Raw genomic sequence first — 115,343 nt, forward strand, 5'->3', positions numbered from 1 at the left:
GTTTCTGGCAAACGATTACAAAGCAGATAACTATATGTAGGTTGTTCTATAGCTATTCCGTTTCGCAAGTCGTTGACGTGCTTATTCAACAGTTTCCAGTCAAATGCATCAGGATGGTCAAAATTTATAGCGTGACGTTCATCTTCAGTCATGTGTGAAGTGTCATTGTAATATGAGTCAAGTGGAACAACAGCCACATAATGCGGTGGCAACGCCTCAACAATCTTTCTTACAACAGTGGTCTTTCCACTTCCTGTTCCACCAGCAATGCCGATGATAGTAATTTTATCGTCCATTATAATGTTATTATTGTAATTTTGTGGCAGAAGCTAAATAAGTTCATCAAACATCACACGATAGAACTCTGCCTTTTTTTCCAACTGCATAGGATAAGCCCTACTGCTGCTTGGCATTCTATATAGTTTCATTGGCCGGCCATCGAACACGAACTCTGCGCTCTGTCCCATCTTCGGCATTTCTTTTATACTGTAATGACGCATGAATATATCGGTAGCTAATTGTCCCGCAGTAAGCACCCCCTTACAATCTGGCAAACTTTTCAACATAGCGTCAAGATCACTAGGCTGCACTATCTCAAGATCTTTATCAGATGCCGTATTTTTTGTTCTACGTATTTGCAATGCTGTATCAAATATCGCAATTCCCTTTTCGGCAAGAAAAGTCTTTATCATCTCAAGACGAAAAGTTTTATTCTCTGCATCAACAAAGTGCATCTTATCTGAAAAGAAAAGATATCCAAATATACGCCACATATCGTTTTGAAAATTTGGATAATACCATTCAAAACACCAGCGCTTACTTGCTGGTGGAAAGGTACCGAGCATCAGCAACTTTGCATTGCTCGGCAACCAAGGTTCAAAAGGATGTGTTTCTATCAATTTGCCTGTTCTTTAACAAGATATACACATACTGGCAAGTGGTCTGAATATCCATCAAGCCATACACCACCAGCACTTGTTCGTTTAGGACTTCCCTTATATTGTCCTTCTGTCTGGAATAGATAAGGCATACGCTGAATCTTATTCTTCCAGAATTTTAATGTAGAGAATCCTTTGTTATCACCTTTATTAAGTAGGTTTGGTGACAAGATTATCTGATCAAATAAATTCCAGGTACCACGATACATCAATGTACCAGTACCTTGTTTTAAAACATTATACCAAGGATTATACATATCATCAGGTCCTACCATATCAATATCTTCCTTTGCAGAAAGGGCTACATGCATACTCTTATCTGTAGGGTCGTCATTCATATCACCCATTATCATGATCTTAACTTTTGGATCTTCTTTAAGAAGTGAATCCTTGACAGCCTTAACCTGAGTTGCGCCCCACTCACGATATGCGGAACCATTAAAACGACTAGGTAAATGACATACGATGAATACAACATGCTCGTCAGCCAACTTGCCACTAATAGTTAAGAAGCCACGTGTTTTATAACTACTGTCCTTGAGTTCTTTCTGTACATAAGGTACAAGTTTCATATTATCCACCTTAAACATCTTTGGATTATAAAGCAAAGCACAGTCTATACCACGCATATCAGGTCCCTCAATATGGCAATATTTATAATTGCGAGCCTTTAGTTCTGGCTGATTTGTAAGATCGGTCAACACCTTGTCATTCTCAACCTCACTAAGCCCAATAACAGAGCACCCAACATTCGGAAGGAGGTCTGTTCCCATATCAGAAAGCGCTTGTGCCATGTTGTGTAACTTATGAGAATACTTCAATCCATCCCAATGATAAGAACCACTTGGAAGAAATTCGTAATCATTTTTGCCTTCGTCATGACATGTATCAAACAAATTCTCTTGATTGTAAAAACCTACTGCGTAAACAGAAAACTTCTTTTGCGCTGTGGCTGTAATGCTAATCAGCAGAACTGCCAATATTAATAATTGCTTTTTCATCTATAATAAAGAATGTAATATTATTTTAATAACCTTAGCCAATACCTATTAAATAAAGGCGCATGAACTGCAAATATACACATTTTTATTTAATGTATATGTATGTTCTAAAAAAATTAACTTAAAATTCTCTTTAATTTAATTTTTATTTTGTTACTTTGCAAAATACTATTAATATTTATTAAACATCAAACTATGCAAAAGAAGCTCCAATTAGCATTGTTCGCGCTCTGCTATTCGTCTCTTGCGCTCGCTCAGAATAACAACAATTCTCAGCAACAGGCAAAGGCTTTAGACGAGAATGCGTTCACTTTTACAGAAGCACAGTTGGGTGAGGATGACAACATGAGTCAAAATGTAACCATCCTTAACTCTAACACTAATGCGTATGCCAGCGAGGTTGGTTATCTTTTTTCACCGGTCCGCTTTCGTTATCGCGCTTTCAACCAAAAGTATAACGATATTTATATTAACGGCGCCCCTGTTAACGACGTAGAACGTGGACAATTCAGTTTTTCATCTATTGGTGGTCTAAACCAGATGACACGCAATGTTGATTTCTCACTTCCATTTGAGAGCAACAACTATGGAATGACTGATATGGGGGGAAGCAATAATTATAATTTCCGTAGTGGAAGTATGGCAGCAGGTCACCGTATAAGTTTAGCAGGTGCAAACCGCAATTATACATTACGTGGTATGTATTCATACAGCAGCGGATTCAACGCTAAAGGCTGGGCTTTCAGTGGAAACCTTACTTATCGTTGGGCAAATCGTGGATATGTAGAGGGCACATTCTATAATTCACTATCTTATTTTCTCGGTGTACAGAAACTTCTTGGAAAACATAGTTTCTCATTTGCCACATGGGGCAATCCTACAGAGCGTGCTACACAAGGTGCAGCTACTGACGAAAGCTACTGGCTTGCAAATGATAACCAATATAATCCTTATTGGGGTTATCAGAATGGAAAGAAGCGTAACTCTCGTGTAGTTAATGATTTCGCTCCTTCTGCTCTCTTCACTTGGGACTGGAACATAAATAACAAGACAAAACTCACAACAACAGTACTTGGAAAATACAGTATGTATTCAAGCACAAAGTTGAACTATAACAATTCTGACAACCCAGCTCCTGATTACTATAAGAGTCTACCTAGTAGCTTTTATGATGTATGGGGAAGCAACGCTCAATATCAGACACCACAAGCTCTTGCTGATTGGCAACGCGCTTACGACTGGTTGAGCAACAGCAAAGCCAACCGCCAGATTAATTGGGATCGTCTTTACGCAGCCAACCAGAATGTAAATACTGAAGGTGTAGACGCTATGTATTACGTACAGAAACGTCATAGCAACAATCTAAATGTAACACTTGCCTCTGCACTCACAAAGCACTTAACAGACAAGAGTACTTGGAACCTCGGTTTTGCAGCCATAGCTAATAAAGGTTTTCATTATCAGACAATGGATGACCTTCTCGGTGCAAATACATTCCACAACATAAATACTTATGCTATTGGTACATACCCTATTGGCTCTGATTATCTCCAATATGATTTAAATCATCCAAACGCACTTATTAAAGAGGGAGACAAGTTTGGTTACGACTATACTCTTAACGTAATAAAGGGTAATATATGGAGTAACTATACTGAGACTTTCGGAATTCTTCATTATAGCATAGCTGCAAAGATTGGTTACGACGGAATGAACCGTGACGGCAAGATGCGCAACGGATTGTTTGCAGACAATTCTTACGGCAAGAGTAAGACTGCTAACTTCCTTTCTGGTGGTGCTAAATTCAGCGGATCAATTGATCTTAGCCATGGAAGCGTAATATCTCTCGGTCTTGGTTATGAGCACAAAGCTCCTACTGCTAATGTTGCCTTCCAGGCTCCAGAAATGAACAACGACTTCGTTCAGAATCTTAAGAACGAGCGCATATTCAGCAGCGAACTTGCTTATCAGTTCAATAATTCTTGGCTTCATGCTAACTTAAGCGGTTATTACAGCCGTATTGATAACGCAACAGAATGGACTTGTTTCTATTTTGATGATATCAACTCATTCTCTTATAATTCACTTACAGGTTTGAACAAGGAATATTATGGTGCAGAACTTGGACTTAACTTCAAATTAACATCATTCCTTGACTTAAAGGCTCTTGGTACTATCAGCGAAGCTAAGAACATTAGCAACGCAAAAGTTCGTTATATGAATTCAACACAGGGTACTTACGTAGACGATATAGCTCTTGTTGAAAACATGCGTGAGAGCGGAACACCACTGACTGCTGGTAGTCTCGGTTTGAGTTTCCATCAGGGTGGATGGTATATAGACCTTAACGGAAACTATTATGACCGCATCTACTTGAGCTACTCTCCTTACTATCGTTATCAGACTCCTTTGAAAAATCAGAAGAGTGTTGACAATGAAGGAAACTATATCGTTTCTCCACAAGATAAGGGAAAAGGTGGTTTCATGCTTGATGGTACAATCGGTAAAAGTATCCGCCTTAAGAAAGGCAGTCTGTCTATAAACCTAATGGTTACTAACATTCTTAACAACCAGAAGATTGTAACAGGTGGTTACGAGCAAAGTCGTAGTGACTACTCTCTAAAGAACGACGGTAGCACTAGCGACCGTTGCTACAGATTCTCAAAGAACCCTAAGAAGTATTATATTTACGGAACTAACGGAATGCTACAAATAGCATATAGATTCTAATTTAAATCCCATAAGAAATGAAGAATATTAAATATATAATGTTAGCTCTTGTCTGCACACTCTTTACAGGATGTATGGACGGCAACTGGGACGAGCCTACGGGTTATCAGAGAGGAAACACAGCTGTTCCTGAGACAAACATTATGACCATAGCACAAGTTAAAGCGAAATATCAGTCTACTTTATCTCAAGCTTATGGCTACGCTCCTGTAACAGATGACATTCAGATAAAGGCCTATGTTACAGGTAACGATATTGAAGGCAATTTATTCAGTCAGATTTCTCTTGAAGACGGAACAGGTGCTATACTTGTTGGTATCAACGAGGGTGGTATTAATGGATATCTTCCTATAGGAACTGAAATCATTGTAAACCTTAAGGGGTTATACATTGGATGCTATGGTATGCAACCTCAAATCGGAGACAAATATCTCAGTGCAAAGGGTGAAACTTCTGTCGGAAGAATGAGCAAACTCTTTTGGAATCAGCAATTCAAATATACAGGTAAGACTGTAACAGCTGTATCTACAGAATTCAATCAAGCTAGCTTGAAAGATGCTCAATATCTCACAGACAATGCAGGAAAACTGATGACTATAAAGGGAGTTACATTTACTGATGGTGGGCAGAAAGTCTACAGTAACAAGGAAGATGTAGTAAACAACAATTGTTGTGAACGTGCTTTAAATGGATTGAGCAGTTATAACATTGTTGTGAGAACTAGTACTTATGCAGACTTCGCTGCTGAGAAACTTCCTTCAAGTAAGGTTAATATTACAGGTATTTTCACTCGCTACAATAATAAATGGCAGGTTATCATCCGCAAAGCAAGTGATGTAGAAAATGCAAATTAAATTGCTATTAAAACAGTAAAAACAAAAAACAGGAAATATATGAAAAAGTTTATTTATTCATTATTCGCATTGGCTATTACAGCCATGACATTCACTAGTTGTGAAGATGTTCCAATGCCTTACAGTGAACCAACAAACGGTGGAAGTACAACCACATACACCGGTCAAGGTACTGTTGATGATCCATATACAGTGGCTGACGCAAACAACTATATCAAAGCTGGCGTTGGTCTAGACCAAACCGTTTATGTAAAGGGTAAAATCTCTTCTGTAGACTCTGTCAGTTTAAATTATGGTAATGCATACTACAAAATTTCAGACGACGGAACATCTACTGGTCAGCTAATCGTTTATCGTGGTTATGCTTTCGGAAACCAGAAATTCAAGTCTGCTAATGAAATCAAAGTTGGTGACGATGTTGTTCTTGTTGGTAAGATTGGTGCATTCAAGGGCACTTATGAATTCATGCAGGGTAACTATATCAACACTCTTAATGGAAAGACATATACTCCTACAACAGTAAATGATAACTCTATTGATAAGCCATATAATGTAGCAAAAGCTATTGACGTTATTAATGCCGGTCCACCTACAGTTCCTGTTTATGTAAAGGGTATCATTTCTACCGCTCCTACATTTAATTCTAAATATGGCAGCTTAACATATTACATATCTGATGACGGAACAACAACTTCACAATTACAAATTTACTCTGGTCTAAATAAAGATAGTGTACAATTCACTTCTGCTAATGATTTGAAGATTGGTCAGACTGTTGAAGTTTACGGTGTTATTAAAGATTTTAATGGCAAGCCAGAAATGGACAAGAATAACTTTCTTATCTCTGTAACTGGTGATGGCACATCAACTGGTGGCGAGACTGGTGGTGGAACCGGAACTGGAGTTTCAGCCTTTACAAATGGTGATTTTGAAACTTGGGCAGACAATCTTCCTACCAACTGGAAATCTACATCAACCGCAAGTAGCGCAACTCTTAGCCAAAGCACTGATGCGCACGGAGGCAAGTACTCTGTATTAGTTGCAGGTAACACTTCTAGTAATAAACGCCTAGGATATACAGAAATGAAGCTAAGTGCTGGAACATATACAATGAAATTTTATGCAAAAGCAGCAACAGCAGATGGTGGTTCTGTCGCTCCTGGATATGTTCCTATTTCAAGTGACAACAAAGCAGGAAGCTATGTCTATGGTTCTTATGTCAACAACTTGACTCCCTCTACATGGGTAGAAGTAACATACTCATTCACGCTTGATGCAGAAACAACGATTTGCCTTGTTGTTATGAATCCAAAGTCACCAGGCAAGGATGTACTTATAGACGATTTTACATTTACACAAAGTAAGTAAATTCCAAAAACTTATCTAAATATTTGGCAGGCTGCAAAATTTTGATTAATTTTGCAGCCTGTTACGTAGATAACAAAATTACAAACAATAATATTTAAACGAAATGAAAAAAGGTATTCATCCAGAAAACTATCGTCCCGTCGTATTTAAGGATATGTCCAACGGCGATATGTTCCTTACAAAGTCTACTTGCAAGACAAACGAAAATGTAGAATTTGAAGGCGAAACTTACCCAATTGTAAAGGTCGAAATCTCAAGTACTTCTCACCCATTTTATACAGGTAAGAACAAACTTGTTGATACAGCAGGTCGCGTTGACCGCTTCATGAACCGTTACGGTAAGTTGAAGAAGTAAATATATCCTTTTACAAGTATATATTAATAGAGTGCGTTCGAACGTAGTTGCATATACGTTCGAGCGCATTTTCGTCTTAAAAATATTACGTATGAGAAAAATTCATTTTTTTATCAGCTTGTTTGCCACAACTCTCTTCCTTGTTTCTTGTGGTAGTAACGAGAGCATTACTGATGACGGTAATGGAAGTACCAGTGACATTACCAATGTAAACAAGAACACAATTTCAAGCAGTCAGCCTAAAGAAATATCCAGATTGGAATTCCCTAGGGTTAAAGGTGGAACAAGTGAAGTTATTGTTCACTCAACTTCTGCTTATGGAATGACATACGCATCGGAATGGGATCATACATTAAGATCACAACGCTGGTCTTGTTTTGAGGTATACAAGAGTAACAATGTGAAAAACTGGAGTCGCAGTAACTGGAGACAAACATCATGGGGAGGTGACCCTTTTCAAAAGGATCCAGCAGTTCCTCAATCTGAGCAACCAAATGTTACAGGTGAATTCAGCGGAAGTTATTATAAAGGAATAGGAAGTTTCTATGAAAGAGGACATATATGCGCTTCAGAAGACAGAGTATATTCCAAAGATGCCAATGAGCAAACTTTCTATATGACCAACATGCAACCACAAGTTGGAAATCTGAATGAAAAGATATGGAGCGACATGGAGGCTAAAGTAAGAGGTTGGGCTTCAAGTGCAGATACTCTATATGTTTGCAAAGGTGGCACTATTGATAGCGATGACAAAATTGTGGACCAAACAAAGAGTGGTTTTATCGTTCCTCGTTATTTCTTCATGGCTGTATTAGCAAAGAATTCAGACCAAGCAAATGGTGGTTATAAGGCTATGGGATTTTGGATTGAACACCTAGATGTAGACCAAAGAAGCAAGGGTGTTGCAAACTTCGTTGTAAACATTGATGATTTGGAGCAAAAGACTGGTATTGACTTCTTTTGCAATCTACCAGATGATATTGAAAATAAAGTTGAAAGTTTAAGCGTAGACAAAGTAAAAACTGCATGGGGGTTATAATCACCATGCACCAATATATAATAAAACAGGGATAAAGCATTGTGCTTTATCCCTGTTTTATTTTTTTTGTATTGAATTACCTCCTACCCTTTACTATTTTGTTTTCCATTATAACTCCCATTGCACGAGTCATAGCAGCACGAGTAAATGTAGGTGTATAACCTTTAGCGTAAGTATAACGACTGAAGTCAAAGTCTAAATATTCATCGTTGTTCACGCCCTTCATTGTTCCGTGGAAAGACTTAGAGTCTAGATAAGACTGAATATTACTACTGCCGAATGTTATTACATATTGATTTTTACTAGCATCATAAGTAATATAAATATCACCAGTCTTACTATCAATATACCAAGAGAATTTAAGTTCTTGACTTTGATCACCAGAAACATCATTTTCAACGCCTCTTCCGCTGATTGACGTAGCATCATATTGGTCAAATTCCATCTGAGCATCAAATGCAGCCTGCTTGCGAATACCGTTCTCTGTATATTCATAAATCATTTTCCCATCCCAATGTCCACGAAGAGTATTAGCAAGGACATTCAATGTATTGTCAGATGTATTGTTATTGGTGTTCTGATTATTATTGTTGTCATTATACCAATTATCATTACCAGAATCGCAACTTGCGAAAAGCGTTGCAGTTGCAGCGATAGCAAGCAACATTATTATTCTCATTAGCTTTTTCATATTTGAAGTCTTTAAAAGTTTTCTATCTTATATATATTCTTATTTTATAAACATTCTCTTCGGAACATCAACTGACGTATTTGAACGAGTTTTTGCATAAGAGTCAAAACCATATCTGTAACTATTCCAGTTTAGAGAAGATGTATGATACAAGCTGAAAGCAGCTCTTGTTCCGTCATTAGTTTGAATATATCCAGAGAACAAAGAATCATTTATTTTATAATCATAAATTATTATATCCGAGTTTTCTTCTCTAAAATGTATATATATATATTCTGATCACGAACGACCCAAGTGATATGATTTGCGACATAATCATAAGGAGAGTTGCTATAATAGTCGATCCAGTAACCGTCACCAGAATTATACCCACTGTCGAACTCTACTTCTGAATAAGCTGCTTTATAAACCATTCCATCGTATTCAGAACTAACATAAATATTACCTTTCCAAGTTCCATCCATGTAGTATGCAACTTCTGCATCAGGATCACAAGAAGTAAAAGTAAAAGACAACAAAGCTGTTATTATCAATGTCAATATTGTAGTAAGGCGTTTCATAAGCTGTATTTTTTTAAGTTATTATAATTTGGTTTATTTCTATGTTGCAAATGTAACACAAATATAAATATCTTAAAAAATAAATTCCATATTAATGAGTAGGGATTTCCCTTTAAAAAATGGATAATCCCCAAAGGCATTCAATGTAACAAATCAAGTCAGTTTGTGCAATTCCTTCAAAGAGTCCTCCTCACCAACAATCCAAATAACATCTCCTCTTTCGAATTTACGTACAGGATCAATTAACGACAAGTTTTGCTCTCCTTCATCAACACCAATTACCATACAGTTATATTTATCACGAATACCACTTTCCTTAAGTGTCTTCCCGATAAACGAACTTTTAGCAGAAATGATAACTTTTCTTAGTTTCATTTCGCGCTTTTCTATATCAGGATCTTCAGGAATAAGTTCATGATTTATAGCTAATCGGAAATCATTTAGCTGCTCATCATCACCTATTACAAAAATTCTGTCTCCAGGAAATATAATATCAGAACCACTAGGTATATTAATACGCAATGATCCACGCAAGATACTACTTACATGTACTCCAAATCTATTTCGAAATTTAAGATCTTTAAGAGAACGCCCTATCCAAGTGGAATCCTCAGGAACACCAAATTCACTTATATGAATATCTCGCTCAAGAAGATGTCCCTCAAAAAGTGGACGTTTCTTACCTGTTACACACGCAGCAATTTCTCTAGAACGTAAATTTTTAATAAACAGTCGCTCTAGTTTTATACTTTCATGCTTAAGGTTTCTCGAAAGTACCATTAACGCTAGCATGAATAATGCAATACAAACCATAAGTGCATCTTTGAAGCGTGTGAGATAATTGCATATATAGAATATAAACCCTAAAGCCACAAGAACTTTCACTACAACCGTAAAGATCAAAGGTAGACGATTCAATCTACTTTCTGTCCAAAGATTTTTAAATTCATTACTACGTAGATTTTTCATCACCATTGAACGCAAAAATGGAGATATTATTAACACTGTAATAGCTCCGCAAACAGCATTACCAATCCAATGACCAAATAAATGACGAAACAATGGAAGTACAAACGAAAACATTAATATTATAACAGCTGTAGATAAGATGCCATAGATAACAGTATTGATTAACATCTTACGTAATAATTTTCTCCAATCGGTAATTTCTTCTTCAGTATTAATATGCGCTTTACCAAGATGCTTCATTCTACGGACCCATTTCTTGGGCAGATGATTTTCCAAGTAAAAATAGCATGGTTCCGAAGCCCGAATCATATAAGGAGTGATAAAAGTTGTGATTACAGATACTGCAACAACAACTGGATAAAGAAACCGTCCGATAACACCAAGCGAGAGTCCTAAAGAAGCAATGATAAATGCAAATTCACCTATCTGTGCCATTGAGAAGCCACACCTCATTGCAGTTTTCATAGGTTGCCCACTCAACATAAAGCCGAAAGTTCCAAATATACTTTGTCCAAATAGTATAACCATGACCAACACTACTATTGGTACAGCATATTCAACAAGGACTTTAGGGTCAACCAACATGCCTACAGATACAAAAAATACAGCTCCGAAAAGATTTTTTACAGGCTCTACGAGTTTAATAATTTTATCAGCCTCAACTGTCTCTGCAATGATACTTCCCATAACAAACGCTCCAAAAGCACTACTGAATCCTACTTTTGTTGACAAAACAGCCATTAGACAACATAAACCAAGTGCAACAATCAACATCGTTTCATTTGTCATAAGTCTCCTAGTATGACGAAAAAATAAAGGAATGAGAAATATACCAACAACAAACCACAAGACTAAGAAAAATGCGATTTTAACGATTGAACCTATCATCACCCCACCATCAGGATTATTACCACCAGCAAGTGCGCTCAGCATAACCATCATAATAATAGCGACAATATCTTCTATTATTAACACACTCATTACAAGTGATGCAAAACGTTGTTGACGCAATCCTAAATCGTCAAAAGCCTTATATATTATTGTTGTTGACGACATAGCAAGCATACCGCCGAGGAACATACAGTCCATCCTGCTCCAATTGAAGACATAGCCTGCAAGCATTCCCAATGTTGCCATTGAAAAGATTATGATTGTTGACGCGATTATAGGCGCCATGCCCATTTTAAGTATTTTCTTAAACGAGAAATCAAGTCCTAAGGAAAATAATAAAAACATAACACCGATATCTGCCCAAGTGTGTATACTTGCCTTGTCAATTACAGACATTGTATATGACATATGAGGTGAAACAAGAAATCCTGCGACTATATATCCCAATACAATAGGTTGCTTTAGTCGCTTGAATACCAAAGTAACTATTCCTGCTACAATAAGTATCAGCGCAAGGTCATTTATTAAGTTTGGTATCTCAGCCATATTATCTCGGTATTTTCAGTTTTTATCGTGGAATCATACTAATAATAAGAACACAGGTAGCATAAATATAACACATTCCCGACTTTCATAAATTATCCAGAAAGTCGGGAATAATATTTAATCGTTGTATGTACCCGTAATTTCACAAATCTTGGTAATTACTTCAACAGCCTTTTCCATTACCTGAATAGAAACAAACTCATGAGGTCCATGAAAATTCACGCCACCTGCGAAGATGTTAGGACATGGTAGTCCACGGAAACTAAGCTGTGCTCCATCAGTTCCACCACGTATAGGCTCCACTTTTGGTGGGACTCCACTTTCTTGCATCGCCCTTAGCACGATATCAATAACATGCATATTAGGATCTATCTTCTCCTTCATGTTATAATATTGGTCATGAATTTCAATACTAACAGTACCCTCACCATATTTTTCATTCATCTTTTTAACGCAATCTTCCATAAAGTCCTTACGGTCTTCAAACATTTCACGCTCATGATCACGAATAATATAGCTAAGTTTGGCACTCTCTGTACGACTATCAATATTGAGCAAATGATAGAAGCCTTGGTAGCCTTCTGTTGCTTCAGGAATGTCAGTCTCAGGAATCATACTATTAAATTCACAAGCCAACCTGTTGGCGTTAACCATTTTGCCCTTTGCATATCCTGTGTGAACACTTACACCTTTTATATATACCTTAGCACCAGCTGCGTTGAAATTCTCATATTCAAGGTTACCCAAATCACCTCCATCCATAGTGTACGCCCAGTCGCAACCAAACTTTTCTACATCAAAATGATGTGCCCCCAGACCTATTTCCTCATCAGGATTAAACCCAATACGTATGTCTCCGTGCTTAATCTCATCATTATCGCGCAAAATGCACATAGCCTGTACGATTTCAGCAATACCAGCCTTGTCGTCAGCGCCCAGAAGAGTAGTTCCGTCTGTGACAATTATATCTTCACCAACATGCTCCTTCAGCTCAGGAAACTTAGATGTATAAGAAACTATACCAGGAGATAGTTCAATATCCTTTCCATCGTAGTTCTTTATAATCCTAGCCTTGATATCTTTTCCGCTTGCATCGGGACTTGTATCATAATGAGATATAAAGCCGATAGTAGGTGTCTCCTTCTTGGTATTACCCTTTAGGGTGGCATAGATGTAACCCATCTCGTCCATCTCTACGTCGCAGAGTCCTTCGTCCTCAAGCTCTTGTTTTAAATACTTGGCGAACTCCATCTGTTTCGCCGTACTAGGGACACTGTCTGAGTCCTCACTAGACTGTGTGTCGAACTTTGTGTAATTAATAAATCTTTCAGTTAATTCCATATAATTGAATAGAATATAAGCCTTTAATTGTGTATTAATCTTTAACGTCTCGCTTAATGTGAGCTTCTGAAATGCAAATATACATATTTTTTCGGATATTTATATAAATGCAGATTAAAACATCCATAAAATAATGATAATCAGTAGTCTCACTCTAACAAAAAGTGATCTCGATGGGATTCAAACCCATGACCTTCAGAACCGGAATCTGACGCTCTATTCAACTAAGCTACGAGACCTACTGTTTTGCAAAATTACAAATAAAATCCCTAATGTCCAAAAGATTAAGATATATTTGTGGGTTTCATAACTTCAGGTGCATTTATACTAAGTTATTAATACAAATGGAAGTTTGGTATGTTTTCATACTGTAACGTTTTGACCTTATTTGCACAATATTTCTGTATTATGTGATATAGAAACAAGAAAACAAAACACACCTTGTTGTATTTTGCTTATCAAAAAATTACGATTAATTCACATTTAGTGAAAAGAGGCTAAGCCTCAACGATAAAAAATACATTTTTTATTTTGTTTTGTGTTTGTCTTGCTGTATCTTTGTAAAATTTAAAATAATACAAAATGATTACTACTTTCTACGTTACTAATATTATCTTACTAATAACTATATTCTTTATCATAACGTTTATGTATGGTAAGGCACAGCGATTGAATTTTCAACATTTTCAGCTTCGTAGACGTTTCTTTATATCAGTTTTTATTATGTTTGCAATATATGTGTTATCAACATTCAATATATGTTCAAGAAATGGCACAGAACAGTTTGCAACCGAACCTATAAGCTTTCTATATATAACTTTTATCATATTTACTCTATTCTCTGCTGCTTATTTTGGGCGCAATTATCATAAGAAATTGTTTGTCTGGCTATTTCTTTTTCAATATCCTGTGGTATTGTTGCTAGTACACGTATTTGTACTTATAACAGGTAATTATATTAAAATTTACACACTATCAAGTATATTCGAAGACCACAGACTCATATTTGCAGTTTTTATAGCAAGACTCGTGTGGATAGGAATTATGATATCTGGATATATACTCATGACAGGAATAATTATAGACTCCTATTTTTATTTTCGCAAAAATCTTACACAATTAACAACAGAAAAAGTTCTGTCTATGCGTCGTGCAGAAATTATTGACATTGCAATATACTTGATATTATTCGTATGGATGATGGCCAATAATTTCCTATCATCGTTATTACCGAGAATACTAACAAATATATTCATGACAATAATGATTGTACGTACATATATTATATATAGGAATTTTATTCGTTACTCTTTAGAACTATCCAAAATGAATAATGTTATTCATGGAAGATTAGAAAAACTCATGGGACAGCACATTAACAACCCTTTCTACACAAGTAATCCCACATTGGAAGTTGTATCTGAAGCTTTAGGTGTTGACAAAAACGAATTAAGAGATTATATTTATTCAGAACTTGGAACTACATTATCAGCATGGACAAGTGAGAAACGAATATTATACATTTCTCAGCAGCTTATAAAAACAGATCGTATGGTTAGTGAGCTTGCTTTATCTTGCGGATATTCAAACCCACCTGCCTTAAACCGTGCTTTTAAGCAACGCTTTGGTGTAACCCCTTCAGAATTCAGGGCTAAGAATAAAGTCTAATTTTACAAATGTTTTTGTGCAAAAAAAAGTTTATTTTTTACTTTTAGTGTTACCTTACGTTAAAATAACGTGTGGTGGTAAGTCTTTTTATGGTCTTGATAAGTCCGTTATAGAATAAAAACACTAAAATTGCAATTGAAAAATTCAATTTTAAATTTAATTAGAAGTAAATTCATCTGCTTTGGTTTGTGAAAATCGGCATTTGTAAATAAGTTAAAATTTATTAGTCGAGAAAATGTGATCCATGTTCATAGAATAGCGATTCTAATGAATGTGGATTTTTTGTACACCTATTTTTAATTAATAATTTGTGCTTATCTAAAATGTATTTTTTGTATTTTTGCAACTCTAATTGAATATATATTATTATGAATACAAAACAAGAATCCAAAGTAAATTTACTTTTTATATGTCTAGGAAATATATGCCGCTCACCGGCTGCTCATGCAGTTTTTTGTAAAATGATTGCTATGCATGGATTAGAAAATAACTTTGTCGTAGATTCTGCAGGTATAGGAGACTGGCATGTAGGAGAATTACCTGACAGTAGAATGAGAACACATGGAGATAAACGTGGATATAATATAAATCATCTTGCACGACAATTTAAAGTTGATGATTTTAACAAGTTTGATTATATTGTTGTGATGGACGAAGAAAACTATCGCATAATAACAAGCATGGCTAAATCGAAGTCAGACTTTGCAAAGGTAATACGTATGTCCCAATACTTTAATCAGCATTCAAACGACTCTGTTCCAGATCCATATTATGGCGGATCTGCTGATTTTGAACTAGCCCTTGACTTAATTGAAGACGGATGTGACGGATTACTAAAAAGCTTTTTCCCTAAAGAACGCTAAACAACAATCAAATAGCAACGAAACAACAAAAATAACTTTCTTTTTGCAAAATTAATGAGCAAATAACTTGCAATATAATTAATATTTCTTATCTTTGCAAGCATATAAGAAAAATAAAACTTATTGAGATGAGCAAATTGATAAAACCTGATGGTTATACGGCGCTTCTTGACATGAAGCAGACAGAACAAGGTATAAAACTTATAAAAGATTTTTTTCAACAGAATCTTTCTACCGAACTAAGACTTCGCCGTGTTACGGCACCTCTGTTTGTTTTGAAAGGTCTTGGAATTAATGATGACCTTAATGGCGTTGAACGAGCTGTTACATTTCCAATAAAGGATTTAGGCGACGCAAAAGCAGAAGTAGTCCATTCTCTTGCAAAATGGAAAAGACTTACACTTGCAGAATACAATATTGAGCCAGGATATGGTGTATATACTGATATGAATGCGATTCGTGCTGACGAAGAATTAGATAACCTTCATTCACTATATGTAGACCAATGGGATTGGGAAGCTGTTGTAACAAAAGATCAGCGCACAATTTCATTCCTAGAAGACGTAGTAAGACGCATATATGCCGCAATATTACGAACAGAATACCTAACATGTGAAACCTATCCTGAAATAAAGCCATTCCTTCCTAGTGAGATTCACTTCGTTCACAGTCAGGATCTTATTGATATGTATCCAGACTTATCTCCTAAAGAGCGTGAGGATGCTATATGTATGAAATACGGTGCCGTATTTATTGAAGGAATTGGAGGAAAATTGACTGATGGCAAGAAACATGATGGTCGTGCTCCTGACTATGATGATTGGAGTACAATCGCTGAGAATGGAAAAGCTGGTCTTAATGGTGATATTCTTATCTGGTATCCTGTTCTCCAACGTTCATTCGAATTGAGTTCTATGGGTATAAGAGTAGATAAAGAAGCGTTATTACGCCAATTAAAACTTGAAGGTAAAGAAGATCGCGAAAAACTATATTTCCACAAGCAATTGCTCGAAGGAAAACTTCCTCTAAGCATTGGTGGAGGTATAGGTCAAAGCCGTCTTTGCATGGTAATGCTTCATAAAGCACATATCGGAGAAATACAGGCTAGCATTTGGCCTGAAGATATGCGCAGCGAATGCGAAAGTTTAGGAATGCCACTTATTTGATAATTATTGATATAATGAATATCGGGATAATCTAAATCTTTAGATTATTCCGATTATTTTTTAAATATAGTAATATCAAATATTATAAAAAAACGAAACTGTTTTAGTTTTCCGTAAATTTAAGGGATGAGATTCTCCATAAATAAGTTCGGAACTCTACCAGAAAAAGTTTTTTCAATGCCACTAATGTCATAATGTCACAAACCCTTTATTCATAAGGGTTTAGCGAGTGACATTAAGTGACATTATCGGGGTAAAAGTGACATTAAACTGCAAATCACACCTGTTTTTGGCGATTTTTTACCAAATATGCTTTGCCTGTATTGGTACTTTTCAACCTGAGACAATTCATAATGGTTGGAATCATCATGATACTTAAATTAGCAGATTTCATTGTGTTTCTTGTGTAGTATACATTCTTATCTTAACATATTATTGATAATAATGTGTTTACATGTACAGGGTAATAATTTTTTTCACGTCGGGTAATTCAATTACCCAACGTAGGTAATCAAGTTACTCACGTTAGGTAATCCGATTACCCACGTTGGGTAATCGGTTTACACACGCACTGAGGTAATCTAATTACCCAATTATTGTGATAATTTGGGTAATTTCTTATTTTCTAAAGTTGTAAACAGATCTACAGATTTCAAACGTTTTCTCTCACGTGTATTTATATTTACAGTGCAGATTTAGAATCTATTCATGCTGTTTTGAAATCTGTCTTTAAGTTCATTTTAAACTTAACATCTACAAAAAGTATGTATTATGCAAATAGCATAATTGGGGAAAAAACGCAAAAAACAAGTGTAATCCTGAACTTAATGTCACTTTTACCCCGATAATGTCACTTAATGTCACTCGTTAAACCCTTATAAACAAAGGGTTTGTGACATTATAACATTAGTGACATTAAAAAAACTTTTTCTGGTAGAGTGAAGTCTACAACTAAAACAACTTTATACATGTAATTTCTGTAAAACAGAAACCACAACACTATGTAAGATCAAGTTCTAGATTCTTACATAGTTTGCTAAACGAGTCATTATCTTTCTTTAAAGACTCAAAAACATCGCGTTTAGACATTATTTGCTTTACCTCAGCGGCTTCAGCCAGCCTGAGTTTTATCTTTATATTACCATTGTGAAGATCACCAGCAAGTGTTTTTCTTATTCGCGGCTTAATCTCATCAATCTGATTTAATAGGATTTGGTTATCTATAACCGCTTCTATCACTGGATAATCTGAAATTATAGGAGTTATATTCTTCATACGAGAAGCTATACCTTTCAATGTTTGTGGCATTCTAGTGCACATGCCCAACCAACATCTTTCCAAATCCTCTTGTGAGAAGTGACCAACTTCTTCCTTATTGGTTCTATATTTTTCGTCAGAATCTACAGTTTGTCCTTCTTTTTTGGTTCTAGCAGACTTAAATGTAAAGCCTATATTATTCAACTTTACCTTATGCCTTGCCGCTCCCGATACTCTTTGTAGCGAATCGGAACTATTATCGGGTACAGAAGCTGTTACTATAGATACGTTTTCCTCTTGAGGTTCCTGAGTAACCTCTTTATTCCTGTCTCTTGGAGACAAGGCATGACTCTTAGCGGCAGCTACCTGCGATGCTGCCTTTTGCTGAGATAAAATCAGGTTCTTAAACAGGGATTTTAATCTTTTAGGGCTACGCCTCGCACTTGCCGAATCATCATCCGGCTGTGTTATCTGTGCCACCTGAATAAGCGAAATTTCAACTAGTAGTCGCTTGTTGCTACTTTGCTTATAGTTTATATCACATTGATTAAGAATTTTCAGTGTCTTATATAAAAAATCTACAGGACATTTCTGAGCCTGCTCATAAAACTTCTGGCGTTGTTGCTCACTTGTCTCAAGTAACGATAAAGTCTGTTGGTCTTTAGCCATAAGCACATTACGCACATGACTAGCTAAACCATTAATAAGATTTCCACCATCAAATCCCTTACCTAGGATGTTATTCAACAAAAGCATAATATCACTAACCTTATTTGTTAGAGAGTAATCCACGACTTTGAAATAGTTTTCAGAATCAAGAACATTTAAGTCTTCTATAACTTTCTGGTAAGTTATGTTTCCCATGCAGAAACTTGCAGCCTGATCAAATATAGACAAAGCATCGCGCATACCGCCATCAGCCTTTTCTGCAATTACGCTCAAAGCTTCTTCCTCATACTTAATCCCCTCTTTGTCAGCAACGCTTTTAAGATGATTTATAGTATTGGAAACCGTCATACGTTCAAAGTCATATATCTGACAGCGTGAAAGAATTGTCGGCAGAATCTTATGTTTTTCTGTTGTTGCAAGAATAAAAATAACATGAGCAGGCGGTTCCTCAAGAGTTTTAAGGAATGCGTTAAACGCTGCTGTAGACAACATGTGAACCTCGTCAATAATGAAAACCTTGTAACGTCCTATCTGCGGCGGAATACGAGTCTGTTCCATCAGAGCCTTGATATTCTCAACAGAGTTGTTGCTGGCTGCATCAAGTTCAAAGATATTATAGGAACGTTGCTCATTAAAAGATTTACAACTCTCGCATTCATTGCAAGCTTCACCATCCTCGCGTGGGTGTTCACAGTTGATAGCCTTTGCGAAAATACGTGCACAAGTAGTCTTTCCGACACCTCTTGGACCACAGAAAAGGTATGCATGAGCAAGTCTTCCACCTTTAACAGCATTTTTCAATGTCGTGGTGAGTGCGCTTTGCCCGACAACCGAGTCGAATGTCATTGGACGGTATTTTCTGGCAGAAACAATATATTCTTCCATTATTTTTATAATTGATGATGCAAAGATAGCAAAAATTATTATCTTTGCAAACAAATAATATAAATATGGCAAGTCGTTTAGGTGTTGTATGGGGGTTTATCGCTCACTATAAGTATCTTGTAGTGACGCTGCTCGCTGTTCTCATCGTTGGATTTATCGACGAGAACAGTTTTATGAGACGTATCCAACTTGAGCTGCAGATAAGTAATTTGCAGAGCGATATCGAGAAATACAACAAACAGTATGAAGATGACTCTAAACAGCTGAGAGAGATAAGACGAAATCCGAAGACTATCGAAAAGATTGCACGTGAACGTTATTTCATGAAAGCTGATGATGAAGATATCTATGTACTTAGTGATGACGAGAAGCCTTTAAATACTAATAATGAAACAACAGAGTAAGTTACAAAGCATTTTATTTCTGCTTGGCGGCATATTGATGGTTATCGGTATTGGCTGCTTCGTTTTTATGTTTGAGCAGCAAATAGCAAGTTGGCTGTTCCTTGTTGGCACAGTATTGTTTGCTACAATGCAGATGATGCAGGAATACCAAGGAAATAACATAACCATTCGCAGATTGAAAAACATAATGAATCTAGCTGATATGGTATTCATATTCTCAGGGATTCTTATGGTAGATAATGTATATGGATTCATACGTCCAGCATTCAGCAATTCATTAGACTATTTTTCTTATATATATAATAAGTGGGTGGTACTTCTGCTAATTGCCGCAATATTGGAAATATACACCACGCACAGAATTGAATGGGAAATAAAGAAAGAAAAGAAAAACAACTCTAATATATAGTATCCAAAGAAAGCACGTATCTGAATTACGAAAAAAACATAAAAGTTATGTTATATAATTTAAATAGCATGAATTTTTTTTCGAACCTCACTTATACATGTTATCTTTGCTTTTAAAGAAAAAGGAAAACTGTTTATGATTAAATTTTTGTATCCAATTATATCACTACTAGCTTTAACGCTAACGTCATGTGGAAAATCATATAATGTAATCGGCACATCAAATGTATCTAACCTTGATGGAAGAATGCTATATCTGAAAGTTCTAAAAAACAATGAATTCAAAACTATAGACTCATGTGATGTGGTACACGGACAATTCCACTTTCAAGGAGCCTTCGACTCTGTACGAATGGCAAACATCTTCATGGATGACGAAAGCGTTTTACCTCTAGTTATTGAAGATGGCGACATTAACATCAAGATAGACAATACACAGCAAACCGTAACCGGAACTCCGCTCAATGATAAATTATTCAAGTTCTTCAATAAATATAACCAAATGAAGAGCCTTGAAAACGAACTTGTTCATAAGCATGACCAAGCTATCATGAACGGTAGAAACATGAATATCGTAAATGCCAACCTCAATAAGGAAGCTGCACGTTTATCTCAACAAGAAGATAATTTGATTACTAGTTTCGTTACCGAGAACTTTGATAACATTCTTGGTCCTGGTGTATTCTTCATGGTAACTATTGGATACCAATATCCAGAACTAACACCGTGGATAGAAGACATTATGAGTAAGGCTACTGATAATTTCAAGAACGACCAATATGTTAAGGACTATTACAAAAAAGCTCTTGAAAACCAACAGATTATGAACGGTATGCGTGGTGCTCCAGCAAACTCACAACCAACACAAGCTCCAGCACAACCTAGCACCGCCCCTACACCAAACGAGATGGCTAGTCCTTCTCCAGCGCCTATGACGAAATAAGGTTATAGAATTCATAAAACCTTAAAGATGAGAATATTAATAAAAAGTGGAACAATAGTAAATGAAGGTTGCTCTGTATTGGGCGACATTGTAATCACTGATGATATTATATCCGGAGTCTATGCTGAAGGTGAAACTCCCCGCGGAGCCTACGACAAGATCGTAGACGCCTCGGGGTGTTTTGTTATCCCAGGAATCATTGATGACCATGTGCATTTCCGCGAACCAGGATTAACTGACAAAGCTGATATAAAAAGCGAAAGCAGAGCTGCAGCTTGTGGTGGTGTTACATCCTATATTGATATGCCAAACACTTCTCCACAAACGACATCAATTGAAGCTTTTAATAATAAATTACACATCGCCCAGAAAAATAGTCTTGTAAATTACGGCTTTTTCTATGGAGCAACAATATCAAATGCCGAAACATTCAAGTCGCTCGACCGCCATACGATTCCTGGCATAAAGCTTTTTATGGGCGCAAGTACAGGTAATATGCTTGTTGACAAGACTGAGTCATTGAATAACATATTCAAAACTTGCGCTGAAAACGACATCATATTGATGACTCATTGTGAGGATACCGATATTATAAATGCTAACATGAATGTGGCAAAACAGGAAAATGACGACCCTGATATAACAATGCATCCCTTGATAAGAAGTGAACGTGCATGTTATAAAAGTACATCAGCAGCCGTAAACCTCGCAAAAAAGTATAACACCAGACTGCACGTTGCACATGTTACAACAGCAAGTGAGCTTGAACTTTTCGGATACGATGATAAAATAACAGCAGAAGCGGTAATAGCACATATTTATTTTTACGATGAAGCTTATAAGTCTTTAGGCGCACTGATAAAATGCAATCCTGCTATAAAAACGAAACATGACAGAGATGAGATAAGAAGAGCTTTAAATGACGGAAGAATTACTACTATAGGTACAGACCATGCACCGCATGAGCTCAAAAACAAACAAGGAGGATGCTGTAAAGCGGCTTCTGGTATGCCTATGATTCAGTTCTCACTTGTCACTATGCTTGAACTTGTTGACGAAGGCATATTTTCTATTGAACGTATAGTTGAACTAATGTGCCATAATCCAGCAACTCTTTTTCATGTAAACAAACGCGGATTCCTTCGTACAGGATATAAGGCTGATATCGTAGTGATACAACCGTCGTGTAAATGGGAAGTGACAAAAGACATAATACAAAGCAAATGCAAATGGAGTCCTATGGAGGGACATATTTATAATAATAAGGTTAAGACAACGATATGCAACGGTAACATTGTTTATGATAACGATAACATTATAGATGACAGCAGAGGTGAAGCTCTTGCATTCAATGTTTAGCCGATTGATTAGAAAAAGATGACCATTCATTATAACATACAGGATATAGAACCATACATAAACTGGATTTATTTCTATCATGCATGGAACATGAACGGCAAACCAGAAGCAGAAAAGATGAAGCTTCGTGGTGATGCCGAGCAGATGTTGCATGAATGGTATGGTAAATATTATACTCATGCTGTATTTGAGATTCTTGATGCAAACAGTGATGGCGATGATTTGATATTAAACGGCATTAGAATTCCAATGCTCAGACAGCAGAAACTTATCCCTGATGGATTGCCAAATTTATGTCTGACGGATTTTGTACGCCCAGCTTCAACTGGCATAAAAGATAATGTTGGTGTATTTGCAACAACAGTAGACGCTGAATTGCAGAAAAAATACATCAATGATGAATATAAGCGAATGATGGCTCAAGTGCTTGCAGATAGATTAGCAGAAGGGACTGCAGAACGAATGCACGAAGAAGTAAGACGCAAATATTGGGGATATGCTCCTAATGAAGAGCTTACAATGAAGCAGACTCATAATGAAGAATATCAAGGAATAAGACCAGCTGTTGGTTATCCTTCATTACCAGACACCAGTCTCAATTTCATTATCAGCGACATCATTGACATGAAAGGAATAGGAATAAGACTTACCGAGAGTGGAATGATGACTCCCCATGCAAGTGTAAGCGGTTTCATGTTCGCGCATCCACAAAGCAAATATTTTGATTTGGGAAGAATTGGCAATGACCAGATTGTTGATTATGCAAACAGAAGAGGCATACCCGTAGAATTAGTGAAAAAGTTTTTGAAATTTGCATAATGTTTTAGCATTTATATTTTATTGAATAATGATAGCAAAAATAATATTTTTGATAATGTTGGCGCTAGTGCTCCCCGACTTGTATATAGACATGCACTATCTAAGACATAGGAAAAATTACAACCTATGGAAAAGACTTGTGTGGTGGACACCAGCCACAATTATAATTATAGTTAGCCTGTATTTTACATTTAGTAAGAAATTCGCTCCTGACGATATGCGGATTTTAGTGGGATACTTAATGATATTGGGAATATTTACAGTTCCAAAAATGATATTTTCAGTATGCTCATTTCTTGGTTGGAGACACTGCGTGCAACATAAAACGCCTCATAATTGGGGAAACATCATAGGAATACTTCTTTCTGTAGTTTCTGTCATTATGATTATATACGGATTCACTATCGGACCACGAAAATTGGAAGTCGTAAATGTTGATATACCCATCAAGGGACTTCCACAAAGTTTTAACGGACTGAGAATAGTTTTATTTTCAGATGCTCACATTAACTCATTCCACAATATCATGGAAGACTGCTTAGTACGTGACATTGACACAATATCTGCTCTCAAACCTAATATCATTTGCTTTGCCGGGGATTTACAAAACATTCAGCCTTCAGAGCTATATCGTTACAAGAACCTTCTATCACGAATAGCAAAAAACACGAATGTACCTGTTTATAGTGTACTTGGAAATCATGATTATAGCATGTACCAAACTGGGACACCACAGGAAAAAGCAGCAAACGAGCGTAAATTACGTGAATACGAAAAATCAATAGGTTGGCAGCTTCTAAACAATGAACATAAAGCATATTATTCTGCAAATCACAAAGATTCTATTATCATAGCAGGCGAAGGCAATTGTGGAACAGGACGTTTTCCTGACAGGTCTGATATGAAAAAGACGATGAGAGGAGTAAAGAAAAACGATTGTGTGATACTTATGCAACATGATCCAATGACATGGGAATCTAGAATATTACCAAAAAGTAATGCTGCGTTAACACTTAGCGGTCACACACATGGAGGTCAAATCAGCATATTCGGATTGCGTCCTACAGCTTTCGTATATCCAAATGATCGCGGGCTTTATGAAAAACAAGGTCGCTATCTATATGTAACAAGCGGAATAGGTGCATTGCTTCCTTTCAGACTTGGTGTAACAGCAGAAATTACTGTCATAACATTGAAAATAAAGAAATAAAACATTAAGGCAATATGAAATATCTTTATCGACTTTACCAATTGTTTATCTGTCTGCCGATATTAATTATTGACAGCATTTTCACATCATTAGTAACAGTTATAGGCTGCATGCTAGGTAACGGACATTTCTGGGGATACTATCCTGGTAAATGGTGGTCTTGGTTGTGGATAAGAATACTTCTTCTTCCTGTTAAGGTTGAAGGACGTGAGAATCTTGATCCAAAACAGTCGTATGTTTTTGTAGCAAACCACCAGGGAGCTTTTGACATATTCTTGATATACGGCTTTCTTGGAAGAAATTTCAAATGGATGATGAAAAAAGGTATTGGCAAAATTCCTTTGATTGGCACCGCATGTAAATATGCTCATCATATTTTTGTCGACAAGAGTGGTCCATCAAAGATAAGGGCTACTTATGATCAGGCACGTTCTATATTGAAAGAAGGTATGTCGTTGGTCGTTTTTGCAGAAGGCGCACGTACGTTTACAGGTCACATGGGAGTATTTCGTCGTGGTGCTTTTATGCTTGCCGACGATCTTCAGTTACCTGTTGTACCATTGACAATAAACGGAAGTTTTGATGTTAAGCCACGCATGAAAGATAAGTACTGGATATTCTGGCATCCACTTAAACTCACTATCCATAAGCCTATTGCACCAATCGGTAAAGGACCAGAGAATGTTAAGAACCAAATGGATAAGAGCTATGCAGCAGTAATGAGTGCCATTTCTCCTGAATACCAAGGCTTTGTTGAAAACCCAGACCAATAAAATAAAAACTTTGTTATTTATTTTGTTCTTCTCACAACTTGCACTATCTTTGCAAAATATTAAAATATTGAATAGCTATGCATGAAAGTGATTCTATCGTAATTATTCCCACATACAACGAGAAAGAGAATATTGAAAATATTATACGTTCCGTATTTAGTCTTGAAAAATGTTTTCATATTCTTATAATTGATGACGGAAGTCCTGACGGAACTGCCGATATTGTGCATCGTCTAATTGATACAGAATTCTTTGACCGTTTATTTATCATTGAACGCAAGGGGAAACAAGGACTTGGCACTGCTTATATTGCAGGCTTCAAATGGGCATTGAATCGCGAGTATAGTTATATTTTTGAAATGGATGCTGATTTCAGCCACGATCCTAAAGATTTACCACGTCTATATGCAGCTACTCATGATGAAGGCAACGATGTTGCTGTTGGATCACGCTATGTGAGCGGAGTAAACGTTGTGAATTGGCCTATCGGCAGAGTGCTGATGAGCTATTTTGCATCCCAATACGTACGCATTGTTACTGGTTTCAAAGTTCATGACACTACAGCTGGATTTGTATGCTACAAGCGACGTGTACTCGAAACAATATCTTTGAATGATATCCGTTTCAAGGGATATGCTTTCCAGATAGAAATGAAATACACTTCTTATAAGATAGGATTTAAGATTAAAGAAGTTCCTGTAATATTCGTTAACCGTCGTGAAGGAGTGAGTAAAATGAACGGTGGTATTTTTGGCGAAGCTTTTTTCGGAGTTATGCGTCTCAGACTTGATGGCTGGCTTCGTAAATATCCCAAGTTAAAAGACTAGAATTGGACATTAAAGAAATAAGAAATATTTATGGTAAAGCTCCTCAGATTGGAGCTTTGATGAAGTTACTTAAAGATAATACCGTCGGTAATATTTTTTTGAAGGGATTGTCATGTTCTGCAACTCCGGTAATATTCTCTGCATTTTCAGACAAACTAGACAATACTTTTTTATTTATACTGCAAGATGCTGACGAGGCTGGATATTTGTATCATGACCTCATGCAAATTATTGAGTCAGACAATGTACTGTTTTTCCCTTCTGGATATAAACGTGCTGCCAAGCATGGGCAACGCGATAGTGCAAATGAGATACTACGTACAGAAGTTCTAGCCAAAGTCGCCGCACGTAACAACACAAGCGAAGCGCTGTTCATTGTTTCATATCCAGATGCTTTAGCAGAGTTAGTTGTATCTAAAAAACGACTTGACGAAAGACGATTATCCTTGAAGAAAGGACAGAATATCGACATAACTGATGTAGAACATATATTGCGTGAATATGGATTCACAGAGACTGACTATGTTTACGAACCAGGACAGTTTGCCGTTCGTGGTAGCATATTGGATGTATATTCTTTTAGTTGTGAATATCCTTTACGTATAGATTTCTTTGGAGATGAAATAGATACTATCCGTACTTTTGAAGTACAGGACCAGTTATCAAAAGATAAACGTGACAGCATAGAGGTTGTTCCAGAACTTATGAATACGACCTCTGAGAAGATTTCTTTTCTGAAATTCCTCCCCGACAACACATTTCTTGTCATGAAGGACTTCACGTATATCCACGATGTCATAGAACGGATATACAAAGACGGTTTCTCTTCACAGGCTCTTACCGATAGACTTGAAGGTGCTACAGAGGTTGAACAAAAGCAAATTGTGAATGAACTTAATCGTGACAAGTCTCTTGTCAGTCCATACCAATTTACAGAAGATGCAGCAGCGTTCCGTCGTATTGAATTTGGGCCAAACGTTAAGTCTGCAGTGAAGCATTCTTCGCAAAACACAGCTATTCGTGATGCATCCATAGCGTTTGACATCACGCCGCAACCACTTTTCCATAAGAACTTTGATTTACTAACGCAAGCTTTTGAGGATTATATTCTTAAAGGTTTTAAACTTTATATACTTGCAGATAGTGAAAAGCAGACACAAAGATTAAAAGACATATTTGCCGATATGGATTCGCCACAAGCAAATTCAATCGTCTTTGAGCCTGTGAATAAAACTATCCATGAGGGCTTTTCCGATTCCAATTTAAAAATATGTCTCTTCACTGATCATCAGATATTTGACCGTTTCCATAAATACAACCTGAAGAGTGATAGTGCTAGAACAGGAAAGATCGCTCTCACGATGAAAGAACTTCAGGAAATGGAACCTGGTGACTTCATTGTCCACATAGATTTCGGTATTGGTAAGTTTGGTGGTCTTGTACGTGTACCAGCAGGCAACAGCTATCAAGAGGTTATACGCATCATCTACCAACATAATGACAAGGTAGATGTGAGCATCCACTCACTATATAAGATAAGCAAATATAGACGCAGTGATACAGGAGAACCTCCGCGTCTTAGCACTCTTGGAAGCGGAGCTTGGGACAAACTTAAGGAAAGAACCAAGAAACGCATCAAAGATATTGCACGTGACCTTATCAAACTATACGCTCAACGCCGACATGAAAAAGGATTTGCATATAGTAATGACAGTTATATGCAGCATGAACTTGAGGCTAGCTTCCTATACGAGGACACTCCAGATCAAAGCAAGGCAACACAAGATGTCAAAAGTGATATGGAGAGCGCACGTCCTATGGACCGACTTATTTGTGGTGATGTAGGTTTTGGAAAGACAGAAGTTGCAGTCCGCGCAGCTTTCAAAGCCGCATGTGACAGTAAGCAGGTTGCAATACTTGTACCTACAACTGTATTAGCTTATCAACATTATCAAACATTCCTGAGTCGTCTTAAAGGCATGCCTGTCAGAATTGAGTATCTATCAAGAGCACGTTCCACAAAACATACGAAACAGGTACTCGAAGATTTAGAATCCGGTAAGATTGATATATTAATTGGAACGCAGAAACTTATAGGCAGTTCTGTAAAATGGCATGATTTAGGTCTCCTTATCATTGATGAGGAACAGAAATTCGGTGTATCTACAAAAGAAAAACTTCGTAAGTTAAAGACCAATGTTGATACACTCACAATGTCTGCAACACCAATACCGCGTACATTGCAATTTTCTTTAATGGGGGCACGTGACATGAGCATTATACGCACTCCGCCGCCAAACAGATATCCAATACATACCGAATTAGCAACATACAGTCACGAAGTTATAGCAGATGCCATTAACTTTGAAATGAGTCGTAACGGACAAGTTTACCTTGTGAACGACCGTATTAGCAGCTTACAAGAGATTGCCAACCTTATACATAAATATGTACCAGATTGCCGTATTGCCATAGGTCATGGACAAATAAAACCAGAAGAACTCGAAAAAATTCTTCTCGGCTTTATGAACTACGACTATGATGTCTTGCTGTCAACAACTATTATTGAGAACGGTATAGACATAAGTAATGCCAATACAATAATAATAAATGACGCACATCGGTTCGGACTTTCCGACCTTCATCAGATGCGCGGCAGAGTTGGACGCAGCAACCGAAAGGCTTTCTGCTATCTTCTTGCGCCCCCAAAGAGTGTACTTACATCTGAAGCACGCCGTAGATTGGAAGCTCTTGAGACATTTTCTGATTTAGGAAGTGGCTTTAATCTTGCTATGCAGGATCTTGACATACGTGGAGCCGGTAATCTTCTTGGCGCAGAACAAAGCGGATTCATGGAAGATCTAGGATATGAGACATATCAGAAAATTCTTAGTCAGGCTGTAACTGAACTGAAGAATGATGAATTTCAGGATGTCTATGCCCAACAAATGGCTGAAGGCAACAATATCACTGGTGATGAATTTGTTGAAGATTGTGCTATTGAAAGCGACTTAGAGATGTATTTCCCCGACAATTATGTTCCTGGAAGCAGCGAGCGAATGCTACTTTATCGTGAACTCGACAGCATCAATGACGATGATGAACTGGCACTATACAGGAAACGAATTATCGATAGATTTGGTGAAACTCCAAAGGAGGGAGAGGAACTCATGCAGGTTGTAACTCTTCGTCGACTTGGTAAACGTCTAGGCTGTGAGAAGATCATGCTAAGGCAAGGAAAGATGAATATGCAGTTTGTGAGCAATCTAGAAAGTGCTTATTACCAAAGTAGCACTTTCTCTGCTGTTATTAACTATGTAGGAAGAAATCCACGTAGATGTGATTTTAGGCAAGTTGCAACTAGACGTCTGTTAAGCGTAAATAATATACCTACCGTCGGAGATGCGGTTGTTATATTAAGAAATATGTTGAAAAACATGTAATTGAATATTTGTAATATACATAACAAAATATCGAATAGTATAGTTTGGTGGACAAAAATGCTCTACTTTTTTGTCCACCAATTTGTCCACCTTTGTTTGAAGTTTAATATTTTGATGTGTAAATGCTTAAACATATACCCCTGTTTTATTAACTTGAGATAGAATATTAGCGATAAAATCAAGCAAATTACACATAAGGATAAACTAACAACAAACGATACATAAATTATTAACATTTTGAGTAGGACCTTTAAATTTAATATTTTATCTTTGCAACGTTACAATTAATAATTATATATAGTATCATTCGCAACTTTATTAATCAAGCTAAAAAATAAATGATAAAGATGTTTTTTAAATATCGAAATCACATCAGGAAATATAACATAAGAAGAGAAATGTTTAATGCGAATAGATTAACTCGTTCAAAATCATACAATTTCATACAAGTCATTGTTTGATTTTGAATCCTGTCAATCGAAGACAGGTTAAAATGACAAATTAAGGGCAAACATGTAGAACGTGTGAACGCTTTATTTTTTGCCCATGTCATTTTAAAAGTTGTTTTATTCACTCCCCCCTATTAAATTGACTTTCAAGTAAATAAATGTACTATTTACGAGAACAAGTTATTTGCCAATATATGGCATCTGATATTGTTTGGTATCAATTTTTTCGACTAATAGAAATGTGACTCATACGACTAATTGAATTTTTAATTATAATTTTTAGAACTGACAAGCCCAGCCAAATTATGTGACTGGGCTTGTCTCGTATATGTTACTTACTATTATTTCTCAATTTCATTGATATCAAATTGCGGAACATCTTCAAGATTCTTTTCAATCTCACTATCGGTTATACTATAGTTCTGAAGATCACCATTAATATAACTTTCATAGGCTGTCATATCTATTAATCCATGACCTGAAAGACAGAAAAGGATAACCTTCTCCTTACCTTCTTCCGTGGCTTTCTTTGCCTCTCTTATTGCCGCAGCTATAGCGTGACCACTCTCTGGTGCTGGGATTATACCTTCGGCACGTGCAAAAATCATACTAGCCTCAAAACTCTCTAATTGAGGAATATCTACACCATGCATATAATTATCTCGTATAAGCTGACTAATTATCATACCAGCTCCATGATACCTCAAACCACCTGCATGTATGTTAGCGGGCTTGAAATCATGCCCAAGAGTGAACATCGGCAATAAAGGTGTATAACCTGCTTCATCTCCGAAATCATATTCAAACTTTCCACGTGTAAGCTTTGGACAGCTTTCTGGTTCAGCTGCAATAAACTCTGTTCTCTTGCCGTCTTTAATGTTGTGTCTCATAAAAGGAAATGCGATACCGCCAAAATTACTTCCTCCACCAAAACATGCTATCACAGTATCAGGATATTCACCCGCCATTTCCATTTGTTTCTCAGCTTCAAGACCTATAACTGTCTGATGCAATGCTACATGATTCAGTACAGAGCCAAGAGTGTATTTGCAATTTGGAGTAGTGGTAGCAAGTTCTATAGCCTCGCTTATAGCTGTTCCTAAAGAACCTGGATGATTAGGGTCACGAGTTATGATATCTTTTCCTGCGCGTGTACTCATAGATGGCGAGCCTTCTACCGTTGCACCAAAAGTGCGCATAATTGCAGAACGATAAGGCTTCTGTTGCATACTTATCTTTACTTGATATACAGCAGCTTCAAGTCCGTACAGTTTTGCAGCGTAGCTTAATGCTGCTCCCCACTGCCCTGCTCCAGTTTCAGTTGTTACATTCGTATCACCTTCCTGTTTGCAGTAATAGCATTGCGGAATCGCAGAGTTTATCTTATGTGAACCAAGTGGGTTTGTACTTTCATTCTTGAAATAAATATGTGCAGAAGTTCCAAGAGCCTCTTCAAATGCATAAGCTCTTACTAGAGGAGTAGATCTATAATAAGTATACTTCTCACGCACTTCCTCTGGTATTTCTATCCATGCATGTTCTATATCCAGTTCCTGTTTTGAACATTCCTTATTAAAGATATGGCTCAGGTCATCGGCATCCAAAGGTTTATGTGTTGCCGGATTAAGTGGTGGCAGAGGCTTGTTAGGCATATCTGCCTGAATGTTATACCAATGTGTTGGAATTTCATTCTCTTGAAGGATGAATCTTTTCTGTCTCATGATAAAGTATTTGTTGTTACGATTTTGTCTCTATTTCTATTCACAAAGGTACAAAAAAGAAATCGCTATTTTGTATGTTTACATGCTTTTTTAGTAATTTTGCACCCATTATGATAATTATATTCACCATACTTGCATATTTTTGCATATTACTTTTATTTAGTAGAATTACAAGCAGAAAAGCGAATAATGAGACTTTCTATCGTGCCGACAGACGTTCACCTTGGTATATGGTTGCTTTCGGTATGATTGGAGCCTCTATATCTGGAATTACGTTTGTCAGTGTTCCTGGTATGGCTATAACTACCGACATGACTTATTTACAGATGTGTATCGGATTTATATTCGGATACATTGCTGTAGCGTTCATCCTTATACCAGTATACTATCGACTAAATCTTACCACGATATATAGTTATCTTAATTCTCGTCTTGGGCAACGCTCATATAAGACAGGTGCATCGTTCTTTCTACTTTCAAAACTCATTGGCTCTGCCGTAAGATTTTATGTCGTGTGCATAATTCTGCAGAAGTTTGTATTCGATTCCATGGGAATACCTTTTCCTATAACGGTATTGGGTATGGTTGGTTTGATATGGCTCTACACTCGCAAAGGCGGTATAAAAACATTGGTATGGACAGACTCTTTCCAGACATTGTGCATGTTTGTGGCTTTAATCCTTATTATATATAATGTCATCACATCGCTGAATATGAATATTGGTGAGGCTATCAGCGCTATTGCGTCGAATGTTCATAGCCGAGTGTTTGTATTCGACGATTTTATATCACGGCAGAATTTCTGGAAACAGTTTATCAGTGGTATCTTTGTTGTAATAGTAATGACAGGTCTTGATCAAGACATGATGCAGAAAAACCTTACCTGTAAGTCTTTACGTGATGCTCAGAAAGATATGTGCACATACGGTTTTGCCTTTCTGCCTGCAAACATTTTATTTCTTTCGCTTGGCATACTATTGATGATGCTTGCAAGTAAACAAGGTATTGCCTTACCTGCGATGAGTGATAATTTGTTACCAATGTTTGCAGCTTCAGGAAGTCTTGGTACGGTTGTCGTTATATTGTTTACGATAGGAATTGTAGCCGCTAGTTTTTCTAGTGCAGACAGTGCCATGACAGCGCTAACAACAAGTTGGTGTGTAGATATTATGGAACGTGATAAAGACGAGCGCCTGCGCAAAATCACTCACTTTGGTGTAGCTTTGTTGTTTGTTCTCTTTATCTTGGTATTCAAGGTAATCAATTCTACCAGTGTGTTAGATGCCATTTACATACTATGTTCATACACCTATGGACCTCTGTTGGGACTTTTTGCGTTTGGATTGCTTACTAAGCGAAAGACCAACGACCACATGGTGCCATATATAGCAATAATAAGCCCGATTATATGTTTCGCTATCGATACGATAACGCAACATACAACCGGGTATAAGTTTGGTTACGAGTTGCTAATGGCCAACGGTGCATTGACATTTGCAGGAATGTTTATTTTCCGATCTCGTTAAGATATTCCTGTGCGTCAAGGGCTGCGCTAGCACCAGTACCAGCAGCGACGATAGCTTGCTGATAATGTGGATCGCATACGTCACCAGCGGCAAACACACCTTCCTTGTTTGTCATCTGGTTTTTACCTTCCAGCTTTATGAATCCCTGTTCATCAAGATTTATATAGTCCTTGAATAATTCAGTCTGCGGCTTGTGGCCTATTGCAAGGAAGAATCCGTCAATAGCAATATCGTATTTTTTTTCATCAGCCAAGCCTTGCCTGAACACCACGTGAGCGCCTTCGACACCATTGTCACCAAACAGACCTAGAGTATTTGTCTCGTAAAGGATTTCTATCTTCTCGTTATCAACAACGCGCTTCTTCATCACTTCAGCAGCACGGAGAAAAGGCTTACGCACAATCATGTAAACCTTTGAGCATAGTCCTGCAAGATATGTAGCCTCCTCACAAGCTGTATCGCCACCGCCAACAACGGCAACAACTTTCTTGCGATAGAAGAAACCATCACATGTGGCACATGCACTTACGCCCTGCCCCATATATTTCTGCTCGTCATCGAGTCCCAGATATTTTGCGATGGCACCAGTAGCGATAATCACACTTTCTGCTTCAATTTCCACCCCACGGTCATCTGTCAGGATATAAGGTTTCTTGCTTAGGTCAGCCTTTACGATTTCACCATCCCGCAAGTCAACTTCAAATCTCTGAGCCTGTTCGCGAAAGTCCATCATCATCTGGTTACCGTCAACACCTTGTGGGTATCCTGGGAAATTCTCAACGATAGTCGTCTGTGTCAACTGACCGCCCATTTGCATTCCGCAATATTCTATTGGCTGCAAATTTGCACGTCCGGCATATATAGCTGCAGTGTATCCTGCAGGACCACTACCGATGATAAGACATTTTGTATATTCCATAAACTAAGCTTTTAATAGTTCTTCTATTTTATTTGCTATATTGCTTATTTTTTCTGTTGGTTCAAATCTTGCTACGACCTGTCCTTTCTTGTTTACAAGGAATTTTGTGAAGTTCCATTTGATGTCTGGATTTTCCTTATAGTTAGGATCTTGCTCTGAAAGCATCTTGTCAAGTACAGGATAGATTGGGTGAGTTTCGTCCCAACCAGCAAATCCAAATTGTTCCTCCATGAATTTATATAAAGGATCAGCATCTTCACCATTCACTTTCAATTTCTTGAAACGTGGGAATTCTGTTCCGTAGTTTAACTTGCAGAAATTATGAATGCTCTCATCTGTTCCTGGTGCTTGTTGACCAAACTGATTGCAAGGGAAATCTAATATTTCAAATCCTTGAGCATGATATGTTTCAAAAAGCTTTTCAAGCTCTTCATATTGTGGAGTGAATCCACACTTAGTCGCAGTATTAACAATGAGCAGCACTTCGTTGGCATACTCTTTTAGTGATACATCTTTACCTTTTCTGTCTTTGACAGAGAATTCGTAAACAGTTCTCATTTTCTGGTTATAGTTATATTATAATTTATTTTATCTTCTTTTGCAAAGATAATAATTTTATTTTATTTCCGCAATGCATCATGCTACATTAACACAGATTTAGATTTCCAATCTAAGAACAAAGTAATACCGTTCAAAACAGTAACATCATTTACTGTTTGACACAGGGGAAAAAGTAAAAATATCTTTCTTTATTTAAGACTAAATAAAGAAATGTCTACAAATGAATAAAGCCATAGAGAAGTATATATAACACAGAACAAGGAAGTGTTCTCATCAAGTCTTTACTCCATCACATTTATTCTAAAGCAATGGTTCTAAATAGGCAATCGCATCAGTAATATCCTCGGCGAATGTCGAATGTTCCAACAGAAAGCCATTCTTTCCTTTAGACATTTCAGCATATAATTCGCGATTCATTTCGTTGGCATAATTACCTATAGCATATTCAATGTCGTCTTTCTGACTTTCATTTACTGACTTTGAATATATATTCCACTTCTGATGAAAAAAGCAATAGGCTGATTCTATACTGTCTTTTGTTATCATCTAGACATATTATATATTAATACCATTGTACAGCATTGCTATATCCGCTGCGCTTATCGTATTTCAATGCATCCGTAAGGGTGCTTGCATTACAACGGAATGTGAAGTTATAGCTTGTATAAGGAGCTAGCACAATAGAGCAACTCATATTGAAACAGTGAAGATCGCGCTGCAAACTTGCTGTTGTCATACTGATACCATGATTTTCGAAGTCGTAACCAGACGAGAAGCTGATGTTCCAACCTTCACTGATACGAAGGTTTCCACTGAAGTTAAGAGTCTGCGTAAACTTATAAGGATAACGCATACTACTTGTATTGAATGTACCAGAAGTATTCTCGCGCATAGTGATACCATATCCGAATGTAAGTGACCATGGCATAGAAAACATCATATATCCGTCATCATCTGTCGCAGCCTTACTAGTATCTTTTTTCTTCTTTGCTTTGCGCTGACCGTCTATCATCGTTTCGTCAACATTTGACTCTATATCTGTATCTACACCTTCCTCGTCATTATTCTTTTTCTTCTTGTCATCATCCTTCTTGGTATCGTCACCACCGCCAAACAATTTCTTTATCTTTTCAGGATTCAATGTGTATGATATGTTCTGTGACATACCCTGGAAACGTCCAAACTTGCCCATTCCCCAATAAGTATGATTTCCTACATAAGGATTTCCTTTTGAATCAAGCTCGTAAGCATAAGAGGCAAACACTGCATTCATGTTGAATGTATAGTTCTTCCACCATTTCAACCTTATATTCATAGACAAGTCGCTCCAAGGTTTCTCCTTAGCAGCCATATTATATGACATACTAAAACCAAGGTTATCAATGATGCTCAACTTTTTATATCCTGTAGAGTCTTTGTCTGACTTTACTTTCATCTCAATATTATTGTCAAGACCGAAACTAATGTTTCCTGTTTTTCCTTGTCCCGGAACACCATACAATCCATTCTTATATGGAGAATACTGTACTAAATCTACAGAACCATCAGAGTTCGTACGCTGATAGGTATCATAATATCCATATCTAGAAGCACCGAAGTCAGGAGCATAACTGAAACTTACTGTTGGAGTGAGCACGTGACGTATCGTTTGTATCTTATCACCGAAAATCTTTCGGTTTGGTGTCCAGAAACCATATAGCTTTGTACTTGCACTTACACTGAGGTTCCAGTTATATACATTATGGAATCCATACGTTGTATCAGCAACTTCCTTTTGTGCCTTCGCATCCCACGAACGCATAACCTTATTAGTGTACATACGGTCGGTGAAATTGAAAGACGGATTGATATTAATGTAGTTGAACAACGTAAAATTACCGCTTACAGGAATCTGGTGCTGCATACCGTTTTTCCAGTCCTTGATAAGACTAGATTTCAACAGTTTGTCTTCTTTTGTAGAGATAGAGTTACTAACCTGACCAGTATAACTCATTGAAATTTTTTCATACCAACGTTCCTTACCTACTGCATGAGCACGCTTAAATGGGTAGAAACGGCTGAGACTGATATTTAGGTCAGGTAGTGTCATCGCGATACTTGAGTCACGCATATTCTGGCTCAAGTTAGCAGTGCTACTCAAAGAAAGTCCGATATTAGAGAATGTTGTACTCCAACTTACAGAAGATGTACGTGTTGACTGTGTCATCGTCTGTGGGTTGTACAAACTTCCCATGTTGTTGCGCTCATAACTGGATGTTGCAAAGTTCACGCTTGCCGACAAGCTATTAAAGGGATTAGCCTTTGCATCCTGCCTATGGCTCCATTGAATCTTGAAACTTGTCTGACGTGTATAATCCGGCATGCCCTTATCACCAGTCTGAGTGTCCTGATAACTAAGATAAAAGCTACCATTAAATTTATATCGCTGTCTATAATTACTTGCAGCACTTATCCCCCATGAACCTTTCGTATAAACTTCGCCAAGTAACTTCAAATCCCACTTATCATTCATGGCAAAATAATATCCACCATCACGAAGATAGAAACCTCGAGTACTTTCATCACCATACGTTGGCATTATAAAACCACTAGAGTAACTCTTCGAGAAAGGGAAAAATCCATAAGGAATAGCTAATGGCAACGGAACATCCGCAACAACAAGATATGCTGGTCCGAAAACCACATCCTTACCAGGACGTACCTTTGCACGCGATAGTGCTAAATAAAAGTCTGGATGTTTCTCGTCACATGTCGTGTAACGTCCATGCTGCATGAATATTTCGCCGTTGTTGTTACGCTTAGATCGTTCGCTTCGCAGAAAGCCTTCCTGCTGCTGGGTATATACGTTGCGAATAAGTCCCTTCTTTGTTTTGAAGTTGAATGCCATGGTATCACTTTCGTAATTATCCGATCCCATAGCAAATGTAGGAGTTCCTGTAAGTTCTTTCGTAGAATCCTTATAGACTCCAGTTGCATGCACAATGCTGCTATCCATATTCAGAGCTATCTTCTCACTCTTCAGGTCCATCGTCTCGTATTTCACATTAGAAGATCCATAGAGATGCGCCACTTTTTTCTGTGCGTCATACACCATAGAGTCGTTTGCCGAGAAGTTTACAGGAGCATCAATACCGTTTTTTTTCTTTTTATTCAAAGAATCAAGATGGATAGAGTCATCAACCAATTTATTGTGATGATAGATAGCCAACTGCAGAGAGTCCATCTTGGTTGTATCGATAATAGCACGACCGAGTGAATCTCTTTTAACAGAATCGTTTACAGCCATTGAATCTACAGAGGCCAATTTCTTGTGCCTCTTAAATAATTGGAAGTTAGAACCCGCCATAACAAACATGACAGCGAGCAACAGAATTGCTATAAACGAAATTTTCCTCATTCAGTCTGCAAAGATAATAATAACTTTTTAGTTTTCTGTTCTTAGCCTTTAGTTTTTTGTTTTTTAAACCTTATTCGAACATCATTTCCCATTCCTTAAAACGCTTTAAGCCATCTTTGCCGAATTTAGCGAGACTTTTCTCTGCTTCGTTTATAGATTTCTCTACTTCGGGATGAGTTTTTGAAAAGAATTTATCAGCATAACATATCACTTTCTCTTCCATTGTTTCTGGCAAAAAGTCCTCATACGGAAGTGGAAGCCCAAGTCTTTTTATTTCTTCCTTTCCTATTCCTGCTCCGGTATGTCGCTCACAAATGCGGGCATGATCAGGATATCCCTCAGCACGCATCATCTCAGCACCTATTCTTCCATGTATCAGATATAGCTCATTTCCGAAACAATATATCCCAGGAGCATTACATTTTATGATACCGATGTCATGAAGCATTGCAGCCTCCTCAACAAATCTACGGTTGAGATTCAGTTCTGGATGCAAGTCACAAATTTTCAGCGCACGCTTTGTTACAAGGCTGCTGTGAGTCATGAATATATAACGAAGTTTGTTATCTTCATTATAATATTTATCTATAATACTCTGATAATCCATAGCTATTAGTTAAAAAAGGGGGAAAGGGCATAGCCCAATCCCCTCTATATAAAAAATGATAATATTTTCTATTATGCTTCAGGACGCTGGATATAAGCGATGACATCACCCTTATTAACCTTTGTTCCCTGCTTTGCGTTGATTTCTACTAGTTTGCCACCAAGAGCTGCATTGATTGTCTCAAATTCACCCCATGAAGTACAAATGAAGCAGAAAGCATCACCTTCTTTGTATTCCTTGCCGATATATGGCTCAACTGCAGGAGCAGCTTCACCTTCACCCTGGAATTCCCAGAATATCTGTCCCTTTACAGGAGCAACGATAGCATCAGCCTTAGCGTGCTTGAATGCAGCAGCCTCTTCAGGACTTGTCTTTGCACCAAGTTTAGCGTCCTTAGCCTTCTGCAAGTCAGCAAGGAAGTTTTTCTTAGCCTGACCGCTCTTGTAGTTGCGATACTGCTCTGGATGCATAGCAAGTTCAAAGAGTTCCTCATTGTCATTACCATATTCCCATCCATTCTCGTCCATTTCTTTCTTGAAGTCGTCAAGAGCATTTGTCAACAATGTATGAGGATCAGCATCAGTGAACTCACGTCCCTGCTTCTTAGCCAATTCAATCAACTCTGGAGAAATTGTTCCAGGAATCTTTCCACTCTTACCGAGAATCATACCCCACATAGACTCATCCATCATCACGAAGCGACCTTTACCCTGCTCCATTGTGAGAAGATTCATCAATGCGATGTTCTTTGTATATTGACTGAAAGGAGTTACCAATGGAGGATAACCAACACGTGGCCATACATATTCAACTTCATTGAAGAGCTTCACAAGCATGTCGTCAAGAGATATTTCATCTTCACCCTTCTTCTTACGAAGGTTGTTGATAGTCTGACGAATGCCACCAAGGTCAGCCATCATAGAACCCATCATACCACCAGGAAGTCCACAACCAAGAAGCAAAGAAGACATAATCTTGTTTGCTGGGTTGATGAAATATCCAAGCCATTCATCAATGAATTCCTGAGTAAGGGCACGAGCCTTCATATATGCGTTCATGTTGATCTCAGGTACATCGAAACCCTCGTTTTTCAACATGCTGATTACTGATATTACATCTGGGTGAACTTTACCCCATGCCAATGGCTCAATAGCTGTATCAATGATATCACAACCATTGTTACAAACTTCAAGAATAGAAGCCATAGACAAACCAGGGCCTGAATGTCCGTGATATTCTATAATAATCTCAGGATACTTATCCTTAATAGCCTTTGTCAGTTTACCAAGAAGTGCTGGCTGACCAACACCTGCCATATCCTTAAGACATATTTCTTCAGCACCTGCTTCAATAAGCTGATCAGCTATTTTTGAATAGTATTCCAATGTGTGAACAGGAGAGGTTGTGATACACAGAGTACCCTGTGCTGTCATGCCAGCTTCCTTAGCCCACTTTATTGAAGGAATAATGTTACGAACATCATTCAAACCGTCAAATATACGAGTGATATCTGTTCCCTGAGCATGCTTTACTTTATACATAAGTGCACGAACATCATCTGGAACTGGATACATACGCAGTCCATTAAGACCACGGTCAAGCATGTGAGTCTTTATACCTGCCTCGTTAAGAGGTTTACAAAAAGCACGTACAGCTTCGTTAGGATTTTCGCCAGCAAGGAGGTTTACCTGCTCGAAAGCACCACCATTAGTTTCAACACGAGCGAAACAACCCATTTCAATAAAAACAGGAGCTATGCGCTCAAGCTGATCCTTACGAGGCTGGAACTTACCTGAACTCTGCCACATATCTCTATAAACGAGACTGAACTGAATTTTCTTTCCCATATTATATTTTATAGTTGATTTTTTATATAAAAAACAGATAAGGAATTGCCATAGTTCCATATATAAACAGAACCCTGGTGCTTATCAGCGTGCAAATTTAGATAAAAATTTCCAAAAACACCACCATTACATCCATTTTTTACAATTATTCCCTTATATTTGCACAAAATTTGTAATGTTATGAAATCAAAATTATTCGCTATCATATCAGCTGTTTTGTTGTCTACCACAGCATGCAGCAACAAGGGTAGCAACAAGCCTGACCCTATGTCGGGACATACTAATGATGAAATGAAAATGACAGGTGATAAGACTGTCTACGGACTAGCTTGCGAAGGCTGCAACGACTCTACAATCCTACTACTTCCTAACGATGGGAGCGACCCAATAAAATATGATATCATTGACGCTCACAACAAAAAGCGTGTGCTTGGAAGCATACATGTGGGAGACTGGATTGGTGTTGTATTGAATAAATCTGATAAGCATGTTGCCGACGAAGTTGTAAATCTAGATGAATTAAAAGGTATATGGTGCTACGTGGTCATGCCGAAGATGCGCAACTACGAGAACATGAGCAAGAAATTGCAGAAGCGTATAATGAAAGATATGCCAGACTCTGTGAAACAGACTTATCTTGTACCTCGAGAATATGGATTCTGGCTTAGAAGACAATGGACTGCACAAAGCGTTGGATATGTTAGTTCGCAGAGTTCACTTGAAGATGAAAGTCCTGTTGTATATCCTCAGTTAGGATATTTCACTAGTTGGCATATTTGGAATGGCAAACTTGTTGTTGTGAGTGCAACTCCTGTATTCAACAAGAATAACACCATTACTACAATAAATCCTAAGAACGATACCTGCAACATTGATTATCTTGGCGACGACTCACTCGTTTTGAGCGACCGTGACGGAGCAAGAAGCTATTACAGAAAGAAGGACATCAAAGATGTAAACGTGAAGGCTAAGAAAATCGCAGCACAACTTAAAATAGAGGCTTTACAAAGAGCAAAAGATCAGGAATAGATTCCTTGTATCAGTCACTATTGTTATCTTGCCTTTCTAATGAATATCATATTGGCTAATTAAAAAAGCCTCTCCCCCTCACGGGGAAAGGCATTCGGAGTACACACTCTCTAGTGTGAATAACCCTGTTAAACGACTCATATAAACAGGGAACGATAGAATCAAACTTCTATCAAAATTCAAGTAATATTAAGATTAGGCCGCGGTTCTCACGAATCTTAAAAAAACACGATACCGCTGCTGCAGCACCATGACAGGCCTTCAATTTAAGTTATATCGTATTTAATGCGATTAAGCATCGTTGTTATATTCATCTAGGAAATCCGCCAGTATACATGTTTTATGATAACTGTTGTTTGTTCTATATATTAGAGATAACATTTTCAATTTAGTCTTTACCAAGTGCTCACCTAAATCGGATAGTGATTAATTCAGGGATTGCATTTATATATTCTATTGTTTTAGAATTCTGTTACTTCACAAGTAACAGAACGAATTCGGAGTAAACGATATAAAAATGGACGAAAAACACGATACAAGATCTCCTTTGCGCACTTTATAAGGTTAGCACACAACAACGAATGAAAATTATATGAAAGTTTAAAATGTGTTTAAAAAGAACTCATTAAGATAACTTATGTCCTTTAATTTACATTCTTATTTGTTTTGTAGTTAATTTATGTAAAAACACATACGTCTTTGTAAAAATTTATATACATTTGTAGTCAAATAACAAACGCTGTTACTTGTGAAGTAACGGCTGTTTTTTCCCCTAGATTTTTATACTATACAGCGACAAGATATCGGCATATTTTGCTGTTTACAGCACCAATTTCAGCCGCACTAAAACCACCTAGATATATCTGTGTGGTTCTGATACTTCGGTGCCCCAGAGCCGCACTAATAAGTTCCACAGGAACATGGTTGCGAAGGGCCGCCGTAGCCCATGAATGGCGAAGCGTATATGAGGAAACACGGCGAGTGATGCCAAGAGCGGCGGCAAGACGCGATATACATGAGTTGAAATAACGGAGGCGAGACTGGTAGCGGCGATAACCTTCTGCGGTACGCATGTCACTCCTAGGCATATTCAAGTCATTCACGATCTTCATTGTTTTTTTCATCACCGAGATGCTTATACTAGTGCCTGTCTTATGACGGTTGTAAGTGAGGACTCCACTATTGACGCTACTGAAATTAATGTTCATAAAGTCAACGAATGACATGCCGCACAGACTGTATAAGGATGCCGCAATCTTTTGGGTACGCTTAAGTGCTGGTTGCTCTATATTGGCACAGAGAAGGGTCTTAAGATCCTTAGCGTCGAGAGCACGTCTACGGCTAATATCAATACCTGTATAGACATCATGGAAAAGGCGGAAAACAAAGCGAGCATATCCAGCATCCACACCCTTGTTATAAATAGCACGAAGCATACGCATATAGGTAGAAATCGTGTTGGGGCAGTAGTTATGATAGCGAAGATCACGCTCATAGGCAACAAGTCGCTTACGGGTTAAGTCGGTAAATTGAACTTCGCTGCGACGGATGTAATTTGTGAATGACTTCAGTGCGTTACGATAAAGACGAGCAGTGGCGAAACGTCCATCTGCCTCTAGCTGGGCCGAACATCTCACTGCAAACTGTGAAAATGATAATGACATAATAAAAAGTATTTTAAAAATAAAACACAAAGTTACAACACTCAAGGCGATTAACAAAGGTGGGATTCTTAAAAAAGATGAAAGGTGTATAGACAAAGGTATGCTATAAATCAGTCTAAAACAGACTCCTGTCAATAGCCGATGCATTATTGTAGACAAAATACAGGATTGCAAGTGAGAGCAGAGCTAGCTTGAGCTATGTTGAGTGCAGCTAATATTATTTATAAAATAGCGGCTCGTTATTGCTCATAAGTCTTCATTCACACTACTTGTCTACCAGACCTTGCCCCCCATCTAGTCGAATGTACACCATCGACCACCAGTCATAACAATCATCAAGTCTTGTTCACGGAGTGGAACTTGTTTTTCGGTACTTTTGTGGCATGTCAACCCGCACTTTTGTGACAGTTCAATCGGTGTTTTGCTATCAGTAAGCTAAGGCGATGAGACACAACAGCAACGTTATTAAAGATAAATATATTTTCTTTTGGTTCTCACATTGATGTCTTGCAAGTTTTGACAGCCGATTCTCCCGCAGATAATCGCAGACAAGCCCCAAAACTACACCAGCAACTAACTGTCTTTCTCTGCGAAATAATGCAGCCTACTGCATTCCTCTGCGCTATCTGCGAGAGAATATTCACATAAGCGTACTCAATCAATTTACAAATAAGAAACCTCAAATGTCTCTCGCAGATTCACGCAGACAAAAGACAGTTACCACATAGTGGAGACAATGCTGTTCATGTTGATACAATAAATCTGCGGGAGACAATGCCGTTCACGCAAATATATCTTGCCCGCGAATGCAGAGCCAAGGTCATTCATGAGGGATCTCACTCCTAAATTGATGAAGAACTACTTATTGACGTCGTTTTTACTATGGTTAAAGGAATAACGTCAGATCCAAATTATGATACGATTAAAACGACAAATAAACAAAAAGGAGAAAATTTGAAAGATGCACGTTAATTTAGTGTTAATTTCATTTTCTTTCTTTAGTTTCTACTAGTTTTTTTCTAACTTGCCAATATATATCAGTCAGGTTAGTTGGATCATACTATAACTTATGCCTTGGTAACCACATCGTTACGAAATAACACTTAGACTACAACTAAGATGTAATATTGTATTTTTTTTATATTTCAAAACCATCTTTTAATACTTATCCGTAAAATGTATAATATATTCCCGTTTATGTATAATTGATATAACTGACTTTGATATTAATTTTGCAACATTAAGTAATTTAAAAAATAAGATTATGAACAAAACAATTTTTGATACCTATGATTTAAATGGGTTACAATTAAGAAATCGAATAGTAATGGCTCCTATGACTCGCTCCAGAGCTGATAATGAAGGTCATGTAGCCACACCACTCATTGCTGAATATTACAAGCAAAGAGCATCTGCTGGATTGATAATTACCGAAGGAACATTTATTAGTCCTGAAGGGGTTGGATACATCAATGTGCCAGCCATTTATTCAAAAGAGCAAGTTGAAGGTTGGAAATTAACCACCAAGGCTGTACATGAAGAGGGTGGAACTATCTTTGCCCAATTGTGGCATACAGGTGCTATGTCGCATCCCGATTTACAGAATGGAAACAAACCACTTGCTCCATCTTCCTTTAATCCTAAACAACAAGTATTTACTTTTGAAGGTTTTAAAGATACGGTAGAAGCACGTGAAATGACCATTGCCGACATAAAAAGAACCGTAAATGATTTCAAACAAGCTGCACTCAATGCTTTTGAAGCTGGCTTTGACGGAATAGAAATACATAGTGCAAACGGCTACTTGCTACAGCAATTCCTACATAAAAACTCAAATCATAGAACTGATGAGTATGGAGGTTCTATAGAAAACAGAGCTCGCATAATTTTTGAAATACTTGACGAACTAAAAACAGTGGTTGATCTTTCAAGAGTTGGCATTCGTTTTAATCCTGCTCTTCACGGTATGATGGGCATTGAAGTTGATGATGAAACTACAGAGTTGTATAACTATGTGATCACTAGATTAAATGATTACCCATTAGCATACATCCATCTTACAGAACCATTCACGGATGTTTCAAAAGTTGACTTAGCAATTAAAGAGGTTGCAAAGCATTTCCGTAAATTTTATAAAGGCACTATCATCACAAACGTTCGTTACACAAAAGAAACAGCCAATCAAGTTATAGCATCTGGCGATGCTGATTTGGTAGCTTTTGGAACACTTTATATTGCGAATCCTGATTTAGTGGAACGTTTTAAAGTAGATGCGCCACTTAATACACCGGATAAAGATACTTATTATACTCCTGGAGAAAAAGGTTATACTGATTACCCGAAAATGAATGAATCTTCTAAATCTATATAATCCTTATTAAACAAGCATTAAAAGTACAACAGATATAAGTATGATTATTTCGTCTGCGTGGATCTGCGGGAGATTTGGCTGTTTAAACATATAAGGGAAGAGCAAGGAATGTACAAGCGTGTTCCCTCGCAAATTTATTATATCAACGTGAATGGCATTATCTCCCGCAGATTACGCAGATTCACGCAGATAAACTGCAAACTGCACGAACTACATGTCTTTGTAGTGTCTTAACAGTCTTTCTCTGCGGCATCTGCGGGAGAATAGGTCGTTTAAATAACTAGACACTGCATTTAATATTTTACGATTGCTCTTATATTAGCAACTAAGCCAAATCTTCTGGATGATAAGAACTTTTGTAGTAGTCATTAAAATAGAAAGTAAAATGATTATGATCTACAAGATACCCTTTCGTATCGGTGTCTAAAAACGAAATATGATTTACATTAATACGAAAGAAACGATAAGTACTATATTCATCAATTATTTTATCATGGCTATCCAATCCAAACTCTTTTACTGTACCATCACTGTAAAATACCAAGGCCTCTGCATAAGCATCATCATGCGGAGATGAATAACGATGAATCCATACTGTGTTGGCAAATTCCTTGTCTACAACACCGTCATCGTCTTTACTACATGATGTAAAGGTACTCAACAATGTCAATATAAGACTAATCGTAAAAGCAAACTTCTTTGCTACAACTAAGATTTTAAATTTCATATATTGTTTTTTTTAGTTCGGTGTAAAGTTATAAAATGCAAATAAGAATATAAACACTTTTTCCATACAAAAACTCATTATACACAATCATACGTTATTCTTCCTCAGCTATTAACAACTAAGCCAAATCTTCTGGACGATAAGAGCTTTTATCGAAATCAGCACCTAAAAAAGTAAAATGATCTCCGTCTAGAAGAATGGGGTTCATTTTTTCTGAAAACGAAATATGAGTTGCATCAATACGGCTGAAACTAAAAGTTGCATAGTGATACAATATTTTATCATGGCTATCCAATCCATAATCTTCTACAGTACCGTCACGGAAAAATACATAAGCCTCTGCATAGACATTGTGATATGGAACAGGATAACGACAAATCCATACTGTATTAGCAAATTGCTTATCTACGAGTCTATCTTCGTCTTTACTGCAAGATGTAAAAACATTCAACAATAACAATATAACACTAATAGTAAAAACACTATTCTTTGCTGTCATTAATAATTTAAATTTCATATATAGTTTTTTTAGTTCGATGCAAAGGTACAAATTATAGATATACAAACAAAATAAATGTACATATATCTGCGTGAGCACGCTACATGCTGGAGTATGCTAACTTGTTATGCTAACACCATTAGCAATTCCAGTTTCTTTCCTCTAATTTATACTCTTTCCGTTGAAGACTAAATGCTTGGTGCCTTTTTCTCAGCATCGTTGTTAAAGCTGTTGTCGCTCTTTCGTGTCGACTTGCCTCCTCCAAATTTATATTTCGCAACAAGCATAACACCAAACCCGGAATTATTTTGATCGGTATAATACGTTTTCGTGGAGTAGCCGTCTATCGAAATTCCATCGTGTCGTTTGTCATTCATATTGTCTATTGGAACTACTATGTTCAGAGCAACCGGCATATTATTCTTAAAGAATGGATGGACCACTGTAAACATCATCGTGTTTAATCCCCATACATGCTCTCCCTGAAAAACAGCCTTATTATCATTCACATAAATGTGCATGAGTCGGAAGCTTAACTTCTGACGCTGCAACATATAATTGAGTTCAGAACGCATGGTAAAGCCATGTCCATTCTCATCGCATGCGTATGTCTCGTTTCTTAACTTTTCCGTAAAATAACAAATATCCTCATTGAACATCAATCCTTTCAGCAACTGATACTGTCCCGTGATGCCATAGCAAAACTGAGATTTGTCCGCATTGAAGTTACTTTCTACGATCATTCCGTTTGCATTCTTGCTATAGATGGAATTAATCTCATTCTGGTTGATATACGTTTTCTGATATAGCGTGAACCACTTGTCAATGCTCACTGTAGAATATACCTGATGCTCCACAGTCTGTTTCAGGAATGGATTGCCCATGTGTATTATCCACCTGTCCACATTATATTGATTGGTAGACAATTGGTCAAGACTAGGATAGCTTGTATCGCAGGTATAGTTCACCCTGCACGCCAGTATATTGAATGGTTTCCAGAACAGCGATCCACCTGGTTCCCAAGTAGTGTGGCTGACACGACCTGAAGTATTTCTGTCGATGACGTTGTTCCACCCCAGACCAAGTCTAATACTGAAATTGTCAGTGGGCTGATAAGACAGCATACCCCCCACACGGTTACGATTGTTGATAGACGTATAAATTTCTTCGTTAGTCGCTAGGTTAGTGTTTATATATTTTCGCCACATCAACGAATAGTCAATGTTGAAGTTCCATTTCTTTGCAAAGGGAATGGCAGCATTAAAGTAATATCTAATGAAATCCTTCTTTCCATGTGTCGAGTTCACATTGTCATTCATTCCCGTCTCGCTGTAGAGGCGATTCTCATTAATAGCATAATTGTTATATGAGATATCACTATTGATGTTTATATTCTTAATCTGTCCGCTATAAAACAGTCCCACGGTATATTCGTTCGTCTTATAGTTGTCATACGATGCCTGGCTTGCCTTACTCGTCAATCCTGAGTCCGTCGTCTCCAAGTCATAGCTGGTTCTGTTCTTTACGTCGGTCCATTCGCCCTCCATCTGCAATGACAGCGTGTGATCCTTGGCAATCCTGTAGTCCACACCTACCGTTATAGACGGATCATAAAAATAACTAATATCGTTGGGATGTGCTAAGTCCACCTTACCAAGCGATTTCTTCTTATATTTATCTGTATATTCCGTCTCAAGGCTCGACGCATTTTTACCATGGTTAACCCTATAATTAGGCGACACATAAAAGTTCCATTTGTTCAATGAATAGGTGAATGGCGCGAAGAAAGTCAGAAAACCGCCATTCTTGTTGTTAAAGAAAAAGGCATCACGAGTCAGTGGCGTGAAGTCCCAACCTACATAGTCGTCTTTCAGTCTTAGATTCACCAGAACGGCATGTCCGGCATACTTTCCTGTAGGACGATAAGTGATATCAACATAGGCTATTCGCTTTGGATTCACCTCTCGGATATAGTCCTGTGGCTTTTCCACATCGTTCACCAACAGCACCACATCTTTCTCTCCGTTAATTTGGATTTCGTCTGTAACCCAATCCCTTCTCACTCCGGGAAGTTTTGCCAGTAGCTGCGATGCATTTTGCGTTCCTTTCCTCATAGCTTCGGTTACCAAATACTGGTCCGTGTCAATGTTTTGCTTTTTTTGGTGACCTGTAACCACCACGTCAGCAAGTGTCTGTCCCGCCTGAAGCATGATTGTACCGAGGTCTTCCTGCAACCTTTTCTCGTCCTGCTTCATATAGCGCGCATATCCGATGTAAGAGACAGCCACCTTCGCAATGGAGTCCTTTGTAGCTTGCACCGAGAAGGAACCATCTGCATTCGTCAATGCACCACAGACAAAAACATTCTGCTTGTTAAACAACTGTACTGTCGCACCCATCAGCGGCTGCTTACTTTCTGCATCACACACTTTTCCTTTATAGCACTGTGCCGACGAGGTCATACTATACAGAAAAACCATTATAAGCAAGGTAAACTTTGTTTTCATAGTCTTAGGTATGATGAGCTGGAGGACATTGTTTATCAACTGTCTACAGCGTAAGTTCAAAACATTATGCTCAAAAAATAAATCTTTTTTTGCAGGATATCCCATTGGTTCATTTAATTTTAAGTTTTTATCGAAATGGTATCGATCTGCAAAAGTAAAGAAAAATAATCTATAATTCAAAAGAACTTCTGATTTTTTCCAGACTATTTAACAAAGATACACATATTTATCACCTCCTTGTATCGACAGGGTTATAGGCTTCTACGATAATTTTAGAAATATATTCCAAGAAATCATTAAATTGTGTGTAGCAAGAAGAAAGATGACGCCCCCTACCAATTTCATATTTTTTAGCTACGAAGCTACGACGGCATATTAAATATTTGATTTACAATTGGTTGCTGGCTCGCAACCTCATTTTTTAGCTACGTCAAGCTACGTTTTAGCTACGTCAACTTGTGTCATTTTAAGGATGAAATGTATTCTATGAATGAATTTATCCAAGAATCGTTTGCTGTATCTGAGGAACTGAGGATTTATAAATAGATGTATTAAACGAGAACAGAATTTTCAAGCTTGTTTAAATATTCTGCCTAATTCCGCTGAATTCTCGGCAAAGATACTGCAAAATTTTTGTCCATGCAATCAGATTTAGCTTAGCCTGTTAGCCAAAGTTTTAATTACTATGTGCTACACATCTGTAATTCACGCACGTGCGTATACGCACACTCTGAGTTTTTCGTAAAAATAAGTGTCTAAGCGTCTATCCATTGAGCATCAACTTATTAGGACTCTTTTCGAGTCGAATAAAGTGTCGGTTATTCGTCGGTAAAATATGGGTGAAAATTTTCCTCATATTGCATTCCACTTTACGAAGTATTTCGTTGCGTTTTGCGATGTTTTGCAATCCTTTTTACGATGAAATGCATTGCGTTTTACGAAGAAATAGGAGGTAAAACATCGTAGAAACGTTTGCGTTTCTATATGGAATGAGTTACGTTTCTATATAGAAACGCATGCAAAACTTGAAATTTAACCGTCAAATCACCGTCACTTTATTTAATCTAATTCGTCGATAAAACACTCATATTCATTATATTGACACTTCGACACTTATATTTTCCAAAACCCTAAGTGTGCGCACGAAGGCGCGTACATTAATATATATAGAAATAGATAACGTAGCTAAAACGTAGCTTACCGAAGCTAAATGGATCTAGCTACGTTCCACCCCCCTCTGTTTATAGGCTTGGCGAGAGATAACGTAGCTCCGTAGCTAAAAAACGCCAAAAAACGTAGAGAAGACTGCCTAAATGTACAAAATTCAAGTCGCCACAGTGAAATCTAGTATATAAACATTTATTTTTACTTTACACTAAATGTTAATAATATTAATTGGACACTAGTGACTAAATATGATCAGTGCATAATTCCGCCAACAGATCATTGTGACAAAAAAAATGCGGCAAATTTGCCGCAATTATTATTTATCCATGTTATGATTAAAGAATCGATGTTCTGCTAATTTCTCATACTTCGTATTCGGCATACCATAATTGGCATACGGGAAAATACTGATGCCACCACGTGGTGTGAAATAACCAGTAACCTCAATGTATTTGGGTTCCATTAGTTTGATGAGGTCTTTCATGATCGTGTTTACACAATCCTCATGAAAATCACCATGATTACGGAAACTGAACAGATACAACTTCAGACTCTTGCTCTCAACCATCTTCTCGGCTGGAATATAACTGATACGTATCTCTGCAAAGTCTGGCTGACCAGTGATTGGACACAATGATGTAAACTCTGGACAGTTGAACTGCACCCAATAATCATTACCAGGATGCTTATTGGTAAATGTTTCAAGTGTTTCAGGAGCATAATCCATGCTATACTTGGTCTTTGCGCCAAGAGCATGCAATCCTTCTTCTTTTCTTTCCATATTCTAGATATTAAAAATTTTCAATATGTTATAACTTATGCCGTCATCATAGGCATCCTCACCTTCATATGATTTTAAAAACTTCACTACCTTAATAGTAACAGGGAGTACGATTATCTCGTATACTGTTTTTAAAACTACTTGCCAGAGCATAAGCTTAGGCAGTTCATTTAAAGGAACTACACCACCCAAAGCTAGAGGGAAAAAGAGTATTGAGTCTGCCGTCTCACCAAAAACAGTACTCAATATGGCACGTGCTGAGAAATTTCTACCCTTATCACGTATCTTCATCCGACTCATAATATAAGCATTGACAAAACTGCCTGCAATGAAAGCTACAAACGAAGCCAAAGCTATACGTGGAGCAAGTCCGAACACGGCATGAAAGCCGACATCATTGGTCCAATAAGGTGCACCCGGAATGGCATCACACAATGCACCTAAGGACACGAAAAAGAAGTTCATTGCAAACCCTATCCATATAAGCAGACGAGCTTTGCCATATCCCCAAACTTCGCATACACAGTCATTAATAATATAAGACACAGGAAATACTAAGAGTCCTCCGGTGAGACTGATCCCACCAACTGAAATTTGCTTTGTTTCCAATACGTTTGCCGCTATTAGACAAACACAGAATAGTATACTGAAAAGCATAAACAGCACACTTACTGAACTTTTTGCTTTATTCATTTTCTTGTTTTTTACGAGGTTTACCAAGTACTCGGTTATTCTAAAATGCGTGCAAAGATACAAAAAAATCTGCATATATAAAGCATCACCCAGCGCAATATACATAAAAAAGATAAAAAGCAGTTCAAATTCAGATTTATTTATTACTTTTGCACCTTGGAACAAGAATATATTCGAAATAATAATATGAACGTTTTAGAGTTAAGTGAACAGGAGATAATTCGCAGACAATGTCTTCAAGAACTGCGCGAAATGGGCATTGATCCATATCCAGCAGCAGAGTTTCCAACGAACGCATTCTCAACCGAAATAAAGGCTGAGTTCAAGGATGACGAGCAACGCGACGTTGTTGTCGCAGGCCGTATGATGAGCCGCCGTATTATGGGTAAGGCTAGTTTTGCGGAGATACAAGATAGCAAAGGACGTATACAAGTTTATATTTCTCGTGACGATATTTGTCCTGACGAGGATAAAGACTTATACAACAAAGTCTTCAAGAAATTGATGGATATCGGTGACTTCATCGGTATCAAAGGTTTTGTATTCAAGACACAGACTGGCGAAATCAGTATTCATGCAAAGGAAATCACTATTCTAAGCAAGAGTTTGAAGCCCCTGCCTATCGTTAAATATAAAGACGGTGTGGCTTATGACAAATTTGACGATCCTGAACTTCGTGCACGTCAGCGCTATGTTGACCTTATTGTTAACGATGGTGTAAAAGACACTTTCTTGAAACGTGCAACAGTATTGCGTACAATGCGCAATTTCTTCGACAACCATGGTTATACCGAGGTTGAAACTCCAACATTGCAAAGTATTGCCGGAGGTGCAAGCGCACGTCCATTTATAACACATTTCAACGCACTTAACGTTGATATGTATATGCGTATCGCCACAGAACTTTATTTGAAACGCCTCATCGTTGGTGGTTTCGAGGGCGTTTACGAAATAGGAAAGAACTTCCGTAACGAGGGTATGGACAAATACCATAATCCTGAGTTCACATGTATGGAACTTTATGTTCAGTACAAAGACTACAACTGGATGATGACGTTTACAGAGGAGTTGCTTGAAACAATATGCAAGGCTGTAAACAATGGTTCTACTGAGGTAAAGAACGGCGAGAATATGATTAGCTTTAAGGCTCCATTCCGTCGTCTCCCTATCCTTGACGCTATAAAAGAAAAGACTGGTTTTGACCTTTCAGAGAAGAACGAAGATGAAATTCGCAAGATTGCTATCGAAGACTTGAAGATGGAAAGCATCGACGAGAGCTTCGGCAAGGGCAAACTTATTGATGAGATTTTCGGAGAGTTCTGCGAAGGCACATTCATTCAGCCAACATTCATAACGGACTATCCTGTAGAGATGAGTCCGCTTACTAAGATGCACCGCTCAAAGCCAGGGCTTACAGAGCGTTTTGAACTTATGGTAAACGGTAAGGAACTTGCTAACGCATATTCTGAGCTTAACGACCCTATTGATCAGGAAGAGAGATTTAAGGACCAGATGGCACTTGCCGACAAGGGTGATGACGAGGCGATGATTATTGATCAGGACTTCTTGCGTTCATTGCAATACGGTATGCCTCCAACATCAGGTATCGGTATCGGTATTGACCGTCTTTGTATGCTGATGATTGGTAAAGAGAATATTCAAGAGATTATGCTGTTCCCACAGATGAAGCCAGAGGCTAAGATGCCACAGAGCTCTATCAAGGAATGGGCTGAAATCGGTGTAGCAGAAGATTGGGGTTACGTAATGCGTAAAGCAGGATTCAACCTTATCAATGATATAAAGGATGAGAAAGCTCAGGGATTGCAGCAAAAAATCGGAGAAATAAACAAGAAATATAAACTTGGATACGAAAAGCCTAGTGTTGAAGACATTCAGGCCTGGATAGACAAGGCTAATGTATAATTGCGGAAAGATAGCAATCATTGGTGGCGGTTCGTGGGCTACGGCCATAGCCAAAATCGTGGTGGGACATACTCATCACATAGGATGGTATATGCGTCGCGATGACCGAATAGACGATTTTAAGCGACTAGGTCACAACCCTGCCTATCTGATGAGTGCTCATTTCAATGTCGATGAGATTAATTTCTTTAACGACATAAACAAAATGGCGCAGAACTACGACACACTTGTTTTTGTCACTCCGTCTCCCTATCTTAAGAATCATCTTAAGAAACTAAAGACAGGACTGCGTGATAAATTTATCGTTACAGCGATAAAGGGTATTGTTCCCGACGAGAACCTTGTATGTTCTGAATATTTCCATCAGGTGTATGATGTTCCTTATGACAACTTGGCGTGCATAGGTGGTCCGTCTCATGCAGAGGAAGTGGCATTGGAACGTCTTTCATACCTCACAGTAGGATGTTCTGACAAGGAAAAGGCACAATCGTTTGCCGATATCCTCACAAGCGACTTCATAAAGACAAAGACATCCAGCGATGTGATAGGCATTGAATATTCTTCTGTATTGAAGAATGTATATGCAATAGCTGCCGGTATATGCAACGGACTTAAATACGGTGACAACTTCCAAGCTGTGCTGGTAGCAAATGCCGTTCAGGAAATGAATCGCTTTCTTACAGCCGTTCATCCTATTGAACGAAACATATACGACAGTGTTTATCTTGGTGACCTCTTGGTGACAGGATACAGCAACTTCAGCCGTAACCGAACTTTCGGAACTATGATTGGAAAGGGATACTCTGTAAAGAGTGCACAGATAGAAATGGAAATGATTGCCGAAGGATTCTTCGGAACAAAATGCATGAAGGAGATAAATCGACACATGCACGTGAACATGCCTATTCTTGATGCAGTATATAACATATTGTATGAAAGAATAAATCCTCAGATTGAAATAAAGTTATTAACAGACAGTTTTAGATAGTTATGATCTTATAAAAGAGATCTTGAAAATTAAAGATTCAATGAAAAATATTAGCTTAGACATTACAAAGGCTGAACAATTCCTGAAATCAGGAGCTGTTGAAGCTTATGAAGGTCAGGTTAAGGCCGCTCAGGAAGCTCTTGAGAATGGCACTTGCCCGGGTAACGATTTTCTAGGATGGCTTCACTTGCCATCAAGCATCACACCAACATTTCTTGACGAAGTAGAGGCTGTAGCCAAAACAATACGTGAGAAGTGCGATGTTGTTGTTGTTGCAGGTATCGGTGGTTCTTATCTTGGCGCACGCGCCGTTATCGAAGCTCTCGGTAACAGTTTTGCATGGCTTATTGAAGACAAGAAGAACCCAACTATCATGTTTGCAGGAAACAACATCGGAGAGGATTATCTTTCAGAACTCACAGAGTATCTTAAGGGTAAGAAATTCGGTGTTATCAACATCAGTAAGTCTGGTACAACAACTGAGACTGCACTTACATTCCGTCTTCTAAAGAAGCAATGCGAAGAGCAGAGAGGTAAGAATGAAGCTAAAGATGTTATCGTAGCTGTTACAGATGCAAAGAAGGGTGCTGCCCGTACTTGCGCAGACAAAGAAGGCTATAAGTCTTTCATTATTCCTGATAATATTGGTGGTCGTTTCTCTGTACTCACTCCAGTAGGTCTTCTTCCTATTGCATGCGCAGGCTTCGACATCAAGGCTCTTGTAAAGGGTGCTCAGGATATGGAAAAGGCTACAGGTAAGGATGTTCCTTTTGCTGAGAATATTGCAGCTAAATATGCAGCCGTACGTAACGGTCTATATAGTCAGGCAGGAAAGAAGATTGAGATCATCGTCAACTTCCAGCCAAAACTTCATTTCATGTCTGAATGGTGGAAGCAGCTTTTCGGAGAGAGCGAAGGCAAAGACGGTAAGGGTATCTTCCCTGCAGCTTGTGACTTCACAACAGACTTGCACTCTATGGGTCAGTGGATTCAGGAAGGTGAGCGTTCTATCTTCGAGACTGTAATCAGTATTGAGAAGCCAAACAAGACTCTTTTGTTCCCACACGACGATGAGAATCTAGACGGACTTAACTTCCTTGAAGGAAAGCGCGTTGACGAAGTTAACAAGATGGCAGAACTTGGCACACGTCTAGCACATGTTGACGGTGGTGTTCCTAACATTCGCCTCAGCGTTCCTGAGCTCAACGAATACTATATCGGTCAGATTATATTCTTCTTTGAGATGGCTTGCGGTATCAGCGGTAACCTTCTTGAGGTAAACCCATTCAACCAACCTGGTGTAGAGGCTTACAAGAAGAATATGTTTGCACTGCTCAATAAGCCAGGATACGAGGCTGAGAGCAAGGCTATACAGGAAAAACTGAAGTAAAAATGAAAACTGTTTAGTTGTTTCAACTAACGCAATATCAAATATGGTGGATGCAGTTGAATAATTGCATCCACCTATTTTTATAATATGATACGAGAAGCTGTTACAGAATATTTAAGGCAACAAGGCATTCAAGTAATGTCTAAATCAGAAAAGTTTGGCTGGAACTTCAAATGCGTGTTATTTGACATGGATGGAGTTCTTTATGACAGTATGCCCAACCATGCAATTGCATGGCAGGAAAGCATGGCTAAATTCGGCATCAACATGACCGCAGCTGATGCGTATGCTACAGAAGGAGCAAGAGGCATAGACACTATCAAGAAGTATATGCGTGACCAACTTGGAAAGGATATCACTCTTGACGAAGCACAAACTATTTATGACGAGAAGACCAGAATATTCCACGACATGCCAATAGCTCCTATCTTTGACGGAGTAACCGACATGATGGAAAAAATCATTCAATCAGGAATGTCGGTCAACGTAGTTACGGGAAGCGGTCAGCGTCCTTTGATAGACCGACTTCTTCATGATTTCGGGAAATATCTTGATGAAGATCACATCACGACAGCTTATAATGTAAAGAGAGGCAAACCATATCCTGATCCATATCTTATAGGATTAAGAAAGGTTGGAAATCTTAAACCGTCACAGGGAATCGTTGTTGAGAATGCTCCACTTGGTGTAAAATCTGGAGTATCTGCTGGTATTTTCACGGTAGCAATCAACAGTGGTCCACTACCCGATTCTGCCTTAAAAAACGAAGGTGCAAATATACTATTTCATAAAATGACGGAGTTATCCGATGAATGGAACAATATATTCTAATTATTGCACAATCAAAATAGGTGTGCGCATTTTTTAGCAAAACTATTTTAATATAGTTTAAAATCAAAGTTGTTTATACGGGATTTACATTTCTCTTACATACATTTGTCACGGGAAAAATATAAAAAACACAATGACGGCTGAAGATTACTACAAACTTGGCAATTCTTATCGCAAGAAAGGAGACTTCAAACATGCTATTGATTCTTACATGGAAGCAATAGCTTTAGATTCCAACAGCCCTGCTGTTGAAGCTAAGAGAATGCTTGAAAGTATATTTGCTTACTATTGCAAGGATATGTATAATCCTTAAATCTTGTCATTTTCAAAAACAATTATAATGGGAAAAATATTAGGTGCTGTTGTTATCAACGAAGACAGATGCAAGGGCTGCGCACTTTGCGTAGACGCTTGTCCTAAAGACGTTTTAGCATTAGCAGGAAGAAAAGTCAACGTTCACGGTTATCCTTACGTTGAAGCAATTAAAGCCGATGACTGCATCGGATGTGCTTCATGTGGAATTGTATGCCCTGATGGCTGCATTACCGTTTATCGTAAAAAATTAGACTAAAAGAAAGATCTACCTATGGAGAAAAAAGAAGTAACACTTATGAAGGGTAATGAAGCTATCGCACACGCAGTGATTCGCTGTGGAGCCGATGCTTTCTTTGGTTATCCAATAACACCTCAAAGTGAAATTATAGAGACATTAGCTCTCTTGAAACCTTGGGAGACAACGGGTATGGTTGTTCTTCAAGCAGAAAGTGAAGTTGCATCTATTAATATGGTATATGGTGGTGGAGGCGCTGGAAAGCGTGTCATAACCACAAGTTCAAGCCCTGGTGTGGCTTTGATGCAGGAAGGTATCTCATACATGGCTGGTGCCGAGATTCCAGGAGTTATTGTTAACGTTCAGCGTGGAGGTCCTGGACTTGGAACTATACAGCCAAGTCAGAGTGATTACATGCAGGCAACACGCGGAGGCGGAAATGGTGACTATAATGTCATTGTATTGGCTCCTGCTTCTGTTCAGGAAATGGCTGACTTTGTTGACCTATCTTTCGAACTAGCGTTCAAATACCGTAATCCGGTTATGATTCTCAGCGATGGCGTCATCGGTCAGATGATGGAGAAGGTTATTCTTCCTCCTATCAAGCCTCGTCGTACAGAAGAAGAGATTGCAAAGGAATGTCCTTGGGCTACCATGGGTAGACCAAGTTCACGTGAGCCGAATATCATTACATCACTTGAACTTAAGCCTGAGGTTATGGAAGAGATAAATCTGCACCTTCAGGAGAAATACCAACTTGCAAAGGATACTGAAACAAGATGCGAGATAACAGGCTGTGACGATGCCGACTATGTAATCGTTGCATTCGGAAGCGCAGCACGTATTACAGAGAAGAGCATGGAGATTGCACGCAAGCGTGGAATCAAAGTAGGACTCTTTCGCCCTATCACACTATGGCCTTTCCCTGAAAAGGAACTTAGAAAGACTGTAGCGGGTAAGAAAGGAATCCTTGTTGCTGAAATAAACGCAGGACAGATGATTGAAGACGTGAAGTTGGCTATAGGAAACTCTTTACCAACAGAACACTTTGGACGTCTCGGAGGTATTGTTCCTGATCCTGAAGAAATTGTTAACGCTCTGAAAACAAAACTCATAGACAATGAATAACGACATCATATCACCTGACAATCTGGTTTACAAGAAACCAGAACTTATGAACGATACGGCAATGCACTACTGTGCCGGTTGCTCTCACGGTGTAGTGCATAAATTGGTAGCTGAGGTAATAGAAGAAATGGGCATGCAGAATAAAACTATTGGCGTTAGTCCGGTAGGTTGTGCAGTATTTGCCTATCGCTATCTTGATATTGACTGGCAGGAAGCTCCTCACGGTCGTGCACCAGCTGTTGCAACAGGTATAAAGCGCTTGTGGCCAGATCGTCTGGTATTTACATATCAGGGTGACGGTGACCTTGCTTGTATCGGAACTTGCGAGACTATACACGCCCTGAATCGTGGCGAGAATATACCTATCATCTTCATCAACAATGCCATTTATGGTATGACTGGAGGACAGATGGCTCCTACAACTCTTATCGGACAGAAGACAGCAACATGTCCTTATGGTCGTGAACCAGAATTGCACGGATACCCACTTAACATGACAGAACTAGCTAGTCATCTTACAGGTACATGCTTTGTTTCTCGCCAGAGTGTTGAGAACGTAGCATCTATACGTAAGGCTAAGGCTGCGATACGCAAAGCTTTTGATGCATCCATGAATGGATTAGGCTCAAGTCTTGTTGAAATCGTGTCAACATGCAACAGTGGATGGAAACTTTCACCAAAGCAAGCTAACGACTGGATGGAAGAGCACATGTTCAAGGAGTATCCAAAGGGAGACCTTAAAGATACTACTAATCTTTAGTTAACGGTAAAATCCAAAAGAAATGAAAAAAGAAATTATCATATCAGGTTTTGGAGGTCAGGGTGTTCTCTCAATGGGAAAGATTCTTGCCTATTCAGGACTGCTTGAAGATAAAGAGGTGACATGGATGCCTGCCTATGGTCCAGAACAACGTGGCGGTACAGCTAACGTGACGGTTATCATAAGCGACGAGCGCATTTCATCACCTATATTAAGTAAATTCGATATAGCAATTGTTCTTAATCAACCGTCAATGGATAAGTTTATCTCAAAGGTAAAGCCTGGAGGTATATTGATTTACGATGGTTTCGGTATTATAAACCCTCCTACACGAAAGGATATCACTGTATATCGTATTGATGCAATGGACAAGGCTGCCGAGATGAAGAATGCGAAAGTTTTCAATATGATTGTTTTAGGAGGCTTACTAAAAGTTTGCAAGATTGTAAGTACCGATGGTCTTAACAAGGCACTCTATAAAACTCTTCCTGAAAGACATCACAAACTTATACCGCTTAACATGCAAGCTGTAGAAGAAGGAATGAACCTCATTGAAGAAGTGAAATAAGATATGGCGATTCAACGCTATATAATAAAGAAATACCGCCCGCAAGTGTTTAATCCTTGCGGGCGGTTATTGTTATTAGCACGTTTAATTTTACTTGCGATGCTAACTGATAATCAACTAAGATATGCTCTCAACGTATCGTTTGTAGTATTCTTACCTAGCTTTCTCACAGCCTTATCTCTTATCTGGCGTACACGTTCACGCTTCAGCCCCATGTTTTCACCTATTTCAGCAAAAGTTATATTATCCTGACCTATTCCATAGAAAGCCTGAACAATACGACGTTCTCTGTCATTAAGCACATCCATTGACTGAAGGAGCTCTGCCTTTATTGATTCGTCAAGCGCTAACTTGTCTGGACGTGGAGCATCTGGATCAAATAGCACACTCAACAAGCTCAAATTCTTACCATTCTGCAATGGAGCATCTACCGAAAAGGCACGACTGTTTTCCTTCTCTTCTCGATTGCGCTCATTCTTCGGAAGGTTATAGATACCACTTTGCTCATTGATAGCATGAACAATAACATCACGAATAAAAGGCTCAGCATAACCAACAAAGCGCTTGCCACGACTACCGTCAAAGCTTTGCGCAGCCTTCATCATACCAATATTACCCTCACTGATTAGATCGGTTATCGCAACGCCATTATCAGTATACTGCTTTGCGATAGAAACGACAAAGCGAAGATTTGCCTTAACAAGCTTATCAACAGCTCGTTCACCAGCACTTCCTCCAATCTGTATCTTTTCGGCAAGTTGCTTTTCCTCGTCATCAGACAATAGTAATTCCTTTCCTATTTCATCCAGATATCTATTCAGAGATTCGTTTTCGCGCTCTGACAAAGGTTTTCCTGTTTTAATTTTCCTCATAATCAATAAAATTTTGTTTGTTATTTCGCATCCAAAAATTCAGCGACATCATTCATTATATTTTTAAACTGCGGTGACATGGCGTAACCCATATTCTTCTTAAGCATTGCTGTTATGTCTCCAACACTATTTTTATAGCTTGAAATTTCGGTCTGATACTGCATGTTGTGAACTGACTGATCACCTATTTCCTGCTCACGCTCACGATATAATCGACCGCATACTTTATCCATAATCGGTACGACGACATGATCAAAAAGATGATGTCCCTGTATATATAAATACGTATTAGACGAATCCACTCCTAACCTGTTTAAATCATCCTTTAATGCAAGATAACTTTCGCGGGCATTAGGATTCTTCTTTTTAAAGCCATCAACAGCACGTGACACTTTCTTGTGAAGTTTGTCAAGAGAATATTCTGGGTCATCAATTCTCACATCGCCTAGTTCGATGATATTATCAAATTCGGTTATCGTGAACTCAGCATAATGGTCGCTACGATAATACCATATATTCCAAACGAACAGTGGATAGATAATTTCAGAATATCTTGTCATGAACTCATTAAAGTCAAAGATACTATGATCGTTTAGCACCACTGCTACTGCCACATTATGCAACGAAGGAGCATAGCATTGAAGATTTTCTATTGCATAAGCATACGTATGAAAGATATAACTATTTGTCAAAAGCGTTCGTGAAGCTGGCGAAGCACCTTGTATGAGATAATCGTAATCTGCATCTACACAAGCAATCATATTATGTCCCACACCATCCATAATATTGGCGATAGCAGCCTTTTTACCACGTTCCAAACGATTCATACGTGTAGGAAGCATCACTTCGAAATAACGACTATCATCTTCATAGTTACCAAGTATGGTACGCCAAAAGAACACATCATCATAGCTCTCTACATAAGCTATAATCTTTCGACGTGCTTTCTTTGAGCCCAATTTATTGGCAGCCTCGAAATATCTTGATGTTATATTTTCGTTTAATCTTTTAGACATCTACATCCCCCCGACTTCAAACATCAGTTAATAACTTTAGGTATAAACACACTAAAAAGTAATATCCGTTACTTCGGTGACATGCTCCATCCAACCGTTCATTACAACTGCCGGACTATGCGTTGTCATTATCAACTGTAAATTAGGATTCAATTTAAGCACAAGTTCAATAAGCTGTTTCTGCCACTCAAAATGCAGACTCACTTCTGGTTCATCCATAAACAGCACATACGGTTTCTGATCTTCCACCAATACAGTGAGCAGGATTGCAAGAATCTGCTTCTCACCACTTGATAACTGATAAGGAACAAGGGTCTCGCCAATCTGTGAAAAGCGTATCTCGTTTTCAGTACGGATAATCTTCTTTCCTGTTTCCTTGAATAGATCATCTATCATATCCTGAAACAGTTTTTTTGACTCCGATATTTTCTGAGCCTGTAAAGCAGCATCAGGATCACCACATTGCAATGCATTGATAATTCTGTTGCCAATGTTTACCTGATAATCCAGATACTTACGCTGAAGCTGGAATAATTGCCAGTCAAGTTCTGTAGCCAGACTTAAATCCAGCTTCGATATCGTGTCTGAATTCATCAGTGGGCGATCAAAAGAGCGTATAGCATCAAAGCGTATCCATTTTGCATCTTCAGGTTGAACTTTCAGATGTACACCTTTAAGCAAGTGACTTGGAAACTCGCCGCCTTGTGCAAGACTTTTCACAACCTTGCTGAGAATAGTACTTTTTCCTACACCGTTAATACCACTAAGGATATTAACATTACGGTCCAAATTCCACACAATGTGTTTTGTTCCGCTCCAAAGAGATTCTATCTCTATCTGCTCTATATAATCAGCATATTTCATATTAATAGAATTATATACCGCAAATATAGCAAATAAAAATCACAGACAGTTCCAAATAGTGTGATTTTTTTTATAATTTTGCACACTAATAAAACTATTATAATGGGTAACAACAAGAATATCCCACTTCAGGCGCATCTCAGCATGTTTACAGCTGAGTTTTTCTGGGGACTTATGGCTCCGCTTGGAAAGGATGCAATGACACATGGTATTGACGGTATAGATATGGTTTCATTCAGGGTTATGGGTGGGGCTATACTATTTTGGATTACATCTATATTCGTTAAGAAGGAAACTGTGCCAACAAAAGACAAGCTATTACTTGCTGGTGCTGCTATATTCGGACTAGTATGTAATCAATGTCTTTACACAATAGGATTGAGCATCACGTCACCCGTTAATTCAAGCATTGTAACAACATCAATGCCTATATTTGCAATGGTGCTGTCTTTCTTTATATTGAAAGAACCAATTACACTTCAAAAGGCACTTGGAGTATTCATTGGTTGTTGCGGAGCGATAATACTGATCATTACAAGTGCTGCAGCTGTAAGTTCAAAGGTTGGAGACATACGTGGAGATCTGATGTGTCTTGGCGCCCAATTATCTTTTGCACTTTATCTTGCACTATTCAACAACCTTATAAAAAAGTATTCTGTATTTACGGTTAACAAATGGATGTTTCTTTGGGCAACGCTGATGATATGGCCCTTCACGGGAAGTCACGTCATGGACCTTAATTGGGCTATCGTTCCTACGAAGACATGGTGGGAAGCAGGATACGTTGTGATCTTCGGAACATATATGGGTTACATATTAACGATGGTTGGACAGCATTCTCTGCGCCCGACAGTTGTTAGTATATATAATTATGTGCAACCTATCGTGTCGGTTACAGTAAGTATTTTAACAGGTATAGGAGTATTTACACTCATGCAGGGAGTAGCCGTGATATTCGTATTTTCTGGTGTATGGTTAGTGATAAAGAGTAAATCAAAACGCGATTTGGAGACAAAGAAATAACCAAATACCACAAATGTGGTATTCTAAATGCCCAGAATGTGTGATTTCACCGTATCATTATTTGCCGTACCTTTGCAACATGATTTAGAATATAAACATAACGTAAAAAGAAAGGGTTTAAATATGAGTAATGGAAAGAAACTACACTTCGAGACACTTCAACTTCATGTAGGACAGGAAAACGCTGATCCAACAACGGATTCGCGTGCTGTACCTATTTATCAGACTACAAGTTATGTTTTCCACAATTCACAACATGCTTCAGACAGATTTGGACTTCGTGATGCGGGAAACATTTATGGAAGATTGACTAACTCAACACAAGGTGTTTTTGAAGACAGAGTTGCAGCCCTTGAAGGCGGTGTTGCTGGACTTGCTGTAGCATCAGGCGCAGCAGCGGTTACTTATGCGCTGCAAAACGTAGCTCAGAATGGTGACCACATATTAGCAGCAAACAACCTTTATGGCGGAACGACTAACCTACTAGAACATACATTGACTACTCAAGGTGTAGAAGTTTCATTCGTAGACCCTTCTGATTTTAAAGAGGTAGATGCAGGTTTCCGTCCAAACACGAAAGCCGTTATCATAGAGACTTTCGGTAATCCTAATGCTAGCGTGACTGACATTGACAAGATTTCAGAGATCGCTCACAAGCACAACACAATTGTAATTGTAGACAACACTTTCGGTACTCCATATCTTATCAGACCTATTGAACACGGAGCAGACATCGTTGTTCACTCTGCAACAAAATTTATTGGGGGGCACGGTTCGTCATTAGGTGGAGTAATCGTTGACGGCGGTAAGTTTGACTGGAAAGCAAACGCTGACAAGTACCCTACTCTAGCTAAACCAGATCCTTCATATCATGGAGCTATTTTCGCAGACGTTGCTGGGGCAGCTGCGTTCGTAACAAGAATACGTGCGGTGATATTACGTGATACTGGTGCAACAATAAGCCCATTCAATGCATGGATATTAATTCAGGGACTTGAAACTTTAAGTCTACGTGTGGAGAGGCACGCATACAATACAAAGAAGATCGTTGAATATCTGGCAAAGAATCCAAAGGTGGCAAAGGTAAACCACCCTTCATTGCCAGAACATCCCGATCATGCACTATACCAAAAGCTCTTCCCTAACGGCGGCGGCAGTATATTTACGTTTGACATAAAAGGCGGACAAGACGAGGCTTGGGCTTTCATAGACCACTTAAAGATATTTTCACTGCTTGCAAACGTTGCAGACGTAAAGAGTCTTGTTATACATCCAGCAACAACAACTCATTCACAGCTTAGTCCAAAGGAACTTGAAGAGCAACACATATACCCTTCAACTATAAGATTGAGCATTGGAACAGAGAACGTGATAGACCTTATCGACGCACTTGACGAAGCATTTCAATACGTAAAATAAAAACATATTAGGAAACAATTTAAAACATTATATTATGGCAAAGATTGCAAAACAAATAACCGACCTTATTGGAAATACCCCATTGGTTGAGCTAAATAAGTATTCAAAATTCCGTGGAGTTGAAACTCCTATCATTGCAAAAGTTGAATTCTTCAATCCAGGCGGTAGCGTAAAAGACCGTATTGGACTTGCAATGATTGAAGCAGCTGAGAAAGACGGAAAACTTAAACCAGGAGCAACAATTATTGAACCAACAAGTGGTAACACTGGTGTAGGTCTTGCTCTTGTATCAGCAATAAAGGGATATAAACTTATCCTAACAATGCCTGAAACGATGAGCGTTGAACGCCGTAACCTTGTAAAGGCTTATGGTGCCGAAGTAAGACTTACAAGTGGTAAAGACGGCATGCCAGGAGCTATCAAGGCAGCAGAAGAACTGCGTGATGCAACTCCAGGAAGTGTAATTCTTGAACAATTTGAAAATCCGGCCAACCCTAAAAAGCACTATGAAACAACAGGTCAGGAAATATGGAATGATACCGAAGGAAAAGTAGATATCTTTGTTGCTGGTGTTGGAACTGGTGGAACGGTATCTGGTATAGGAAAGGCTTTGAAGGAAAAGAATCCAAATGTTAAGATTATAGCTGTAGAGCCATTATCATCTCCCGTTCTTCACGGTGGTGCTAGCGGTCCTCACAAGATTCAGGGTATCGGAGCTGGTTTCATTCCAAAAACTTATAACTCTGACTTTATCGATGAAGTCTTTGATGTTGAGAATGACGATGCAATATTGGCTGGTCGCCAGTTAGCACAGCAAGAAGGACTTTTGGTTGGAATATCTTCAGGTGCAGCAGCTTTTGCGGCAACAGAGATTGCAAAGCGTCCTGAAAATAAAGGCAAAACTATTGTTACCTTGTTGCCTGATACAGGTGAACGCTATCTGTCTACGGTATTATATGCCTTTGACGAATATCCACTATAAATTCCAACTAAAGTCATTTTAATGTTTTTGTAATATAGATGAATGATTGATAGACGGGGCTTTATCTGCTTGGCAGGTAAAGTCCCGTTGACTTTTATATACCGATATAAACTAAAGATAAACCTTGTCGTAAAAAGCATTAATATGACATAATAACATTACTTAAGAGCATTATTGGTATAAATGAAACTTTATGTAGCAAAAAGATGACAATCTGCTAGAAAAGAGTTATAAAACGCAGTAAAAATACAAATAGAAGTTAAAAAACATCGTTTTTCGATATCTTTTTCTCATTTTATTTGCATGGAATTGATATTTGCCATACATTTGCATTATCGAAAAACGATAATATAAATATGTTATTCAATAATTAATATCAACTAAACAATAAATATAATATGAAACGCAAGTTTAATATATATTGTATTCTTTTGCTTGTAGCAATAGCCATTGGGTTCACTATTGACATATACAATAATGTAGATGATCTCACTTTAGGTTTTAAAGACGGTTGGCATTCAGCTGAAGCACAACAAGAGTTTCTGAAGAGAAAAACCAATATGAAGCAAATAAGCTACATAAACCTTAAAGCAAAGAACGATAATAAATTTCTTACTGCTGTTAAAAACAATGTTACAGGACAAATGGACTCTATACAAATTGGATATGTAAGAGTTGCAACATCAGCTGGCAACAACGGTAGAACGACCTTATCTAGTTGCATTGGATTATTCTCAGCAATAATATATTTGGGTTGCATACTTGCTTTTTGGATAGTATTTCTTAATATCATCCTTGCTGTCAACAGAGGGAAAGCCTTTGACAAAAAGACAGATCGGAAGATAAAGTTGATGGGAATTTTCTTAATAGGAGAATATATTTCAGAATGGGGCTTAACATGTGTAGACTATTTAGAAAGTAGTAAAATGTATAATATTTCAGATTATGATATTTCTTTCAGTGACTATCCTAGTAGCTATCTTCTTTATCTTGGCATTGGCATGCTGATTATTTCTCAGCTTCTCACAATCGGACGCAAGATGAAGGAAGAGCAAGAATTGACAATATAATTAAGGAGGATTTATAATGTCAATAATAATAAATGTAGACGTAATGATGGCTAGGCGCAAAATTTCGAGTGGTGAACTGGCTGAAAGGGTTGGTATCACCCCAGCTAACTTGTCGATATTAAAGACAGGAAAGGCTAAAGCTATTCGATTTTCAACCCTTGAAGCTATATGCAACGCACTTGATTGTCAACCAGGAGATATCCTGGAATACAAAAATGATTAAACAGTAAAATCATAAATAGAGAATTTAATGATGAAATCAAAATTAATTTTAGCCGCTATGTTGATATGTTCTACTGCGGCATCAGCTCAAGGTCTGAAGTCGGGAATCGACAAAAGCAACATGGACCTGAGTGTAAAACCCGGTGATAACTTTTATGAGTACTCAGTTGGTAACTGGTTGAAGACTCATCCTCTTGATGCACAACACCCTATGAACGGTTCGTTTGTCGATCTTGAGGAACAAAACAACGACCGCATTCGTGAACTTGTAGAGGGCTATGCCAATACTCCACAGAAACAAGGAACTCTTGGACAGAAGATAGGAAGTCTATATCGCATGTATATGGACACCGCAAGATTGGACCGTGAAGGTATCACTCCTATCAAACCTATATTAAAGAGAATTGCCGAAATTAAGAACCGTAAGGAATATGCAAAAGCAATGGCTGACTTGTCTGCTATTGGCTACAACACAACTATGTATGGTTTCGGATTAGGCACTGACGCAAAAAACTCAGACAAATACCTTGTTTCTATTGGTCAGGGTGGTATCGGTCTTGATCCAGAATACTACACTAAACCAAACGAGCAGCAGAAAGCTGTAGTAGCAGCTTACAAGAGTCTGATCAAAGACCTTCTTAAAATGGTCGGCAATAATGATGCAGTAGCCGAAAAGAAGATGCAGGCTATATTCGCAATACAAAATCAGATTGCAAAGGTCAGCTATGATCAGATTAAGTCTCGTGATCCTCAAGCAAACTATCATAAGATGAGTTGGGGAAAATTGCTAAAGGATTATCCTGGAATAGACTGGAACTATTTAGCTAAATCAAGCTTCTTCCCTGCTATTGACAGTGTAGATGTAGGTCAACCTGAACCAATACACGAAGTTGAGAAGATTTTGGCAAAGACTCCATTGGAAGACTTGAAGGCTTACATGGAATATAATGTTGTAAGCAGTGCTTCAGGTACTCTTTCAAAGAAGTTCTTCGATCGCAAATTTGAATTTAACAAAACACTTTACGGAGTAAAGGAAGAGCAACCTCGTTGGAAATATGCACTAAGTTTCGTACAGAATCTTCTTGGTGAAGCTGTAGGTAAATTATATGTAAAGAAATACTTCCCTGAAAGCAGCAAACAACTTGCTATAGAACTTGTCAAGAATTTGCAAAACGCTTTAGCAGAACGCATTCAGGAAAACACTTGGATGACAGATGTCACAAAGAAGCAGGCAATAGAAAAGCTTAGAGCTTTCCGTATCAGAATAGGTTATCCTGACAAATGGCAGAATAATGATTCAGCTGTTGTAGTTGACGAAAACAAGAGCCTTCGTGAAAATCTTGAAAACCTTAATGTAGTATTACAGAAATATGAAGTTAAGAAACGTTTCGGAAAACCTGTTGACAAAGAAGAATGGTTCTGTACTCCACAGACTGTAAACGCTTTTTACAGTCCAGAAACAAATAGCATCAATTTCCCAGCAGCTATTCTTCAGGCACCATTCTTTGATCCTGAGGCAGACGCCGCAGCCAACTTTGGTGGTATCGGAAGTGTAATCGGACACGAGATGAGTCATGGATTTGACGATCAAGGATGTCAGTTTGACAAGAACGGAAACCTTAACAACTGGTGGACTGCTGAAGATAAGGCAAACTATGACAAGCGTACAAAAGTACTTGCCGACTGGTTCAGCACTCAGGAAGTTCTTCCAGGACTTAAAGTTAACGGAGAAAAGACTCTTGGCGAAAATATCGGTGACAACGGTGGTATAAACGTTGCATTCAGAGCGTTTGAGAACGCTATTAAGAAGAATCCTTTGGAAAACAAAGACGGCTTCACTCCCGAACAACGCTTCTTCCTTGCTTACGGTCGTATCTGGGCAAGCAACATAGCACCACAGTTTGTAGCTTATATTGTTAATTCAGACACTCATTCTCCTAACATAGCTCGTGTGAATGGTGCACTCCCTATGATTGACGCATGGTATGATACATTTGGCATCAAGCAAGGTGACAAGTTGTATGTTCCTATTGAGAAACGTGCTCATATCTGGTAAAAAACCTCTCTCTTAGAATATATTTTTTAAAATGGCTGGCATTTGACTTCTGTCACAATGTCAGCCATTTGTCATTGTATAGTCGTTGGCACATGGTTTGTTATTTAAAGAGTGTCTCTGGAAAATTCGCAGACATCAAAGAAAACAAGAATTAAAACAAAAAATATACAACAATGGGAAAGATTATTGGAATCGACTTAGGAACAACTAACAGTTGCGTTTCTGTATTTGAAGGAAACGAACCGGTAGTAATCGCAAACAGTGAAGGTAAGCGTACAACACCTTCAGTAATTGGTTTTGTTAAAGATGGTGAGCGCAAGGTAGGTGATCCTGCAAAGCGTCAAGCTATCACAAACCCACAGAATACGGTATATTCTATCAAGCGTTTCATGGGTGAGACTTACGACCAGAGCCGTAAGGAAGCTGAAAACATGCCTTACACTGTAATAAATGAAAATGGTTACCCACGTATTGAAATTGAGGGTCGCAGATATACTCCACAAGAGATTTCAGCTATGGTTCTTCAGAAGATGAAGAAGACTGCTGAGGATTATCTTGGTCAGGAGGTTACAGACGCAGTTATCACTGTTCCTGCATACTTCTCTGATTCACAGCGTCAGGCTACAAAGGAGGCTGGTCAGATTGCAGGTCTTAACGTTCAGCGTATCGTTAACGAGCCAACAGCAGCTGCTCTTGCTTATGGTGTAGACAAGGCTAACAAAGATATGAAGATCGCTGTATTCGACCTTGGTGGTGGTACATTCGATATTTCTATTCTTGAATTTGGTGGCGGTGTATTCGAAGTACTTTCTACAAATGGTGATACTCACCTTGGTGGTGATGACTTCGATCAGGTAATCATCAAATGGCTTGCTGACGGTTTCATGGCTGATGAAGGTATCGACCTTAAGAAAGACCCAATGGCAATGCAGCGTCTTAAAGAAGCTGCTGAGAAAGCAAAGATTGAACTTTCAAGTTCTACATCTACAGAAATCAACTTGCCATACATCTCTGCAGAGGGTGGTGTTCCAAAGCACCTTGTAAAGACTCTTACACGTTCACAGTTTGAACAGCTTGCACACGATCTTATTCAGGCTTGTCTTGTACCTTGCCAGAGTGCAGTACGTGATGCAAAACTTTCAACATCAGATATTGACGAAGTTATCCTAGTAGGTGGTAGTTCTCGTATCCCAGCCGTACAGACATTGGTTAAGAACTATTTCGGCAAAGAGCCTTCAAAGGGTGTAAACCCAGATGAGGTTGTTGCAGTAGGTGCTGCCATTCAGGGAGCTATCCTTAACAAAGAAAACGGAGTTGGTGACATCGTATTGCTAGACGTTACTCCTCTTACATTGGGTATCGAGACAATGGGTGGTGTAATGACAAAACTTATTGAGTCAAATACAACTATTCCTTGCAAGAAGAGCGAAACATTCTCTACAGCAGTAGACAACCAGACAGCAGTAACTATCCACGTACTTCAGGGAGAGCGCCCTATGGCATCTCAGAACAAGAGTATCGGTCAGTTCAACCTTGAAGGTATTGCTCCAGCACGTCGTGGTGTTCCACAGATCGAGGTAACATTCGATATTGATGCTAACGGTATCCTTAACGTAAGTGCAAAAGATAAGGCAACAGGCAAGGAACAGAAGATTCGTATCGAGGCTTCAAGTGGTTTGAGTCAGGAAGAAATCGATCGCATGAAGGCAGAAGCTGAGCAGAACGCTGCATCAGATAAGGCTGAGCGTGAGAAGATTGACAAGATGAATCAGGCTGATTCAATGATTTTCACTACAGAGAATTTCTTGAAAGAAAACGCTGACAAGATTCCTGCTGATAAGAAACCAGCTATCGAGACAGCTCTTCAACAGTTGAAAGATGCTCAAAAGAGTGGCGATGTTGCAGCTATCGACGCAGCAACAGCAACTCTAAACACAGCAGTTCAGGAAGTAAGTGCTCAGATGTATCAGGGTGGTGCACAACCTGGTGCACAACCAGAGGCTGATGCTCAGGCTGGACAGCAGGCACAAGGTGGTGCTCAGGCTGGTGAAGACATCCAGGATGCAGACTTCGAAGAGGTTAAGTAAGAATAGATAAACATCAATAAGAAAATCCGTGTAAACCAAGTGTTTACGCGGATTTTTATTTTATATTAATGATTGCATTTCTTTTGCTGAATTGATGTTTTTTAAGGTTATTGTTTTTTGTTTCATATTTTTTTTATACTTTTGCAATCGGTTTTAAATTGAAATATAATAACATCAATTTGTTTTAGTTTAATATAAACCTGACTTTTTATAAGTCTAGTCGAATAACCACTAAAAAATATACGATAGGATATTAATACTATCTGAATCATCATATATTTATGAGTAAATTAAAATCGTTTCGTTTTAACGGAACGTAATAATTGAATTAATTTTTTTAAATGAAAAAGATAATAGTTTATTGTTTCTTTATAGTTTTAGTATTACATGCTATATCTGTTGATGCACAGTCTGTTAGTGGTATTGTACTTGATGTAAAAGGAAAACCTATAGCGTTAGCGACATTGGCCTTATATGATGTAAATGATACGAACACCTTATTGACTACTGGTTATACTAATTCAGATGGTGCATACAACGTTAATTATCCTCCTACGAAAAAGGACTCCTTAGTTTTACAGGTTAGTTGTTTGGGATATACTGCCCAGAAGGTTGTATTTCCTAAGTCAACGAAAGATCTAGGCGTAATGCGTCTTAAAGAGGAAAGTTATGTACTTGGAAATGTTGTCGTTACTTCTCATCGTCCTACTTATACCTATAACGATGGCGTATTGAAAGCACGTGTGGAAAATCTGTCAAATAATAGTGCGGACAAGTTAATAGATGTACTAAAGAGAATGCCAGGTGTTGTTGCTACGGATAATAGCATTATGGTAAATGGAGCAAGTCCTGTAGTTGTAATTAATGGTGTAAAGCAACATCTTCCAATTTCTCAGCTTATAACTTATCTGTCAACAGTGCCAGCAACAAACACAGAGACGATAGCTATCAATACAAATCAATTAGCAGAAAATAAACTAGGATCTGAGGAAGTAACAATCAGTATAGAGTCAAAGAAAAAGGCTCTTGATGGTTATCAGCTCACAAATTCTACGTATGGCAAGCTATTCAGAAAAAGCTCGTTTAAGTACGGCAATTATACGGATGCTTTACTTAAGTATGGCAATCTATCAGGTAATGTTTCTTTTGGTCTCAACAACCGTTCTTACTATAATAAATCTGAGGAAAATGACTATGATGGAAGTAAACTTTCTAGTGATAATAGACTAAAGAAGTTTGCTTATTTCGGTATTATGAATTTTACTTGGACTCCAAAGCCCATAAATGGTTCCATCAATATCTATTGTTCATATTATAGAGATGATGCTAAAAATAAGAAAAATGAAGAATATGCAGCATCCGGTATTGTAGAGAAACTGGTAAACAGAAGCAATAAAGATGTGCCAGACCTGCTGTCTTTTAATATAGAGTATGATAGCAGTGATTCATTAAGAAATCAGTTTAAGTTGGCTTATGGATTATTGAGCGGAAAGGATGATTTTTCAGAGAATTTCTGTAATAATTTGAATCAGGCAGGATTCACGGGAAAGAAAATCAATGGGCATCAGCATATTCTGGAAGGACAATATATGTATAAGATTCCAACATTGGAATTCAAAGTCGGTACGCAGGTATATCTTTCAAGGTTAAAGGAAGATTATAGGGAAGATATTTCGCTTTTTTCAAACTATGATATCACAGAGAACCTGAATAGTTTCTATACTTCTTTGCAATGGAAATTTATGCCAAAGGCTTCATTGTATATCGGTGCCAGATATGAGCACACCTATTATAAATATCTAAATGATGGTGATAAGGGTTCCGAAACATATGGTAATTTTGCACCATCTTTGGTATTCAACTGGAAGGTTCAAAATAATTATGATACTTCTCTTAAATTTTCTTCAGAGAATATTCGTCCGGGATTCTATGATCTTTTGCCAGGAAAAACTATCGTCAGCGATAAGCAATATAGTCAAGGAAATATAGCGTTGATGCCATGTAAGAAGTATAAGCTCAGTTGGGAAAATCTGTTGTTTCATTATGTCAGTCTGAATGCATCTGTCATGTGGATAAAGGATTATTGGGGAACTTATTATGGCATAAATGAGCATGATGTAAGATTCTCGACTAATGATAATATATCGGACTTTATTTCATATATCGGCAGTTTGTCAGTACCGTTTGCTTTTATGAACAATAAGATTCGTGGTTCTCTGAATCTTAGTGGAAGATATAATAAATTTTATAATTTCAAGGATGGAATCGACCCGTCTTATCTTTATGGTAGGAAGGCCTGGCATTCAAATGGAAATCTCTATGTCGGTTATGAGATTACGTCCCGATTCGGCTTCTATCTGAATCCATATTATGAGACAACGACAAGACGTCTTCAGACGATGAGTAAGGGCTGCTGCTCAATGAATCTGGGAATGCAATATAAATTATTGAAAGATAAGTCTTTGGTGCTTTCTGTTACGGCAGATGACATCTTTAATCAGGAACGTGAAAGTTCTAAGATATTCTATGGCGATAAGTCGGTAGCTAATTATGTATGGGCATCTACACAGAATGTAATGCTTACCCTGTCGTATACGTTGAATCACAATGCTAAGTCTATAAAGATTAACAGAAATGCCAATGACACAGATCGTTTTACGAATAATAACTAATTGACATATATATAGACGAGCAAATTTTAAGTACTAAGTACAATATGGATAAATACGCTGTGTTGTAGTATACGAAAATGTTTTCTAAGCTCTATTGCTCCTCTTAACGTTTTTCACAACAGTTCAACACAACTACATGTGATCATAATTTTAAATGCGTTGGTTTTTGTATCATTCCGTCTCCAAACGACCAATTCTGGCTACCATCATTTTCTAGTAAGACGATGATGATATTGTTTTTGGTTACGGTCGTAGAACTAGCTATTTGATTAGCGATTTCTTTATATAAAGCTCGTTTTTGATCTAATGTACGCCCCTGTCCTGCAATGATTTGAATATATACAATATCAGCAGTATGGTTTATACCTAGATATGTCTCCGGATATTTAATTTGTTGCGGCCCTAGTTCTTCTATAATGTGGAAATAATCATTTTCAGGAATATTAAATTCTTGCATTAAAGAATGGTGGACAGACTTAGATATATTATCCTTTGTTTCTTGTGAAAACGCTTTCGGCAAACTTATTCGTACAAATGGCATAATCTTATATTTTAATGTTATTACTTTGTTATAGACAAATCAGAATGAGTAATTTAGTTCACTTTTCAACACTGCATTTTACAAAAGATATCTGGTCTTTTACAGCACTTATCCGTTGCTTACAATCAATGTTTCAAGAAAACGAAATCTATTAATTTTCATTCTGCTTGGCTAATTTACTCACTTTGCAAATATAGATATAATATTCTGTTCTTTGTAGCATAGATGAACTACTATTAATATTTTTTATATATGAAAGGAACTTTTCTGTGAAAAAAGTCTCGTGCTTTGATTTACAAAGTATGTATAAAAAGCAGTTTATTGTTCTAAAATATCTTGGAGCCCCCTATATTTTTTGTTTGTTTTAGCTACGAAGCTACGGCTTCTCTTGCAAAGCCTATAAACAGAGGGATTCACGATATCAGGTTTGTTGAATTTAGCTACGGTAAGCTACGTTTTAGCTACGGCGATCTGTGTCGTTTTAACGATGGAATGGATTTTATAAGTAAATTTTTCAAAGAACTGTTGTCTGCATTTTGGGAACATAAGGAATATACAAACAAGAGCAGAATTATCAAGCTTGTTTTAAAGTTCTGCCGAATTCCGCTGAATTCTCGGCAAAGATACTGCAAAATTTTTGCCCATGCAATCAGATTTAGGTTAGTCTGTTAGCCAAAGTCTTATCTATTTAAGTCTACACGCCGCAATACATGTACGTGTGCATACGCGCGCACTCAGAGTTTTTCGTAAAAATAAGTGTCGAAGTGTCTATTCTTTGAGCATCAATATATTAGAATACTTTTTAAGTGGCAGTAAGTGTCGGTTATTCGTCGGTAAAATATGGGGGATATTTTTCATCATTAAGAATTGTGTTTTACGAAGAATTGGGATGCGTTTTGCGATGTTTTGCATTCCGTTTTACGTCAAATCGCCTTGCGTTTTACGAAGTAATAGAAGATAAAACATCGAAGAAACGTTTGCGTTTCTATATGGAATCAGTTGCGTTTCTATATAGAAATGCATGAAAAGCTTGATATTTCACCGCCAGTTCACCGTCACTTTACGACATCTGATTCGTCGATAAAATACTGATATTCATTAAGTTGACACTTCGACACTTGTATTTTGCAAAACCCTAAGTGTGCGCGTGCCTGCACGTACATTATACAAACAAAAATTGATGACGTAGCTAGAACGTAGCTTACCGTAGCTAAATTGACATAGCTACATATCGCCAAGCCCTCTGTTTATAGGCTTTGCAAGAGAAGCCGTAGCTTCGTAGCTAAAAAAACACAAAAACGCAGGGGAAACAGCAGAAATGTTCAAAATTCAATTTGTCTATCAGAAAATCTAAGCTCGAAAGATCTATTATAGTAGTTGCACCCTATTTTTAAATAGTTATGTTTGTCAGCTTTTCAGCTTCAAAAGATTATTCATCATAATATAGCATTCGGCACATCATTCAAGGATACGCCTTTTTCATCTATATCAACTTGGGGCTAAATAGGTGAGTTGAAGTTTATGATAATAATAGAATTGATTTACTTCTTTATCAATTGAGGTGTGACTGCCTTTTGGGATGCTTCTACCAGCTTACCATTAACCTTTTTGTAGTGAGTGCTATATGAGGTGGATGAGAATGGCTTTTTGGATATTTTCACCCACCAGCCATTCTTCTTTTCATAGGTAGTACTATATTTCTCATTCTTGTCAACTAGAATCATCTTGTTAGATAAAGTATTAGAGCCAAAATGCTTCTCGCATTCGGCATACTGCTTATTCATCATTGCCTGAAACTCAGCGTCAGTATACACCTTATCACCTTTAATCTGAGGAATAATTTCAACAGTCTCAATTGTTGTTTTCTTTACCTGCTTTACTTTGACATTTTGAGAGGCATTGTTCACTTCTGTTTTAGGACTTGCAAAAGCACAAAGTGCAAGTGCTACGAGTGGAATGAGATATAATGTCTTTCCGTATGCCCACTTATTTGTATTTTTCTTCATCATCATGGTAATTCTGTTTTTAACTAAACTATGTTTGAAATTATTTGCAAAGGCATAGGTTCTAGTCCCCAAAGCTTTACAAATCAATAATATCTGATACTCCTGTGCATTCACCCCAGCGGTAAGCACATAGTTGTCTGCTTCATATTCATGCACATCACGAAGACTATTGCCGAGGATATAGACCAAAGGGTTCCACCATTGCAACGTTTGCACAAGGGTGAGTAACAGAATGTCAAACGAATGATGGCAGAGGATATGCCCCTTCTCGTGAAGGATTATCTGATGACCATTCTCATTGTAATCATTCTCATTGATCACAATACTCTTCATCCAACTGAAAGGTGAGATATCACCGGCATGACAATAAATGGTACAACCTTCTTCCTTCTTACTCCACAGGCAACCCAGCCTCATCATGGTATGCATACGCGTCATCTGAAGCAAGCGTACAAGCGCCGTTACTACCATTCCAAGAATCAAGATGCTGTGCAGCAACATGCTCCAATCGAAGGATTCTAATTGACTTTGCGATGTCATCGAAGCAGAACTATTTGAGACTACTTCCACTGTGTCAAATTGGACATAGACTTGTTTTGTTGCTTCAGCCACAGGCTCATTGACAATTGCCAATGCAGAAAAGTTGCATGCTGGCAGAACGAGCGAGAAAAAGAGAATACTTAGCAGGATTATACGGTTCATACGGAAGAAACTTTCCTTGCGAAGCATCAGCATATAAGGCAAGTAGAGCATTGTTAATACCAAGGACGACTTCACTGAATAAATAAATATATCATTCATAGCGTTTTCTCCTCCTCAATAGAAACTGATGCTTGCTCATTATTAATGGTACTCAGCAAATCTGCAATCTCTTCGTCAGACAGATTTTCCTCCTTCACAAAGAAATTCAACAAGGATCGCAATGAACCACCAAAGAAATCTTTCTTCACACCAGCCATGGCTTGTCGGGTATACTCAGCGCGTGTCACTTTAGCCTGATATATCTTCGTTTTACCTTCGCCTTTCACCTTGAAATAATCCACATATCCTTTTTCTAGGAGTAACTTCATATAAGTAGCCACTGTGGTATAGGCAGGTTTCGGTTCTGCGAAATGTTCAAGAATATCGTGAACTGTTGCGGAATGATTGATATCCCAAAGAGTAGACATCACATCAAACTCAGCTTTTGTAAGTGTATTGCTTTTCTGCTTCATGGCGGTTCGTTTTGTTTTACATGAGCAAAGATATGCCTAAATAAGTTTCACATCAAGTTTTTCATTACTAAAACACCCGAAATAGAGTTGATTTTAACAAATATATTTCGTAATGAAACACAATTTAATAATTACTTTATTTATTAAGATTAAAAGATGATTTGCTATATACAAAAAATTAATGAGTCTATGTTGTTCAATTTTCAAGCATTGTTCATAAATTCATGAACAAAAGCTATTTTCTGAACAAAATATTTGGTTATTACAAAAGCGTTCACTATCTTTGCGATGTTCATAAATTCATGAACAGATATTAAATAATGAACAGATATGGTAAATGAAAGAGAATTATCTTTAGAAGCCGCTGCGAATTTGAAAAGTTTAATGCGACGAGATGACATCACCGTGAAACTTTCCAGAGAGGGGAAGCATGATGTGGATATCAATATTGGTGACATTAAAATGTCTGGCGAAGTTAAGAACTTTGTAACCATGGCTAACTTTAATCGAGTAATTTTCCATTTGCAAAAAATAAGAGAGAATGGATCCGACCCCGTACTATTAATAGCTGGCTATATATCTCCGCAACATATGATGAAAGTTGTGGATGCTGGCTTTAATGTTTTGGACCATGCAGGCAATTGCTATATTAACATACCACCATTATATATACACATTACAGGCCAAAAACTGGATAAACCCAAAGAGACTGAGACAAAGGTCTTCAGCGAATCTGCGATAAAACTTATTTTCTATTTCTTACTTGATAAGGCAAATGTAGGAAAAACATATAGAAAAATTGCAGAAGAAACAGGCTACTCTCTTGGAACTATAAAAAATGTCATTGAGGAAATGAAGCGACGACATCATATTATAAAAACTCCTAAGGGAAGAGTTCTCATGAATTGGAAAAAATTACTTGATGAATGGCAATTGGCATATAACCAATCATTAAAGCCAAAATTGTTCTTGAAGAAGATGAGACTTAGGAATCCTAAACTTAGATTAAATTGGAAGAAAATAAAATTACCAAAGAATTCTTATTGGGGCGGTGAAAGTGGTGCTTATCTTACAGATGGATATCTAGTTCCAGAAATACTAACCATCTATACCGATGGAGATAGTGTTGACATGATAAAAACAGGTCAAATGGCACCTTCTCCTGATGGTGACATTCTTGTTTACAAAAAGTTCTGGTCTGGCGAAACTGAAAATAATATAGTCCCAAGGATATTAACCTATGCAGATTTAATGGGAACGACAGATAGTCGTTGCCTTGAAGCAGCTAAAAGAATCATAAATAATGAAAAGTAGTATAAGTAAAAAGGAACTGGAGAATGATGCACTATATGATACACTCAAAGCTATTAGCGATTGCGTTACAGGCTTGGGACTTAAGCTCTATGTAGTAGGGGCTACGGCCAGAGATCTTATGATGAAGTTACTTGACGAGTATCCATCAAAACGTAAAACTAAAGATCTTGATGTGGCAATTGCCTTATCCGACTGGTCACAATTCGAAAATCTTAGCAAGATTCTCCAAAAGAATTATTTCCGAAAAGATCCTGCGAATCAGAAATTCTATTATGAAGGGGAAACACATGATAATGATTACGAGGTAGATGTTGTTCCCTTTGGAGATATTGCCGGAGAAGACGAGACTTTGTTATGGCCACCTGAAGACGAAAAAGCAATGTCTGTGAAGTGTTTTACTGAAGTTATGAATAAGAGCATGCCTATAACTATCAATAAATTGTTTAACATAAACATTGCTACGCTGGCTGGGCAATTTTTAATTAAACTTGATGCTTGGAATGATAGACATACAGCAGAATATAATTCCAAAGATGCCGATGACATGTTTTTAATCCTTAGTAAATATCACGACGCATATATCAATGAGCAAAACATCACTCCACCCGATGCGGTTGATTATATCAACCATGATAATGAAATGATATGGGGAGCCCAATGGTTAGCTAGTGACATAAAAAATATATTAAGCAATAAGCATCTTATTTATTATGCCAGCATGATTAATGCAGAACTTTCCAAAGGAAATGAAAGTCACCTTATCACTAACTTCATCAGACTGTATGGCGAAGACAAAAAGGAAGCCTATGATATCATCATAAACATCTGGTCAAATATATACAATATTCTAAACCAAGAAATAAAGACAAAAAATGAAAATAAATAGTTTTTCTATCGGAAGTACACCTATTAATGAAGATTTCTTTGTGTGGCGTAATATGGGCATTAATGGTTATGTTATTGTTCTAGCTGACGGAATGGGAGGACTATCTCATGGAGATGTTGCTGCACAGATTGCAGGTAAAGCTGCTGTAGAGTACATTATCAACAATTATAAAGATTTTCACTCAGAAACAATAATATTGAAAGAGGCTCTAAAGGTGGCAGATAATGCTATTGCAACAAAAGGACTAGCAAAATATAAATGTAGAATGGGCACAACCATTGCAATAGCCATTGTTTCTGATTACCAGATATTTTATACATGGCAAGGAAATGTGCGTATCTATTTAAAGAATCATAATACACTATCAGTATTAACCACTGACCACATATTAAATATAAATTATGATCAGAAAAGAGTTACCAGAAGCATTAAAGGTACAGGACTTCGTGAAGATATCCCAGTTAAAAAAGAGAGTCTATCTCGTAATGATACCATATTCTTCTGTACCGATGGACTCTACAATATAGCAGGATCAATGTTAAGCGATAATAACATAAACGAAATTAAGGAGAGAATTATCAATCCTGAAGATGACGCGTCATTAATCCAGATTGATATTTGACCAAGATATCTCTGTGAACTATTTTAATCACGATTATAATTTTCTCGTTGTTTTTCATGACAAGACAGTCTATAATAAATATGAAATCATAAACGATAAGAGATTGATAAACTGCTTTACTCTAAAAATTACAACTCTAACTTAAATTTAGGCAAAAAGAATTTTATATATTATAAAAAAAGTAGTTTACTTTTATCTTTAAATAATATTTTACTACCTTTGTGAGGTATAATCTATAAAAATGAACCGCAAAAAAACTTATATCTTAACATTAATGTTATTAATCTGTTCCGTATCTGCGTTTGCTTCAAAACAAGATGAACAGAAAATTAGCAAACAGAAGACTATTATCGTTTTTGGGAATGTATTTGATTCCTTTATCAAAAATCTTCCTGTACGAGCGAAAGTTACTCTGATGTCTGAAGACCCTCTGGTTATTGACACAACTACCTGCCACTTAGAAAAAATATTATCAAGATATTACTTTCATGTACCAACTGTTGAAAAAACATATATCATTAAATGCTCCTGTCAAGGCTATGATGATAACTATTTCTCATTTAACATGAAACCCCAAAAAGGACAAGACGAGTATTATGTCACGACCCATCGTATGAAGAAAATTCATTATATTAACGAGGTTACAGTAAAAGCAACTAGAATACAAGTCGCTTATCGGGGTGACACTATCGTTTACGACGCCTCAGCTTTCAATCTTCCTGACGGTTCTATGCTTGATGCGCTTGTCAGACAACTTCCGGGAGCCAAAATCAATGATCGGGGAGAAATTTACATTCATGGCGAAAAGATAGATTACTTGACATTAAATGGAAATGATTTCTTTAAAGGAAAGAATCAAGTAATTATGGAAAACCTACCCTACTTCACTATTAAAGATCTCAAAGTTTACCATAAGGAAAGACCACTATCTGAACAGAATGGTATTGAAAGAAGGAAAGACTACGTGATGGATGTACGCCTTAAAAAGAAATACGTGAACAGTTCTCTGGTCAATGGAGAAGCAGGAGCCGGAACTAAAGATAGATGGAAAGCTCGCATTTTTGGTCTTATGATGGGTGACGAGACTCATATTGCAACTTTTGCCAATACAAACAATACAAATGAAGACCACAAGCCAGGAATGGATGGAAGCTGGGATCCGGCATCATCCCCAAAGGGAGTAAAGACCACAAAACAAGCTGGATTTACGCTTGAGAAGAATACGAATGGATATCGTACACGCGAAAATCTTGACGTATTAGCAAAATGGGATGATGATAACATCCGAGAAATCGATCACAAAGAATCTTTTTCCTCAGAAGGGAATATCCTAAAAAACACAACTTCAACCACGCAAAACAAAAACATAGATTTATCTTTAGCCCAAGTTTACGCTCATGAAGGGAATATCAATTTCTATACTGAATTTTTTCTTAACTATAGTAACCAAAAGAGATACTCAGAGAGTATAGATTCTCTTTTTCAGAACAGGTTTATTAATCTTCAAAATTATTATTCGAACAACAATCACAAAATGTTCGATACAAGACTCCATGTAAATTTTGGTTTTCGCTTACCTTGGAGACACTACCTTAGTTTGGATCTAAACGGAACTTATAATACCAATAAGCCAAACAACAGCAGCACCAACCAGAGTATATATTATGCAGATCTATCTAAATATAAAAAACTGGAATACTTTAACGACAATGCTAACAATCACTATTCATATTCTGCAGAATTGGGGTATAACATACATCTACCTAAAGGCTGGTCATTCGGGCCGTCTCTCTCTTTTACCAATAGACAGGATAACAAAACGCAAAACTACTTTGCCAAAGATTCCTTAGATGATCATCTTGGTACAAATAGTTACAATTATCATTCAACAGAACATAGATGGCAGGCAGCATTGAATGTTACTAAGAACATTAACAACTCAATATTCTCCCTAAAGATTCCTGTAGATTGGGTGAAAGAACAGATGTATTATCATCAATCTTTACTTGACACAATAGCTAACCGCTCAAAAGTTTTATTTAACCCTAATTTGTGGTATAGTCGCTTTGGAAAGAATAAACAAACGATCAGATATAGCATGAACGTAGAGCAGCCCTCTTTTGATCTTCTTATGCCATATAAAAACAGTATTAATCCTCTATCATTAGCCATAAATAATCCGAATCTAAGAAACAGAATAACTCACGATTTACAAATGAGTACGAATATTCGCAATGATTCCATAGACCTTACATGGTGGGTAAAGGCGCATGCAAGCTGTATTCTTCACGAATGGGGCAATCATGTCAATTATGACACCACAACAGGTAGCTATACTTACAGAATGGATAATGTTTCAAAGCCTAATTGGCAAGCTAATTTGGAAATGGGATTAGAGAAATACTTGGACCTTAAAAAACGAATCAGTCTAGATATAGATGGCACCATTAAGTATGATCACAATGTTGATTTTGATATCGCATATAATAACACAACTGCCAATCTTAGTCTTGTGAAAACCCTTGTAACAGGATTGAATGCAAAATTAAACTATCGCTACGAAACATTCTCTGCAGGGCTAACGGGTAAAGTATCTGGCAGATTCTCTAGAAGTGACCGAACAGATTTCACTTCTATCAATGCCTATGACTACCAATATGGAGGCAAATTGCAGTACACAATCCCTATCATCAAATTTACAATAGCGACAGATGCAACGATGTACAGTCGGCGTGGTTATGGTAGTAGTTTAATGAATACCAATGATTTCTTATTGAATGCCCAGCTAACCCATCCTTTTACCAAAGGCAGAATTATTGCAAAACTTCAAACATTTGACTTGCTTCACCAAATGAAGTCAACAAAATATTCAGTAAATGCACAAGGAAGGACAGAAATACGGTATAATAATATTCCAAGCTATCTAATGTTCTCATTATCTTTTAACCTCATAAAAGGAAAACAAAAATAATAGCTATCTTTGTAATCATAAAAACGAATGATACTTTAAAGAATAATGACGTTACTACTAAAAAAACTTATGTCTTGCTTAGTTTTTTATATTGTAGAACTGTATTATTAGTATATGAAGCAAAAAACTGACATAGAAAGAATATTCCGAACACATTATGAGAAGATGTACAATCTTGCCAGATGCATTCTCTATGATGAAGACGAATGTAAGGATGTGGTGAGTGATGTATTCGCTAAAATCCTTACAGAACAGTTTGTCCTTTTACCAGAAAGTGAAGAGTTTTACCTTATGCGTAGTGTGAAAAACAGATGTCTGAACATCCTTGCACACAAAACGACAAAAGAAAAGGTAGTGAAATTACTTATGGATGAAAATGACAACATGTTTCTGGAAAGTGATAATGAGCTACTCGACCGCCTGATGCAGATTATTGATAGGCTCGAACCTCCTATCCGTAAATTGATTCTTAGACTACGTTATCTCCAGGAAATGTCGTATCAAGAAATTGCAGACCAAGAAGGAGTTAGCAAAGTCACAGTTTACAATCACCTTTCACAGGCAATAGACTTTATTCGTAAACAATTAAAATAAGCAAGACTATGATTAATAAAACGATAGAAGAAAAGAAGAAGGTATTCTTTGATATCCAAGAACATCCGGATAGATATTCAGATCAGCAGATTGAAGAAATTCTAGCTGATGAGGAATTGAAAGCAACAATTCATGATGCTGCAAGAATTAAACGAGCTATTAAAAAGCTAAATCCACAAAAGGTAAATGTGGATGATGCTTGGCAACAATTCTCAAAGACACATTTTCGTCACCAACATAACTGGATGAAAATTGCAGCCTCTATAATCGGCATTGTTTTTCTTTCTGGCGTAGCTCTGGCAGCAGTCATTCAGTTAGGTATATTACATACTTCACCAAGTCATAAACCGACCATAAAACCGAGTATAACAAAACAGGTGAATAGCCAGGACTATGCAAAAACTGAGAAGGAAATAAAGAAAGACTCTGTAGACATGAAGCCTGTGGTATTTGAAAATGCTAAGCTGAAAGATGTTCTAGATCAGATGGCAACATTCTATAATGTGAAGGTTGTTTATCAGAATGAAGATACTGGTAAAATTAGATTATTCTTTAATTGGGACAAGAAGCAATCTCTAGATTATTGTCTTAAGATACTTAATGGTTTTGAACACATCAACATCATCTATTCAGACAACACTATAACTGTGGAATGATCATGAGAAAGACTATTATCATTTTATTATGCGCATTAAGTCTTCATCTTTCTGCCCAACGTGTAAATCTTCATTATAATAACACACCGATATCAGCTATTCTCAAACAGTTGAATAGTGAACAACATAACTATGCCATCAATTTTATTTATAATGAATTGGAGGACTTTCATGTAACTACAGACATTAAAAATAAAACCATACCTGATGCCATCAGACAGATGATAGGATTCTACCCTATCAAAATGACAACAATGGATGAAAACATTCTGCTTGTAGAGTGCATTCAAAAGGCAGCACTCCACTACAAAGGGCGAATCATTGATGAGCATGGACAATCACTAGAATTTGCAAACATCACACTATTATCACCAACTGACTCTACCATTATAGGCAATGGAGTAAGCAATGAGGATGGATATTTCGTTATTCCGTGCGAATCACAGAAAGTGATAGCTCGTATCTCTTATGTAGGCTACAAGACTATCAAGCGAACATTTACTAATCCAAATATGGGACTTACCAAATTGGAGCCTTCTCAAATGATGGTGAAAGGAGTCGTTGTAAAAGGGCATCTGATTACTCGTTCTGCTGAAGGATTAACTGTCAACATTGAGAAAAGTCCACTAGCTGATATTGGCTATGCGTCGGATGTGCTAAAGCACCTGCCACTTGTTACATTGAAAAACGATGTTTACGGTGTTTTGGGCAAAGGGACACCACTTATTTATATCAATAACCGATTGGTATACGATAATACGGAACTAAAGCAACTTAATTCCTCTGAAATAAAGAATGTGAAGGTTATTATTAACCCTGGCGCAGAATACGATGCTACAGTAAATTCTGTCATCCGAATATCTACGATTAAAGCTAAGGGCGATGGATTAAGTGGTATTGTAGACGGAAATTTAAGTGCAGAGCGTGTGTTATCACACCAAGCTGGTGGAACATTAAACTATAGAAAAAATGGTTTGGATATTTTTGGATCTGCAAGATACTACAGAAATATGTTAAGTGCAAACCAAACGATGGATAGTCATAACGGAGATTGGGAAAACAGTGATAAACTTAAACTCAAAGGACGAAACCTTACCCTGTTAACAACTTTAGGTACTAACTATCAATGGAATAGCCGCTCATCTGTAGGATTACGTTACCAATTCACCGACACCCCAAGTAATCACTTCAATGCTTTTGACGACTTGGAAGGACAACATCTAGGTATCGTGACCTATCGTGCCTCATCTCAAGACTACAGACAGCGAACATCTAAGCGCCACTACGTGAATGCTTATTTAGACTACGGGTTCAATGATGATTCCTATTTGAAACTTGATATGGACTATCTTAATGGAAATAGCAATGATAAACAAGACTACAACATTTCGCAAAGTAATCTCAGTTCACATAACAACGCAAAGAACAAACTATATGCAGGAAGACTCATCTTTGTTTCTCCCTTATTAGGCGGAAATGTTAAGACTGGTATGGAAGCCTCATATACGAACAACAATAATAACTACAAAGTAGTTGATGGCGCAACCGTGCAAAACGATCTCCATTCAACAACAAACAAAGCCAACCAACAACTTTATGCAGGGTTCTTAGAATATAACAAATCATGGAATGAACATTGGAGCGCAAATATAGGGTTTAGATACGAATATACCAACTTTAATTACTATGTTGACGCTATAAAATCCCCAGAAGCCAGTCAATCGTATGGTGGCTTTTTCCCATCGGGGTCTATTGCCTATAATATTGGTAATGTAGATATTTCACTGGCTTACCGTTATACAACGCAACGACCATCTTATTTTCAACTACGCAATGCTGTAGCCATAAATAGTCCGTATTCATACGAAGGTGGAAATCCAGAGTTGCAACCTAGCAAAACAAATATGCTTACGCTAACATTAGCATGGAAAGACCTCCAGTTTGTTTCTACCTATGCAACAATAAAAGATGGTATTTCATTCATTTATGATCACTATGAGACTAATGATTCTATTGCTTTCTTTCAAACTCGCAATATGGATAGACGCTACATGAACTTTTCTGCCAACTACTCTCCTACACTATTCAAAATATGGAAACCTGAATTGCAAGTGAATTTCACGAAACCATTTGTGTCATATAATGGTCAAAGATACAACAAGCCTAACTGGTATTTTGAAATGGATAATCTTTTAAAACTCTCTACATCTTTTAATGTAGGGTGTGAAATAGACTATACCACAGCTGGACATACGGATAACGGCGTGAGGTATTACTATGCAAACTCTTATGCCGAACTATACTTTGTAAAAACATTCTTAAATAACCGACTGCGATTGAACTTAAGTGTTACTAACATATTCAACACGAGTCGTGAGAAATGGCAAATTGACACGAATGGGGTTATTAGTAATAAATGGAATGATAATGATAAGAGGACATTTAAACTTACTGTGACCTACCGCTTTAATGAGTCGAAGAGCAAGTATAAAGGAACGGCATCTACTGACGAATTGAAACGACTATAAATAATGCAGGTAGCGTTATGCATGAGCAGAAATGCATCAATACGCAAAAAGCTTATGAGTTGTCGTCCATGTTCAACAAAAAGCCTATGTTCATAAATTCATGAACATAGGCTTTTTATTGAACACAACGAAATAACGGGTATAATTTTTTGTCTTATGAAGCCAAACTACTAAAGACTTGACTATAAAAGTATCTAACAGACAAAAGTGTTTTTGGAAAAGTTAATAACACATTCGCTAGCGTGCTTGAATATTTAAATAACATATAATACAGACATATTAACCTAAAAATAACTTACGGATAGCACAGATATTAAAATGATATATTATCTTTGCAGTTGCAAAATGATTAATAATCAGAACAAAAATTAAACACTAAAAATCTTATGAAAGAAATGAAAAGAGTTTATTTATTATTAATAAGCATCACAATATCTTTATCTGCATTATGCCAGACTTCAAAACATTTTACAGGAACTGTAAAGAATGCAAATGGACAGAATATAGAATACGTAACCGTTGTAGTTAAAGACATGGACATAAGAACAATAACAGATGCGCGTGGTAATTTCTCTGTCGTTGTTCCTGATAACAATTCGCCCAAACTCGTATTCAGTCATGTTGCTTACTCATCTAAAACTGTTGATATAAAAGGTATGTCTGACAAGAGTCATTTGGATGTAGTTATGGAACCTTCAGCATACACTCTTACTGATTTTACAGTTGTCGGTAAGAAGATAAAAGAAAAGACTTTAAAGCACAAGGGACTTCCTTTCCCCGGAGATGTCGTATTTAGAGGCAGGAACAATATTGGCGTAGAAATGGGGATTACCGTAAAACCGAAGCATGATTTCCACGTTAAGAATATATATCTGCCTGTACACAAAAGCACTTATAGTAAGTGTACATTGAGTGTTAATGTATATGAGATTTTCAATAAAGACAGCTTAGTTAATATATTGCACAAGCCGATTTATTCTGTTGTGGAAGAATCACAAGCAAAACATACTCTTGAAATAACCCCTCAAGAGCCCCTAGTTTTCACTAATCATAAAGGATATTACGTAAGCATAGAAATAGTAGACACACAAAGCGACGGAGCTATATATCTCCCTGCCTATTTAAAAACAAGTTACGTTCGTGATCCCGATTCGAGCAAAGTCAAAAAGATACCTATTAACCTAGGACTGTCTATAAAAGGATTTGAATATTAAAAACTATGGCAAACAGCAATATGCTTTTGGTAAAACAAAAAATAATCTATCCATTAGTACGAAGCGATTCTAGTTGTTTATATTCTATATTTAGGTGGTAAATGAGTCTACCCTTTTGCTTAAATTATATATTTTTCATTTGATACTAATTATTTAATAATTTATGAAAATTATTATTATTCTTATATTGTTAAGTTCATCATTCCAGCAATCTATAGCAAAGAATGAAAAAAAACTATTTGCTGATACTCTGTCTTTTAATTACATTAAAGGTCGTATTGTTATTCCAGTTAAGGTTAATGGCAATGACTTACACTTGGTTTTTGATACAGGTAGTAATGACAATGCCATCTTTGAAGACAAAATAAAAGGATTAAAAGTAGTAGCCAAATCTTCTGCTCGAGGATTCAATAATGAATTAGTTTCTTCAGATATTGCTGAAGTTAATTTCGAATTTAATAATATAAAAGAAAAATTGTATGCTCCAATAGTCAAAGCTACGAAGTCGTTAAGTGAGGACTTTGATGGTATATTAGGCTTTGTATGGATTCGTAATTTGGGCTATTCAGTAAAACTTGACGGTCAAACTAAGAAAATGATTATCACAAATATCCCTCATTTTTTTGACACAGAGCTGAATTTTTCATTGAAAATAAAATATCTTGACTCATACTATGGGATACCAAGCATAAACTTAAAGTTGAGCCCTGGAATTGAATTACATGATGTTATTTTTGACACAGGTTATTCTGGAGATTTGAAAATTGGAGAAAACGATTTAGATAAGATTACAAGTTCAAAGAAAGGTATAATGTTTAATAAACAATTTGTTCGTAAAAAAGAAATGGATATTGGCAGCCTTTCATGCTATAAAAGTATTTTAACCAAGGTATTTTCGATAGATAAACTAGAATTTGCTAATAACGTTTTCTATAATTATCCAGCAATATCAGTAGAAGGTCCGTCGGTATTGGGCTCTAGTATTTTAGAAAAAGGGAGTTTTATTTTCCCATCAAAAGGTAAAGTGCTTTTTTTCCAACCTTCGTACTCAAAATAAAAGAATTTAATGCTCTGGTGGGAGAAAAAGAAGTACTGATGATTAAATATCTTTTCAAGAAAATAATTACATACTTTATTGACTTATATATCAATAGTTATATATTGCTATTAACCGTAGAAATGTTTCCTTTGCAAAAAAAATGTATATTCTATCAAGCAAGGATTATACTATACGTACATTTATCGTATAAATAAGCCAAATACATTTGAATTATGAAACATAATAATTTTATTGCCACATTATTTATTTTGACCGTTCTACAAAATCGACGACAAAATAACGATAAACTACAACAGGTAGGTTAACGGAAAGCTGTCATATACCACCCAATCAATAATGCTCATCAAGTATAAGCAAAAGTATGTAGGTAACCATTCGGCTGAAGTCAAGTGGAAATAAACAACATCCTTCAAGCATTTTTTCCTACGGTTGAGCATTGATTTTCTGCGTTTCGAGCATTTCATCGTTGCATATATAGGAAAATAAATAAATATTTGCACCCGATAAAATAAATATCAATATATGGATGGGGGTATTTCGATATATTTTTGTCTTACTAAAAAATAGAAATGTAAATGAAGAAATTATTTGAAGCAATAGTGCGGTTTCTTATCAGTGATATTCCAATTTTCGCAAAAAAGAACGGTTCTATCCAGAGCCGAATCAAAAATGTATCGGTAAATATCTTCGGTCCATCAAATCCGTATAGGGATGTTCCGTCATTCGGCTTTGGCTAGAGTCATACTGTTAACGATGTTCTAACTGATGCCACGCATCAGCTTCAGTAAATAATTCTAATTAACATAATAACAAAAACGAACAAGATAATCAATACATCCATGCTCATCATGGCTTTTGTAATGATTTTCGCAGAGAAATAACAACATGTTTAATAGTTTAATAATAAGCACACTTCAATTTTCATTAGAGAAGTATGGCGAAAGAAATGCATTCTGCATAGAGGGAGAATACTATAGCTATGCCCGTTTGAAAAAAAGAATCGCGGCTGTGAGAAAAGTATTGCATAATGTAAGTGAAGAAAATATTGGTTTGGTGGCTAACGATGACCTGGATACTTACGCATCTATTCTGGCCCTATGGATGGAGGGAAAGTGCTACGTTCCATTGCATCCGGACCAACCTCTCGACAGATGCATGGACATCATTGCTCAGGTGGAAATAACGACAATTCTTGACTCATCGAAGAGTACCAGGTACAGAAATAATGACGTTATTATAACGTCTACGCTAAACGATGAGAATGAACTGTTATTCCCCAAAAACAAACGGACAACGGTTTAGCCTATATACTGTTTACATCTGGTAGCACCGGAAGACCAAAAGGTGTGCCTATAAGTCGCGGTAATGTGGCGGCATTCGTTGATTCGGTGGGGAAACTAGGTATTACACTGAAACCGGAAGATCGATGTCTACAGATGTTCGACCTTACATTCGACCTTTCAGTACAATCATATCTTTTACCCCTCCTTGCAGGAGCCTGTGTTTACACCGTAAGCTTTAAGGAAATAAAATATCAAGCTGTGTTTGCATTGCTTGATGAATATCATCTCACTGCCGCTCTTATGGTACCATCGGTGATACATAGCCTAAGGCCATATATGGAGGAAATCAGCATTCCCGAGATGCGATATTCATTATTCTGCGGAGAAGCACTAAATATTGATGACGCCAAGGCTTGGTATAAATGTGTGCCTAATGCGAGCGTATGGAACCTGTATGGACCTACGGAGTGCACCATTTATTGCACAGCTTATCGTATGCGCGTCTTCTGCGCCGATAAGCAGACGAACGGTAATGTGTGTATCGGCAAAGCCATGCCTGGAGTTAAAACCATGGTAATAGATGATAAGGGGATTCCATGTACTACTGGTACCAAAGGCGAACTTTGTCTTGCTGGAGCGCAACTTACACAAGGATACTGGAACGATGAGAAAAAGAACAAGGAGGCCTTTTTTGTAGCTGACGATGGTACAAGATACTATCGCACTGGCGATATCTGTGCCTGCGATGCCTTAGGCGACATAGAATATTACGGAAGAAAAGACTCGCAAGTGAAAGTAAATGGCTACAGAGTGGAACTAAGCGAAATAGAATGTGTGGCAAGAAACTATTATAACGGAAAAAAGGCTGTAGTTGCCGTGGTCACAGATCGTGGTTCAGGCAATACAATAAAGATGGCAGTAGAACAAGCTGAAGGTAATAGTGGATTTGAATTGAAGAGCTTTCTTCAATCCAAATTACCCCCATACATGATTCCACGTGAGATACATTTTCTGAAGAAGTTTCCACAGAATACAAATAATAAAATAGACAGAAAACTAATAAAAGAAATAATAGGATGACAAAAGAAGAAGCTCTTGAAGCACTCAGCAGCATATTTGCCGAGGTGCTTGACGAAAAAGACATTGAACTCGATTACCAAATGACCGCCAACGATGTGGACCGATGGGATTCGATAACAAACATGACTATTATCAGTGAGATAGAAAGTAGATTCAACATCAAACTGAAGCTTAGGGAAATAATAAAACTGAAGAACGTGGGCGCACTATGCGACGCAATAGTTTCTAAAAGTAAATAAACGTTAGCAAATGGAGTTTCTCTCAATACCATTCGCTATATTCATCGTGGTAGTCTTCGCACTATACTATGCGAGGACTAACCGGCGGTGGCAACACTTCATGTTACTTACCGCCAGCGTGGTGTTTATCGGCTATTACCATATAGTGTATTTGGCTTATGCTATTGGCATCGCATTATTCACTTTCGAAGCGGGAAAACTCCTGCATAAAAACATTGAAAGCAAGTGGCGGGCATGGATATTCACCATATCTATCGCCATACTAGTGGGCATTTGGCTCACAGCACGATATGCATCACCACTGTTCCCGCTGGGAATATCGTTCTATACCTTTCAGGCATTATCATATCTGATAGAAATAAACTGGGAGGAAGAACCAGAGGACGACCTGATGGACTTTATGCTGTACATGCTGCTCTTTATGAAATTCCTATCAGGTCCAATAGAACGGGCTTATGACATGCTGCCGCAACTCAAGGAAAAACATTTATTCAACTACGAAAATGTCACAGCGGGACTGAAACTCGTGGCATGGGGAGCTTTCATGAAGCTAGTGATAGCCGACCGCATAGCACCGTCGATGAACATGGTGCTCAATGATGTACATTTGGCCACTAGCGCTCAGATGCTACAGGCCACGCTTCTTTATCCAATCCAGCTATATGCCGATTTTGCGGGATACACCAATATGGCACTTGGATTAGGTGCGATGTTCGGTTTTAGATTGTCGCCCAACTTCGATCGACCGTTCATTTCGCTTTCCACAGGCGAACTATGGCGCAGATGGCATCAGTCGCTGTCATTCTGGTGCCGTGATTATATTTTTACGCCTGTTTCAGCCGAGGCGAGACGATGGAAAAAATGGGGTATCTATTTTGCCCTGCTCGTGACCTTCGTCACCATTGGCGTATGGCACGGGGCCGGATGGACTTTCGCACTTTATGGACTGTTTCAGGGATTAGTCATCATTTATGAAACGGCAACAAAGACAGGGCATGAGCATTTCAGAGCGAAAGTAGGAGATCGTGTCTATCGTCCCCTAATGATTATCCGCACCTATGTGCTCTTTGCCTTGTCGCTACTCTTTTTCCGTGTGTCCAATGTGTCGGATGTATTCTATGTTTATCAGCATCTGCTAAATTTCAACGTCAATGATGCAAAGGAGCTTCGCCTCGGTCTGAATGACAATCAGTGGATAGCTTTTGGAATAGCCGTAGTGGTAATGTTCGTAATGGAATACATTAATTCGCATAAGGATATCATCAAATGGACAACAACTAAAAAGGCATACGTACGCTGGACGCTATATTTCGTTCTAGTGGTGCTTATTTTCTTTTATGGAAATTTCGGTGTTGAGGATTTTATTTATATTCAGTTCTAATTTATATGAAACATAAAATATATGTATTCTATCTGAAGTGCGTACTCATTCCATTGCCCTTCATAGCACTATTGATCTTTTATATTATGAGTGATCCGTTTATGGTAATCCGAAAATATACAGATTATGATGCACCAGAGGTAGCCCTAAGCGAAGGCGTTATTTCATGGAATAAATATAAAGCTAATGAGAAGTCAATGCACTTTGATTCGTTTATTATGGGTACATCATGTACTAAAGCTTTCCACATCAAGGAATGGTCTAAATATACAGGTGGTAAGGGCTTTCGCATGTTTAGCAATAACGAAGGAGCAGGCGATTTGTTGCTTAAAATGCAGGCTCTTGATTCTGAAAAAGGTCAGAAAATAAAAAATGTGCTTATCGTAGCGGATAAGCAATTCTTTGAAGAAAACCATCCCCAACCAGGCATCATGCATGCCATGCCTCCAGAGGTAACAGGTCAGAGCGAAATAAAATATCAGATGGATTATTTCCAGGGATTCTGTACCCCAATGTTTCTCATTCCGTATCTTAGATATAGGATTTTCCATGAATATGACGATAAAACAATGAACGGAATTATCAATAACGACGGACGGATACAAAATTCAATAACAAATGATGCTGTGTTATGTCAGGATGATGCAATAAAGAAAAATGGGGAGAAATATTGGGAAAATCAGTCATGGCCTAAGGAACATCATACTGCATTCACCTATGCTCCGATTATTAAGACGGAAAGTATCTCCTGCTTAATACAAATAAGAAGTATTTGCCAACGCCATGGGACGAATGTAAAAATTGCTATCGGTCCCACTTTCAATGCCAAACAGATGAATCCTAAAGATATTGCGACACTAAAAAAGATATTTGGTGATAAAAATGTCGTGGACTTTTCTGATAATATTCACTCTAAATTTCGCAATTACCATTATTTTTATGATAAAGCGCATTATCGGGATGTGGTGGGCAATGCCATCATGAAAGAGTTGTATGCTGAGAAATCAAGAAGTTAGAATAAGGGATACCTTTTCCAAGGGGGGGACTTTTATAGACTATTCCGTATCAGCAATTACATCATGTCAACTAAAGTATATATATATAATAGATCGTATCCACAAAAGATGCCCTTTGTTGTGCATTATTGTAGATTATAATACAACTCATGATTAATATAATTTGAGATTTAAAGTATTTTATGTAGTAAACTTCTTATTTTTGCTTTTTGGGATTCTGATTTTACATTTTTGAGTTCTTCAATTACGGCGGAAATTAAATATTTATAGTCATCTTGTGGACTTACTGCGTTTAAAATATCTAATTTTTCATATGCCTCTAATGAAGATTGCATGATTTTATCTTCAAAATCACACTTATTAAAAGATGTATCAATTTTAACAGATTCATATGGCTTATTGAGTTGAACTGTTATCCATGACAAGATCTCTCTATTGACAATATCCGTTATTAATATTATTGACAAAGCATAATTAAAAGCTTTATTTATTTTGATTTTATTATGCCAATGTATTGTTTTATAAAATTTTATCAAGTTAATAAGTTTATCATAATTATCAATAATAATTTCTTTTGATTCAGTATTATCTGCACAAATAATCAATGATAAAAAATCCACAAAACATGTAGTATGTTTTCCAAAGTAAGGTTTTAACTCTTTACAATTAAATGGATATTCAAATAATTGAACTTTTTCATTTTTAATGAAAGCAAAAGTTGATTTAGAATCAATTTTACGAAATATTTCTACCTTATTAAATGTGACAAATGGATATTCATCTAATTTATAAAATTCAAATTTATCAAGTTTCCTAATATGTTTTTTTATTCGGGAAAAGTCAATATTAGGATATTCTTTTTTCAATAAATCATAGTATTTTTTTATGGCTTCTACACCATCCATACCCCAAGAAAAGACATAAAAATTTATCAAATCTTTCTTCATTTCTTGGCTAGAAATTAACCTTATAGATAATAACCAATCTTTTAGATTTTCATCAAAGCAACAAACATACTGTATTGGCAAGTTTCCATTATATATTGATAAATAAAGAGGAGAATTTATATAATTAACTATTTCATCACGAAACTCACTAGTCTTCACTATTTCTGCAACAGGAATAATGGTATTGTATTCATAGATTTGTTTTTTCAAATTATCTTTATTTGATTTTAAGATATCAATTAACTCTTCTTTGATCTGTGGTATATCAGATGATGCAACAAATATACTAAGAAGATTGATAGATAATTTGGATAATGGGTCTTCTTTGATTATTACAGAAATTCTTTCAAATAAATATGATTGATAGTACTTTGTATGCAAAAGATTTATCATAACAAATATGTATCTCTCTTCTATAATATTACCCTTTTCTGATAAATGTTTATCAAAGATTTTATCTACCAAGTCCTTGAATACAGATAAATCGATCTCAACATCATCAATAAGTATTTGACACGTTACTTCCAAACTTTTGTTTGCTTCAGGATATGGGTCCTTTAACTCTAATATATCTTTAATAAATTTTGTAGCATCAGCTCTGCCTAATCGGCTTGGGTCATTTATTTTAAATAATGATGCAGATAGTTTTATAACTTCTATCCAATTAGAATTAAATACATATTCATTAAGATTTTCTTTGAAACATCCTTCTTTCCATTTGGTTTTAAATTCAATAGCCGCAAAATATTCTTGAAACGTTTGATGAACAAACCCAAATAACGAATCTCCATTATCATCAAATCCTTTTTCAAACAAAAAGCCTGCGTCTTCGCGCAAAAATTCAAGAATGTCATTTATGTCTTGTTTTATATCATGAGGATTTAAGTATGGCGCTATTTTTCTATATTCATCCATCAGTTTCAATCTTAATTCTTTCTCGGGAATTAACCCCGTAGAATAATTTTCATGCATATAAAATGAAGTTGGTGCTAAAATTTCAACAAGAGAAACTCTATCTATATTGTCATGTTTCTGAAATGCTCGTCGTTTTACCCAATTTTCTAAAAATGTAGAGGTTGCTATCTCATATAATGAAGCCCTTTTCTCTGGTAATGCATTGCCTTGATAATATATTAAGGCTATAATAGTTATTAATAAAGGATTACTAGCCAGTCTCAAAACAGAGTTATTTTTACGAATGGAATTAAAAAGTTCATTAGCATTTTTCAAAGCCACCTGAGTATTATTATCAGAATGTGATGATATCGATAAATACCAATTTTTTATAAATGATTTTATTTGCTCTTTACCGAACTTTTCCACATCAAAATGATAGAAACAACTATTTAAACACGTTTCATTATATCCAACAATTCTTGATGATGCTATCATTTTAATACTGGGGTATTGAGCAACAAAAGAATTGATTTTATCTACAATATTGTGCCTTTGGTTAGTTATATTTACTTCATCAATGCCATCAAATAATACCACCAGTTTATTATTTTCTAAGCAATCAACAAATAATGTCTCATATATTTTATTATAACCGTCAATTATATATTCAGACAAATTTTTCCCTGTAGCTGAATTATACTTAGCAAATTCTGCTGCTTTAATAAATATTGGAACATAATTGTAATATTTACGATTCTTACCTCGTTTATTACAAATATCATATGCCAAATATTTCAATAGTGTTGATTTCCCAGATCCTGGATCTCCTAAAATAACTATTTGATTGTATTTTAAAAAGGCTGTTTTTATATCAACCAAGTTTAAATTTTCTTTATATTTATCTTCTCGGTTTGCGTTTGAATAGTCTGGCTTTAATTTGAGCTTTAGTGGTATATAAACTTGATCAATTTTTATCTTTACTAATGTATTGTTTATTTTTGGAGAAAACCCTTTAATATCAAGATACATAAACAAATTCATTATATATTTATCATATTCTAAAAGACCTTTTTTATATTTATCCCATTTATCCATTTCCGTTTTTGTATCAGAAAACTGGTTCTCCAACAGTTTACAAACCTTGTCTATTTTTTCCAAATTATTCTGAGCATTAAGTTCGTTATATAAATCTGTTTTATCTATTATATTTTTAGAAGGAAAATTAAACTTACCTTTTAGCACTTCATCTATCTTACTTTGAGTATATTTTTTTTGTTTTTTCGTTATTATGTAAATATATAAATTATCAAAATCATTATATAAATCATTTTTAATAAACTCATATAAAGTATGTTTTACCTTATCTAATGTAGGCGTAGATGTTATTTGAATAGCAATCCTATTTTTAGTGTCTCTTAGATCTATGCTTGGATATATCTTATTTTCTTCGTAATTTACATTTTTAAAATCACAATTATAAATTAAGTTTAATAATTTTATCAAAACGTTTTCAACATGAATATTCATACTGAACTCACTATTAGAGTTCAATATCTCAATCTGTTCAGTAAAACGAGAAAACAACTGACTTATTCTTGATAGTTTTGCTTGCTGATTCATAGAATTAATTATTAATATATTACAAATATAGATAAATATTTCCCAATTATGGCCTAGTTGAGAGAAAAAAATTAAAGATGTTCGAGAATTCTTCAAAATAGCCTCAATTGAAGTATCATAATTATTGGTCGTTATAGCAAATCTTTCCATGAAAAATAACCATTCCATATTATGTTATTATCTTTTTATAAATAAACAGAAATAATAGCCCTCAAAGAATTTCACAATAAATATTATTGACAGATAATTAGTTGTTTTAGAAGAAGGAAAAATTAAATCCACAATTAAACAACAAAAAGCGTGTAACTCATTGAGCTACACGCTTTTTACCATTTGCAATAATCATAATTTCTTTAGCGATGGTAAAGTAATAGAATGCACTTTAGGATATTATGAAAAGATATCATTACGGGTTATGGCATAACGTCCGCCCCCTATGAATGCCAGTGCAAGAGCTGGTAAAAGGTAAAGCATTGGCAACTCAATAGCCCAACCACCTTGAGGTGATAGTGTAAAAATTTGACTTACGTGTACCATAAGTATTGCAATTACCATGTTAAACGCCACTGCTACAGCTGCAGCACGAGTCCATAAACCAAATACAATAAACATTGCTGCTACAAGTTCTACAAGTAGTGTTCCATAGGCGATAAAAGATGGTAATCCCATTGCTGTAAGCATTTCGCCGATAGGTCCTACACCATTTATTAATTTAGAGAATCCATGGAAAAGCAACAATCCCCCTGTTGACAAACGTAGAACTAAAAGTCCAAAATCCTGATCCCTCATAAAATCTTTACTCCATTTCATAATTATAATTCTTTTTAATTATTAAAAAGTCGCCATTATTAATATCATTACTGATATACTTATCGTTCGGCGATATATAAACGATTCAAACCTTATATATACGCTACACATCGTAGCTGTATTATCTCAAAGCTCTGTGACAAAGATAAACATTATTATTTTGATTATCAAGCTTTTTATAATAGTTTTTATCTATAAAGTAATAGCTATTTTATATAACTGATAAAAAGACACGCTAATCTTTACAATTATGATATTCTTTTTCCCATTTTACTGGATTCCTTCTACCGTTGTAAATAGGTTGAATATTGCAGTACAAGTATTTATTATAAACAAAAAACAAGTTTGTAATAACGATTAACTTTGGTAAATATTACCTTCAAAGTAGATTTTTCCAAGTTGAGTTATTTCAGCAACAGAGAGTAATTGCTTCGAACAAGTTAAGTACCATAGTTATGTATTATAAAAAGCTTTTGAAGTTTAAGCTTCTTTTTTACAAAAATAGATTGATACTTTCAAAATAATTGCTAATTTTGAACCCAATTAATAATATCGGCCGACTTAAATCGCAGAAGTTCATGAAAAAATATATCATTTACAGTTTAATTATTGCTACAATAGTTTTATCTGCATGTACAGCGAAACACAAATCCTATGAGATTGGCGTTTCGCAATGTTCTAGTGGTGAATGGCGAGAGAAGATAAACAATGAAATGCTGTCAGCTCAACATCTCTATGACAGTGAGGCTAAAATAAACATCGTCAATTGCTATAACGACCCAAAGTTGCAAGTAAGACAAATAGATAGTCTTATTGATGCCGGTGTTGATTTATTGATAGTATCTCCTTACGAATATACTCAACTGGAGCCATCACTTGCCAAGGCAAAGAAAAAAAATATTCCAGTAGTACTATTCGATCGTAAAAGTAAAAGTAATAACTACACAGCATACATAGGTGGTGATAATGTTGAGGCAGGTAGGAAACTAGCCAACTATACCTTAAGCATGATTAGAGATGGAGATGTAAAGCCTGAAGGACGCAAACCTATTGTTTGGGAAATGACAGGTCCAATGACGATGTCTCCTGCTAAAGATCGTCATGATGGCTTTTGCAGCGTTATCAAGAAACAAACTAACATTGATTATTTTAATACAGAAAGCGATTGGACTCCTGAAGACTGCTATCGCCAGATGAAAACATATCTACAGTCAGGTAAGCAAGTTGATGTTGTGTTCTGCCACAGTGATATTGATGCAGTAGGAGCTTTCAAAGCTGCAAAGGAACTTGGTAAGGAAAAAAACATAAAGTTTCTGGGAATTGATGGACTGCCTGGTAAAGATGGTGGACTAGAGCAAGTGAAGAATGGTGTACTTACGGGTACCTATATATATCCGACTCATGGCGAAGAGATTATTCAACTGGTATTGAATATTTTAGATTGTAAGCCTTATGAGCGCAATACGACAATTCAGAGTTTTGTTGTTACGCCACAAAATGTGAACGATATCATTATGAGTACCAACTTGATTATCAAGCAGAACAACTATCTGGTTACCATTAAGAATAAACTGGAGAATTATCTGGGACTCTATAATCTGCAGCGCAGCGTGCTATATATTTCCATTGTAGCAATTTTTCTACTGCTACTAGCACTGTTTTTCATCATTAAGGCTATTAAGGCTATTAAGCGGTCGAACCACAAATATCGCAAGGCAAGTGATAAAATGCGTGAACTGAACGAGGAGCAGACACTGTTTTATACCAATGCCAGTCATCAGTTGAAGACTCCTCTCACATTGATTACAGGCCCCCTAAAGGTTCTTTCGGAAAATAACGACATTAAGGGTACCGATCGTGACTTACTGAATATATTGAATCGTAATGTGGCACAATTGGATGGATTGGTATCAAACGTAATCAATTTCCGCAAGGAAGTGGATGCTGCCATTGCCGACGACAATGCACAGCTGGCTAGTTCGGGGGGACAACAAAATCGGGATGATATTCAAGAAGGTCATACAAACTTATTACTTAGAGCTGACTGTGAGGAATTGTCAACATTGCTCATTGTTGATGATAATGCTGACATGCGCAAATATCTGCGTACATTACTGGCACAAAGCTATTATGTAATTGAGGCCTCTGATGGTCAAAGTGGATTACAACTTGCTCGCGAGAGCGTGCCCGACCTGATTGTGAGCGACGTAATGATGCCAGTGATGGATGGTCTGCAATTCTGCAAGCAGATAAAGGAAGACTGTATCACGAGTCATATTCCTGTAATAATGCTCACTGCCCGAAGTGCTGAGTCTCAGCAGATAGAGGGTTTTGAACATGGTGCAGATGCATACATTATAAAACCATTTAATGCTCAGTTCCTAATATCGAGAATAAATAATCTTCTACAAAGCCGAATACAACTGCGAAAGTTGTTTAGCGAGAAAGAAGTAAAGACTGAAACTATAACACAAGAAGCACATATTGAGCAAGAAAGCACTCCTGATCGTCGCTTCATGGATGCTCTGAAGGATGCTATTGACAAGCACATATCAGATGCACATCTGAAGATGGATGATCTAGGCGAGGAACTAGGTATGAGCCGTGTTCAGTTATATAGAAAGGTTAAAGCTCTCACAGGATTATCACCTGTAGAGCTATTGAGAAAAATTCGTTTGCAGAAAGCGTATTCTCTACTTTTGAACAGCGATATGACAATTTCTGAAATCTCATATAAAGTAGGGTTTGGCACTCCAAGCTATTTCTCTTCATGCTTTAAGAAGCAATATGATGTTTATCCTACCGACGTAAGAAAATAAACTAAAAAGGCAACAATTGTTACATGCAACAATTGTTGCAACCTTCGAACGATTTTAGAAAGTGATTATTGCTAAGCTAGAGTATATTTGCGGAAGATAAATTCGCAAATAATCTATTAACTAAAAACGTTTCGAATGAGAAATCTGTCAAAAATCCTCATGAGCCTTATTCTCATGATGGTGTGTGTTGCTGCAAGCGCACAGAAGATTAATGTGAGTGGAACGATATTTGATTCTGCTGGAGAAACTGTTATCGGTGCCACTGTAATAGAAAAAGGTACGACTAATGGTTCGGTTACCGACATGGATGGTCACTTCAAACTTTCTGTTGGAAAGAATGCAACTCTAGTCGTCTCTTACATTGGTTATAAAACTAAAGAAGTTGCAGCTTTGGATGGTATGAAAGTTACGCTACAGGAAGCCAGTAACGACCTAAATGAAGTTGTGGTAACAGGTTACACAACACAGCGCAAGGCCGATCTTACAGGCGCTGTCTCTGTCGTAAATGTGAAAGACCTTGCCAAGCAAAACGAAAACAACCCAATTAAGGCGATGCAGGGACGTGTTCCTGGTATGGATATTTCTGCCGATGGTTCTCCTTCTGGTGCTGCTACCGTACGTATTCGTGGTAATGGTACACTAAACAACAACGATCCTCTTTATATTATTGATGGTGTGCCAACAAAATCGGGTATGCACGAACTTAATGGCAATGATATTGAGAGCATACAGGTATTGAAGGATGCAGCATCAGCTTCTATCTATGGTTCACGTGCAGCTAATGGTGTTATCATAATAACAACAAAAAAAGGTAAAGACGGCAAGGCTAAGGTAAACCTTGATGCTAGTATTGCTGCTTCAATGTATGCTAACCGCATGAAGGTGCTAAATGCAAAGCAGTGGGGACAGGCTTTCTGGCAGGCTAATGTGAACGATGGTCTTGATCCAAATAACAACTCTGTAGGTTATCATTTTAACTGGGGTTACGATGAGCATGGTAATCCTCAACTGAATGGCATGACGATGCAGAAATATCTTGATGCCGCTGGAACTATTCCTGCATCAGATACCAACTGGATGGACGAAACGACACGCACTGGACTTATTCAGAACTATAACGTAAGCATTAGCAACGGTAATGATAAAGGATCTAGCTATTTTTCACTTGGTTACTACAAGAACCTTGGTGTTATAAAGGACACAGACTTCAACCGTATTTCAGGACGCGTAAACACAGAATATAAACTATTAGGCAATTTCCTCACTATTGGTGAAAATCTTACCATCAACCGTACATCTGAGGTTGCAGAACCAAATGGTTTTCTGGGTAATGTGCTTCAGTATAATCCAACTTTTCCTGTTTATAATACTAAAGGAGAATATGCTAATCTCACAGGTAGTTTCGCTGACCGCGAGAATCCTGTTGAAGTGCTTAACCGAAATAAAGACAACAGATATACGTATTGGCGTATGTTTGGTGACGTTCATTTGAACTTCAATATCACGAAGAACTTTGTTGTACGCACTACTGCAGGTATCGACTATGCTCAAAAGGAGCAACGTTTCTTTACATACCCTATCACAAACGGTAATGTGAGTAACAAAGACAATGCTGTTGAGGCTAAGCAAGAGCACTGGATGAGTTGGATGTGGAATGCTGTTGCAACCTATAATCTTGAAATAGGCAAACATCGTGCAGACGCACTACTTGGTATTGAACTTAATCGTCAAGACGACATGTGGTTCGGCGGAAAGCGTTATGGCTTTGCTGTAAACACGCCAGATTATATGTGGCCAGACGCAGGTGTGGGCGATCAACAGGCATTTGGTTCAAGTGATGGCTTCTCACTAGCGTCTTTCTTTGGAAAGATTAACTATAACTATGCTGACAAATATATGGCAAGTGTTACCGTTCGTCGTGATGGTTCAAGCCGCTTTGGCAAGAACAATCGTTACGGCACATTCCCATCTTTAAGCTTAGGTTGGCGCATCAGTCAGGAGAAATTCATGCAACAAGCCTCAAATTCATGGCTTTCTGACCTTAAGCTTCGTGCTAGCTGGGGACAAACAGGTAATCAAGACATAAACAACTATGCTCGCTACACTCTTTATGTTTCTAACTATGGAGAAGCTAACTTTGGTGGTCAGAGCTATGGTACATCTTATGATATAGCTGGTACTAACGGTGGACAGCCGTTGGGATCAGGTTTCAAGCGCAATCAGCTTGGTAACGATAACATTAAGTGGGAAACTACGACACAGACCAACTTAGGTTTTGACTTTGGATTTTTCAAGAACTCACTCTATGGTAGCTTTGAGTGGTACCGCAAGAAGACCTCTGACATACTTGTAAATATGCCAGGTATTGGTATAATGGGTGAAGGAAGCTCTATGTGGATTAATGCTGGCGAGATGCTCAACAAGGGAGTTGAGTTTAATGCAGGTTATCGTGGCAATGTAGGTGCATTCAACTATGATTTCACTGGCAATATTGGTACCAACCGCAACGAAGTAACCAAACTTCCTGAGACTATTGCTGCAGCAGGAACATTTGGTGGTAGTGGTGTATTCAGCGTTGTTGGTCATCCCATGAACTCTTATGTTGGTTATGTTTATGATGGCATATTCAAGAATCAAGCAGAAGTTGACAACCATGCTAAACAAGAAGGTGCAGCTGTCGGTCGTATGCGCTTTAAGGATCTTAATAATGATGGCGTTATCACAACCGATGATCAGAAATGGATTTATGATCCAACACCAGCCTTCACCTATGGTTTGAATTTCTATCTTCGATATAAAAATCTAGACTTCACAATGTTCTGGCAGGGTGTTCAAAATGTTGATGTTCTCACTACCGTACGTCCTGGTGATGATACCAATGGCGGTTATAAGGTGCAGACGGACCTCTGGGCAGGTGTTAACGTTCCATTCCTTAATAAAGGAGATCGCGTTCTTGATGCCTGGACACCAACTAACTCAAGTTCAACAATCCCTGCTCTGTCAACATACGACAACAATAACGAAAAACGTTTTTCTTCTTACTATGTTGAAGATGGTTCTTTTATTAAGCTTCGCACCATTGAGATTGGCTACAGCCTCCCTGATGCACTAGTAAAGAAGATTAGCATGTCTAAGATACGTATGTATTTCTCTGCGCAAAACTTGCTCACAATCAAGAGCCACAAGTTCACTGGCGTAGATCCAGAGAATGCACTATTTGGTTATCCTATTCCTCTTAATCTGACATTCGGTCTTAACGTTTCTTTTTAAACGACTAAATATTGAATAATAGTTTAAAAAACACAATTATGGAATCAAGAAATTTATATACAAAGGTCAAGAAAGCGACATTCGTTTTACCTTTTGCCTTATCCCTTTTATTTTTAAATAGTTGTAATGCTTTCCTTGACGACCAAGTTCCGCAAGGAACACTGTCAGACAAAGAAGTAACAAAATCAGAGTATATTGATAATATGGTGACTTCTGCGTATGCGATCTTCACAACAGCAGAAGATATCAACTCATCTTTCTCGATGTGGAACTATGACGTTCGTTCGGACGATGCCTATAAGGGTGGATCAACAACTAATGATGGTGACGTTTTCCACCAGCTTGAAGTTGAAAAGGGTGTATTAACCACCAATTGGAATATCAACGATATGTGGGTGCGTATCTATAATGCTATTTCACGTGTGAATACAGCAATTGGAACTCTTGAGGCAGCAGATGATTCTTACTCTTTAAAGAATGAGCGTTTGGCTGAAATGAAATTTTTGCGCGCTTATGGTCATTTTCTGGCTAAGCGTCTCTACAAAAACATACCCTTTGTTATGCGATCAGATCTCACCTATGACGAGTACCATCAGATTTCCAACACAGAATATACCAATGATCAAGGTTGGGCTATCATAGCTAAGGAACTTGAAGAGGCTTATAATGTTTTGCCGGTAACTCAGACTGACAAAGGGCGTCCAACAAAGGCTGCAGCTGCTGCTTTTCTTGCAAAGGTTTATCTATACAAGGCATATCATCAAGATGACCCTGCATCAAACAAAGTGACGTCAATTAATGAAGACGACCTGAAAAAGGTGCTTGAATATACCGATCCTGCTATCTACACAGCCGGTGGCTATGGTCTAGAGAGTGATATCCACAATAATTTCCGTCCTGAAGATCAATATGAAAATGGTATAGAGTCTATATGGGCTATACAATACTCTCGCAACGACGGTTCCACATATGGTAATCTCAATTGGAGCTACGGTCTTATCGTGCCAAACATTCCTGATGTAACCAACGGTGGTTGCGACTTCTACAAGCCTTCACAAAATCTTGTAAATGCATTTGAAACTGATGCTAACGGTCTTCCAATGATTGATACTTTCAATGACAAAAACTATGACATGAAGACCGATAATGCCGATCCACGTTTGTTTCTAACTGTTGGCATGACAGGACTTCCATATATGTTCAATAAGAAATTCATTATGGATCATTCATCAGCATGGAGTCGTTCAGGTGGTCTTTATGGCTACAATGTAACCTTAAAGCAGAATGTTGATCCTGCTCTCATCGGTACATATCTCATTCATGGTTCTTACTGGGCTAGCTCTATGAACCGCATCGTTTTCCGTTACGCTGACGTAATACTAGAGCGTGCTGAAGCAGAGGCTCAATTAGGAAATTCTGCCGAAGCGATAAGACTAGTTAACCAGATTCGTACTCGTGCTGCTGGTTCTACACAAATGATAGCAGACTATCCAAACAAGTATGGTGTTCACTTCTACTGCAAGAACTACACAGGTAGCTATTCTAAGGAAGATGCCATCAAAATAGTAAAGATGGAACGTCGTTTGGAATTTGCTATGGAAAGTGAGCGTTTCTTTGACCTCGTTCGCTGGGGAGAAGCAGCAACTGTTCTTAATAACTATTTCGCCAAGGAGAAAGAACGTGTAACATTCCTTAATGAAGCTGAGTTTACAGCCGATAAGAATGAGTATCTGCCAATTCCACATTCACAGTATTCTTCTTCTAACGGGCACTATACGCAGAATATAGGGAAGTGGTAATTTTTTTTGAGATTAGTACTTAAAGTTTAAAGATTACAATTATGAAAAATAATAATATATATATAAGGGCATTGATTGCAATTGGGGGCTTACCATTTTGCCTTCTTACTATCTTACTATTTGCAGCCTGTAGCAACGACAACTATAGCGACTTACAGCTCACGGGCGACTGTGCTGTAAAATCACTTGTACTCAACGATAAATATGAGGGCAATGTTGATCCAGCAACTCGTACTATTAAGGTTAAGGTTCCTGTAGACTTCAAAGATAAGTCTGCCATGAAGATTACCAGTCTGAATATATCTGATGGAACAAAGTCAAACATTGCTTTGGGCGATATTGTAGACTTCACCAATGCAAAAGTGATACACATAACAAAAGGCGATCTCTATCTGGACTGGACTGTTAATGTGAAGAACGATGAGGCTAAAATCAAATCGTTTATCATCAACGACACCTACAAGGCTAGTATTAACGAGGAGGATCATACTATAACAGCATTTCTACCAGCTACAGTAGATATTAAGAAAGCTATTCCTACTATTATCTACAGTGAGGATGCAAATATAAGTCCTCTCAGCGGCGTCCAGACCGACTTCACTGAACCTATTACATATACGGTCACAGATAATACAGCAACGGCAACATACGTAGCTACTATAAAGACCGTTTCGGCCCCAGAAGCAATATTTCTTGGTTCTGCTAAAGCTACAACTATGGACGAACTTGTTCCTGAGGAGAAAGAAGCTTGTAAATGGATGTTAGCCAATATAGAAAACTCAATGTTTGTCAGTTGGGATGAACTGAAGGCAGGCAATGTAGACCTTTCAAAATGTAAGGTCATCTGGTGGCATTGGCAGAATCAGCCATCTGAGACGATCGGTGACTTCGAAAGTGCAGCAACATCAACTGCTATGGGTGCTATTAACATCCTTACCGATTACTATAAAAATGGTGGTGGATTCATTCTAAGTCGTGCTGCTGTTAACTTCGCAGCTGAACTTGGTGCAATTAAGGATAAGCGTTGTGCTAACAACTGTTGGGGTGCCAACGACGATGGCGGTGATGTGATCAGCGCAGGTAATGAGTGGGGATTCTTGATGGAGGATGCTAATCATCCATTGTGGAAGAACATGATTTTGAAGGATGGTGGAATTAAGACCACCGATGCAGGCTACACCATTTCAAACTGCACCTCTCAGTGGGGTATGTGGGGCGACTATGACAATGAAGGTGGCGACTATTCTGTAGGACACAACAAGTGGACTAATCTGACTGGTGGTCGTATTCTTGGTCATGGTGGTGACGGTGCAATTTCTGTATGGGAAGCTCCTTCAGCTAATGGTACATTTGGCAAAGGCGGCATCATCTGCTTTGGTTCAGGATGCTTCGACTGGTGGTCACCAACTGCTTACACATCTCACTATCACGACAATGTCGGTATTATGACTAGTAATGCATTCAATTACTTAATGAAGTAAGATTTCTAAAAGATTCAAAATTATGAAAAAGATGATATATTTATTCACAATTGCACTGTCAGCCTTAGCGGTGACTGCATGCAGCGAAGATACATATAAAGGTGATCCAGAAAAGAATTGGGCAGAAACAACTGAATTCTTCAATTCTACAGAGGAAGCTGGTTATTCAACTTATTACAAGCCATCTCTTGGTCGCGTTGGTGATCCAATGCCTTTCTATGATGAGAAGGCTAACGATTTCAAAATTCTTTATTTGCAGGACTTTGACAACAATAAGTTGTTCTGCTATCACCCTATCTGGACAGTTGCGACCAAGGATGGTGCAAACTATCAGTCATTGGGCGAAACTCTGTCTGTAGGAACTAGCGACTATCAGCAGGATGCCGCACTAGGTACAGGATGTTGCTACTACAACAAGTTGGATGGTTTGTATTATATCTATTACACTGGTCATAACCCAAATTGCGAGAATACAGAGGTAGTTATGCGTGCTACATCAAGCGACTTCAAAACATGGACTCGCGATAATGCATGGTCATTAAAGGGGGCAGACTTTGATCTATCAAGTCAGGATTTCCGTGACCCTCAGATCTTTGAGGATAATGGCACCTACCACATGATTATTGCAACACGCAAGGGGGATCCAAAGTTTGCAGAATTCACTTCTACTGATATGAAGAACTGGACGTTTAATAGCTCATTCAATGCTATCTGGGATCGTATGTGTGAATGTCCTGACGTCTTCAAAATGGGTGACTGGTGGTACTTTGTTTACAGTGAGGCCTATCAGACTACATGGAGTCGCAAAGTGAAATATATGATGGCAAAGAGCTTTGAAGGTTTGAAGGCTTGCTTTAGCGATCCTGGTGCAAACTGGCCAAAGGATGGTCATGAAGGTGTGCTTGATAGCCGTGCTTTATATGCAGGAAAGACAGCCTCTAACGGTACCGACCGTTATCTATGGGGTTGGTGTCCATACCGTACAGGTGTTAATGTTTGGGATAAGAATATTAATGTAGGAGAAAAGGAACCTAATTGGAGTGGCGCACTCGTTTGCCACAAGATTATCCAACATAGTGATGGCACTCTAACATTGGGCAAGGTTGATGCTATTGATGCTAAATACAACAAACCACAGACTGTTTCAGTGATGGCTGAAAAAGGTGTTAATGGTTCAAACGGCAACTATACACTTTCTGGCGATAGCGCTTATGCACTTTTTAATCGTTTGGGTACTCATAATAAAATTTCTTTCACTGTAAAGACAAGTAACAATTTGGATAAGTTCGGTATATCTTTGGTTCGTTCAACGGATGAAAAGAAGTATTATACAATGGTTATAAATCCTGAAGACGAGAACAACCGTAAGGTAAACTTTTTGGAAGAAGGTACTGACGGAAAAGGCTTTATCGAAGGGATTGACGGTTATTTGTTTGCTCGACCAGCCGACAATGTTTACAATATTACAATCTACAACGATAACAGTGTTGTTACTATGTATATCAACGATGTTTGTTCCTATACTCAGCGCATATATGGAATTCCTAAGAACTGCTGGAGCATAAACAACTACGGAGGGAATATCACCATTTCAAATCTGACAGTAAGCCAATATTAATAACAAACAACAGAGAATTAAAATTTATGAAGAGCTTACGATTACTATTATTTATCTTCAGCATGACTGTCTTATCGGCAGTCCATGCAGAAGATAAAATCATGTTCCTTTCTAGCAATCACGTACTTTATCGTTTAGATACGAAGAATTATCGCTACTTATTATTACCTGTTGAGGATCGTGCCGAAATGAGCAACATTAAGGTTCTTGCTAACAATAATCAAGTGAAGACAATCAATGTGCGTTTGGCTTCAGAATATGCAGATTACTATGTACCTCTCGATTTGAGTAAATATGCTGGTCATGAGCTTATTCTAGATATCCATATCAATGGCAATATTCGTAACGAGGGAGCTATCAAAGAGTGGGCTTGCTGGAAGCAGATGAAGTATTCAGATACATTCGATATAGCTAATCGCGAAAAATTCCGTCCAGAATATCACCATACACCAGCTTATGGGTGGATGAATGATCCTAATGGTATGTTTTATAAGGATGGCACATGGCATCTCTATTTCCAGCATAACCCTTATGGGTCCCTATGGGAAAATATGACATGGGGACACTCTAGTTCAAAAGATCTTGTTCATTGGAAATACGAGGGAGATGCCATTGAACCAGATGCTCTTGGAACCATATTCAGTGGCTCCGCTGTTGTGGATAAGAATAATACCGCTGGCTTTGGCAAGGGTGCCATTGTAGCTATGTACACATCGGCAGGTGAGAATCAAACTCAGAGTCTAGCTTTTTCAACCGATAATGGAAAAACTTTCACTAAGTATGCCGCCAATCCTGTAATAACTAGCAACGTTCCTGATTTTCGCGATCCTCACATGTTTTGGAATGACGATATCAAGAAGTGGAACTTAATTCTTGCCGCTGGGCAGGAAATGAATATCTACACTTCTGACAATTTAAAAGATTGGAAGTTCGAGAGTTCGTTTGGTCATGGTTACGGAGATCATAATGGCGTTTGGGAGTGTCCAGATTTGATGAAGTTAAAAGTGCGTGGTACAAATAAGGATAAGTGGATGTTAATCTGTAATATCAATCCTGGAGGTCCTTTCGGTGGTAGCGCAACACAATACTTTGTAGGTGATTTTGATGGTCATAAGTTCACCTGTGAGAGTGCCCCTGATGTGACAAAATGGATGGATTATGGAAAGGATCACTATGCTACCGTAACATTTGACAATGCTCCTGAGGGTCGCCATGTTGCAATGGCTTGGATGAACAATTGGCAGTATGCAGCCCAGACTCCTACCACACAATATCGCTCAGCCAACACTGTCCCTCGCGATCTTGACCTTTTCGAATATGAAGGGCAGACATATTGCGGTGTAATTCCATCAAAGGAACTTATTGCCATGCGTGGTAAGAAGCAAAATAAACTATCTAATGCATGTGAACTTGTGCTTAACATTAAAGGTTCTTCATCTGTCACATTATCCAACGATAAAGGTGAGAAAGTAGTATTAACTTACAACGAAAGTAAACGAACCTTCTCTATGGACCGTACAAAAAGTGGTAAGGTTGACTTTAGTGAAGCTTTCCCGGTAACCACTACGGCCCCAGTTTATGGCAAACTTAAACAACTCAGAATATTCATTGACAACAGTAGCATCGAAGTATTTGATGCTGAGGGAAAAATGGCAATGACTAACCTCGTATTTCCAATCACTCCTTACAATAAGATTGTAAAAAAAGGTAAAATAAAATATGCCATTTATAAAATGTAAAATAGAAATGTGCTATATTTGTAAATCGAATAACTAAAAAGCAAAAAATACACCTATGAGTAAAAATATAAAACTAACAATTATCCCTGTTATGCTGTGCTTCTTCGCTATGGGATTTGTCGACTTAGTGGGCATTGCCTCTAACTATGTGAAGGAGGATTTGGCACTAAATGATAGCACTGCTAACATTTTTCCATCACTGGTGTTCTTCTGGTTCCTTATTTTCTCTGTACCAACAGGTATGCTGATGAATAAAATCGGTAGAAAAAAAACAGTTTTGTTGTCACTCATCGTTACTATAGTTTCTTTGCTTCTTCCTATTTTTGGCGAGACTTTCACTATTATGCTCATCTCGTTCTCATTGCTTGGAATTGGCAATGCACTGATGCAGACATCGCTGAACCCATTGGTTTCTGAAGTGATTGGTGGTAGCCATCTAGCATCAACTCTAACTTTTGGACAGTTTGTAAAAGCTATTGCGTCCTTTATGGCTCCTTATATTGCTATGTGGGGTGCTATGGCAACGATTCCGTCGTTTGGACTTGGATGGCGAGTGCTGTTCCCTATCTATATGTTCATCGGTGTGCTAGCCTCGTTGTTATTGGGTGTCACTTCTATTAAGGAAGAAAAAATTGATGGTAAGCCTTCTACATTTTCAGAGTGCCTTAAGTTATTGGGCAAGCCAATCGTGTTACTGAGCTTTCTTGGTATTATATGCCATGTAGGAATCGATGTAGGTACCAACACTACAGCTCCAAAAATTTTAATGGAGCGCGTTGGAATGACCCTAAATGATGCAGCCTTTGCTACATCATTATACTTTATTTTCCGTACTATAGGTTGCTTAACAGGAAGTTATTTCCTGCGTGTGATTAAGTCTAAAACTTTCTTTCTGATATCTATCACCATGATGGCACTTTCAATGGTTGGGATGTTTATTGGTGACAGCAAGATAGAACTATATGTAGCTATTGCACTAGTAGGTTATGGCAACTCTAACGTATTTTCCATCATATTTTCACAGGCTCTCTTGAGCGTTCCTGATAAGAAGAATGAAGTTTCAGGACTAATGATCATGGGGCTTTTTGGGGGAACCATCTTCCCTTTACTTATGGGATTTGCCAGTGATGCTGTTGGTCAAGTAGGAGCTGTTGCTATTATGGCTATAGGAGTAATATATCTATTTACTTATATTAAAAACGTAAAACAATAAAATGGAAAAAGATAATCGCTATGTTGTCGGTCTGGGTGAAGCACTGTGGGATGTACTTCCAGAAGGTAAGAAATTGGGGGGAGCTCCTGCCAACTTTTCATTCCATGCTAGTCAGTTTGATTTAAATTCTGTTGCAGTGAGTGCTTTGGGTGAGGATGCTCTGGCAGAAGAAACTATTAAACAGTTGGAGGAAAAAGATCTGAAGTATGAGATGCCTCGTGTGCCTTATCCTACAGGTACGGTACAGGTGGAACTTGATACAGATGGTGTTCCAACGTATGATATTAAGGAGAATGTAGCCTGGGATAATATTCCTTTCACAAAGTCTATTGAAAATATTGCTCGCAATACTCGTGCGGTATGTTTTGGTTCATTAGCCCAACGAAATGTGGTTAGCCGTGAGACTATCCAGAAATTTCTTGATGTAACACCTACTGATTGTATAAAGATCTTTGATATCAATCTACGTCAGCAATTCTATACAAAGGAGGTTATTCAGGATTCACTGAAACGTTGCAACATGCTAAAAATCAATGATGAGGAACTTGTAATAATTGGTCGTATGTTTGGCTATCCTGGTCTAGACATTGAAAATAAGTGCTTCCTAATACTAGGCAAATATAATCTTGATATACTTGTCCTAACTTGTGGTGTAAATGGTAGTTATGTGTTTACTCCAGGTAAGGTGTCTTATCAGCCAACTCCAAAGGTTGAGGTTGCCGATACAGTTGGTGCAGGCGACTCGTTTACAGGAAGTTTCTGTGCAGCAATACTTAGCGGAAAGTCTGTAGAAGAAGCTCATAAGCTGGCAGTAAACGTGAGTGCTTTCGTATGTACTCAGAATGGTGCAATGCCTGCTCTACCTAAAAAATTTAAATTCTAATACGGGTTAGGTTTCATAATTATAATATTGTACCCTTTGATTGTAATAATCAAAGGGTATTTTTTAATCAATAAAGATCTGTTCATAAAAATCTTTTTAGAGGTATTAATTCCAAAAAGGTTCTTTGCCAATTTCGGGGAGAATATCCTCCATAAATTGGCAATAAACCCAGAAAAAAAGAAAAATAACCTACATTACCTACATTTTTAGCTTAAACATCTATTAATCAGCAACTTAAACCATGTATATAAGTGCTCTATCCTACATCTTTCCTACATGATTCCTACATGATAAGCACGTTTTAGTACTAAAAACGGTGGATTTTGCTCCAATCGCAATACAAAAGTCGTTTTTTAGGTTGGACCATTAGGACATGTTTTCTTCAGTAAAGCAAATCACCATAATGCCTTTTATGGGATTGTGAATATAGAAATCTCATGTCTCTTTGTAAATGAAATTTGGAAACCAAACTGATTTATAAAACATTTTGATATGTAAACCTTTTCCGTAAGAAATTTCAAAAACGATAATGATAATCAATATCGGCTTTAAAATAATGTATCGTGATTCAGTAAATACAACTATGAATGTTTATGATCAACTCCTATTATGGTCAAAATGCATGAAGTGTAACAAGAATAAAATCACCTTTTTCGGTGCGCTTTTGAGTAATAAGGCCCTAATCACTCGGTAAAGCATGTAGGACAACAGAGTGATTAGGGCCTAATCACTCCCTAAAATGTATAAGAACGGACTTATATACATTAGCTAACATGTTG

87 protein-coding genes, 1 tRNA gene and 1 pseudogene (1 of these 89 cut by a window edge) are annotated in these 115,343 nt (G+C 37.5%); 59 read left to right on the plus strand and 30 right to left on the minus strand.

Annotation, left to right across the window (positions count from 1 at the left end; genetic code table 11):
* The 3 genes in view from udk to prwr041_RS02650 are tightly spaced (at most 50 nt apart) and all read right to left on the minus strand, a layout consistent with a single transcriptional unit that may run on beyond the window.
* Positions 1 to 296, minus strand: the 5' end (the start) of a protein-coding gene (gene udk, locus prwr041_RS02640; protein ID WP_207154780.1) for a uridine kinase. 331 nt of this gene lie to the left of the window's left edge; 296 of the gene's 627 nt are visible here — the first part of the coding sequence; its start codon is at positions 294 to 296; the stop codon falls past the left edge of the window.
* 33 nt (positions 297 to 329) lie between these two features.
* A complete protein-coding gene (locus prwr041_RS02645; RefSeq protein ID WP_237072329.1) occupies positions 330 to 845 on the minus strand; it encodes a uracil-DNA glycosylase family protein in 516 nt (171 codons plus the stop codon).
* 50 nt (positions 846 to 895) lie between these two features.
* Positions 896 to 1,939, minus strand: coding sequence for an endonuclease/exonuclease/phosphatase family protein (locus prwr041_RS02650; protein WP_207154782.1), 1,044 nt, complete (start codon positions 1,937 to 1,939; stop codon positions 896 to 898).
* Between the two features lie 195 nt (positions 1,940 to 2,134).
* Here prwr041_RS02650 and prwr041_RS02655 point away from each other — a divergent pair, with 195 nt between their 5' ends.
* The 5 genes from prwr041_RS02655 (at position 2,135) to prwr041_RS02675 (ending at position 8,285) form a co-directional block, all read left to right on the plus strand.
* On the plus strand, positions 2,135 to 4,669 hold the full coding sequence (locus tag prwr041_RS02655; protein WP_207154783.1) for a TonB-dependent receptor: 2,535 nt from the start codon (positions 2,135 to 2,137) through the stop codon (positions 4,667 to 4,669).
* A 17-nt stretch (positions 4,670 to 4,686) separates the two neighbouring features.
* A complete protein-coding gene (locus tag prwr041_RS02660; RefSeq protein ID WP_207154784.1) occupies positions 4,687 to 5,523 on the plus strand; it encodes a DUF5689 domain-containing protein in 837 nt (278 codons plus the stop codon).
* A gap of 39 nt (positions 5,524 to 5,562) precedes the next feature.
* Positions 5,563 to 6,891: a hypothetical protein gene (locus prwr041_RS02665; RefSeq protein WP_207154785.1), complete on the plus strand. Its 1,329-nt coding sequence runs from the start codon at positions 5,563 to 5,565 to the stop codon at positions 6,889 to 6,891.
* Between the two features lie 103 nt (positions 6,892 to 6,994).
* Complete coding sequence (locus prwr041_RS02670; RefSeq protein WP_018463660.1) at positions 6,995 to 7,246, plus strand: type B 50S ribosomal protein L31; 252 nt, start codon at positions 6,995 to 6,997, stop codon at positions 7,244 to 7,246.
* A gap of 91 nt (positions 7,247 to 7,337) precedes the next feature.
* Complete coding sequence (locus prwr041_RS02675) at positions 7,338 to 8,285, plus strand: DNA/RNA non-specific endonuclease (RefSeq protein WP_207154786.1); 948 nt, start codon at positions 7,338 to 7,340, stop codon at positions 8,283 to 8,285.
* Between the two features lie 76 nt (positions 8,286 to 8,361).
* Here prwr041_RS02675 and prwr041_RS02680 read toward each other — a convergent pair whose 3' ends face one another.
* From prwr041_RS02680 to prwr041_RS02700, 5 genes are all read right to left on the minus strand, one after another.
* Entirely contained in the window at positions 8,362 to 8,976 is a 615-nt protein-coding gene (locus tag prwr041_RS02680) for a hypothetical protein (protein ID WP_207154787.1), read from the minus strand.
* A 233-nt stretch (positions 8,977 to 9,209) separates the two neighbouring features.
* Positions 9,210 to 9,536 carry a hypothetical protein gene (locus prwr041_RS13745; protein ID WP_317194521.1) on the minus strand — a complete coding sequence of 109 codons (327 nt, stop codon included), beginning with the start codon at positions 9,534 to 9,536 and terminating at the stop codon, positions 9,210 to 9,212.
* 153 nt (positions 9,537 to 9,689) lie between these two features.
* On the minus strand, positions 9,690 to 11,942 hold the full coding sequence (locus prwr041_RS02690) for a cation:proton antiporter (RefSeq protein WP_207154788.1): 2,253 nt from the start codon (positions 11,940 to 11,942) through the stop codon (positions 9,690 to 9,692).
* Positions 11,943 to 12,059: 117 nt separating this feature from the next.
* On the minus strand, positions 12,060 to 13,283 hold the full coding sequence (gene pepT / locus prwr041_RS02695) for a peptidase T (protein ID WP_207154789.1): 1,224 nt from the start codon (positions 13,281 to 13,283) through the stop codon (positions 12,060 to 12,062).
* A gap of 165 nt (positions 13,284 to 13,448) precedes the next feature.
* Positions 13,449 to 13,522 (minus strand) — tRNA-Arg (locus prwr041_RS02700).
* A gap of 484 nt (positions 13,523 to 14,006) precedes the next feature.
* On the opposite strand from prwr041_RS02700, the gene prwr041_RS02705 reads away from it, so the two are divergent.
* The 3 genes from prwr041_RS02705 (at position 14,007) to asnA (ending at position 16,980) form a co-directional block, all read left to right on the plus strand.
* The gene (locus prwr041_RS02705; protein ID WP_207154790.1) at positions 14,007 to 14,951 is read left to right on the plus strand and encodes a helix-turn-helix domain-containing protein; all 945 of its coding nucleotides are present in this window, start codon (positions 14,007 to 14,009) and stop codon (positions 14,949 to 14,951) included.
* A 368-nt stretch (positions 14,952 to 15,319) separates the two neighbouring features.
* Positions 15,320 to 15,814 (plus strand): low molecular weight protein-tyrosine-phosphatase, encoded by a 495-nt coding sequence (locus prwr041_RS02710; RefSeq protein WP_207154791.1) that lies wholly within the window; start codon positions 15,320 to 15,322, stop codon positions 15,812 to 15,814.
* A 128-nt stretch (positions 15,815 to 15,942) separates the two neighbouring features.
* Positions 15,943 to 16,980 carry an aspartate--ammonia ligase gene (asnA, locus tag prwr041_RS02715; RefSeq protein WP_207154792.1) on the plus strand — a complete coding sequence of 346 codons (1,038 nt, stop codon included), beginning with the start codon at positions 15,943 to 15,945 and terminating at the stop codon, positions 16,978 to 16,980.
* A gap of 999 nt (positions 16,981 to 17,979) precedes the next feature.
* Here asnA and prwr041_RS02720 read toward each other — a convergent pair.
* Positions 17,980 to 19,791, minus strand: coding sequence for a DNA polymerase III subunit gamma/tau (locus prwr041_RS02720; protein WP_207154793.1), 1,812 nt, complete (start codon positions 19,789 to 19,791; stop codon positions 17,980 to 17,982).
* A 65-nt stretch (positions 19,792 to 19,856) separates the two neighbouring features.
* Between prwr041_RS02720 and prwr041_RS02725 the strand changes: the two genes are divergently transcribed.
* The 9 genes from prwr041_RS02725 to mfd all read left to right on the plus strand — a co-directional run bounded on the left by prwr041_RS02725 (position 19,857) and on the right by mfd (position 29,977).
* A complete protein-coding gene (locus prwr041_RS02725) occupies positions 19,857 to 20,195 on the plus strand; it encodes an FtsB family cell division protein (protein ID WP_207154794.1) in 339 nt (112 codons plus the stop codon).
* Entirely contained in the window at positions 20,179 to 20,604 is a 426-nt protein-coding gene (locus prwr041_RS02730; protein ID WP_207154795.1) for a hypothetical protein, read from the plus strand. The genes prwr041_RS02725 and prwr041_RS02730 overlap by 17 nt, the downstream gene beginning before the upstream one ends.
* Before the next feature lie 135 nt (positions 20,605 to 20,739).
* On the plus strand, positions 20,740 to 21,546 hold the full coding sequence (locus tag prwr041_RS02735; protein WP_207154796.1) for a DUF4369 domain-containing protein: 807 nt from the start codon (positions 20,740 to 20,742) through the stop codon (positions 21,544 to 21,546).
* A 27-nt stretch (positions 21,547 to 21,573) separates the two neighbouring features.
* Positions 21,574 to 22,905 (plus strand): dihydroorotase, encoded by a 1,332-nt coding sequence (locus tag prwr041_RS02740; RefSeq protein ID WP_207154797.1) that lies wholly within the window; start codon positions 21,574 to 21,576, stop codon positions 22,903 to 22,905.
* 18 nt (positions 22,906 to 22,923) lie between these two features.
* Positions 22,924 to 23,724 carry a vitamin B12 dependent-methionine synthase activation domain-containing protein gene (locus tag prwr041_RS02745; RefSeq protein ID WP_207154798.1) on the plus strand — a complete coding sequence of 267 codons (801 nt, stop codon included), beginning with the start codon at positions 22,924 to 22,926 and terminating at the stop codon, positions 23,722 to 23,724.
* A gap of 271 nt (positions 23,725 to 23,995) precedes the next feature.
* Entirely contained in the window at positions 23,996 to 24,934 is a 939-nt protein-coding gene (locus prwr041_RS02750; protein WP_237072290.1) for a metallophosphoesterase, read from the plus strand.
* 14 nt (positions 24,935 to 24,948) lie between these two features.
* Positions 24,949 to 25,707 (plus strand): lysophospholipid acyltransferase family protein, encoded by a 759-nt coding sequence (locus tag prwr041_RS02755; RefSeq protein WP_207154799.1) that lies wholly within the window; start codon positions 24,949 to 24,951, stop codon positions 25,705 to 25,707.
* A gap of 77 nt (positions 25,708 to 25,784) precedes the next feature.
* The gene (locus prwr041_RS02760; protein WP_207154800.1) at positions 25,785 to 26,534 is read left to right on the plus strand and encodes a polyprenol monophosphomannose synthase; all 750 of its coding nucleotides are present in this window, start codon (positions 25,785 to 25,787) and stop codon (positions 26,532 to 26,534) included.
* Positions 26,535 to 26,593: 59 nt separating this feature from the next.
* Complete coding sequence (gene mfd, locus prwr041_RS02765; RefSeq protein WP_394370813.1) at positions 26,594 to 29,977, plus strand: transcription-repair coupling factor; 3,384 nt, start codon at positions 26,594 to 26,596, stop codon at positions 29,975 to 29,977.
* 790 nt (positions 29,978 to 30,767) lie between these two features.
* On the opposite strand, the gene prwr041_RS02770 is transcribed toward mfd, so the two are convergent.
* Positions 30,768 to 32,147, minus strand: coding sequence for a TrpB-like pyridoxal phosphate-dependent enzyme (locus tag prwr041_RS02770; protein ID WP_207154802.1), 1,380 nt, complete (start codon positions 32,145 to 32,147; stop codon positions 30,768 to 30,770).
* A gap of 110 nt (positions 32,148 to 32,257) precedes the next feature.
* On the opposite strand from prwr041_RS02770, the gene prwr041_RS02775 reads away from it, so the two are divergent.
* A complete protein-coding gene (locus tag prwr041_RS02775; protein ID WP_207154803.1) occupies positions 32,258 to 33,673 on the plus strand; it encodes a sodium:solute symporter in 1,416 nt (471 codons plus the stop codon).
* On the opposite strand, the gene prwr041_RS02780 is transcribed toward prwr041_RS02775, so the two are convergent.
* The 6 genes from prwr041_RS02780 to prwr041_RS02805 form a co-directional block, all read right to left on the minus strand.
* The gene (locus prwr041_RS02780; protein ID WP_207154804.1) at positions 33,654 to 34,592 is read right to left on the minus strand and encodes an NAD(P)/FAD-dependent oxidoreductase; all 939 of its coding nucleotides are present in this window, start codon (positions 34,590 to 34,592) and stop codon (positions 33,654 to 33,656) included. The genes prwr041_RS02775 and prwr041_RS02780 overlap by 20 nt on opposite strands.
* 3 nt (positions 34,593 to 34,595) lie before the next feature.
* Positions 34,596 to 35,150: a glutathione peroxidase gene (locus prwr041_RS02785; protein ID WP_207154805.1), complete on the minus strand. Its 555-nt coding sequence runs from the start codon at positions 35,148 to 35,150 to the stop codon at positions 34,596 to 34,598.
* Between the two features lie 303 nt (positions 35,151 to 35,453).
* Positions 35,454 to 35,699, minus strand: a complete 246-nt coding sequence (locus prwr041_RS02790; protein ID WP_207154806.1) for a hypothetical protein — start codon at positions 35,697 to 35,699, stop codon at positions 35,454 to 35,456.
* A gap of 16 nt (positions 35,700 to 35,715) precedes the next feature.
* A complete protein-coding gene (locus prwr041_RS02795) occupies positions 35,716 to 38,550 on the minus strand; it encodes a putative LPS assembly protein LptD (RefSeq protein WP_207154807.1) in 2,835 nt (944 codons plus the stop codon).
* 70 nt (positions 38,551 to 38,620) lie between these two features.
* Positions 38,621 to 39,157, minus strand: coding sequence for an HDIG domain-containing metalloprotein (locus prwr041_RS02800; protein WP_207154808.1), 537 nt, complete (start codon positions 39,155 to 39,157; stop codon positions 38,621 to 38,623).
* 71 nt (positions 39,158 to 39,228) lie between these two features.
* Positions 39,229 to 41,004, minus strand: coding sequence for a biotin/lipoyl-binding protein (locus prwr041_RS02805; RefSeq protein ID WP_207154809.1), 1,776 nt, complete (start codon positions 41,002 to 41,004; stop codon positions 39,229 to 39,231).
* 180 nt (positions 41,005 to 41,184) lie between these two features.
* Between prwr041_RS02805 and prwr041_RS02810 the strand changes: the two genes are divergently transcribed.
* Complete coding sequence (locus prwr041_RS02810) at positions 41,185 to 42,033, plus strand: lipocalin-like domain-containing protein (protein WP_207154810.1); 849 nt, start codon at positions 41,185 to 41,187, stop codon at positions 42,031 to 42,033.
* A gap of 785 nt (positions 42,034 to 42,818) precedes the next feature.
* Here prwr041_RS02810 and prwr041_RS02815 read toward each other — a convergent pair.
* Positions 42,819 to 43,697, minus strand: a complete 879-nt coding sequence (locus prwr041_RS02815) for a tyrosine-type recombinase/integrase (RefSeq protein ID WP_207154811.1) — start codon at positions 43,695 to 43,697, stop codon at positions 42,819 to 42,821.
* Between the two features lie 1,264 nt (positions 43,698 to 44,961).
* Here prwr041_RS02815 and prwr041_RS02820 point away from each other — a divergent pair.
* The gene (locus tag prwr041_RS02820) at positions 44,962 to 46,068 is read left to right on the plus strand and encodes an alkene reductase (protein WP_207154812.1); all 1,107 of its coding nucleotides are present in this window, start codon (positions 44,962 to 44,964) and stop codon (positions 46,066 to 46,068) included.
* Between the two features lie 325 nt (positions 46,069 to 46,393).
* Here the strand turns inward: prwr041_RS02820 and prwr041_RS02825 are convergent, their stop codons facing one another.
* The 5 genes from prwr041_RS02825 to prwr041_RS02845 all read right to left on the minus strand — a co-directional run bounded on the left by prwr041_RS02825 (position 46,394) and on the right by prwr041_RS02845 (position 52,442).
* The gene (locus prwr041_RS02825; RefSeq protein WP_207154813.1) at positions 46,394 to 46,795 is read right to left on the minus strand and encodes a hypothetical protein; all 402 of its coding nucleotides are present in this window, start codon (positions 46,793 to 46,795) and stop codon (positions 46,394 to 46,396) included.
* A gap of 118 nt (positions 46,796 to 46,913) precedes the next feature.
* Positions 46,914 to 47,312 (minus strand): hypothetical protein, encoded by a 399-nt coding sequence (locus prwr041_RS02830; protein WP_207154814.1) that lies wholly within the window; start codon positions 47,310 to 47,312, stop codon positions 46,914 to 46,916.
* A gap of 170 nt (positions 47,313 to 47,482) precedes the next feature.
* Positions 47,483 to 49,801, minus strand: a complete 2,319-nt coding sequence (locus tag prwr041_RS02835) for a TonB-dependent receptor (RefSeq protein ID WP_207154815.1) — start codon at positions 49,799 to 49,801, stop codon at positions 47,483 to 47,485.
* Positions 49,802 to 51,284: 1,483 nt separating this feature from the next.
* Complete coding sequence (gene queF / locus prwr041_RS02840) at positions 51,285 to 51,749, minus strand: preQ(1) synthase (RefSeq protein ID WP_207154816.1); 465 nt, start codon at positions 51,747 to 51,749, stop codon at positions 51,285 to 51,287.
* Between the two features lie 3 nt (positions 51,750 to 51,752).
* A complete protein-coding gene (locus prwr041_RS02845; protein ID WP_207154817.1) occupies positions 51,753 to 52,442 on the minus strand; it encodes a queuosine precursor transporter in 690 nt (229 codons plus the stop codon).
* A gap of 186 nt (positions 52,443 to 52,628) precedes the next feature.
* Between prwr041_RS02845 and lysS the strand changes: the two genes are divergently transcribed.
* The 9 genes from lysS to prwr041_RS02890 all read left to right on the plus strand — a co-directional run bounded on the left by lysS (position 52,629) and on the right by prwr041_RS02890 (position 60,580).
* Positions 52,629 to 54,365, plus strand: coding sequence for a lysine--tRNA ligase (gene lysS, locus prwr041_RS02850; RefSeq protein WP_207154818.1), 1,737 nt, complete (start codon positions 52,629 to 52,631; stop codon positions 54,363 to 54,365).
* The gene (locus prwr041_RS02855; RefSeq protein WP_207154819.1) at positions 54,358 to 55,353 is read left to right on the plus strand and encodes an NAD(P)H-dependent glycerol-3-phosphate dehydrogenase; all 996 of its coding nucleotides are present in this window, start codon (positions 54,358 to 54,360) and stop codon (positions 55,351 to 55,353) included. Before lysS ends, prwr041_RS02855 begins: the two co-directional genes overlap by 8 nt.
* 40 nt (positions 55,354 to 55,393) lie before the next feature.
* Positions 55,394 to 56,743 carry a glucose-6-phosphate isomerase gene (locus tag prwr041_RS02860; protein ID WP_207154820.1) on the plus strand — a complete coding sequence of 450 codons (1,350 nt, stop codon included), beginning with the start codon at positions 55,394 to 55,396 and terminating at the stop codon, positions 56,741 to 56,743.
* Between the two features lie 87 nt (positions 56,744 to 56,830).
* Positions 56,831 to 57,574 carry an HAD family hydrolase gene (locus tag prwr041_RS02865; protein WP_394370804.1) on the plus strand — a complete coding sequence of 248 codons (744 nt, stop codon included), beginning with the start codon at positions 56,831 to 56,833 and terminating at the stop codon, positions 57,572 to 57,574.
* Between the two features lie 133 nt (positions 57,575 to 57,707).
* The gene (locus prwr041_RS02870) at positions 57,708 to 57,887 is read left to right on the plus strand and encodes a tetratricopeptide repeat protein (RefSeq protein ID WP_207154821.1); all 180 of its coding nucleotides are present in this window, start codon (positions 57,708 to 57,710) and stop codon (positions 57,885 to 57,887) included.
* 27 nt (positions 57,888 to 57,914) lie between these two features.
* On the plus strand, positions 57,915 to 58,145 hold the full coding sequence (locus prwr041_RS02875) for a 4Fe-4S dicluster domain-containing protein (RefSeq protein WP_207154822.1): 231 nt from the start codon (positions 57,915 to 57,917) through the stop codon (positions 58,143 to 58,145).
* Between the two features lie 15 nt (positions 58,146 to 58,160).
* Positions 58,161 to 59,252, plus strand: coding sequence for a 3-methyl-2-oxobutanoate dehydrogenase subunit VorB (locus prwr041_RS02880; protein WP_207154823.1), 1,092 nt, complete (start codon positions 58,161 to 58,163; stop codon positions 59,250 to 59,252).
* Positions 59,245 to 60,012 (plus strand): thiamine pyrophosphate-dependent enzyme, encoded by a 768-nt coding sequence (locus prwr041_RS02885; protein ID WP_207154824.1) that lies wholly within the window; start codon positions 59,245 to 59,247, stop codon positions 60,010 to 60,012. Before prwr041_RS02880 ends, prwr041_RS02885 begins: the two co-directional genes overlap by 8 nt.
* Before the next feature lie 22 nt (positions 60,013 to 60,034).
* Positions 60,035 to 60,580: a 2-oxoacid:acceptor oxidoreductase family protein gene (locus tag prwr041_RS02890; protein WP_207154825.1), complete on the plus strand. Its 546-nt coding sequence runs from the start codon at positions 60,035 to 60,037 to the stop codon at positions 60,578 to 60,580.
* Positions 60,581 to 60,693: 113 nt separating this feature from the next.
* Here the strand turns inward: prwr041_RS02890 and prwr041_RS02895 are convergent, their stop codons facing one another.
* From prwr041_RS02895 to prwr041_RS02905, 3 genes are read right to left on the minus strand one after another with little or no spacing between them, the layout of a single operon-like run.
* Positions 60,694 to 61,452: a sigma-70 family RNA polymerase sigma factor gene (locus prwr041_RS02895; protein WP_207154826.1), complete on the minus strand. Its 759-nt coding sequence runs from the start codon at positions 61,450 to 61,452 to the stop codon at positions 60,694 to 60,696.
* 20 nt (positions 61,453 to 61,472) lie between these two features.
* Complete coding sequence (locus prwr041_RS02900) at positions 61,473 to 62,468, minus strand: DUF4435 domain-containing protein (protein ID WP_207154827.1); 996 nt, start codon at positions 62,466 to 62,468, stop codon at positions 61,473 to 61,475.
* Positions 62,469 to 62,519: 51 nt separating this feature from the next.
* Entirely contained in the window at positions 62,520 to 63,332 is an 813-nt protein-coding gene (locus prwr041_RS02905; RefSeq protein ID WP_207154828.1) for an AAA family ATPase, read from the minus strand.
* Positions 63,333 to 63,434: 102 nt separating this feature from the next.
* Between prwr041_RS02905 and prwr041_RS02910 the strand changes: the two genes are divergently transcribed.
* The 8 genes from prwr041_RS02910 to prwr041_RS02945 all read left to right on the plus strand — a co-directional run bounded on the left by prwr041_RS02910 (position 63,435) and on the right by prwr041_RS02945 (position 74,863).
* Positions 63,435 to 64,355: a DMT family transporter gene (locus tag prwr041_RS02910; RefSeq protein WP_207154829.1), complete on the plus strand. Its 921-nt coding sequence runs from the start codon at positions 63,435 to 63,437 to the stop codon at positions 64,353 to 64,355.
* A gap of 123 nt (positions 64,356 to 64,478) precedes the next feature.
* Complete coding sequence (locus prwr041_RS02915) at positions 64,479 to 65,774, plus strand: O-acetylhomoserine aminocarboxypropyltransferase/cysteine synthase family protein (protein WP_207154830.1); 1,296 nt, start codon at positions 64,479 to 64,481, stop codon at positions 65,772 to 65,774.
* Positions 65,775 to 65,808: 34 nt separating this feature from the next.
* On the plus strand, positions 65,809 to 66,756 hold the full coding sequence (gene cysK / locus prwr041_RS02920) for a cysteine synthase A (protein ID WP_207154831.1): 948 nt from the start codon (positions 65,809 to 65,811) through the stop codon (positions 66,754 to 66,756).
* A gap of 398 nt (positions 66,757 to 67,154) precedes the next feature.
* Positions 67,155 to 67,826: a DUF2975 domain-containing protein gene (locus prwr041_RS02925; protein WP_207154832.1), complete on the plus strand. Its 672-nt coding sequence runs from the start codon at positions 67,155 to 67,157 to the stop codon at positions 67,824 to 67,826.
* 16 nt (positions 67,827 to 67,842) lie between these two features.
* Positions 67,843 to 68,049: a helix-turn-helix domain-containing protein gene (locus tag prwr041_RS02930; RefSeq protein ID WP_207154833.1), complete on the plus strand. Its 207-nt coding sequence runs from the start codon at positions 67,843 to 67,845 to the stop codon at positions 68,047 to 68,049.
* A gap of 30 nt (positions 68,050 to 68,079) precedes the next feature.
* The gene (locus tag prwr041_RS02935; RefSeq protein ID WP_207155560.1) at positions 68,080 to 70,104 is read left to right on the plus strand and encodes a M13 family metallopeptidase; all 2,025 of its coding nucleotides are present in this window, start codon (positions 68,080 to 68,082) and stop codon (positions 70,102 to 70,104) included.
* A gap of 173 nt (positions 70,105 to 70,277) precedes the next feature.
* Positions 70,278 to 72,191 carry a molecular chaperone DnaK gene (gene dnaK, locus prwr041_RS02940; protein WP_207154834.1) on the plus strand — a complete coding sequence of 638 codons (1,914 nt, stop codon included), beginning with the start codon at positions 70,278 to 70,280 and terminating at the stop codon, positions 72,189 to 72,191.
* A gap of 341 nt (positions 72,192 to 72,532) precedes the next feature.
* A complete protein-coding gene (locus tag prwr041_RS02945) occupies positions 72,533 to 74,863 on the plus strand; it encodes a TonB-dependent receptor (RefSeq protein ID WP_207154835.1) in 2,331 nt (776 codons plus the stop codon).
* A 142-nt stretch (positions 74,864 to 75,005) separates the two neighbouring features.
* On the opposite strand, the gene prwr041_RS02950 is transcribed toward prwr041_RS02945, so the two are convergent.
* From prwr041_RS02950 to prwr041_RS02960, 3 genes are all read right to left on the minus strand, one after another.
* On the minus strand, positions 75,006 to 75,404 hold the full coding sequence (locus prwr041_RS02950; RefSeq protein WP_207154836.1) for a tautomerase family protein: 399 nt from the start codon (positions 75,402 to 75,404) through the stop codon (positions 75,006 to 75,008).
* A gap of 1,541 nt (positions 75,405 to 76,945) precedes the next feature.
* On the minus strand, positions 76,946 to 78,211 hold the full coding sequence (locus tag prwr041_RS02955) for a M56 family metallopeptidase (RefSeq protein WP_207154837.1): 1,266 nt from the start codon (positions 78,209 to 78,211) through the stop codon (positions 76,946 to 76,948).
* Complete coding sequence (locus tag prwr041_RS02960) at positions 78,208 to 78,624, minus strand: BlaI/MecI/CopY family transcriptional regulator (protein ID WP_207154838.1); 417 nt, start codon at positions 78,622 to 78,624, stop codon at positions 78,208 to 78,210. Before prwr041_RS02960 ends, prwr041_RS02955 begins: the two co-directional genes overlap by 4 nt.
* A 330-nt stretch (positions 78,625 to 78,954) precedes the next feature.
* Here prwr041_RS02960 and prwr041_RS02965 point away from each other — a divergent pair, with 330 nt between their 5' ends.
* The 14 genes and pseudogenes from prwr041_RS02965 (at position 78,955) to prwr041_RS03030 (ending at position 95,468) form a co-directional block, all read left to right on the plus strand.
* On the plus strand, positions 78,955 to 79,938 hold the full coding sequence (locus tag prwr041_RS02965) for a type IV toxin-antitoxin system AbiEi family antitoxin (RefSeq protein ID WP_207154840.1): 984 nt from the start codon (positions 78,955 to 78,957) through the stop codon (positions 79,936 to 79,938).
* Positions 79,928 to 80,824 carry a hypothetical protein gene (locus prwr041_RS02970; protein ID WP_207154842.1) on the plus strand — a complete coding sequence of 299 codons (897 nt, stop codon included), beginning with the start codon at positions 79,928 to 79,930 and terminating at the stop codon, positions 80,822 to 80,824. The genes prwr041_RS02965 and prwr041_RS02970 overlap by 11 nt, the downstream gene beginning before the upstream one ends.
* Positions 80,811 to 81,446, plus strand: coding sequence for a PP2C family protein-serine/threonine phosphatase (locus tag prwr041_RS02975; RefSeq protein WP_207154844.1), 636 nt, complete (start codon positions 80,811 to 80,813; stop codon positions 81,444 to 81,446). Before prwr041_RS02970 ends, prwr041_RS02975 begins: the two co-directional genes overlap by 14 nt.
* A gap of 565 nt (positions 81,447 to 82,011) precedes the next feature.
* Entirely contained in the window at positions 82,012 to 84,417 is a 2,406-nt protein-coding gene (locus prwr041_RS02980; RefSeq protein ID WP_207154845.1) for an outer membrane beta-barrel protein, read from the plus strand.
* A gap of 114 nt (positions 84,418 to 84,531) precedes the next feature.
* Positions 84,532 to 85,011 (plus strand): sigma-70 family RNA polymerase sigma factor, encoded by a 480-nt coding sequence (locus prwr041_RS02985; protein WP_207154847.1) that lies wholly within the window; start codon positions 84,532 to 84,534, stop codon positions 85,009 to 85,011.
* A gap of 8 nt (positions 85,012 to 85,019) precedes the next feature.
* Positions 85,020 to 85,667: a DUF4974 domain-containing protein gene (locus prwr041_RS02990; protein ID WP_207154849.1), complete on the plus strand. Its 648-nt coding sequence runs from the start codon at positions 85,020 to 85,022 to the stop codon at positions 85,665 to 85,667.
* Positions 85,668 to 85,669: 2 nt separating this feature from the next.
* Positions 85,670 to 88,195, plus strand: coding sequence for an outer membrane beta-barrel family protein (locus prwr041_RS02995; RefSeq protein ID WP_207154850.1), 2,526 nt, complete (start codon positions 85,670 to 85,672; stop codon positions 88,193 to 88,195).
* A 386-nt stretch (positions 88,196 to 88,581) separates the two neighbouring features.
* Positions 88,582 to 89,409, plus strand: a complete 828-nt coding sequence (locus prwr041_RS03000; RefSeq protein ID WP_207154852.1) for a carboxypeptidase-like regulatory domain-containing protein — start codon at positions 88,582 to 88,584, stop codon at positions 89,407 to 89,409.
* A gap of 163 nt (positions 89,410 to 89,572) precedes the next feature.
* The gene (locus prwr041_RS03005; RefSeq protein WP_207154854.1) at positions 89,573 to 90,466 is read left to right on the plus strand and encodes a pepsin/retropepsin-like aspartic protease family protein; all 894 of its coding nucleotides are present in this window, start codon (positions 89,573 to 89,575) and stop codon (positions 90,464 to 90,466) included.
* A gap of 578 nt (positions 90,467 to 91,044) precedes the next feature.
* Entirely contained in the window at positions 91,045 to 91,206 is a 162-nt protein-coding gene (locus prwr041_RS03010) for a hypothetical protein (protein WP_207154855.1), read from the plus strand.
* 148 nt (positions 91,207 to 91,354) lie between these two features.
* Positions 91,355 to 92,832, plus strand: a pseudogene (locus prwr041_RS03015) (amino acid adenylation domain-containing protein).
* The gene (locus prwr041_RS03020; RefSeq protein ID WP_207154857.1) at positions 92,829 to 93,071 is read left to right on the plus strand and encodes an acyl carrier protein; all 243 of its coding nucleotides are present in this window, start codon (positions 92,829 to 92,831) and stop codon (positions 93,069 to 93,071) included. Before prwr041_RS03015 ends, prwr041_RS03020 begins: the two are co-directional and overlap by 4 nt.
* A gap of 10 nt (positions 93,072 to 93,081) precedes the next feature.
* The gene (locus prwr041_RS03025; protein WP_207154859.1) at positions 93,082 to 94,452 is read left to right on the plus strand and encodes an MBOAT family O-acyltransferase; all 1,371 of its coding nucleotides are present in this window, start codon (positions 93,082 to 93,084) and stop codon (positions 94,450 to 94,452) included.
* A 5-nt stretch (positions 94,453 to 94,457) separates the two neighbouring features.
* A complete protein-coding gene (locus prwr041_RS03030; protein ID WP_207154861.1) occupies positions 94,458 to 95,468 on the plus strand; it encodes a hypothetical protein in 1,011 nt (336 codons plus the stop codon).
* A gap of 170 nt (positions 95,469 to 95,638) precedes the next feature.
* Here the strand turns inward: prwr041_RS03030 and prwr041_RS03035 are convergent, their stop codons facing one another.
* Together prwr041_RS03035 and prwr041_RS03040 are read right to left on the minus strand one after the other, a co-directional pair.
* On the minus strand, positions 95,639 to 99,100 hold the full coding sequence (locus prwr041_RS03035) for an SMEK domain-containing protein (RefSeq protein WP_207154863.1): 3,462 nt from the start codon (positions 99,098 to 99,100) through the stop codon (positions 95,639 to 95,641).
* 222 nt (positions 99,101 to 99,322) lie between these two features.
* A complete protein-coding gene (locus prwr041_RS03040) occupies positions 99,323 to 99,742 on the minus strand; it encodes a DoxX family protein (RefSeq protein ID WP_207154865.1) in 420 nt (139 codons plus the stop codon).
* Between the two features lie 578 nt (positions 99,743 to 100,320).
* Here prwr041_RS03040 and prwr041_RS03045 point away from each other — a divergent pair.
* The 8 genes from prwr041_RS03045 to prwr041_RS03080 all read left to right on the plus strand — a co-directional run bounded on the left by prwr041_RS03045 (position 100,321) and on the right by prwr041_RS03080 (position 114,564).
* Positions 100,321 to 102,561 (plus strand): substrate-binding domain-containing protein, encoded by a 2,241-nt coding sequence (locus tag prwr041_RS03045; RefSeq protein WP_207154867.1) that lies wholly within the window; start codon positions 100,321 to 100,323, stop codon positions 102,559 to 102,561.
* A gap of 135 nt (positions 102,562 to 102,696) precedes the next feature.
* The gene (locus prwr041_RS03050; RefSeq protein ID WP_207154869.1) at positions 102,697 to 105,831 is read left to right on the plus strand and encodes a SusC/RagA family TonB-linked outer membrane protein; all 3,135 of its coding nucleotides are present in this window, start codon (positions 102,697 to 102,699) and stop codon (positions 105,829 to 105,831) included.
* 38 nt (positions 105,832 to 105,869) lie between these two features.
* Positions 105,870 to 107,630: a RagB/SusD family nutrient uptake outer membrane protein gene (locus tag prwr041_RS03055; protein ID WP_207154871.1), complete on the plus strand. Its 1,761-nt coding sequence runs from the start codon at positions 105,870 to 105,872 to the stop codon at positions 107,628 to 107,630.
* Between the two features lie 41 nt (positions 107,631 to 107,671).
* Positions 107,672 to 109,111 carry a DUF4960 domain-containing protein gene (locus prwr041_RS03060; protein ID WP_207154872.1) on the plus strand — a complete coding sequence of 480 codons (1,440 nt, stop codon included), beginning with the start codon at positions 107,672 to 107,674 and terminating at the stop codon, positions 109,109 to 109,111.
* 22 nt (positions 109,112 to 109,133) lie between these two features.
* On the plus strand, positions 109,134 to 110,729 hold the full coding sequence (locus tag prwr041_RS03065; RefSeq protein WP_207154874.1) for a glycoside hydrolase family 32 protein: 1,596 nt from the start codon (positions 109,134 to 109,136) through the stop codon (positions 110,727 to 110,729).
* Positions 110,730 to 110,755: 26 nt separating this feature from the next.
* Entirely contained in the window at positions 110,756 to 112,468 is a 1,713-nt protein-coding gene (locus prwr041_RS03070) for a DUF4980 domain-containing protein (protein ID WP_207154876.1), read from the plus strand.
* 55 nt (positions 112,469 to 112,523) lie between these two features.
* Positions 112,524 to 113,681: an MFS transporter gene (locus prwr041_RS03075; protein ID WP_207154878.1), complete on the plus strand. Its 1,158-nt coding sequence runs from the start codon at positions 112,524 to 112,526 to the stop codon at positions 113,679 to 113,681.
* A 1-nt stretch (position 113,682) separates the two neighbouring features.
* Positions 113,683 to 114,564 carry a carbohydrate kinase family protein gene (locus tag prwr041_RS03080; RefSeq protein ID WP_207154880.1) on the plus strand — a complete coding sequence of 294 codons (882 nt, stop codon included), beginning with the start codon at positions 113,683 to 113,685 and terminating at the stop codon, positions 114,562 to 114,564.
* Positions 114,565 to 115,343 lie beyond the last annotated feature (779 nt).

The organism is Prevotella herbatica (assembly GCF_017347605.1).
In the GTDB taxonomy this organism is placed as follows: domain Bacteria; phylum Bacteroidota; class Bacteroidia; order Bacteroidales; family Bacteroidaceae; genus Prevotella; species Prevotella herbatica.

What these genes read in the sequence shown, in the direction of transcription:
- mfd (WP_394370813.1), top strand. Translation starts at nt 26,594, where the DNA reads ATGAAGTTACTTAAAGATAATACCGTCGGTAATATTTTTTTGAAGGGA.
- prwr041_RS02750 (WP_237072290.1), top strand. Translation starts at nt 23,996, where the DNA reads ATGATATTTTCAGTATGCTCATTTCTTGGTTGGAGACACTGCGTGCAA.
- prwr041_RS02975 (WP_207154844.1), top strand. Translation starts at nt 80,811, where the DNA reads ATGAAAATAAATAGTTTTTCTATCGGAAGTACACCTATTAATGAAGAT.
- cysK (WP_207154831.1), top strand. Translation starts at nt 65,809, where the DNA reads ATGGCAAAGATTGCAAAACAAATAACCGACCTTATTGGAAATACCCCA.
- prwr041_RS02960 (WP_207154838.1), bottom strand. Translation starts at nt 78,624, where the DNA reads ATGAAGCAGAAAAGCAATACACTTACAAAAGCTGAGTTTGATGTGATG.
- prwr041_RS02890 (WP_207154825.1), top strand. Translation starts at nt 60,035, where the DNA reads ATGAAAAAAGAAATTATCATATCAGGTTTTGGAGGTCAGGGTGTTCTC.
- prwr041_RS02900 (WP_207154827.1), bottom strand. Translation starts at nt 62,468, where the DNA reads ATGTCTAAAAGATTAAACGAAAATATAACATCAAGATATTTCGAGGCT.
- prwr041_RS02805 (WP_207154809.1), bottom strand. Translation starts at nt 41,004, where the DNA reads ATGGGAAAGAAAATTCAGTTCAGTCTCGTTTATAGAGATATGTGGCAG.
- prwr041_RS02980 (WP_207154845.1), top strand. Translation starts at nt 82,012, where the DNA reads ATGAAACCCCAAAAAGGACAAGACGAGTATTATGTCACGACCCATCGT.
- prwr041_RS02895 (WP_207154826.1), bottom strand. Translation starts at nt 61,452, where the DNA reads ATGAGGAAAATTAAAACAGGAAAACCTTTGTCAGAGCGCGAAAACGAA.
- prwr041_RS02770 (WP_207154802.1), bottom strand. Translation starts at nt 32,147, where the DNA reads ATGAGACAGAAAAGATTCATCCTTCAAGAGAATGAAATTCCAACACAT.
- prwr041_RS03035 (WP_207154863.1), bottom strand. Translation starts at nt 99,100, where the DNA reads ATGGAATGGTTATTTTTCATGGAAAGATTTGCTATAACGACCAATAAT.
- prwr041_RS02710 (WP_207154791.1), top strand. Translation starts at nt 15,320, where the DNA reads ATGAATACAAAACAAGAATCCAAAGTAAATTTACTTTTTATATGTCTA.
- pepT (WP_207154789.1), bottom strand. Translation starts at nt 13,283, where the DNA reads ATGGAATTAACTGAAAGATTTATTAATTACACAAAGTTCGACACACAG.
- prwr041_RS03030 (WP_207154861.1), top strand. Translation starts at nt 94,458, where the DNA reads ATGAAACATAAAATATATGTATTCTATCTGAAGTGCGTACTCATTCCA.
- prwr041_RS03065 (WP_207154874.1), top strand. Translation starts at nt 109,134, where the DNA reads ATGAAAAAGATGATATATTTATTCACAATTGCACTGTCAGCCTTAGCG.
- prwr041_RS02910 (WP_207154829.1), top strand. Translation starts at nt 63,435, where the DNA reads ATGGGTAACAACAAGAATATCCCACTTCAGGCGCATCTCAGCATGTTT.
- prwr041_RS02745 (WP_207154798.1), top strand. Translation starts at nt 22,924, where the DNA reads ATGACCATTCATTATAACATACAGGATATAGAACCATACATAAACTGG.
- prwr041_RS02785 (WP_207154805.1), bottom strand. Translation starts at nt 35,150, where the DNA reads ATGAGAACTGTTTACGAATTCTCTGTCAAAGACAGAAAAGGTAAAGAT.
- prwr041_RS02755 (WP_207154799.1), top strand. Translation starts at nt 24,949, where the DNA reads ATGAAATATCTTTATCGACTTTACCAATTGTTTATCTGTCTGCCGATA.
- prwr041_RS02650 (WP_207154782.1), bottom strand. Translation starts at nt 1,939, where the DNA reads ATGAAAAAGCAATTATTAATATTGGCAGTTCTGCTGATTAGCATTACA.
- prwr041_RS02645 (WP_237072329.1), bottom strand. Translation starts at nt 845, where the DNA reads ATGCTCGGTACCTTTCCACCAGCAAGTAAGCGCTGGTGTTTTGAATGG.
- prwr041_RS02825 (WP_207154813.1), bottom strand. Translation starts at nt 46,795, where the DNA reads ATGAAATTTAAAATCTTAGTTGTAGCAAAGAAGTTTGCTTTTACGATT.
- prwr041_RS02925 (WP_207154832.1), top strand. Translation starts at nt 67,155, where the DNA reads ATGAAACGCAAGTTTAATATATATTGTATTCTTTTGCTTGTAGCAATA.
- prwr041_RS02675 (WP_207154786.1), top strand. Translation starts at nt 7,338, where the DNA reads ATGAGAAAAATTCATTTTTTTATCAGCTTGTTTGCCACAACTCTCTTC.
- prwr041_RS02985 (WP_207154847.1), top strand. Translation starts at nt 84,532, where the DNA reads ATGAAGCAAAAAACTGACATAGAAAGAATATTCCGAACACATTATGAG.
- prwr041_RS02995 (WP_207154850.1), top strand. Translation starts at nt 85,670, where the DNA reads ATGAGAAAGACTATTATCATTTTATTATGCGCATTAAGTCTTCATCTT.
- prwr041_RS02990 (WP_207154849.1), top strand. Translation starts at nt 85,020, where the DNA reads ATGATTAATAAAACGATAGAAGAAAAGAAGAAGGTATTCTTTGATATC.
- prwr041_RS02965 (WP_207154840.1), top strand. Translation starts at nt 78,955, where the DNA reads ATGGTAAATGAAAGAGAATTATCTTTAGAAGCCGCTGCGAATTTGAAA.
- dnaK (WP_207154834.1), top strand. Translation starts at nt 70,278, where the DNA reads ATGGGAAAGATTATTGGAATCGACTTAGGAACAACTAACAGTTGCGTT.
- prwr041_RS03010 (WP_207154855.1), top strand. Translation starts at nt 91,045, where the DNA reads ATGAAGAAATTATTTGAAGCAATAGTGCGGTTTCTTATCAGTGATATT.
- queF (WP_207154816.1), bottom strand. Translation starts at nt 51,749, where the DNA reads ATGGAAAGAAAAGAAGAAGGATTGCATGCTCTTGGCGCAAAGACCAAG.
- prwr041_RS02690 (WP_207154788.1), bottom strand. Translation starts at nt 11,942, where the DNA reads ATGGCTGAGATACCAAACTTAATAAATGACCTTGCGCTGATACTTATT.
- prwr041_RS02775 (WP_207154803.1), top strand. Translation starts at nt 32,258, where the DNA reads ATGATAATTATATTCACCATACTTGCATATTTTTGCATATTACTTTTA.
- asnA (WP_207154792.1), top strand. Translation starts at nt 15,943, where the DNA reads ATGAGCAAATTGATAAAACCTGATGGTTATACGGCGCTTCTTGACATG.
- prwr041_RS02970 (WP_207154842.1), top strand. Translation starts at nt 79,928, where the DNA reads ATGAAAAGTAGTATAAGTAAAAAGGAACTGGAGAATGATGCACTATAT.
- prwr041_RS02795 (WP_207154807.1), bottom strand. Translation starts at nt 38,550, where the DNA reads ATGAGGAAAATTTCGTTTATAGCAATTCTGTTGCTCGCTGTCATGTTT.
- prwr041_RS02915 (WP_207154830.1), top strand. Translation starts at nt 64,479, where the DNA reads ATGAGTAATGGAAAGAAACTACACTTCGAGACACTTCAACTTCATGTA.
- prwr041_RS02780 (WP_207154804.1), bottom strand. Translation starts at nt 34,592, where the DNA reads ATGGAATATACAAAATGTCTTATCATCGGTAGTGGTCCTGCAGGATAC.
- prwr041_RS02885 (WP_207154824.1), top strand. Translation starts at nt 59,245, where the DNA reads ATGAATAACGACATCATATCACCTGACAATCTGGTTTACAAGAAACCA.
- prwr041_RS03020 (WP_207154857.1), top strand. Translation starts at nt 92,829, where the DNA reads ATGACAAAAGAAGAAGCTCTTGAAGCACTCAGCAGCATATTTGCCGAG.
- prwr041_RS02830 (WP_207154814.1), bottom strand. Translation starts at nt 47,312, where the DNA reads ATGAAATTTAAATTATTAATGACAGCAAAGAATAGTGTTTTTACTATT.
- prwr041_RS02790 (WP_207154806.1), bottom strand. Translation starts at nt 35,699, where the DNA reads ATGATAACAAAAGACAGTATAGAATCAGCCTATTGCTTTTTTCATCAG.
- prwr041_RS02680 (WP_207154787.1), bottom strand. Translation starts at nt 8,976, where the DNA reads ATGAAAAAGCTAATGAGAATAATAATGTTGCTTGCTATCGCTGCAACT.
- prwr041_RS03060 (WP_207154872.1), top strand. Translation starts at nt 107,672, where the DNA reads ATGAAAAATAATAATATATATATAAGGGCATTGATTGCAATTGGGGGC.
- prwr041_RS02660 (WP_207154784.1), top strand. Translation starts at nt 4,687, where the DNA reads ATGAAGAATATTAAATATATAATGTTAGCTCTTGTCTGCACACTCTTT.
- prwr041_RS02815 (WP_207154811.1), bottom strand. Translation starts at nt 43,697, where the DNA reads ATGTCATTATCATTTTCACAGTTTGCAGTGAGATGTTCGGCCCAGCTA.
- prwr041_RS02905 (WP_207154828.1), bottom strand. Translation starts at nt 63,332, where the DNA reads ATGAAATATGCTGATTATATAGAGCAGATAGAGATAGAATCTCTTTGG.
- prwr041_RS03050 (WP_207154869.1), top strand. Translation starts at nt 102,697, where the DNA reads ATGAGAAATCTGTCAAAAATCCTCATGAGCCTTATTCTCATGATGGTG.
- prwr041_RS02845 (WP_207154817.1), bottom strand. Translation starts at nt 52,442, where the DNA reads ATGAATAAAGCAAAAAGTTCAGTAAGTGTGCTGTTTATGCTTTTCAGT.
- prwr041_RS02955 (WP_207154837.1), bottom strand. Translation starts at nt 78,211, where the DNA reads ATGAATGATATATTTATTTATTCAGTGAAGTCGTCCTTGGTATTAACA.
- prwr041_RS03000 (WP_207154852.1), top strand. Translation starts at nt 88,582, where the DNA reads ATGAAAGAAATGAAAAGAGTTTATTTATTATTAATAAGCATCACAATA.
- prwr041_RS02930 (WP_207154833.1), top strand. Translation starts at nt 67,843, where the DNA reads ATGTCAATAATAATAAATGTAGACGTAATGATGGCTAGGCGCAAAATT.
- prwr041_RS02665 (WP_207154785.1), top strand. Translation starts at nt 5,563, where the DNA reads ATGAAAAAGTTTATTTATTCATTATTCGCATTGGCTATTACAGCCATG.
- prwr041_RS02655 (WP_207154783.1), top strand. Translation starts at nt 2,135, where the DNA reads ATGCAAAAGAAGCTCCAATTAGCATTGTTCGCGCTCTGCTATTCGTCT.
- prwr041_RS02875 (WP_207154822.1), top strand. Translation starts at nt 57,915, where the DNA reads ATGGGAAAAATATTAGGTGCTGTTGTTATCAACGAAGACAGATGCAAG.
- prwr041_RS02810 (WP_207154810.1), top strand. Translation starts at nt 41,185, where the DNA reads ATGAAATCAAAATTATTCGCTATCATATCAGCTGTTTTGTTGTCTACC.
- prwr041_RS02735 (WP_207154796.1), top strand. Translation starts at nt 20,740, where the DNA reads ATGATTAAATTTTTGTATCCAATTATATCACTACTAGCTTTAACGCTA.
- prwr041_RS02670 (WP_018463660.1), top strand. Translation starts at nt 6,995, where the DNA reads ATGAAAAAAGGTATTCATCCAGAAAACTATCGTCCCGTCGTATTTAAG.
- prwr041_RS02760 (WP_207154800.1), top strand. Translation starts at nt 25,785, where the DNA reads ATGCATGAAAGTGATTCTATCGTAATTATTCCCACATACAACGAGAAA.
- prwr041_RS02725 (WP_207154794.1), top strand. Translation starts at nt 19,857, where the DNA reads ATGGCAAGTCGTTTAGGTGTTGTATGGGGGTTTATCGCTCACTATAAG.
- prwr041_RS02870 (WP_207154821.1), top strand. Translation starts at nt 57,708, where the DNA reads ATGACGGCTGAAGATTACTACAAACTTGGCAATTCTTATCGCAAGAAA.
- prwr041_RS02800 (WP_207154808.1), bottom strand. Translation starts at nt 39,157, where the DNA reads ATGGATTATCAGAGTATTATAGATAAATATTATAATGAAGATAACAAA.
- prwr041_RS03005 (WP_207154854.1), top strand. Translation starts at nt 89,573, where the DNA reads ATGAAAATTATTATTATTCTTATATTGTTAAGTTCATCATTCCAGCAA.
- prwr041_RS02945 (WP_207154835.1), top strand. Translation starts at nt 72,533, where the DNA reads ATGAAAAAGATAATAGTTTATTGTTTCTTTATAGTTTTAGTATTACAT.
- prwr041_RS02705 (WP_207154790.1), top strand. Translation starts at nt 14,007, where the DNA reads ATGTTTGCAATATATGTGTTATCAACATTCAATATATGTTCAAGAAAT.
- prwr041_RS03070 (WP_207154876.1), top strand. Translation starts at nt 110,756, where the DNA reads ATGAAGAGCTTACGATTACTATTATTTATCTTCAGCATGACTGTCTTA.
- prwr041_RS02860 (WP_207154820.1), top strand. Translation starts at nt 55,394, where the DNA reads ATGAAAAATATTAGCTTAGACATTACAAAGGCTGAACAATTCCTGAAA.
- prwr041_RS03055 (WP_207154871.1), top strand. Translation starts at nt 105,870, where the DNA reads ATGGAATCAAGAAATTTATATACAAAGGTCAAGAAAGCGACATTCGTT.
- prwr041_RS02820 (WP_207154812.1), top strand. Translation starts at nt 44,962, where the DNA reads ATGAACAAAACAATTTTTGATACCTATGATTTAAATGGGTTACAATTA.
- prwr041_RS02720 (WP_207154793.1), bottom strand. Translation starts at nt 19,791, where the DNA reads ATGGAAGAATATATTGTTTCTGCCAGAAAATACCGTCCAATGACATTC.
- prwr041_RS13745 (WP_317194521.1), bottom strand. Translation starts at nt 9,536, where the DNA reads ATGAAACGCCTTACTACAATATTGACATTGATAATAACAGCTTTGTTG.
- prwr041_RS03025 (WP_207154859.1), top strand. Translation starts at nt 93,082, where the DNA reads ATGGAGTTTCTCTCAATACCATTCGCTATATTCATCGTGGTAGTCTTC.
- prwr041_RS02950 (WP_207154836.1), bottom strand. Translation starts at nt 75,404, where the DNA reads ATGCCATTTGTACGAATAAGTTTGCCGAAAGCGTTTTCACAAGAAACA.
- prwr041_RS03040 (WP_207154865.1), bottom strand. Translation starts at nt 99,742, where the DNA reads ATGAAATGGAGTAAAGATTTTATGAGGGATCAGGATTTTGGACTTTTA.
- prwr041_RS02880 (WP_207154823.1), top strand. Translation starts at nt 58,161, where the DNA reads ATGGAGAAAAAAGAAGTAACACTTATGAAGGGTAATGAAGCTATCGCA.
- prwr041_RS02855 (WP_207154819.1), top strand. Translation starts at nt 54,358, where the DNA reads ATGTATAATTGCGGAAAGATAGCAATCATTGGTGGCGGTTCGTGGGCT.
- prwr041_RS03045 (WP_207154867.1), top strand. Translation starts at nt 100,321, where the DNA reads ATGAAAAAATATATCATTTACAGTTTAATTATTGCTACAATAGTTTTA.
- prwr041_RS02740 (WP_207154797.1), top strand. Translation starts at nt 21,574, where the DNA reads ATGAGAATATTAATAAAAAGTGGAACAATAGTAAATGAAGGTTGCTCT.
- prwr041_RS02935 (WP_207155560.1), top strand. Translation starts at nt 68,080, where the DNA reads ATGAAATCAAAATTAATTTTAGCCGCTATGTTGATATGTTCTACTGCG.
- prwr041_RS02865 (WP_394370804.1), top strand. Translation starts at nt 56,831, where the DNA reads ATGATACGAGAAGCTGTTACAGAATATTTAAGGCAACAAGGCATTCAA.
- prwr041_RS02730 (WP_207154795.1), top strand. Translation starts at nt 20,179, where the DNA reads ATGAAACAACAGAGTAAGTTACAAAGCATTTTATTTCTGCTTGGCGGC.
- prwr041_RS02835 (WP_207154815.1), bottom strand. Translation starts at nt 49,801, where the DNA reads ATGAAAACAAAGTTTACCTTGCTTATAATGGTTTTTCTGTATAGTATG.
- prwr041_RS03075 (WP_207154878.1), top strand. Translation starts at nt 112,524, where the DNA reads ATGAGTAAAAATATAAAACTAACAATTATCCCTGTTATGCTGTGCTTC.
- lysS (WP_207154818.1), top strand. Translation starts at nt 52,629, where the DNA reads ATGAACGTTTTAGAGTTAAGTGAACAGGAGATAATTCGCAGACAATGT.
- prwr041_RS03080 (WP_207154880.1), top strand. Translation starts at nt 113,683, where the DNA reads ATGGAAAAAGATAATCGCTATGTTGTCGGTCTGGGTGAAGCACTGTGG.